The 113,550-nt window shown below is 67.3% G+C and carries 103 protein-coding genes and 2 tRNA genes (2 of these 105 running past the window's edge); 57 read left to right on the top strand and 48 right to left on the bottom strand.

Annotated elements, in window-relative coordinates; translation table 11 throughout:
• From BM113_RS00805 to BM113_RS00795, 3 genes are all read right to left on the bottom strand, one after another.
• Positions 1–45, bottom strand: the 5' portion of a protein-coding gene (locus BM113_RS00805; protein WP_089784521.1) for a DUF8119 family protein. The gene continues 210 nt to the left of window position 1, outside the view; 45 of the gene's 255 nt are visible here — the first part of the coding sequence; the start codon lies at positions 43–45; its stop codon lies beyond the left edge, outside the window.
• Between the two features lie 86 nt (positions 46–131).
• Positions 132–1,319: a hypothetical protein gene (locus tag BM113_RS00800; protein ID WP_089784519.1), complete on the bottom strand. Its 1,188-nt coding sequence runs from the start codon at positions 1,317–1,319 to the stop codon at positions 132–134.
• A 121-nt stretch (positions 1,320–1,440) separates the two neighbouring features.
• A complete protein-coding gene (locus tag BM113_RS00795; RefSeq protein WP_245757945.1) occupies positions 1,441–2,307 on the bottom strand; it encodes an HNH endonuclease in 867 nt (288 codons plus the stop codon).
• Positions 2,308–2,412: 105 nt separating this feature from the next.
• On the opposite strand from BM113_RS00795, the gene BM113_RS00790 reads away from it, so the two are divergent.
• The gene (locus BM113_RS00790; protein WP_089784515.1) at positions 2,413–3,171 is read left to right on the top strand and encodes an amphi-Trp domain-containing protein; all 759 of its coding nucleotides are present in this window, start codon (positions 2,413–2,415) and stop codon (positions 3,169–3,171) included.
• Positions 3,172–3,222: 51 nt separating this feature from the next.
• Here BM113_RS00790 and BM113_RS00785 read toward each other — a convergent pair whose 3' ends face one another.
• Positions 3,223–4,044: a DUF547 domain-containing protein gene (locus BM113_RS00785; protein ID WP_089784514.1), complete on the bottom strand. Its 822-nt coding sequence runs from the start codon at positions 4,042–4,044 to the stop codon at positions 3,223–3,225.
• 115 nt (positions 4,045–4,159) lie between these two features.
• Here BM113_RS00785 and BM113_RS00780 point away from each other — a divergent pair, with 115 nt between their 5' ends.
• The 8 genes from BM113_RS00780 (at position 4,160) to BM113_RS00745 (ending at position 12,841) form a co-directional block, all read left to right on the top strand.
• Positions 4,160–5,182, top strand: coding sequence for an AI-2E family transporter (locus tag BM113_RS00780; protein ID WP_089784512.1), 1,023 nt, complete (start codon positions 4,160–4,162; stop codon positions 5,180–5,182).
• A gap of 432 nt (positions 5,183–5,614) precedes the next feature.
• Positions 5,615–6,748 carry a quinolinate synthase NadA gene (gene nadA / locus BM113_RS00775; RefSeq protein WP_089784510.1) on the top strand — a complete coding sequence of 378 codons (1,134 nt, stop codon included), beginning with the start codon at positions 5,615–5,617 and terminating at the stop codon, positions 6,746–6,748.
• Positions 6,749–6,757: 9 nt separating this feature from the next.
• Entirely contained in the window at positions 6,758–8,329 is a 1,572-nt protein-coding gene (locus tag BM113_RS00770; protein ID WP_089784508.1) for an L-aspartate oxidase, read from the top strand.
• Complete coding sequence (gene nadC / locus BM113_RS00765) at positions 8,326–9,144, top strand: carboxylating nicotinate-nucleotide diphosphorylase (RefSeq protein WP_089784506.1); 819 nt, start codon at positions 8,326–8,328, stop codon at positions 9,142–9,144. The genes BM113_RS00770 and nadC overlap by 4 nt, the downstream gene beginning before the upstream one ends.
• 47 nt (positions 9,145–9,191) lie before the next feature.
• Positions 9,192–10,121, top strand: coding sequence for a DUF7351 domain-containing protein (locus BM113_RS00760; protein WP_089784504.1), 930 nt, complete (start codon positions 9,192–9,194; stop codon positions 10,119–10,121).
• Between the two features lie 77 nt (positions 10,122–10,198).
• Positions 10,199–11,617 (top strand): MFS transporter, encoded by a 1,419-nt coding sequence (locus BM113_RS00755; RefSeq protein WP_089784502.1) that lies wholly within the window; start codon positions 10,199–10,201, stop codon positions 11,615–11,617.
• A 41-nt stretch (positions 11,618–11,658) separates the two neighbouring features.
• Positions 11,659–12,342, top strand: coding sequence for an RNA 2'-phosphotransferase (locus BM113_RS00750; protein ID WP_089784500.1), 684 nt, complete (start codon positions 11,659–11,661; stop codon positions 12,340–12,342).
• A 64-nt stretch (positions 12,343–12,406) separates the two neighbouring features.
• Positions 12,407–12,841, top strand: coding sequence for a hypothetical protein (locus tag BM113_RS00745; RefSeq protein WP_089784499.1), 435 nt, complete (start codon positions 12,407–12,409; stop codon positions 12,839–12,841).
• Between the two features lie 403 nt (positions 12,842–13,244).
• Here BM113_RS00745 and BM113_RS00740 read toward each other — a convergent pair.
• From BM113_RS00740 to BM113_RS00730, 3 genes are all read right to left on the bottom strand, one after another.
• Positions 13,245–13,328: transfer RNA gene (locus BM113_RS00740), tRNA-Leu, on the bottom strand.
• A gap of 203 nt (positions 13,329–13,531) precedes the next feature.
• Complete coding sequence (locus BM113_RS00735; protein ID WP_089784497.1) at positions 13,532–14,524, bottom strand: oxidoreductase; 993 nt, start codon at positions 14,522–14,524, stop codon at positions 13,532–13,534.
• A 423-nt stretch (positions 14,525–14,947) separates the two neighbouring features.
• On the bottom strand, positions 14,948–15,466 hold the full coding sequence (locus BM113_RS00730; RefSeq protein WP_089784495.1) for a peptidylprolyl isomerase: 519 nt from the start codon (positions 15,464–15,466) through the stop codon (positions 14,948–14,950).
• A 148-nt stretch (positions 15,467–15,614) separates the two neighbouring features.
• Between BM113_RS00730 and BM113_RS00725 the strand changes: the two genes are divergently transcribed.
• Positions 15,615–16,583, top strand: coding sequence for a succinylglutamate desuccinylase/aspartoacylase family protein (locus BM113_RS00725; RefSeq protein ID WP_089784493.1), 969 nt, complete (start codon positions 15,615–15,617; stop codon positions 16,581–16,583).
• A 9-nt stretch (positions 16,584–16,592) separates the two neighbouring features.
• Here the strand turns inward: BM113_RS00725 and BM113_RS00720 are convergent, their stop codons facing one another.
• Entirely contained in the window at positions 16,593–17,354 is a 762-nt protein-coding gene (locus tag BM113_RS00720; protein ID WP_089784491.1) for an SDR family NAD(P)-dependent oxidoreductase, read from the bottom strand.
• A gap of 154 nt (positions 17,355–17,508) precedes the next feature.
• Complete coding sequence (locus BM113_RS00715; RefSeq protein ID WP_089784489.1) at positions 17,509–17,859, bottom strand: hypothetical protein; 351 nt, start codon at positions 17,857–17,859, stop codon at positions 17,509–17,511.
• A gap of 382 nt (positions 17,860–18,241) precedes the next feature.
• On the opposite strand from BM113_RS00715, the gene BM113_RS00710 reads away from it, so the two are divergent.
• On the top strand, positions 18,242–20,248 hold the full coding sequence (locus tag BM113_RS00710) for an archaea-specific SMC-related protein (protein WP_089784487.1): 2,007 nt from the start codon (positions 18,242–18,244) through the stop codon (positions 20,246–20,248).
• 48 nt (positions 20,249–20,296) lie between these two features.
• Here BM113_RS00710 and rdfA read toward each other — a convergent pair whose 3' ends face one another.
• From rdfA to ahbB, 3 genes are all read right to left on the bottom strand, one after another.
• Entirely contained in the window at positions 20,297–20,941 is a 645-nt protein-coding gene (rdfA, locus tag BM113_RS00705; protein ID WP_089784486.1) for a rod-determining factor RdfA, read from the bottom strand.
• A gap of 279 nt (positions 20,942–21,220) precedes the next feature.
• Positions 21,221–22,384: an acyl-CoA dehydrogenase family protein gene (locus BM113_RS00700; RefSeq protein ID WP_089784484.1), complete on the bottom strand. Its 1,164-nt coding sequence runs from the start codon at positions 22,382–22,384 to the stop codon at positions 21,221–21,223.
• 614 nt (positions 22,385–22,998) lie between these two features.
• The gene (gene ahbB, locus BM113_RS00695; RefSeq protein ID WP_089784482.1) at positions 22,999–24,093 is read right to left on the bottom strand and encodes a siroheme decarboxylase subunit beta; all 1,095 of its coding nucleotides are present in this window, start codon (positions 24,091–24,093) and stop codon (positions 22,999–23,001) included.
• 159 nt (positions 24,094–24,252) lie between these two features.
• On the opposite strand from ahbB, the gene BM113_RS00690 reads away from it, so the two are divergent.
• Positions 24,253–25,188, top strand: a complete 936-nt coding sequence (locus BM113_RS00690; protein WP_089784481.1) for a Rossmann-like domain-containing protein — start codon at positions 24,253–24,255, stop codon at positions 25,186–25,188.
• A gap of 135 nt (positions 25,189–25,323) precedes the next feature.
• Here BM113_RS00690 and BM113_RS00685 read toward each other — a convergent pair.
• A tRNA-Ile gene (locus BM113_RS00685) sits at positions 25,324–25,397 on the bottom strand.
• A 75-nt stretch (positions 25,398–25,472) separates the two neighbouring features.
• Positions 25,473–26,129, bottom strand: a complete 657-nt coding sequence (locus BM113_RS00680; protein ID WP_089784479.1) for an FxsA family protein — start codon at positions 26,127–26,129, stop codon at positions 25,473–25,475.
• A gap of 123 nt (positions 26,130–26,252) precedes the next feature.
• Here BM113_RS00680 and BM113_RS00675 point away from each other — a divergent pair, with 123 nt between their 5' ends.
• Both BM113_RS00675 and BM113_RS00670 read left to right on the top strand, forming a co-directional pair.
• Positions 26,253–27,911, top strand: coding sequence for a DUF255 domain-containing protein (locus BM113_RS00675; RefSeq protein ID WP_089784478.1), 1,659 nt, complete (start codon positions 26,253–26,255; stop codon positions 27,909–27,911).
• Between the two features lie 81 nt (positions 27,912–27,992).
• Positions 27,993–28,796: a TrmB family transcriptional regulator gene (locus BM113_RS00670; RefSeq protein ID WP_089784476.1), complete on the top strand. Its 804-nt coding sequence runs from the start codon at positions 27,993–27,995 to the stop codon at positions 28,794–28,796.
• A gap of 30 nt (positions 28,797–28,826) precedes the next feature.
• On the opposite strand, the gene mptA is transcribed toward BM113_RS00670, so the two are convergent.
• A complete protein-coding gene (gene mptA / locus BM113_RS00665) occupies positions 28,827–29,765 on the bottom strand; it encodes a GTP cyclohydrolase MptA (RefSeq protein ID WP_089784474.1) in 939 nt (312 codons plus the stop codon).
• Between the two features lie 741 nt (positions 29,766–30,506).
• On the opposite strand from mptA, the gene BM113_RS00660 reads away from it, so the two are divergent.
• Positions 30,507–31,493 carry a nucleotidyltransferase domain-containing protein gene (locus BM113_RS00660; protein ID WP_089784472.1) on the top strand — a complete coding sequence of 329 codons (987 nt, stop codon included), beginning with the start codon at positions 30,507–30,509 and terminating at the stop codon, positions 31,491–31,493.
• Positions 31,494–31,496: 3 nt separating this feature from the next.
• Here the strand turns inward: BM113_RS00660 and BM113_RS00655 are convergent, their stop codons facing one another.
• Positions 31,497–32,543: an N-acetyltransferase DgcN family protein gene (locus BM113_RS00655; protein ID WP_089784470.1), complete on the bottom strand. Its 1,047-nt coding sequence runs from the start codon at positions 32,541–32,543 to the stop codon at positions 31,497–31,499.
• Between the two features lie 390 nt (positions 32,544–32,933).
• Between BM113_RS00655 and BM113_RS00650 the strand changes: the two genes are divergently transcribed.
• Positions 32,934–33,773 (top strand): DNA-directed RNA polymerase subunit epsilon, encoded by an 840-nt coding sequence (locus BM113_RS00650; protein ID WP_089784468.1) that lies wholly within the window; start codon positions 32,934–32,936, stop codon positions 33,771–33,773.
• A gap of 64 nt (positions 33,774–33,837) precedes the next feature.
• The gene (locus BM113_RS00645; RefSeq protein WP_089784466.1) at positions 33,838–34,473 is read left to right on the top strand and encodes a DsbA family oxidoreductase; all 636 of its coding nucleotides are present in this window, start codon (positions 33,838–33,840) and stop codon (positions 34,471–34,473) included.
• Here BM113_RS00645 and BM113_RS00640 read toward each other — a convergent pair.
• On the bottom strand, positions 34,470–35,321 hold the full coding sequence (locus BM113_RS00640; RefSeq protein WP_089784465.1) for an NAD(+)/NADH kinase: 852 nt from the start codon (positions 35,319–35,321) through the stop codon (positions 34,470–34,472). The genes BM113_RS00645 and BM113_RS00640 overlap by 4 nt on opposite strands.
• Positions 35,322–35,630: 309 nt before the next feature.
• On the opposite strand from BM113_RS00640, the gene BM113_RS00635 reads away from it, so the two are divergent.
• The 11 genes from BM113_RS00635 to BM113_RS00585 all read left to right on the top strand — a co-directional run bounded on the left by BM113_RS00635 (position 35,631) and on the right by BM113_RS00585 (position 49,603).
• Entirely contained in the window at positions 35,631–37,016 is a 1,386-nt protein-coding gene (locus BM113_RS00635) for a KaiC domain-containing protein (RefSeq protein WP_177209070.1), read from the top strand.
• A 146-nt stretch (positions 37,017–37,162) separates the two neighbouring features.
• The gene (locus BM113_RS00630; protein WP_089784463.1) at positions 37,163–37,426 is read left to right on the top strand and encodes an amphi-Trp domain-containing protein; all 264 of its coding nucleotides are present in this window, start codon (positions 37,163–37,165) and stop codon (positions 37,424–37,426) included.
• 203 nt (positions 37,427–37,629) lie between these two features.
• Positions 37,630–38,064: a universal stress protein gene (locus tag BM113_RS00625; protein ID WP_089784461.1), complete on the top strand. Its 435-nt coding sequence runs from the start codon at positions 37,630–37,632 to the stop codon at positions 38,062–38,064.
• A gap of 267 nt (positions 38,065–38,331) precedes the next feature.
• A complete protein-coding gene (locus tag BM113_RS00620; protein ID WP_089784459.1) occupies positions 38,332–39,774 on the top strand; it encodes an SAM domain-containing protein in 1,443 nt (480 codons plus the stop codon).
• Between the two features lie 251 nt (positions 39,775–40,025).
• Positions 40,026–40,253, top strand: a complete 228-nt coding sequence (locus BM113_RS00615; RefSeq protein ID WP_089784457.1) for a DNA-directed RNA polymerase subunit H — start codon at positions 40,026–40,028, stop codon at positions 40,251–40,253.
• Positions 40,254–41,831 carry a DNA-directed RNA polymerase subunit B'' gene (locus tag BM113_RS00610; protein ID WP_089784455.1) on the top strand — a complete coding sequence of 526 codons (1,578 nt, stop codon included), beginning with the start codon at positions 40,254–40,256 and terminating at the stop codon, positions 41,829–41,831.
• A gap of 3 nt (positions 41,832–41,834) precedes the next feature.
• Entirely contained in the window at positions 41,835–43,664 is a 1,830-nt protein-coding gene (rpoB, locus tag BM113_RS00605; protein WP_089784453.1) for a DNA-directed RNA polymerase subunit B, read from the top strand.
• Between the two features lie 8 nt (positions 43,665–43,672).
• Entirely contained in the window at positions 43,673–46,597 is a 2,925-nt protein-coding gene (locus BM113_RS00600) for a DNA-directed RNA polymerase subunit A' (protein ID WP_089784452.1), read from the top strand.
• The gene (rpoA2, locus tag BM113_RS00595; protein WP_089784449.1) at positions 46,590–47,804 is read left to right on the top strand and encodes a DNA-directed RNA polymerase subunit A''; all 1,215 of its coding nucleotides are present in this window, start codon (positions 46,590–46,592) and stop codon (positions 47,802–47,804) included. The genes BM113_RS00600 and rpoA2 overlap by 8 nt, the downstream gene beginning before the upstream one ends.
• 3 nt (positions 47,805–47,807) lie before the next feature.
• Positions 47,808–48,320, top strand: a complete 513-nt coding sequence (locus BM113_RS00590; protein ID WP_089784447.1) for a NusA-like transcription termination signal-binding factor — start codon at positions 47,808–47,810, stop codon at positions 48,318–48,320.
• A 95-nt stretch (positions 48,321–48,415) separates the two neighbouring features.
• Entirely contained in the window at positions 48,416–49,603 is a 1,188-nt protein-coding gene (locus BM113_RS00585; protein WP_089784445.1) for an alpha-hydroxy-acid oxidizing protein, read from the top strand.
• Between the two features lie 66 nt (positions 49,604–49,669).
• Here BM113_RS00585 and BM113_RS00580 read toward each other — a convergent pair whose 3' ends face one another.
• From BM113_RS00580 to BM113_RS00565, 4 genes are all read right to left on the bottom strand, one after another.
• Entirely contained in the window at positions 49,670–50,614 is a 945-nt protein-coding gene (locus BM113_RS00580; RefSeq protein ID WP_089784443.1) for a TorD/DmsD family molecular chaperone, read from the bottom strand.
• Positions 50,615–50,616: 2 nt separating this feature from the next.
• Positions 50,617–51,822, bottom strand: coding sequence for a 4Fe-4S dicluster domain-containing protein (locus tag BM113_RS00575; protein WP_089784441.1), 1,206 nt, complete (start codon positions 51,820–51,822; stop codon positions 50,617–50,619).
• Positions 51,823–51,828: 6 nt separating this feature from the next.
• Complete coding sequence (locus BM113_RS00570) at positions 51,829–55,371, bottom strand: molybdopterin-dependent oxidoreductase (RefSeq protein WP_089784439.1); 3,543 nt, start codon at positions 55,369–55,371, stop codon at positions 51,829–51,831.
• Between the two features lie 243 nt (positions 55,372–55,614).
• Positions 55,615–56,820, bottom strand: a complete 1,206-nt coding sequence (locus BM113_RS00565) for a P-loop NTPase (RefSeq protein ID WP_089784437.1) — start codon at positions 56,818–56,820, stop codon at positions 55,615–55,617.
• A gap of 248 nt (positions 56,821–57,068) precedes the next feature.
• On the opposite strand from BM113_RS00565, the gene BM113_RS00560 reads away from it, so the two are divergent.
• The 3 genes from BM113_RS00560 (at position 57,069) to BM113_RS00550 (ending at position 61,274) form a co-directional block, all read left to right on the top strand.
• The gene (locus BM113_RS00560) at positions 57,069–57,497 is read left to right on the top strand and encodes a 30S ribosomal protein S12 (protein WP_006671958.1); all 429 of its coding nucleotides are present in this window, start codon (positions 57,069–57,071) and stop codon (positions 57,495–57,497) included.
• Between the two features lie 2 nt (positions 57,498–57,499).
• Positions 57,500–58,108: a 30S ribosomal protein S7 gene (locus BM113_RS00555; protein WP_007142111.1), complete on the top strand. Its 609-nt coding sequence runs from the start codon at positions 57,500–57,502 to the stop codon at positions 58,106–58,108.
• 274 nt (positions 58,109–58,382) lie between these two features.
• Positions 58,383–61,274 carry an FIST N-terminal domain-containing protein gene (locus BM113_RS00550; protein ID WP_089784436.1) on the top strand — a complete coding sequence of 964 codons (2,892 nt, stop codon included), beginning with the start codon at positions 58,383–58,385 and terminating at the stop codon, positions 61,272–61,274.
• A 106-nt stretch (positions 61,275–61,380) separates the two neighbouring features.
• Here BM113_RS00550 and BM113_RS00545 read toward each other — a convergent pair whose 3' ends face one another.
• Positions 61,381–62,133 carry a DUF5781 family protein gene (locus tag BM113_RS00545; protein ID WP_089784434.1) on the bottom strand — a complete coding sequence of 251 codons (753 nt, stop codon included), beginning with the start codon at positions 62,131–62,133 and terminating at the stop codon, positions 61,381–61,383.
• A gap of 294 nt (positions 62,134–62,427) precedes the next feature.
• Between BM113_RS00545 and BM113_RS00540 the strand changes: the two genes are divergently transcribed.
• Positions 62,428–64,614, top strand: coding sequence for an elongation factor EF-2 (locus BM113_RS00540; RefSeq protein WP_089784433.1), 2,187 nt, complete (start codon positions 62,428–62,430; stop codon positions 64,612–64,614).
• Positions 64,615–64,771: 157 nt separating this feature from the next.
• Here BM113_RS00540 and BM113_RS22140 read toward each other — a convergent pair whose 3' ends face one another.
• Together BM113_RS22140 and serS are read right to left on the bottom strand one after the other, a co-directional pair.
• Positions 64,772–64,918, bottom strand: coding sequence for a hypothetical protein (locus BM113_RS22140; RefSeq protein WP_177209069.1), 147 nt, complete (start codon positions 64,916–64,918; stop codon positions 64,772–64,774).
• Positions 64,919–65,076: 158 nt separating this feature from the next.
• A complete protein-coding gene (gene serS, locus BM113_RS00535; RefSeq protein WP_089784431.1) occupies positions 65,077–66,456 on the bottom strand; it encodes a serine--tRNA ligase in 1,380 nt (459 codons plus the stop codon).
• A gap of 153 nt (positions 66,457–66,609) precedes the next feature.
• On the opposite strand from serS, the gene BM113_RS00530 reads away from it, so the two are divergent.
• Complete coding sequence (locus BM113_RS00530) at positions 66,610–67,818, top strand: potassium channel family protein (RefSeq protein ID WP_089784429.1); 1,209 nt, start codon at positions 66,610–66,612, stop codon at positions 67,816–67,818.
• Positions 67,819–67,859: 41 nt separating this feature from the next.
• On the opposite strand, the gene BM113_RS00525 is transcribed toward BM113_RS00530, so the two are convergent.
• Positions 67,860–68,090, bottom strand: coding sequence for a hypothetical protein (locus tag BM113_RS00525; RefSeq protein WP_089784427.1), 231 nt, complete (start codon positions 68,088–68,090; stop codon positions 67,860–67,862).
• A gap of 467 nt (positions 68,091–68,557) precedes the next feature.
• Here BM113_RS00525 and BM113_RS00520 point away from each other — a divergent pair, with 467 nt between their 5' ends.
• The gene (locus BM113_RS00520) at positions 68,558–68,956 is read left to right on the top strand and encodes a carboxymuconolactone decarboxylase family protein (RefSeq protein WP_089784425.1); all 399 of its coding nucleotides are present in this window, start codon (positions 68,558–68,560) and stop codon (positions 68,954–68,956) included.
• Positions 68,957–68,996: 40 nt separating this feature from the next.
• Here BM113_RS00520 and BM113_RS00515 read toward each other — a convergent pair whose 3' ends face one another.
• Complete coding sequence (locus tag BM113_RS00515; RefSeq protein WP_089784423.1) at positions 68,997–69,587, bottom strand: magnesium transporter; 591 nt, start codon at positions 69,585–69,587, stop codon at positions 68,997–68,999.
• The gene (locus BM113_RS00510) at positions 69,587–70,156 is read right to left on the bottom strand and encodes a magnesium transporter (protein WP_089784422.1); all 570 of its coding nucleotides are present in this window, start codon (positions 70,154–70,156) and stop codon (positions 69,587–69,589) included. Before BM113_RS00510 ends, BM113_RS00515 begins: the two co-directional genes overlap by 1 nt.
• Before the next feature lie 331 nt (positions 70,157–70,487).
• Here BM113_RS00510 and BM113_RS00505 point away from each other — a divergent pair, with 331 nt between their 5' ends.
• Positions 70,488–72,059, top strand: a complete 1,572-nt coding sequence (locus BM113_RS00505) for a globin-coupled sensor protein (protein ID WP_089784420.1) — start codon at positions 70,488–70,490, stop codon at positions 72,057–72,059.
• 172 nt (positions 72,060–72,231) lie between these two features.
• Here BM113_RS00505 and crcB read toward each other — a convergent pair whose 3' ends face one another.
• Both crcB and BM113_RS00495 read right to left on the bottom strand, forming a co-directional pair.
• Positions 72,232–72,645 carry a fluoride efflux transporter CrcB gene (gene crcB / locus BM113_RS00500; protein WP_089784418.1) on the bottom strand — a complete coding sequence of 138 codons (414 nt, stop codon included), beginning with the start codon at positions 72,643–72,645 and terminating at the stop codon, positions 72,232–72,234.
• Entirely contained in the window at positions 72,642–73,058 is a 417-nt protein-coding gene (locus BM113_RS00495) for a fluoride efflux transporter FluC (protein WP_089784416.1), read from the bottom strand. Before BM113_RS00495 ends, crcB begins: the two co-directional genes overlap by 4 nt.
• 167 nt (positions 73,059–73,225) lie before the next feature.
• On the opposite strand from BM113_RS00495, the gene BM113_RS00490 reads away from it, so the two are divergent.
• The 5 genes from BM113_RS00490 to BM113_RS00470 all read left to right on the top strand — a co-directional run bounded on the left by BM113_RS00490 (position 73,226) and on the right by BM113_RS00470 (position 80,297).
• Positions 73,226–74,191 (top strand): cation diffusion facilitator family transporter, encoded by a 966-nt coding sequence (locus BM113_RS00490; protein ID WP_089784414.1) that lies wholly within the window; start codon positions 73,226–73,228, stop codon positions 74,189–74,191.
• Between the two features lie 50 nt (positions 74,192–74,241).
• A complete protein-coding gene (locus BM113_RS00485; protein WP_089784412.1) occupies positions 74,242–75,165 on the top strand; it encodes an MBL fold metallo-hydrolase in 924 nt (307 codons plus the stop codon).
• Positions 75,166–75,274: 109 nt separating this feature from the next.
• On the top strand, positions 75,275–77,218 hold the full coding sequence (locus BM113_RS00480) for an AMP-dependent synthetase/ligase (protein ID WP_089784410.1): 1,944 nt from the start codon (positions 75,275–75,277) through the stop codon (positions 77,216–77,218).
• Between the two features lie 115 nt (positions 77,219–77,333).
• On the top strand, positions 77,334–79,349 hold the full coding sequence (locus BM113_RS00475; RefSeq protein WP_089784408.1) for an AMP-dependent synthetase/ligase: 2,016 nt from the start codon (positions 77,334–77,336) through the stop codon (positions 79,347–79,349).
• 147 nt (positions 79,350–79,496) lie between these two features.
• Positions 79,497–80,297, top strand: a complete 801-nt coding sequence (locus BM113_RS00470) for an N-acyl homoserine lactonase family protein (RefSeq protein ID WP_089784407.1) — start codon at positions 79,497–79,499, stop codon at positions 80,295–80,297.
• 61 nt (positions 80,298–80,358) lie between these two features.
• Here the strand turns inward: BM113_RS00470 and BM113_RS00465 are convergent, their stop codons facing one another.
• From BM113_RS00465 to BM113_RS00455, 3 genes are all read right to left on the bottom strand, one after another.
• Positions 80,359–80,871: a quercetin 2,3-dioxygenase gene (locus BM113_RS00465; protein ID WP_245757944.1), complete on the bottom strand. Its 513-nt coding sequence runs from the start codon at positions 80,869–80,871 to the stop codon at positions 80,359–80,361.
• A gap of 228 nt (positions 80,872–81,099) precedes the next feature.
• On the bottom strand, positions 81,100–81,702 hold the full coding sequence (locus BM113_RS00460) for a magnesium transporter (RefSeq protein ID WP_089784403.1): 603 nt from the start codon (positions 81,700–81,702) through the stop codon (positions 81,100–81,102).
• A complete protein-coding gene (locus BM113_RS00455) occupies positions 81,699–82,271 on the bottom strand; it encodes a magnesium transporter (protein ID WP_089784402.1) in 573 nt (190 codons plus the stop codon). Before BM113_RS00455 ends, BM113_RS00460 begins: the two co-directional genes overlap by 4 nt.
• A 106-nt stretch (positions 82,272–82,377) precedes the next feature.
• Here BM113_RS00455 and BM113_RS00450 point away from each other — a divergent pair, with 106 nt between their 5' ends.
• Positions 82,378–83,568: a potassium channel family protein gene (locus BM113_RS00450; protein WP_089784400.1), complete on the top strand. Its 1,191-nt coding sequence runs from the start codon at positions 82,378–82,380 to the stop codon at positions 83,566–83,568.
• Positions 83,569–83,943: 375 nt separating this feature from the next.
• On the opposite strand, the gene BM113_RS00445 is transcribed toward BM113_RS00450, so the two are convergent.
• The 6 genes from BM113_RS00445 to BM113_RS00420 all read right to left on the bottom strand — a co-directional run bounded on the left by BM113_RS00445 (position 83,944) and on the right by BM113_RS00420 (position 89,004).
• Entirely contained in the window at positions 83,944–84,708 is a 765-nt protein-coding gene (locus BM113_RS00445; RefSeq protein WP_007142089.1) for an enoyl-CoA hydratase/isomerase family protein, read from the bottom strand.
• Positions 84,709–84,717: 9 nt separating this feature from the next.
• Complete coding sequence (locus tag BM113_RS00440) at positions 84,718–85,176, bottom strand: MaoC family dehydratase (RefSeq protein WP_007142088.1); 459 nt, start codon at positions 85,174–85,176, stop codon at positions 84,718–84,720.
• 132 nt (positions 85,177–85,308) lie between these two features.
• Positions 85,309–86,595, bottom strand: coding sequence for a phenylacetate--CoA ligase PaaK (gene paaK / locus BM113_RS00435; RefSeq protein ID WP_089784399.1), 1,287 nt, complete (start codon positions 86,593–86,595; stop codon positions 85,309–85,311).
• 82 nt (positions 86,596–86,677) lie between these two features.
• Complete coding sequence (locus BM113_RS00430; protein WP_089784397.1) at positions 86,678–87,823, bottom strand: thiolase family protein; 1,146 nt, start codon at positions 87,821–87,823, stop codon at positions 86,678–86,680.
• A 48-nt stretch (positions 87,824–87,871) separates the two neighbouring features.
• Entirely contained in the window at positions 87,872–88,468 is a 597-nt protein-coding gene (locus BM113_RS00425) for a GNAT family N-acetyltransferase (protein ID WP_089784395.1), read from the bottom strand.
• A 140-nt stretch (positions 88,469–88,608) separates the two neighbouring features.
• A complete protein-coding gene (locus tag BM113_RS00420; protein ID WP_177209068.1) occupies positions 88,609–89,004 on the bottom strand; it encodes a universal stress protein in 396 nt (131 codons plus the stop codon).
• A 241-nt stretch (positions 89,005–89,245) separates the two neighbouring features.
• Between BM113_RS00420 and BM113_RS00415 the strand changes: the two genes are divergently transcribed.
• The 4 genes from BM113_RS00415 to BM113_RS00400 are packed head-to-tail and all read left to right on the top strand — an operon-like array spanning position 89,246 to position 94,034.
• Entirely contained in the window at positions 89,246–90,514 is a 1,269-nt protein-coding gene (locus tag BM113_RS00415; protein ID WP_177209067.1) for an ABC transporter substrate-binding protein, read from the top strand.
• Positions 90,515–90,523: 9 nt separating this feature from the next.
• Positions 90,524–92,503 carry an ABC transporter permease gene (locus BM113_RS00410; protein ID WP_089785530.1) on the top strand — a complete coding sequence of 660 codons (1,980 nt, stop codon included), beginning with the start codon at positions 90,524–90,526 and terminating at the stop codon, positions 92,501–92,503.
• Positions 92,503–93,309, top strand: a complete 807-nt coding sequence (locus BM113_RS00405) for an ABC transporter ATP-binding protein (protein ID WP_089784389.1) — start codon at positions 92,503–92,505, stop codon at positions 93,307–93,309. The genes BM113_RS00410 and BM113_RS00405 overlap by 1 nt, the downstream gene beginning before the upstream one ends.
• Positions 93,306–94,034 carry an ABC transporter ATP-binding protein gene (locus BM113_RS00400; protein ID WP_089784387.1) on the top strand — a complete coding sequence of 243 codons (729 nt, stop codon included), beginning with the start codon at positions 93,306–93,308 and terminating at the stop codon, positions 94,032–94,034. The genes BM113_RS00405 and BM113_RS00400 overlap by 4 nt, the downstream gene beginning before the upstream one ends.
• Positions 94,035–94,038: 4 nt before the next feature.
• Here BM113_RS00400 and paaI read toward each other — a convergent pair whose 3' ends face one another.
• Entirely contained in the window at positions 94,039–94,431 is a 393-nt protein-coding gene (gene paaI / locus BM113_RS00395; protein WP_089785529.1) for a hydroxyphenylacetyl-CoA thioesterase PaaI, read from the bottom strand.
• Between the two features lie 41 nt (positions 94,432–94,472).
• Positions 94,473–95,117: a helix-turn-helix domain-containing protein gene (locus BM113_RS00390; RefSeq protein WP_089784385.1), complete on the bottom strand. Its 645-nt coding sequence runs from the start codon at positions 95,115–95,117 to the stop codon at positions 94,473–94,475.
• 99 nt (positions 95,118–95,216) lie between these two features.
• Here BM113_RS00390 and paaA point away from each other — a divergent pair, with 99 nt between their 5' ends.
• The 7 genes from paaA to BM113_RS00360 all read left to right on the top strand — a co-directional run bounded on the left by paaA (position 95,217) and on the right by BM113_RS00360 (position 99,653).
• On the top strand, positions 95,217–96,158 hold the full coding sequence (paaA, locus tag BM113_RS00385; protein WP_089784383.1) for a 1,2-phenylacetyl-CoA epoxidase subunit PaaA: 942 nt from the start codon (positions 95,217–95,219) through the stop codon (positions 96,156–96,158).
• A 2-nt stretch (positions 96,159–96,160) separates the two neighbouring features.
• Positions 96,161–96,478, top strand: a complete 318-nt coding sequence (gene paaB, locus BM113_RS00380) for a 1,2-phenylacetyl-CoA epoxidase subunit PaaB (protein ID WP_089784381.1) — start codon at positions 96,161–96,163, stop codon at positions 96,476–96,478.
• The gene (paaC, locus tag BM113_RS00375; protein ID WP_089784379.1) at positions 96,478–97,377 is read left to right on the top strand and encodes a 1,2-phenylacetyl-CoA epoxidase subunit PaaC; all 900 of its coding nucleotides are present in this window, start codon (positions 96,478–96,480) and stop codon (positions 97,375–97,377) included. Before paaB ends, paaC begins: the two co-directional genes overlap by 1 nt.
• On the top strand, positions 97,377–97,820 hold the full coding sequence (paaD, locus tag BM113_RS00370) for a 1,2-phenylacetyl-CoA epoxidase subunit PaaD (protein WP_089784377.1): 444 nt from the start codon (positions 97,377–97,379) through the stop codon (positions 97,818–97,820). The genes paaC and paaD overlap by 1 nt, the downstream gene beginning before the upstream one ends.
• A complete protein-coding gene (paaE, locus tag BM113_RS22135) occupies positions 97,817–97,987 on the top strand; it encodes a 1,2-phenylacetyl-CoA epoxidase subunit PaaE (protein WP_007142073.1) in 171 nt (56 codons plus the stop codon). The genes paaD and paaE overlap by 4 nt, the downstream gene beginning before the upstream one ends.
• An 84-nt stretch (positions 97,988–98,071) precedes the next feature.
• Positions 98,072–99,355 carry a phenylacetate--CoA ligase PaaK gene (gene paaK, locus BM113_RS00365; RefSeq protein WP_089784375.1) on the top strand — a complete coding sequence of 428 codons (1,284 nt, stop codon included), beginning with the start codon at positions 98,072–98,074 and terminating at the stop codon, positions 99,353–99,355.
• 94 nt (positions 99,356–99,449) lie between these two features.
• Positions 99,450–99,653, top strand: coding sequence for a DUF8027 family protein (locus BM113_RS00360; protein ID WP_089784373.1), 204 nt, complete (start codon positions 99,450–99,452; stop codon positions 99,651–99,653).
• A gap of 65 nt (positions 99,654–99,718) precedes the next feature.
• On the opposite strand, the gene BM113_RS00355 is transcribed toward BM113_RS00360, so the two are convergent.
• The 4 genes from BM113_RS00355 to BM113_RS00340 form a co-directional block, all read right to left on the bottom strand.
• On the bottom strand, positions 99,719–101,770 hold the full coding sequence (locus BM113_RS00355) for a primary-amine oxidase (RefSeq protein WP_089784372.1): 2,052 nt from the start codon (positions 101,768–101,770) through the stop codon (positions 99,719–99,721).
• Between the two features lie 78 nt (positions 101,771–101,848).
• On the bottom strand, positions 101,849–102,823 hold the full coding sequence (locus BM113_RS00350) for an NAD-dependent epimerase/dehydratase family protein (RefSeq protein WP_089784370.1): 975 nt from the start codon (positions 102,821–102,823) through the stop codon (positions 101,849–101,851).
• Positions 102,824–102,887: 64 nt separating this feature from the next.
• Positions 102,888–104,588, bottom strand: a complete 1,701-nt coding sequence (locus BM113_RS00345) for a thiamine pyrophosphate-binding protein (RefSeq protein WP_089784368.1) — start codon at positions 104,586–104,588, stop codon at positions 102,888–102,890.
• Complete coding sequence (locus BM113_RS00340; protein ID WP_089784366.1) at positions 104,585–104,923, bottom strand: EthD family reductase; 339 nt, start codon at positions 104,921–104,923, stop codon at positions 104,585–104,587. The genes BM113_RS00345 and BM113_RS00340 overlap by 4 nt, the downstream gene beginning before the upstream one ends.
• 117 nt (positions 104,924–105,040) lie before the next feature.
• On the opposite strand from BM113_RS00340, the gene BM113_RS00335 reads away from it, so the two are divergent.
• Both BM113_RS00335 and BM113_RS00330 read left to right on the top strand, forming a co-directional pair.
• Entirely contained in the window at positions 105,041–105,517 is a 477-nt protein-coding gene (locus BM113_RS00335) for a VOC family protein (protein WP_089784364.1), read from the top strand.
• Between the two features lie 111 nt (positions 105,518–105,628).
• Positions 105,629–106,219, top strand: a complete 591-nt coding sequence (locus BM113_RS00330) for an HD domain-containing protein (protein ID WP_089784362.1) — start codon at positions 105,629–105,631, stop codon at positions 106,217–106,219.
• Positions 106,220–106,575: 356 nt separating this feature from the next.
• On the opposite strand, the gene BM113_RS00325 is transcribed toward BM113_RS00330, so the two are convergent.
• Positions 106,576–108,009 carry a zinc ribbon domain-containing protein gene (locus tag BM113_RS00325; RefSeq protein WP_089784360.1) on the bottom strand — a complete coding sequence of 478 codons (1,434 nt, stop codon included), beginning with the start codon at positions 108,007–108,009 and terminating at the stop codon, positions 106,576–106,578.
• Positions 108,006–109,193: a thiolase domain-containing protein gene (locus tag BM113_RS00320; protein ID WP_089784358.1), complete on the bottom strand. Its 1,188-nt coding sequence runs from the start codon at positions 109,191–109,193 to the stop codon at positions 108,006–108,008. The genes BM113_RS00325 and BM113_RS00320 overlap by 4 nt, the downstream gene beginning before the upstream one ends.
• 107 nt (positions 109,194–109,300) lie before the next feature.
• On the opposite strand from BM113_RS00320, the gene BM113_RS00315 reads away from it, so the two are divergent.
• Genes BM113_RS00315 through BM113_RS00305 form a run of 3 tightly spaced genes read left to right on the top strand, consistent with a single transcriptional unit; the run spans position 109,301 to position 111,495 of the window.
• Entirely contained in the window at positions 109,301–110,197 is an 897-nt protein-coding gene (locus BM113_RS00315; protein WP_089784357.1) for a 3-hydroxyacyl-CoA dehydrogenase family protein, read from the top strand.
• On the top strand, positions 110,190–111,026 hold the full coding sequence (locus BM113_RS00310) for an enoyl-CoA hydratase/isomerase family protein (RefSeq protein WP_089784355.1): 837 nt from the start codon (positions 110,190–110,192) through the stop codon (positions 111,024–111,026). The genes BM113_RS00315 and BM113_RS00310 overlap by 8 nt, the downstream gene beginning before the upstream one ends.
• Positions 111,027–111,072: 46 nt before the next feature.
• Positions 111,073–111,495, top strand: coding sequence for a PaaI family thioesterase (locus BM113_RS00305; protein WP_089784354.1), 423 nt, complete (start codon positions 111,073–111,075; stop codon positions 111,493–111,495).
• Here BM113_RS00305 and BM113_RS00300 read toward each other — a convergent pair whose 3' ends face one another.
• Positions 111,496–112,500, bottom strand: coding sequence for an LLM class flavin-dependent oxidoreductase (locus tag BM113_RS00300; protein ID WP_089784353.1), 1,005 nt, complete (start codon positions 112,498–112,500; stop codon positions 111,496–111,498). It abuts the gene before it with no gap.
• Between the two features lie 43 nt (positions 112,501–112,543).
• A protein-coding gene (locus BM113_RS00295; RefSeq protein ID WP_089784352.1) for a M24 family metallopeptidase crosses the window boundary here: on the bottom strand, positions 112,544–113,550 show its 3' portion. Its footprint extends 268 nt past the window's final position; only the last 1,007 of its 1,275 coding nucleotides appear in the window; the start codon falls outside the window, past its right edge; it ends in the stop codon at positions 112,544–112,546.

The raw sequence follows: 113,550 nt of genomic DNA, 5'->3' as shown, positions 1-113,550 counted from the left end.
ATCTGCGACCCTCTCGTCGGAGGGCCGCAACCCTTGTCCGGCCATACCGGGACCGACGATGCCGACGCTGGTAAATGTCCGCGCCGGCGTAGGCCGGGTGAGCCGGATCGGCGCGAGGGCAGGGGTGACGATCAGAAGTGGAGGCCGTGTTTCTCGAGCAGGTGGTGGGCCGCCGTCCCCCAGGTGAAGTCACCGCCGGGCCACCACGTCCGGGCGTTGTTGATCCCGCCGACGAGCACGTAGTCCTCGGGGTTTTCGGGATCGGCGCGGAAGTTGACCGAGCCGCTGTCCCCGTCGGTGAGGTCGTCCTCGTCGCCCCAGACGAGCTGTCCGGGTTTACAGACCTCGCCGGCGTAACAGGTGACGGCGTTGACGCCCTGGACCTCGCCGACCGTGTGATCGGAGAAGGCCCCGATCTTCTCGAGGGTGGCCTCGCGGGCCATCAGGTCCGCTAGCCCGTCGCGCGCGAACTGGCCGATCACCGTCGAGGGTTCGGCCCGCTCGATCTCGGTCGCCGGCCGGAACTCGTCGACGGGGTCGACCTGGACGGTGTCGGCCGCGGGATAGCCGCGGACGACATCACCGATCCGGTGGCGCTCGTCGTCATCGTCGGAGCGGAGGTCGAGCGGTTCGCCGCTGTGTTCCTCCTCTTTGGTCCCCTGCTCGCCGTAGACGTGGTTCGAGGTCGCGAAGTACCGCGACCCGTCCTCGGCGTCGAACAGCGCGGGCGTCAGGGTCCCCGAGGCCCGTTCGCTGTGACAGACGACGCCGCCGGGAACCCGTTCGGGGTCAAGGTCCTGCACCCGGTAGGCTTCCGATTCGTCGGCTTCCTGCTCCGGCGGCGGCGGAATCTCGTCGACGACGTTCAGGTCGATCGGAACGCTCGAGGTGACGTCCTCGATCCGCTCGAGGACCCCCTCGTCGGTGGCGTTGACCGAGACCGACGCCTCGGGCCGATCGTAGCTCCCGGGGACGACGAACGACGAGATGAGCGGGGAGAGCCCCAGATCGTGGATGGCGTCCTGGGCGTCGAACGCCAGTCGAAGGCTCTCGTGCCACGCGAGCGGCACCTCCTTCGTGCGGGGCTCGAGGTCGGTTCCGTCGGCGTCGGGACTCGGGCGGGCGAGGGCGTAGGTGATCGAACCGAGGTCCTCCGATGAAACGTAGTTCGCCGCACCGACGCCCCAGACGAGCGTCGCGGCGACGCCGGTGTTGACCCCGGCACGGAGCAGTTGGCGGCGGTCGATTCTCGATCGCTCGGTGCTCGAGTCGTCGCCGGTCGACGCGTCCTCCGCGTCCGGTCGGTCATCGGTCGCCACGTCAGATACAGTACGACGGGACGCCGTATATGCGTTCGAGTTGCGTATTCCGTACCTTCTGGGTTCGACGACGGTCTCGACGGCGAACCGATCCGGAGAAACGATCGTCCCGGAACGCGAGTCAGTTCCCGGGGTCGGACTCGACCGCGAGCCGTTCGGCGACGGCGGCCGCGCCCTCGGTTAGTTCCTCCGTGGTGTCCGACGCGTTCTGGAGCGCGGCGTTGATCTCGTCGTAGAGGCGGTCGAAGACCACCGCGCCGTCGGCCCCTCGCCACCGGCCGACGTCGCGGGGCTCGAGGCCGCAGGTCGGACACCGACGGAGTTTTTCGGTATCCGAGTCGGCGGCGTCGAACGGCTCGAGACACCCCTGACAGCGATCGAGGCCGACCGCGACCGCTTCGGCGAGTGCGATCAGGTCCCGCAGTTCCGACTGGAGCCGCGTCGCCGCGTCGGTGAGGCCCTCGAGCGGTTCGGCGAGCGGGGATTCGTTGTCGCCACGGGCGCTGGCGACATCGCCCTCGAGGTGCCCAGACTCGACGGCCGAGAGGCGCTCGAGCCGGGACGGCACGGAGTCCATCGCGAGCAGCACCTCGCGGCGGGCCCGGACGTACTCGGTCGCGGGCTCGGAGTCGGTCGACTCGGCGTCGAGTTCCGCCGGCAACGACGTCGCGAGCGACGCGAAGGAGGCGACGGCCGACACCGTCACGCCCTGTCGCTGGGTCGTCTCGCGGACGAGGTCGAAGAGGTCGTCGGCCTCGAGCCGGAGCGAGTCGGGTGTCGGCGTCCGCTCCAGCCCGGCGTAACAGGAGGTACAGACGGTGACGAGCGCGCTCTCGTGGACGGTCCCCTCGAGGGAAACGTCGCCGACGGGATAGAGGCAAAGCCCGTCGTCGGCGTCGCCGCTCGCGCCACAGCGCCTGCAAGTACGGTCGTCTCGATCGAACACGGCGGCTCGGTCGCCGCGTGGCTCCGGATCCGGGGAAGGCACGAGCGAGCGAAGACAGCGCGGCGACAAAAACGCACCGGCCCGTCGCCGGGCTGAAACCGACGGTAACCTCTACAGGCCGGCCCACGTACACCCAACGGGATCACTGTGACCGATTCACGAACCGACGCCGACCGAACCGTCGAGCGTGCGATCGACCGAGCCGATCTCGCGCGGGCCTTCCGCTCGTTCGCGGGTGCACTCGAGGACGGCACGCCCGTCCGGATCGCCGACGAAGGGGGGAGCGTCAGCGCGGCAGTGGGGCGACGGGTCACCCTCGAGGCGGGCATCGACCGCGACGTCGAGGGAATATCCGGCGAAGACGACGGCGACAGCGACCCGTCGACAGCGGGGCTCACGATCGACCTCGAGTGGGACGATCCGGACGGGTCGAGCGTGCGGGCGACGTCCCGGGAGGGCGAGGACAACGGCGAGGGAACCGACCCCGACGGCCGGCCCACCGACGTCGTTCTGACGCCGGAGCGACCGTCGGACGACGCCTCGGAGGACTCGGCGATGGCGACGATGCCGCCGGAAGGGGTCGTCCGCGACCGCGACGCGAGCGGCTGGACGGCCGACTCCACGGGTGGGGCCGACCGATCCGACCGTACCCCGCGGGCTGCCGGCGACGCGGCCGACGACGAGCCGGACGACCGGACCGACGCCGGCGGGCGAACGAGCCGCTTCGAGGTGTACGAGGACCGCGCCGGCGAGTGGCGCTGGCGGTTGGTCCACTGGAACGGGAACATCGTCGCCGACAGCGGCGAGGGCTACGCCTCGCGGAGCAACGCCGAGCGGGCCGTCCGGAGCGTAAAACGGATCGTGCCGGCCGCAAACACCGTCACGGTCGCCGACGACGCGGAGTAAGGGATCGGCGGTACGGAACTCGGGAACGCGACTCGAGACGCGGTCCCGGACCTACCGGCGCAACTCGTGTAATTCGTCCCGATCGACGTCGATGTCGAAATCCGGGGCCCGGGCCGACGCCTCGCACTCGATCGACGGGGCCGCGTCCCCCGGGATCGCGTTGTAACGCCGGAGGAATTCGACGATGCCCCGCTTGCCGCCGAAATCGCCGCGGTAGCGCCGGAAGAACCGGGGGATCGTCACCCTGTTGGCGTCGGGATCGTACTCGGCGTTTTCCTCCAGGAACCACTCGATCGCGATGTCTAGGTGCTCGTCGACGTCGTCCGGCGAGTAGATCGCGATCGGCGGGCTGTTCTCCGCGCCACGACACAGCGCGAAGTGGATCCGCGGGTCGCACTGCTCGAGGCGAAACTCCCGCTCGAACGACGACGGGAACGGACGCGGGAGGTAGCCGAGCCCCCAGGGGTGTTTCGAACTGCGCAAGAGCCCGTGTTCGATGTCGTTGAGGCTCAACCAGGCACCGGCGACCGGCACACGGTCCCGGCCGAAGAACTTCCATCGCTCGAGCAACCCGCCCTCGAGTACGTCGGGTTCCTCCTCGAGTCGGAGTTGTGCGTAGGCGTTGTAACAGTTGAGCCAGAACGAGAGTTTGCGTTCGCGTGTAGAGAGCTCTCGAGCCAGTCGAGAGCGCCCGAGGGTCGCGAGCCGCTCCCGGAGATGAGCGACGTCACCCTCGGACCGGGCCTCGGCGGCGCCTCCCGGTCTGGTGTCGGCGCCCGTGGCCGTTCCGAGGCCGGCTTCGGGTTCGCCCTCCGTCTTGACCGCATAGAGCAAATCGCCGGCCAGCGAGAGGGGATCGAGCTGGGTGGACATCCGTTTGTACGTTAGCGTACCACACTCTTGAAGGCGTGGGACGGTTGAATACGACATTCTCTCCGTCGAACACGTCTGGCTCGGTTTTATCCGACAGAACGCCGTTACGAGGGGTGTGAACCTCAGCCGAGGCTATCTTATCGCGCTCGTCCTGGTCTTCGCGTATCTCTCCTGGCAACTGGTAACTCCCTTCCTCCAGTACGTCCTCGCGGCCATCCTGGTCGCCTTCATGCTGTCGCCGCTGCAGCGGCGCCTCGAGCAGCGGGTGTCGGACGCGGTCGCGGCGTTTGCCCTCGTTGCGTTCGCACTCGTGGCGCTCGTCGTTCCGTTCGTCGTCGTCGTCGCCGTCGTGGCGGGCGACGCGGCCGACATGTTCCAGCAGGTCGACCCGGAGAACCTCGGGACGAGCGAGATCGAGAGCCGCATCGAGGAGGAACTCGGCATCACGGTCGACATCGCCGGGACGGTGGCCGACTCCGCCGAGCAGATCGGGTCGATCCTGGTCGAGCGGACCGCGGCGTGGTTCAGCGTGTTCACCCACGCCATGATCGGCATCGGACTGGCACTGTTCCTGATCTACTACCTGCTCAGAGACGGCGACCGTCTGCTCGTGTGGCTCCACGAACGGACGCCGTTGCCGGACGACGTCCAGACCGACCTCTACGACGAACTCGAGCGTGTGACGTGGGCGGTTCTGGCCGGCCACGTCCTGATCGCAGTCGTACAGGGTATGATCGCGGGGCTCGGCCTGTTCGCGACGGGAATCCCTAACGCCGCGTTCTGGACGTTCGTCATGATCGTGTTGTCGCTGATACCGCTGATCGGATCGTTCCTGGTCTGGGCCCCTGCCGTCGGCTACCTCCTGATAACCGGCGAACCCGTGCTGGCCGTCGGGCTGGCGGTCTACAGCACCATCATCGTCGGCGCTACGGACGACTACCTCCGTCCGATCGTCGTCGACCGGTACGCCAAGATCAGTCCGGCAGTCATCATCCTCGGCGTCCTCGGTGGGATCTACGCGTTCGGGATCATGGGTCTGTTCTTCGGGCCCGTCGTCGTCGGCGCGCTGCTTGCCGTCCTCCGGGTCGTCGACGAGCACTACGACCGACTCGAGGGCAAAACCGGTACCGAGTACTGATCGCCGTCGCCCCCCGAGCGCGCCGACTGGTTAGTGTGTTAACTCACCCCACGTTTTATAGCGGTGGACGGTGGACGGACGCACGTCGACGGGCGATAGCAAGTCCGTCGTCAGGGCGGCGCACCGCGTGCGAACCGAGCGCGACGAACCGGGTCACGCATCCCCAGGAACGAGCGCCACACGGGGATCCGAGCCACCATACCGCGTGACCCGTCCTTGACTCCGAGATTTTTCCACGAGGACGCCTCGCCGGCGACCGTCGGGTAATCGTCGTGGACCGTCCTCCGCGGAGACAGGTCAGCGACGGCGAACAACCGACAATTCGTTTTCGAGCGTTGTATCCACGAGTGGTATCTCCCCGGTGTGCCGTTTCGAAGGAAAAAATTATTCAATAGTCGCGTATGAGCTGTGATCAATCACAGGTGCCGTGAAATGGTCAAGATGGAAACCGCGGAGCTAGAGACTGATCTCAGTTTGTTCAAATACGACAACCTCGAGCAGTTGCCGCCCCGATACCGGGAGCTCGAGGAGTCCGAACGGACGGCACGCATCGAGGCGGCGCTCGAGGAACTCGGCGACGACGTCGTCGTCCTCGGGCACAACTACCAGCGACGGGAGATCGTCGAACACGCCGACTTCGTCGGCGACTCCTACCAGCTCTCGAAGGAGGCGGCGGCGGCCGACGCGGAGTACGTCGTCTTCGGCGGCGTGACGTTCATGGCCGAGAGCGCGGACATCATCACCGACGACGACCAGACCGTGATCCTCCCGTCGATGGAGGCGTCCTGCCCGATGGCGGGGATGGCCGAGGCCCTGCAGGTCGACAGCGCCTGGGCCGAGATCACGGCGGCCGCGCCGGACGCCGACATCATCCCGATCACGTACATGAACTCCTACGCGGACCTGAAGGCCTTCTGTGCGAGCCAGGGGGGACTCGTCTGTACCTCCTCGAACGCCCACAGGGCCTTCGAGTGGGCCTTCGAATGCGGCGACAAGGTGCTGTTCCTCCCGGACAAGCACCTCGGGGAGAACACGGCCCACCGGCTCGACATGGAAGACGAGATCGCCGAGTGGGACCCGTGGGATCCCGAAGGCAAGGACGCCGCCGAGGTCGCCGAAAGCGACATCGTCCTCTGGGACGGCTACTGCCAGGTCCACGAGCGGTTCCGGGCCGACCACATCGAAGAAATCCGCGAGGACCACCCCGACGCAAACGTCGTGGTCCACCCCGAGTGTCGCCGCGAGGTCGTCGAGGCCGCGGACGTCGTCGGCTCGACGAGCACGATCTGTGAAACCGTCGAGAACGCCGATCCCGGCGAGACGTGGGCCATCGGCACCGAGATCCACCTCACGAACCACCTCCAGCGGTGGCACCCCGAGGTCGAGGTGCTCCCCCTCTGTGGCGAGGCCTGCATGGACTGTAACGCGATGCGCCAGATCGACCCCAACTACCTCGCGTGGGTCCTCGAGGAACTCGCCGAGGGCCGCGAACGCAACGTGATCGAGGTCGCGCCCGAGGAGAAAGAACTCGCGGCGGTCGCGCTCGACCGAATGCTCGAGATCTAACGCTAACCGATGACCGATACCACCCACGAGACCGCGGACGTCCTCGTCGTCGGCAGCGGCATCGCCGGCTGTGCGGCCGCGCTGGCTGCCGCGCGCGAGGGCTCGGACGTATTGCTCCTGACCAAGGCCGAACGGCCCGACGACGCCAGCACCGACTGGGCCCAGGGCGGCATCTCGACCACGCGGGGGAACCCCGAGAGCCTCAAGCGGGACGTCCTCGAGGCCAGCGACGGCACCGCCGACCCCGGGGCGGTCGACGTCCTCGTCGAGAACGCCGACGCCGCCGTCGAGGACGTCCTCGTCGACACCCTCGAGATCCCGTTCGACGAAACCGACGACGGCGAGTTCGACTACACCCGGGAGGCGGCCCACTCCGAACACCGGATCCTCCACGTCGACGCCGCCACGGGGAGCCACATCCTGCGGCCGTTCCTGGCCCACGTGGACGATCACGACCGGATCGAGGTCCGCCAGGACACCGCCGCCCTCGAGTTGATCGCCGACGAGGGGCGCGTCCACGGCGTCGTTACCGACGAAGAACCGGAGGGACACCCGATCTACGCCGGAACGACTATCCTCGCAACCGGCGGGATCGGCGCGCTCTACGGACGCTCGACGAACCCCGAGGGCGCGACCGGCGACGGGATCGCGATGGCCGCGCTCGCCGGCGCGGACGTCGACGACCTCGAGTACGTGCAGTTCCATCCGACCGCCTACGCGGGCAGCGAAGCGCAACGCGCCTCGAAGCCGAGCGGCGAAGCCCCGAAGCGGGACACGTTCCTCCTCTCGGAGGCGCTGCGCGGCGAGGGGGCCGTCCTCCGGAACGGCGACGGCGAACGCTTCATGGACGACTACCACCCCGACGCCGAACTCGCGCCCCGGGACGTCGTCGCCCGCGCCGTCGCGGCCGAGCGCGAGGCGACCGGCGAGGTCGTCCTCGACGTGAGCCCCCTCGAGTTCGAATCCGAGTACCCGGGCATTGCCGAGAAGTGCCGCGACCGCGGGATCGAGGGATCGGAGATCCCCGTCGCGCCCTGCGAGCACTTCCTCTGTGGCGGGATCGACGTCGACGATCGGGGCCGCGCGAGCCTCGAGCGACTGTACGCCGTCGGCGAGTGTGCCCGCACGGGCGTCCACGGCGCGAACCGGCTGGCGAGCACCAGCCTGCTCGAGGGGCTGGTCTGGGGGCTGCGCGCGGGCGAGGACGCGGCGGCCGCGGACGCGACCCCCGAGCGGGTGGAGGCCCCCGAACTCCGCGACAGCGACCCGGACCTGCCCGAGCGCTTCGCCGCCGAGAAGTTCACCCGGCTTCGGCGGACGATGGACGAGTACCTCGGCCTCGAGCGCGATCCCGACGAGATCGCCCGCGCGAGCGCGGTCCTCCGGCGGCTCAAGGGCGAGGTCGACGCCTACGTCCGGACCCGCACGGCCCGGGACCTCTACGAACTGCGGAACGCGAGCGTCACCGCGTTGCTGATCGCCCGGGCCGCGGGCGAGAACGGGGAGTCGACGGGGTGTCACTACGTCGTCGACGAGGCGGAGGCGACCGACCCCGAACCGGCGACCGCCGATCGACCATGATCACCGACGCACAGGTCGAACGCTGGCTCCGCGAGGACGTGGGCCACCACGACGTGACGAACCACGTCCCCGGCGAGACGACCGGCCGGCTGGTCGCCAAGGAGGCGGGCGTCGCCGCCGGCCTCGAGGCCGCCGAAGCCGTCTTCGACTACCTCGGCGTCGACGTCGTCGGCCGACTCGAGGAGGGAACGGCCGTCGACCCCGGCGACGTGGCGCTTCGCGTCGAGGGGCCGGCTCGCGAGGTGCTCCGGGGCGAACGCGTCGCCGTGAACCTCGCCGGCCACGCCTCGGGGATCGCCACGCGGACTCGTCGCGCCGTCGACGAAGCCCGAACCGAGTCCGACGACGTCCGGATCGCCGCGACCCGCAAGACGACGCCCGGCCTGCGCGGCCTCGAGAAGCGGGCCGTCGTCGCGGGCGGCGGCGACACCCACCGCCTCGACCTCTCGCACATGGTGATGGTCAAGGACAACCACGTCGCCGAGATGGGCCTCGAGGACGCCGTCGCACACTTCCGCGAGCGCACGTCGTTCGCGACGAAGATCGAGGTCGAGGTCGAGACGGTCGAGGACGCGCCGCGGGCCGTGGAAGCCGGCGCTGACGTCGTCCTCCTGGACAACATGACACCCGACGAGACCGCGGCGGCCGTCGAGCGACTCGCCGAGGAAGGAGCCGACGCGCTGACCGAGGCCAGCGGCGGCATCACCGTCGACGACGTGGCCGCGTACGCGTCGACCGGCGTCAACGTGGTCTCGATGGGGTCGCTGACCCACTCGGCACCGTCGCTGGATCTCTCCTTCCGTACCGGCGACTGACCCCGAACGCCGGGCGAATTATACCGGCCGTTTCCGTACGACCCTGCATGACCGCAGACGACGGGACGGAGGTCGTCGTCGAGCGGCTCACGCCCGAGGAGTCGTTCGAACGGTTGGCCCACGGAATCAGGCTCCGGACGATCCGCGTTCTCGACGAGGCGGGACCGCTCTCCCACGGCACCCTCCGGGAGCGCGTCGGCGTCGACGACCCGGGACAGTTCAACTACCACCTGCAGAAACTCGAGGGACAGTTCGTCCGCAACGGCGACGACGGCTACGACCTCACGCCGGCCGGCCGGCGCGTCGTCGGCGCCATTCTCTCGGGCGGCTACACGAGCGACCTGGCCGGCGAGACCGTGCCCGCCGACGCCGACTGCCTGCGGTGTGGCGGCCCGCTCGAGACCCACCTCGAGGACGGCGGCGTCCACCTCTCCTGTCGCGACTGCGGGACGCGGCTCAACGGGGTCGACATCCCGCCCGGCGTGCTCGAGGCCCGCGACCTCGAGGACGTCCACGGGATCGTGGATCGCTGGGTGAAACGCCGACTCACCGCCGTCCAGTACGGGTTCTGCCACCGCTGTGACGGCCCCGTCACTCAGCGGATCCTCCGCGGGGTCGACGACGACTGGGAAGACGGCGTTCCCGACTGGTTGTCGACGCTGCCGGTCGACGTCGTCCTCCGCCATCGCTGTGCCCGCTGTGAGGTCGAACGTCACGCCCTCGTGGCGGCGGTCGCGGTCCTCGAACCGGCCGTCGTCGGCTTCCACCACGATCACGGGATCGACGTCCGCGAGACGCCGCTTCCCGACCTCGAGTGGCTCGAGATGGGCGTCACGAGCGTCGAATCGACCGACCCCCTGGTCGTCTCGGTTCCCGTAACGCTCGGGGACGAGACGCTCGTGGTGTCGTTCGACGCCGAGTTTTCGCTGGTCGACGAACGACGAACGCAGGCGGACGACCCCTCGGAAAACGGATAGAAATCGGTTTCTACTGTCGGAGTTACAGAAATGTATTTCTACAAACATTTACCGGCCAGCCGGTCCGGTATTGTTCTATGGAACGCGTTCGCTCACGGCTGCCGACGGTACTTGGGGAGTTACGCTCGAATCGGTCGTTTCTTCGACTACTCGCCGGTCGACTGGTGACAAACGCCGGCGACAGCCTCTATTACATCGCCGCGATGTGGCTCGTCTTCGAACTGACCGGCTCGCCGTTGTACACCGGGCTCGCCGGATTCTTCGTGCGCGCACCGTCCGCTCTCTCCTTTCTCACCGGGCCCCTCGTCGACCGGTGGTCGCTCCGGCGCGTCCTCGTCGGCACGCAGTTGATAAACGGACTGCTGGTGCTTGCGGTGCCCGTCGCTGCCTGGACCGGCCGGCTCTCGGTGTGGGTCGTCCTCGCGCTGTTGCCGCTCGTGACGTTCGTCAACCAGTTCGTCTACCCCGCACAGAACGCCGCGCTCCCGCGGATCGTCGACGACGACGATCTCGCGAAGGCGAACTCGCTTCTATCCGCGGCCTATCAGGGGGCGGACATGGTGTTCAACGCGGCCAGCGGCGTCCTCATCGCGCTCGTCGGCGCGGTAACGCTGTTCGTGGTCGACTCCATCACGTTCGGCGTCGCGTTGCTCCTCTTTGCGGGGGTCTCGGTCGTGTCGGTTCCCGGCCCTGCGGAGAACGACGCCGAGGACGCTGCCGCCGACCCCGACCCCGATCCCGACCCCGATCCCGACCGCGAACCGAACGCCCCGGGCCCGATAGCGAGCTACCGGTCGGAACTCGCCGCCGGAATCGGCTACGTCCGCGGCTCGCTGTTGATCGTCCTCCTGATCGGGGTCGTGGTGGCGAACTTCACCGCGGGCGCGATGCTCGGCGTATTGCCGGCGTTCGCCGATACCGTCGGCGGTCCGGACGCCTTCGGGATCCTGATGGCGGCCTACGCCGGCGGCTCGTTCGCCGGGACCGTACTGGCGTCGCGCCTCGAGGACCTCCCGCTCGGTCGGTTCGCGGCGGCCGGCAACGCCCTCTCCGGAACGTTGCTGGCGGCGGCGCTCGTCCTCTCGTGGTTCCCCCTCACCGTCGGGCTGTTTTTCCTGACGTTCGTCCCCGTCGGGGCGTTCAACGTCCTCTTCTGGACGATGCTCCAGTCCGCGGTCGACGACGACCTCCTCGGCCGAGTCTCCTCGCTGGTCACGAGCGCCGCGACGGTCGCGATCCCGGTCGGCTCGGCCGTCGGCGGCGCAGTCGCCGGCGTCGTCGGCAGCCGACTCGTCATGTTCGGCTGGGCCGTGGGGAACCTCTTCTTCGGCCTCTACGTCGCCGCGCGTCCGGCGCTCCGAACGCTGCCGCCCGCGTCCGAGATCTCCGCCGCGATGTTACGACTCGGGGACGAGGCCACTCCCACCGTCGACGAAGACCCCGACAGCGACGCCCCGCCGGCCGACGCCGTCGGTACGGGTGCGGGCGATCCCTAGTCGGCGAGCGAGTTTTCTCGCTCGAGCGACGACCTGGGGACGTGACGGAACCGATCCGCGACTGCGAGGACCACGGGCCGTTCGCGACGGACGACGGGCGCTGTCCCGTCTGCGGCGCACGCGGCGACCAGGTGCTCTCGGGCTCGCGACGCCGACGGCTCTCGAAGTTCCTCAGCGGCGCGCTCCGGCACTTCCCGGACGACGTGGGTCTCGAACCCGACGAGCGCGGCTGGGTGCCCGACGACGACCTGGTCGCGGCGGCCCGCCGGAAGTACGACTGGGCCGACGAGCGCCGGGTCGCCGCGGTGATCGCGACGGACCCGAAGGGACGGTTCGAGCGAACCGACGGGACCGGTACCGACGACGAACTCGAGTCGCTCGACGACGACGGCCTCGTCCGCGCGGCCTACGGCCACTCCATCGACGTCTCGCTCGAGCCGACCGACGGCCCCGTGCCGGACCGGCTCTATCACGGCACTGCGCCCGGGAACCTGTCGTCGATCCGCGAGGAGGGGCTGTTGCCGATGGCCCGCCAGCAGGTCCACCTCTCGGGGAGCCGCGAGGCTGCGCGGCGAGTCGGCCGCCGGCACGACGCGGACCCCGTCGTCCTCGTCGTCGACGCCGCGGCGATGCTCGCGGACGGCCACCGGATCGCGAAGCGGGGCGCTGAGACGTACACGACCGACCGCGTCCCGCCACAGTACCTCTCGCGCTCGAGCGGCTAGCGCCCGATGATTTCGTTACAGAAACATCGGTATTTATGACAGTCGTGCGAACTAAGAGTAAGACATGGAACAGACACAGGAACGTGACACGGCAGCGTTCGAAGACGGACCGATAACGCCGACCCGACTCGGTGCAGCCGCGGGCGTGATGGACGTCGTCGTCTTCGCTGCAGTCGGCTACTTGACGCTGGAAAACCCGGCGATCGGGGCCATCGCCGGTCTGTCGATCGGGATCGGGGTCTTCCTCTTCCTTCCGCTCTTCGTGGTCGCCGGAGAGGACGGCACCCTCGAGGACCTGGCAGCGGACGACGGCGCACCGCTGCGGGCGTTTCACCGACTCGCCGGCGGGTTCGCGTTCTCCGCCGCGGGCTTAGTCCTGTTCGCGACGGGATTCGCCGAACTGGCACCCCTCACCGCTCTGCCGGCGGCACTCCTGGCCGGCAGCGTCGTCTACCTGGGCACGGGATTCGCGTTGCCGAACGCGGGACTCGAGCGCTGATCGGGGGGTTCCATCCGGCGTAACGTCGTCGTTGAACACCGTCACCCGGTCGCTCGCACCGCCGACGGTCAGAGACGGGGTGCCCAATTCGTATACGAGACAAAGATCGGAAGGATGCGGTTGTGTCCGCGGCTTCTTCACCTCGAGTCGGAGCCACACCCCTTGGTCTCAGGTTCGGGCGCGTCGAAGACGAAAGGTGGGATTTGAACCACGGTCGTCGGCTTCGTTTCGCTCACTGATTCGAATCCGTCGTTGGGTCCCTGTCGCTCACGGATGGTCGCGACAGCGATGCGAGGGAAGGCATTTGAACCACGGGAAGACGGTCGCTCTCCGTTCGCGCCGTGATTTCCCCGATTCAGATCCCGAGAGCGCAGTCGCCGCTCACGAGTCGTTCGCGGCGACATGCGAGGGAAGGGATTTGAACCCTCGGACCCCTACGGGAGCGGGTCTTAAGCCCACCGCCGTTGGCCTGCTTGGCTACCCTCGCAGAGAAGGCACACGTCAGTTGTCCCCCGGTTGGGATGTGCGTTTCGGTGTCGGCCGACGAGCGACCACGCCGTCAGGCGGTCGACTCGAGCGACTCGTACTGTCGAACGGAACTCCGTGAAGCCGATCGTTTCCCTGGAGCCGTCACCGGTGGCGACGACGCCGAATTCACGTTCGGCTTCGTATCGACGTCCGTCGACAGTATCACCCTCCAAGATCCGCTTCCACATCGGTCGGCTCCTCGATCTCGACCGCGGTCGGGCGGGGGAGATCGTAGCGCACGCCGGTCAGTTCGGCGGAGACGCGCCACAGACGACGGGCCGTCTCGCGATCGTACGACGCCTCGGACGACGCCTGCCGTTCGGGTGCGCCGCGCATGTTCATGAGACCGCCCGGGCCGTAGTACGCGCCACCTTCGACGTCGGGTGCGGTCGCGGCGTACAGTGTCGGCAACGCCCCCTTCTCGGCCGACTGGGCGAGCACGGCGTTCGAGACCCGTCTGCCCGCCAGACGGAGCCACCGTCCGGGCCCTTCGGCGCGTTCGATCCCGCGGTACTGCAGTTTCGTGTCGGCATAGCCCGGATGGACCGCAACGCTGATCGCGTTCGTATCGGCGGTCCGGAACCGCCGCTCGAGTTCGTAGGCGAAGAGGACGTTGGCGAGTTTCGACTGTCCGTAGGCGTCCCACGGGTCGTACGACCGCTCGCCGTGGAGGTCGTCGAAGTCGATCTCGCCGCGTTCGTGGAGTCCGCTCGAGACGGTGACCACCCGCGCCGGCTCCCCGACGTCCGTCGCCAGCGACTCGAGGAGCAGTCCGGTGAGCGCGAAGTGCCCGAGGTGGTTGACGCCGAACTGTGTCTCGAACCCGTCCTCGGTCTCGGAACGGGGGATGGCCATCGTCCCCGCGTTGTTGATCAGGGCGTCGATCGGCTCGTCGGCGATCCGGCCGACGAACGCGCGGACCGACTCGAGGTCTGCGAGGTCACAGGCCTCGAGACGAAGGTCGGCATCGGGCACGTCGTCGCGGATATCCCGGACTGCCTCCCGGCCGCGCCCTTCGCTGCGGCAGGCCATGACGACGGTCGCACCGTTACGTGCGAGTTCACGGGCCGTCTCGAGGCCGATGCCGCTGTTCGCGCCGGTGACGACGGCGGTGCGTTCGGTCTGGTCGGGGATGTCCCCCGCGGTCCAACCCATACACAGCCTACACAGCGACGACTCGTAAAGAACAGCCCAAACCACGCCGGAGAGCCCCTCTCTCGAGTGCGACGAAAGGTGTGAGTACAGCCACAGCAACACTCCTGATCGGTCGCGTCGGGTCGCGTCGGGTCGCGTCGATCGCAGATCGCCGTCCTCGTCCAGTCCCCGGCGATCCCGGACACGTGACCTCGCTCTCTCGGTCGACGGCTTCGATGAACAGAACAGACCGTGCTATCCGAACCGAGAACCGATTGTCAGCCGCTGGTCGGTGCGGTCGACGGTCACGCCGCTGGAGGGGTCATACGGATCCCTGTACCGACGTACCGGCGCAACCGCCACCGGGTCGGGTTGCGCCGGAACTGACGGACAGCAAACCGTGTCAGGGAACGAAACGTCCGAACGAAGGCGAAAACCGGTCAGTTACTCGTCGTGGACCGTCACCGACTCGAGCAGCACGTCCTCGGACGGGCGGTCGTTGGCGTCGGTGTCGACGGAACCGATCTCGCGGACGACGTCCATCCCGTCGGTGACTTTTCCGAAGACGGCGTGGCGGCCGTCGAGGTGGGGCTGGGCGTCCAGCGTGATGAAGAACTGCGAGCCGTTAGTGTCGGGACCGGAGTTGGCCATCGAGAGGATGCCCGCGTCGTCGTGACGGAGTTCGTCGTGGAACTCGTCGTCGAACTGGTAGCCGGGGCCGCCACGGCCCGTGCCCGTCGGGTCGCCGGTCTGGATCATGAAGTCCTCGATGATGCGGTGGAAGAGGACGTCGTCGTACAGCGGTTCGCCGTCGACTTCCTCGCCGGTTTCGGGGTCGGTCCAGGTTTTCTCGCCCGTCGCGAGGCCGACGAAGTTCTCGACGGTCCGGGGGGCGCGCTCGTCGTAGAGTTCGACGTCGATGTCGCCCTTGCTCGTGTGCAGGGTTGCAGTAAGGTCTCCCATACCCTCCGCGACGCTAGCGTGGGTGAAAACCGTGGTGGTCTCCGCGCGACCCGCTCGGCCTCGAGATCACGGGCCCCGACGGTGAGATCATCGGACCCCGGCAAGTCGCCCCCGCAGGTACAAGCGGCCGGAGCGAAAACGAACGTGTATGGACGGGACCCACACGGCCGAAACCGTGACCCTCGCGCGACTCCCCTCGGGCGTCGAACTCGAGACGACCGTGCACGTCTACCGCGGCGACCAGAACGGCCCCACCCTCTACGTACAGGCCGCCCAGCACGGCCGCGAGATCAACGGGACGGAAGTCCTGCGGCGCTTTCACGAGCGACTGCCGCTCGAGTCGCTGTCGGGAACCGTCGTCGCCGTTCCCGTCGCCAACCCGCTGACCTTCGATCGGGTCTCGTACACGACCCCGGAGATACTCGACAGCGTCAACCCGAACATGAACCGGGTCTGGCCAGGCGACGCCGAGGGGACCCTCCACCAGCGGATGGCCGCCTCGCTCTGGGAGTACGCGGGCGAGGCCGACGCTATCGTCGACCTCCACACGGGCAGCCCGGACATGCTCCCGCACGTGGTCTTCCGCGAGGGCGACGAACGGTCCCGCGAGCTCGCCGCGGCCTACGGTACCGACCTCCTGCTCTCCGAACGGGCCGACGAGGACGCCTCCGAGGAGTGGCACCGCCGCGGCTTTGCGGGCAAACTCCGCGTCGCGGCCGCCGACGAGGGAATCCCGTCGATCACGCCCGAACTGGCCCACAACAAGCAGATCCTGGAGGAGATCGTCGAACTCGGCGTCGAGGGACTGTTGAACGTCCTGCGTCACCTCGAGATGGTGCCGGGCGATCCGCCCGCGGAGACGCCGCCCGTCGCACGGAACCACCTCGGGCAGGTCACCGCCGAGGACTCCGGGCTCTTCCGGCCGGAGCCGTCGCTCGAGGTGGGCATGGACGTCGAGTCGGGTGACCGGATCGGCACGCTGTACGATCCGGCGACGTTCGAACCGATCCAGGAAGCCGTCGCCGACCGCGACGGGGTCCTGTACGCGCTCACCCGGGAGGCGACCGTCGTCGCGGGCGACAAACTGGCGAACGTCGGGCTGATTCTGGAGGAGTAGGGAGTCACCTCAACACGTCGAGAAGCCGCCGTCGACGACCAGTCCGTGGCCGCTGACGAACGACGCCTCCTCGCTCGCCAGGAACAGGATCGCGTCGGCGATCTCCTCGGGTTCGGCGAGTCGCTTCAGCGGGTACTCCGCGGCCATCTCCTCGCGGGCTTTTTCGGGGTCGTCCCGCTGGGCGAGGTACTGCTCGAGCAGTTGCGTGTCGGTAAAGCCCGGACAGACCGTGTTCGCGCGGACGCCGTAGGGGCCCGCCTCGGCGGCGACGGCACGGGTCAGGTTCAACACCGCTCCCTTGGTCATCGAGTAGGCCGCCTGTTTCGGGAGTCCGAGGATGCTCGCCAGCGAACCGACGTTGACGATCGATCCGTGGCCCTGCTCTTTCATGTGCGGCAGGGCCGCGTGACAGCCGTTCCAGACGCCCTTGACGTTGACGTCGATGACGAAATCGCGGATGGAGTCGTCGACGTTCTCGAGGCTGGCCCCCGGGTGGCCGGTGCCGGCGTTGTTGACCAGCACGTCCAGGCCGTAGCTCTCGGCGACCTCCTCGACGACCGCGTGGAACTGGTCGGCGTCGGTCACGTCGAGGTCGTAGAAGACCGCCTCGCCGCCGCCGGCTTCGATCGCGTCGGCGACTTCCTCGCCCCCGTCCGAGTCGATGTCAGTTACGACGACGCGGGCGCCCTCCTCGGCGCACCGCTCGGCGGTTGCTCGACCGATCCCCGACGCTGCACCCGTGATCACGACCGTCCGATCCTCGAGTCGCATGCTTGCTCCATCGTCGGTATGTTACATAAATTCGTTCATTATTCACACACGTATGACATAGTCTGTTTTCCTTCGTCCGCGTCGGAGCGAACATCGGTAACCAGCGGTCGGCTCGTGGGGGGCGGTATCTCGAGGGATCGGTCCGTTTGCCTCCTCAGCAGGGCCGCTCCGGGACGAGCAGGTGCGCGAGCAGGTCGCCATCCTCGACGACGACGATCGCGATATCCCCCTCCTCGGCGCTTCCGAACTCCTCGACCGGGACGACCACCTGATCGACGACCTCGCCGCCGTCCTCGAGCAGGAGAACGACCCGGTCCCCGTCCACGAGACGGTCGACAGTGGCGATAGCGGTTCGTGCGCTCGAAGGGTAGTCGACCCCGTTGGCCCCGGTGTTGTCATCCGGCAGTCTCGAGTTCCCGAGCGCGATTGCCGCGGCTGTAGCGGTCGGGATCGTACCGATCGCACACAGCACGGTCCGGCGCAGGGCCGCCGTCCGTTCCGACATACCGCCGCTGGTCGCGCCACAGTATATAAAGGACAGGACGACGCGAACGGAGCGGAAAACCGATCCACCAACCCAACCTATATTTTAGCATATATTTCGCCAATAGAGTAATACTACATATGTTTTTGCTGTTGACTCGTGCTACGAGGACGCAGTGTATGAAATCGTTTATCAGCCACTGGAGGGGCTCTAAAGGCGTTATGTAATTTGCACCCGCCAGTACCGATTCCAGGGTCCGATTACCTACCAGAAATATACAAATAATATAAAAATACTATTACGGACTCGAGTACTCGATAAACGGTCGACAACTGGCCGATCGACGGCTTCGATGTGTACCGACACCAAAAGCTTATCACTCGTCTGGGAGGTTATGCAAACAATGGCGACACAGGAGCGTATCACTCGACAGGCGACGTTGCGGGCCCGTAATATCGGGGGTATCGACGAGACCACGGTCGAACTCGAGTCGGGCGTCACCGTCCTGGCCGGCCGCAACGCGACGAATCGAACGTCGCTGTTGCAGGCGTTCATGGCGGCGCTCGGCGGCGAGTACGCCTCGCTGAAGGCCGACGCCGACGAAGGGGAAGCCGTCCTCGAACTCGACGACGAGACCTACCGGCGGACCCTGCGTCGCAGCGGCGGCACGACCGTCATGGGCGGCGAACCCTACCTCGAGGACGCCGAACTCGCGGACCTGTTCGCGTTTCTCCTCGAATCCAATCCGGCCCGCCGGGCGGTGACGACCGGCGACGACCTCCGCGAGATCATCCTGCGGCCCGTCGACACCGACGAGATCGAAGCAGAGATCACGCGGCTGACCGCCGAAAAGGACCAGATCAACGACGAACTCGAGCGCCTCGAGACGATCCAGACCGACCTCCCGGAACTGGAACGCCAGCGGACGACCCTGCAGGACCGGATCGAGGAGAAGCGAGCCGAACTCGAGGAGGTCAAGGAAGCGATCGAGAACGCCGAATCCGAGATCGAGCGCCGACAGGACGACCAGAACGAACTCGAGGAGAAACTGAGCGAACTCCGCGAGCGACGCTCCGACCTCGAGGACGTCCGCTTCGATCTCGAGACGGAACGGGAGAGTCTGGCCGCCCTGCGTGACGAACGCGAGGAACTCGAGGCCGATCGCGAAGACCTGCCGGACGTAGAATCGCTCGACCGCGAGGCCATCGACGAGGAGATCGACCGGCTCCAGCGCCAGTCCCAGGAGATCGACGGCGTCGTCAGCCAGCTCCAGAGCATCGTCCAGTTCAACGAGGAGATGCTCGAGGGGTCCCACCCCGAGATCCGCGAGCTACTCGCCGACGAAACCGACGGAGGGAGCGCCGAGGCAGTGACAGAACAGCTCCTCGAGGACGAGGAGACGGTGCAGTGCTGGACCTGTGGCAGCGAAGTTCGGCGGTCCGAGATCGAGTCGACCATCGATCGTCTGCGCTCGCTCCAGGAGGAGAAACTCTCCGAGCGCGACGAACTCGAGGAGCGGATCCAGTCGCTCCGGTCCGACCGCCGCGAGATCGATCAGGCACGCCGGAAACGCGAACGGATCGAGGACCGCCTCGAGGACGTCACCGACGAGATCGATCGCCGCGAGCGTCGCCTCGAGGAGTTGACCGACCGTCGCGACGAGATCGAGTCCGAGATCGACGATCTCGAGTCGGAAGCCGCCGAACTCGAGGACCAGTCCGAGTCCGAGTCCGAGTCCGAGTCCGACGACGAGACGGAGGAGACGGACGACGGGAGCCTGCTGGAACTCAACCGGCGCGCGAACGAACTCGAGTTCTCGCTCGGACGACTGGAGCGGGACCTGGAGACGACGAACGAGGAGATCGAGGAGATCGAGTCGGCGCTCGACGAACGCGAGCGCCTGGAGGAGCGCCGCGAGGAGATCCGCGAGGAACTCGAGGAACTGCGCACCCGGATCGACCGGATCGAACGCGAGGCCGTCGAGTCGTTCAACGAGCACATGGACGCCGTGCTCGAGGTCCTCGAGTACGACAACATCGATCGCATCTGGATCGAACGCGTCGGCGAGACGGTCCGGGAGGGCCGCCGCACGGTCGAGCGGACGGCGTTCGACCTCCACATCGTCCGCAGCACCGAGGACGGCCAGACCTACGAGGACACGATCGACCACCTGAGCGAGAGCGAACGCGAGGTCACCGGGCTGATCTTCGCGCTCGCGGGCTATCTCGTCCACGAGGTCTACGACGACGTCCCGTTCATGCTGCTTGACTCGCTCGAGGCACTGGACTCGAACCGGATCGCCGCGCTGGTCGAGTACTTCCGGGAGTACACCGACTTCCTCGTCGTCGCCTTGCTCCCCGAGGACGCCGAGGCCATCGACGACTCCCACGAACGCATCACGGAGATCTGATCGGCCCGGGAAACCCGTAACAGACGTACTCCTGTTATACCTTCGTCGTCACTCCCCCGAAGCGGAAGCGAAACAGTCGCAGGCCCCCGACTCGAGCAGGTCGGCGACGTCGTACTGTTTGCCACACGCCTCACAGAGGACCTGTACGTCCACGAGCACGCGGTGGGGGCCGACCTCGAGCCGATCGGTCTCCCGGAGTCGCTCGAGGTTGCCCTCGGTGACCGAGACGGTTCGCTGGCGGAGCCCCTCGATAGTTCGGGCGACGTTTTCCCGGTCGCCATCGGCGTCGCCGTCGTCGGCCGCGGGCGGCGACGCGTCCCTGTAGCCGGTGAGGTAGCTCCTGATCGCGCCGTAGGAGACGAACTCCTCGGTCAGCGTCTCGACGTCGACGCCCGCTCGCTCGAGTCGCCGTTCGACTTGTGTTCGTTCTCCCCTGCTGCCCGTCTCGCCGCGCAGCAGGTCGTAGAGGTGGGACGTGTCCTCGGCGATCGTATCGATCCCGGCGTCGGAAAGCGCCGCGCGAACCAGCCGCTCGTTGAACCAGTCGGCGAGCGACCGCAGGCTCTCCCGGTTCTCGTCGCGGGTCCACCGCGCCTCGAGGTCGGTGCCGACGCCCTCGAGGCCGTACTTCTCGATGAGGCGGGCGACCTTGGGTTTCGGTCCGGGGCTCCCGTCGGCGTTCGAGTCGGCCATCCGGTCGTAGTTCCGACGGGGTGTGCAAAGTGATTTCGGTGACCCCACGGGGTTGGGCCAGTGTTTCGATGACGAGGAAGAGCCTCGAGGGCGACTGAGGGCGTTCATTCGGCCAGTTAGCTCCAATAGGACCACGGACGCCGGCTGTCACCGTTTCGCCAATGGCGAAAGCTCGCGAGAGGGGATGCGAAAAGCGGCAGGATGGCCCGAGAGAACGGACGAACGGCGAAAACGGAGAGGGTTAGCTGCGACCGCCACGCGGCCGCCGCCGCTATCCCGTCACTCGTAGGCCGGGATACCGGTCAGCTCCTCGCCGAGGACCAGCGTGTGGATGTCGTGGGTGCCCTCGTAGGTGTAGACCGTTTCCATGTTGGCCATGTGGCGCATCGGCGAGTAGTCGGTCGTGATCCCGTTGCCGCCGAGCATCTCGCGGGCGACGCGGGTCTGGTCACGGGCCATGCGGACGTTGTTGCGCTTGGCCAGCGAGATGTGGGCGGGCCGGAGGTCGCCACGCTCTTTCAGTTCGGCCACGCGGTAGGCGAGCAACTGGGCCAGCGTGATCTGGGTCGCCATCTCGGCGAGTTTCTGCTGTTGCAGCTGGAACCGGCCGATCGGGCCGCCGAACTGCTCGCGGTCCTGGGCGTACTGGCGCGCCTCCTCGAAGCTGTCCCGGGCCGCTCCGACCGCTCCCCAGGCGATCCCGTACCGGGCCTGCGTGAGACAGGACAGCGGCCCCTTCATCCCGGAGACGCCCGGCAGAACGTTCTCCTCGGGAACGCGGACGTCGTTGAGACCGATCTCGCCGGTGATCGACGCACGCAGCGAGAGCTTCTCGGTGATCTTGTTGGTCGTGACGCCGTCGCGGTCCGTCTCGACGAGGAACCCGCGGACCGGTTCGTCCTCTGCGGAGCGGTCCCGCGCCCAGACCACTGCCACGTCCGCGATCGGCGAGTTCGTGATCCAGGTCTTCGATCCGTTGAGCACGTATCCGTCGCTGTCGCGCTCGGCGTGGGTCTCCATCCCCGACGGGTTGGAGCCGTGTTCGGGTTCGGTCAGGCCGAAACAGCCGACCGCCTCACCCTGGCCCAGTTTCGGCAGCCACTCCTCTTTCTGTTCTTCGCTGCCGTAGGCGTGGATCGGGTACATCACCAGTGCCCCCTGGACCGACGCCATCGAGCGCAGCCCCGAGTCCCCCGCCTCGAGTTCCTGCATCAGGAGCCCATAGGCGGTCTCGGAAACGTTCGGCGAGCCGTACCCCTCGAGGTTGGGGGCGTAGAAGCCGAGTTCGCCCATCTTGGGGATCAGTTCCGTCGGGAAGGTCCCCTCCTCGAAGTGCTCGGCGATGTCCGGCTTGACGTGTTCCTCGACGAACTCACGGGCCGTATCCCGAATCATCCGCTCTTCCTGGTCCAGATCCTGCTCGAGCTGAACGAAATCCAGCATACGTGATACTACGGGAACGCCACAATAGGTATTGCGGTACGCGTTCCCAATCGGCGGGGCGATGGGGGTGGGTGGGGCCGTGGTTCCGGTGCGATCCGCCCTCGCTCGAGAAGCGGGCGGGACACGGGTTACTTCACCAGTCTACGATATATAATACGTATCCGAAATACAAAAGAAATCAAGGAGGTTATTATTATATCCACTTCGAAAACAAGTCAGTTTAGCGGTAGCTCTCCGTTCGAATCAGTGACGCGGGATTCAGGGGGCTTTCGAGTTCGATTCCGTAGCATAGCTACAGGGCTTTACTGGTTCGAACCAGCGTTCCAATTTAACAGCCAATAGCAAACATATATCTAGTCTGTTTGTATTACTACTTACTTTTCCGACCCGATAGCCAAACTAGTTAGGAAATGATTTCGTGATGCCACCGATCGTAGACGTGAATGCCGCCAACCAGAGGCGGCGGCCCCAGGGGCGCGTGTAACAACGACGGGGCCATTTTGGTACCGGTCGACCGACGTTCTCGAGAGCCCGCTACGGCGGTCAGTGGCGAGAAACCCGGCTAGCAGAACGAGTCCCGGAGCACGGCGGACGACTGGGCTGGGAAAGTCAGCTCACGACTGCCGACCTTCGGCGTCCGGCGACGCGAGCAGGTCCTCGTAGCGCGCGCCGGTCTGTTTCAGCGTCTCGGTCGAGTACAGGCGTTCGTGCTCGAACGGAAGGTACTCGTCGGCCAGGTCGTCGATCTCGGCGTCGACCGCCTCGGGGTCGCGGCCGTGGATCATCGTGAACAGGTTGTACGGCCACCCGTGCTCGGGGCGGCGCGGCCGGTGGTAACAGAGCGTTACGGACGGCAACTCGCCGACGGCTTCGCCGCGTTCGTCGCGCTCGGCGTTCGGGACGTCCCAGACGACCATGCAGTTGGCGTCGAAGCCGGTGACGACGTGATTGACGACACAGCCGACCCGCTTGATACAGCCTCGGGAGCGTAACCCTTCGAGCGCGTCGACGACGTCGACCGCGTCGACCTCGCGGTGGGCAGGCTCGCGCTCGAGTTGTGCCGCCAGATCGCGGTACGGCGTCGTCGAGACCGGAAACCCGTCCTGGACGGCGAGCAACAGGTCGGCCTCGAACGGCGAGAGGTCGCCGACGGCCGTCTCGCTGATCCGGGTGGCCGAGGCGTCGACGCCGTCGGACGCCGACTCGCGGGCGAACCGGTCGGCGTTGACCACCGGGAACTCGAGGTCGACGTAGTAGTCGGTGACCATCGGTAAGTCGAGCACCTCGCAGCCAGTCCGGCGCTCGATCTCGTCGAGGACGTCGTCGCGCTCGGCCCGGGAGGCCGCGGTGACGACGAACCACATGTTCCACTCGTGGTCGCGGGCGTAGTTGTGGTTGACCTGCCGGTAGCCGTTGACGAGTTCGGCGACCTCGTCGAACGCCGCCTCGTCCTCGGGTGCGCGGATCGCAGCGAGGGTCGACGAGCCGATTACCGGCGGATTGAGGACGGCCCCGAACCGGCGGAACACGCCGAGTTCGAGGAGCCGTTCGATCCGATCCACGACCTCGCGTTCGTCGATTCCGAGTCGATCGCCGACCGGTCGGAGGGGGCGCTCTTCGAGGGGGAGCCCACTCTGGTAGCCGTCGATGAGCGCCGCGTCGATGTCGTCGACGGCCTCGCGCCAGTCGCCCCCGGTGGCGGAGTTCATCGTCGGCAGTTGGTCGCGGCGGCAACTATCGCTTTCGGGTCGCCAACGGTTCGGGGCGGTGGACCGGCCGAACGTATATGCCGTCGCCCGCCGTTCCCCGAATCACGTGTCCACTGCCGCAGTCGCTTCGCCACGCCGCTTCAGCGATCCCGAGCACGAATGACGAGCCCAATCCTCCGGAACGCCTACGCACGCCTCCGCGACGAGAGTCCGGAAACGCTCGAGGCCGTGAGCCCACACCGGATCACCGCTAACGACCGGACGCTGCTGGTGGAACTCGAGGCCGAGGGAGCGGACGGCGCGGACGGCGCGGACGGGGCAGTGAGAGGCGACGCGACCCACGCGAATGCGAAACACCTCGCGGGCGTCGCCCACCGTCCACGGGGGTCGCCCCAGCCACCGGCGGTCGACCGCGACCTCGAGGCGCTGTTGGCACCGATTTCGGGCCGCGATAGCGACGCGACTCCCGCTGGAGGCGAAACCGATCCCCGCCTCGATCGGGCGCTGGCCATCGCGACCCTGAACGCGCTGTCGGCCCCCACGATCGACTGGGACCGTGGCGATCCGATGGCGCTGCTCGAGCCGTCGGTCGAGCGCGTCGTCACAGTCGGGCTGTTCCGACCCGCCTTCCGGCGGTTTTCGGACGTCGATGTTCGCGTCCTCGAGCGCGCCGGGGTCGACGTCGGCCCAGAGAACGTTCCCACGCCCGCGGACGTCCGCGTCTCGACGTACACCCCCGACGAGACGGCGGCGGCAATGGAGGGGGCGGACGTCGTTTTCGTCACCGGATCGGCGTTCGTCTATGGGGGCGCGGACCGGTACCTCCGGGCGATCCCGCGGTCGGCGGCCGCCGTCGTCATCGGCGCGACGGCATCGTTCCGCCCGGAACCGCTGTTCGAGGCCGGTGTGGACGTCGTCGCCGGTGCGAGCGTCGCCGAGCCGGATCGGGTCCGGCGGGCGGTGAAGGCGGGCGCGTGCGGCAGCGACCTCCACGACGCGGGCCTCCGGAAGGGATACGTCGTGCGGGAGAGCGAGTCACCGGCGGGCCTCCGACTCGACGACTCGAGCGACGCCGAACGGGCAGAGGGCGGCTGACCGATCCGGGCGCGGGCCCTCGAGTGTGAAAAACGACGGACGGTCGTCGGGCTCGAGGACGAGAGAACGGAACCGAAAGAACGACGGCCGAAATACCCGATATTCACAACTCGAACGTTCGTTCGGAGGGAGAAGTGGGCCGGCTCGGATTTGAACCGAGAACCTCCACCTTATCAGAGTGGCGCTCAACCTAATTGAGCTACCGGCCCGCGCTTTTCCTCTGCACTCAGTAGTTGCCGGGTCGTATGTTTAAACGTTTCTTTCCGAGGAAGCTGTGCGAACCGCTACCGAGCGGACGGTTCGTCGCCTCCGTCCGATCCGCTCGAGTCGTCGGCGTCCTCGAAGTCGATCGAGTACCCGTCCGTCCCGTCCGCGTCGCGGGCGTCGGCGTCCGTGCTGGCGCTCGAGCCCGTATCGACCGTATAGGAGTCGCTGCCGAGGTCGTAGGTGCCCCCGCCGGAACCGCCGGCCCCCGAACTCGAGCCGCCACCGAACCCGCCGCCGGGCGCGTCGTCGCTCGAGAAGCCGTAGGTCCAGACCCCGCCACTGGCGAACCCTCCGGTCTTCTTGTCCGCGTAGGGGACGATCACGAACCGCTTGAGGCCCGCACGAATCGGGATCCGTGTCGGCGGGACCACGAGCAGGAAGCCGATGAGGTCGGTCACCAGCCCCGGCGTGAGCAGGAAGGCTCCGGACGCGATCAACAGCCCGCCGTCGAGCAGTTCGTTCGTCGGCGGCTGGCCCTGGGCCAGCGTGCGTTGCATCTTCCGGATCGTCCGCCGGCCTTCCGCGCGGACGAGGAGCATCCCGACCAGCCCGGTCAGGACGACGAGCAGCACCATCCCGACCCACCCGATGTAGGAGGTCTGGCTGACGACGACCGCCAGCAACACGGCGTCGAGAAACGGGATGAGCAACAGCGCGAAGATCCACCGGAGCATGGCACGATATAGCCGACCGAGGGTGAAAACGCTTTACGCTCGAGACGTCCAGGGAAACGAGCCGGAGAAACCGGAAACGAGAGCGAACGAAGGGCTTACCCCCGCGACCGCCCAGGCTCGAGTATGGACGATACGACGCGCGTCGAGTGGCGCGAGTGGGGCCAGGCGGCCTTCGACGAGGCTGCGGAGGCCGACGTTCCGGTACTGCTCTCGCTGACCGCGACGTGGTGCGATCACTGTCACGAGATGGACGCGGAGACCTACGCGGAACCGCGCATCGCGGCGAACGTCAACGACAGTTTCGTTCCCGTACGGGTCGACGTCGACCGCCACCCCCGGGTACGCGACCGGTACAACATGGGCGGGTTCCCCTCGACCGTGTTCCTCGCCCCCGACGGGAAGGTCCTCACGGGCGCGGGCTACCTGGGTCCCGACGGCATGCGCCAGGTGCTCGACAGCGTCCGCACGATGTGGCAGACGAAAGGCAGCGGCGCGGCCCGCGTTCCCCGTTCGCTGCGGGAGGACGAACCGCCCGCGGGCGAGCTCACAGACGACATCGAGTCGGGGATGCTCGGACACCTCACCGACACCTACGACGAGGTCGCCGGCGGCTGGGGCGAGAGCCCGAAGTTCCCGCTGCCCGACGCCCTCGAGTTCGCTCTCAAGCGCGACCGCGAGATGGCGCTTCGCTCGTTCGACGCCGTCAGCGCGAACCTGCTCGACGAGTACGACGGCGGCTTCCACCGCTTCGCGAGCGAACGCGACTGGTCGGGGCTCCAGCGCGAGAAGTTGCTGGACTCGAACGCCGCACTCGTGCGCGCGTTCGCGAATGCCTACCTCCACACGGGTAGCGACGAGTACCGGGAACCCGCCGAGCGAACGGTCGAGTACCTGACGACGACGCTGTGGAACGGTGACGTCGACGCCTTCGCCAACAGCCAGGCGCCCGGCGACGCCGACTCTCACAGCATCGACGCGACCGACCGCGCGGCCGCGGGCGAACCGCCGGTCGACGAAGCCGTCTTCGCCGGGCCGAACGCCCTGGCGGTCGAGGCGCTGTGTACCTACTACGCCTACACGGACGACGAGCGCGCCCGGCGGTACGCCGAGCGGACGCTCGCGACGCTCCGCGGGGAGTTGCTCGAGGACGGCATCGTCGCCCACGGCCTCGCGGCCACCCTCCCGGAAGTAACCGATCCCGAAGCCCCCGCGCCATTGCTCTCGACCCAGGCCCGCGCCCTGGCGGCCCTGACGACCGCGGCTGCCACGCTCGACGTCGACGGGGTCCTCGAGGACGCCAGCGAGGTCGCGGACGCGGCGATCGAACGGCTTCGGGACGGGGACTCGTTCCACGACGGCCCCGCGGAGGGTGTCGGGCTGGTCGAGCGACCGCTTCGGCCCCTCGATTCGAACGTCGCCGTCGCCGACGCTTTGATCGACCTCGCAGCCCTCACCGGCGACGACGGGTACCGCGCCTGCGCGCGAGAGACCCTCGCGGATTTCGCCGGCGCGAGCGACCGAATCGGCGTCCAGGTCGCCCGCTACGCGACGGCGGTCTCCCGGCTGCTCGAGGGTCCTCTTGTCATTCGGGTCGCGGACGACCCCGGCTCGGACCTCCACCGCGCCGCGCTTCGGATGGCCGACCACGAGAAGGTCGTCGTCCCCGGCGCGGACGACGTCCTAGCGCCGGGAACCGCCCGGGTCGAACGCGGGGACGAGGCATCAGCGCCGGCCGAAACTCCGGACGAGTTGAGCGAGCGCGTCGGAGCCGTTCTCGAGTAGGCTCGCGGTCTGTGGCGGGCGAATAGCACACTCGTCAAACTACCACAGTGTTTATGTTTCTTCGGCCGGTTGGATTCGAACATGGCCAGTCTCAGGGATCTCGGGCTCTCGGAGTACGAGGCTCGAGCGTACCGATCGCTGCTGAACACCGGCCCCACAACCGCCAAGGAGTTGTCGCGTGCGAGCGACGTCCCGATGGGGCGGATCTACGACGTGCTCAACAGCATCGAACAGTACAACCTCGTCCGTAGCCAGACCGCGAGCCGCCCGAAGAAGTACGTCGCGGTCGAACCCTCGACCGCGCTCGACCGCCTGCTCGAGGACAAGAAACGCGAACTCGACGAGAAGGCCGACCAGTACGAGTCGATCGTCGACGAACTCTCGGACGAACTCGACGCGGCCGAACCCGTCGAGGAGAAGTTCTGGACGGCCGCAGTCGGTCCCGACGAGACCAAGGACCTGCTGCTCGAGCGGCTGGCGGCCGCCGACCGGGACATCGTGATGATCGCCGCGAACCCGGTTCCACAACGGGACATGCAGACCGCGGGGGAGGACGTCCTCGCGGAACTCGAGAACGCGCTGGATCGGGGCGTCTCGGTCAACGTGTTGATGAGCCGCGATCTGGTCGGTGCACTGTCGGAGAACGTCGGCCGGCGGTACCGGACGTCCCTGCAGGAACGGGAGGACTTCGACGTCCGGACGAACGACGACGTGACCGGTTCGTTCAACGTCATCGACGGGGTCGAGGTCTGCATCCAGATTCCGAACCCGCTCGCGTCGGGCGATCCCTTCGGAATGATCGACCTGAAAGACCCCGAGTTCGCGGCGAACGTTCAGGACGAGTTCGTGCCGCGGTGGGAGGAAGCGGAGCCGCTGACCTTTTGACTGCCCGGCTGTTCGGTGGGTCTCCGACGGCTAATCGTCGACGTTCCCGCTTACTTCCGAGCGCAGTCGCTTCATCTCGACGATGCGCTCGGCGTGGGCGTTGTGCTGGTGGATCGACTCGTCGTTGGACTGTTTCATCGTGATCACCGCGTCGTCCGGGAGGTGATCGAACTCCTCGACCACGCCCTCGGCCATCGAACGCACGCAGTCCTCGACGAACTTGGCGTCCGCGTGGGCCTCGTAGGTCATGTGGTCCTCGTCGGGCCGTTTCGCGAGGTTGTAGATCCGCGCGCTCATCGAGTCGCGCGCGATGTCGATCACGTCGTTCAGGTCGACGTCGGGGTCCCCGCCGGCCTCGACGGTCAGCGTCGCGTGCCCGCGCTGGGAGTGGCCCGGCTGTGGGACCTCGTTCAGGAACTCGGTGATCGTCTCCTGGTCGACGCCCAGGTCCTCGAGGGTCTGTTTCGCGCGCGCCGCTGACATCCCCTGCGAGCAGGGACAGACCGTCATCCCCGTCACTTCGGCGCCGATCTCCTCGCGCGTGCCCTGGTCGGTCGCCGTCGCGGAGGCGATGATGTCGACGGTATGTTGGGTCTCGCGGTCGCTGGCCGGCGTCCGTTCGCGGCGCATGAACTCCGCCTCCATCGACACCTCGGCGCGGGAGGTGTAGTCGTGTTTCTCGAGCAGTCGTTCGGCGGCCTCGCCACAGACCTCCTCGACGCGGTAGGCTTCCTCGCGGGTGGCGTCCTCGAGGATCTCGTCGATGACCTCCATGTTGCGGCTCATGTCGGCGCCCTTTCGCCACGCCGGGAGGTCGACGAAGACCTCGAACTCGGCGGTGAGTACGATGGGCCGGTCGTCCTCGCGGGCGATCTTGACGAGTTTCTCCACGCCCGTAACGCCGACCTGGCTCAGGCCGACGGTGACGTCGGGAGACGTCGCCTGTACGTCGGGGAGTTGATGACTCATTGGCCGCATTCAGGGAAGGGTGCGATTAGACCTTTCGGAAGACGAACTCTCCGCGCCCCCCGCTCGAGGAGAGAAAACGTGGACGGCGCTCGAGCGGGCGTCGTCCTTTAAGTGGTTCTGGTCACAAGGTGAAGATACGACGGGAACTTCTCCGAAGCCTGTGATCCGGTAGTCCCGACTCTCCTGCTCTCGTCCGTGCGATCGCCCTCGCTCGAGCAAGGTCGTGGACCACACCGCGATCGCTCTTTAAGTGTCTCTGGTCACAAGGTAGAGATACGACGGGAGACGGGCCGCTTACTTGGGCTGTACTCGTACGAGTTCTCCAGCAACGCCCCTGGGATTCGTGAACCGCAACCGCAGTCTCGAGGGGGATCCTCCGATCCGATCGTCGCTTAAGTACTTCTGGTCACAAGGTGGAGATACGACGGGAGATTCTCCGAGGAACTTGGTGTCAATCCTGTAGTTGTAACGCTCTCGCTCGAGCGGAGTCGGAGACGTCCTCCGATCGCGCTTTACCTCGAGACGAGTTCGGTGATAGACCGACCGGCGTTTAAGTGCCTCTGGTCACAAGGTGGAGATACGACGGGAGATTCTCCGCGACGTACCATCCTCGAGCGGTGCGACTACCCGATCCGACCCGGGCACGAACGGAACCGGTCTCGCCTCGAGGTTCTTTAAGTGCCTCTGGTCACAAGGTGAAGCTACGAAGGGCTTTTCGCGGGACCCATCGTTTCCCTAGCCGTGTCTCCAGTCCCGTCACGCGTTCGTACCGCCGTCGACGACCACCTCGAGGAACTCGAAGAGCGCCGCGAGGTGGCCGTCCCGCTGGCGGTCGCCCGCGGCAGCCACGCCTGGGACGGGGCCGGTCCGGACAGCGACTACGACGTCGGGTTCGTCTTCGTGCCGACCGACCTCCGGCGGTACGCTCACCTCGAGGGACCCGAGGAGACGATCGTCGCCGATCACGGCGAGGTCGAACTCCAGGGCCTCGACGTCCGGCGGTTCGCCGAACTGCTCGCCGACTCCAACGAGAGCGCGCTGGCGCTGTGTCGGAGCCCGATCCGGTACCGCGACGCGTTCGATCCGACTGACCTGCGGGCGTACCTCGAGCGGACGTACGACCCGATCGATCTCTACCACGACTGGCGCTCGATCGCGGCGAGCAACTACCGCAAGTACCTCTCCGAGCACCTGGTCCGCGACGGCGAGACCTACCCGATCGAGGAGGTCCGCGAAGGGGGCGGCGAGGACGGACGGGTCTACGTCGTTCGCGACGGCGACGAGCGACGGACGATTTCGGCCGACGACGACCGCTACGCCGAGACGGCGACCCGACCGACGGTCAAGCGCAACCTCACGATCTACCGCGCGGCGATGTACGCACGCTACCTCCGGGCGACCGGCGAGCGCGCGGACGGTGATCACGACCACGACCACGACCACGACCTACCCGCACTTTCCTTCGAAACGTTCCTCCGCGAGCAAGCCCCGGCCGTCTTCGACCCGGAACGGATCGAGCGCGCTCGAGCCCTCCTCGAGCGCAAACGGGCGGGTGACGGCGACGCGGAGGTCGGCGACAGGGTCGGCCGCGAGTTCGCGCATCCGCCACGGGAGATCGATCCGACCGTACACGCGCGCCCGGGACCGGAGCCGGCGCGACTGGACGCGTTCGTCGACGGGATGATCGACGCCGCCCGGGTGCGCCGAGGAGACGGTCGCGGTCGATAACGCTCAGAGCGCGTCCGTGACGGCCTCGAGCAGCCGCGCCGGGCCGCCCTCCCGGTAGACGTTCGCCGCCGGGAGGTCGCGGGCGCTCGCCTCGTCGGGGTCGCCCCACGTCGAGACGCCAGCGACCGTCGCGTCCGAGAGGCGTTCGATCAGGTCGACCTCGCGCTCGAGGCCGGCCACGGGCCACTGTTCGTAGTGGGTTCGATCGCTCCGGCCGGGGTCGTCCGCCACCACGGCGGCGTCGGGCCAGCAGCCGTGCAGGATCGACAGCGTGACGCCCGAGTACGCGCGGTGGGCGAGCGACGCCTGTCCCTCGACGAAGACGATTTCGTGGTCGGCCGCGACGTCGGTGACGAGGTCCTCGACGACCCCGGCCGCGAAGTCCGCGGGGACGCGGTCGATCACGACGCCGCGGTGGGCGCCGACCATGATCCCGGTCTGGCCGGTCGCGACCCAGGCGGCGTCGCGGCCGACCCGGCGGGCCGCCCGGTAGAGTTCGAACGCCGTCGTCCGTTTCCCGACCGCACAGTCGGTCCCCGTCGTCAGCACGACGTCCGCGTCGACCTCGTCGACGCTGCCGTCCGCAACGCGAAGGTCGTCCTCGGCGGGCGGCTTCCGGACGTCGTAGAGATCGACGCCGGTCTCTGCGGCGAACTCCGTCCACTCCTCGCGCTCGGAGAGAAAGACGTGCAGCCCCGAGACGACGTCGCAACCGGCCCGCATCGCCGCGCGGATTCCATCGACCCACGACTCCGGGAGGTCGCCGCCGGCCGGCGCGACCCCGATTACCAGCGCCTCGGCCTCCGGTGCCCGTTCGAGCGCGTCCGCTACCGAGGCGACCACCGGAATCGGGTCGACTGACGGGTTCTCGAGGACTTCGTCGGCGGTCGTCCCGGCCGTCCCGGAGTCGACGACGACCGCGGCCTCGAAGAGTTCGCTGTGCATCACGACGCCGTGTGCGGTCTTCCCCCCGGGCTCGCCGAACTCGCCCTCCGCGAGGACGACGGCGGGCGTCGGGTCCGGTTCCCCGAACCTGCTGCGGAGATTCATGTCTCGACGTTTGGTAGCAGGTCGCAAAGTGCTATCCCTCGCTGGCCGCGTCGCTCAGTTCTTTAAGTGTCTCTGGTCACAAGATGGAGATACGAAGGGATTTTCGCGGGACGGTTCGCCGCCGAGTCACGGGTATCAGCGGGAACGGCGTAGCTGCTCGTACTACTGGACAGAAGTCGGTGAACCCGATGGCGTCTCGAGGGCGATCGGTGTGGGCATTGGTCCGGCAGTATCGGGATCGAACTCGAGCGAGATGCGCGCCAGTTACAGCACGGGTCGAGCCTCGCCGTCGAACCTCCACGAACCAGTCAGAACCGCTAGGAGTTACGATATCCGACAGTGCGACGGGTGCGAGCCTTTTTCCGTTTCCCTCACTCACCGACACACGAGATGAGAGACGACGGTGCCGACCCCCGCTCGCGAGACGGACCGACGCCGGTGGCGGACGGCTCCGACGGTTCGGGCCAGCGCGAGGGAGGTCTCGAGTACCGACGCGGCCGCCCTCACCCGGGTCCCGATCGTCGCCTCGAGACCCGCCCCGGTTCGGGTGCCCTCTCCCGCGCGGACGTCCAACGGGATTCGACCGTCCGCCGCTGGGGTATCGTCACCCCGAGCGCGACGGTCATCGGCCGCCCGGAGTCGCCCGACTCGGACGTCTCCGAGAGCGTGCGCCGGCTTCACGACGAACAGCACGCGGCGACGCCGGGCTACAGCGAGCGCGCCCACCGGCTCGACCGGCTCCGGACGACCCAGGCGCTGTGTAACGCCCTCGAGCTGACCCCGTGGCAGCGGGACCTGGCGCTGGGCGTCATGGACGAGATCGACCTCACGGAGTTCGGCAGCCAGCGGGCCATCCCGAAGGTCGCGCTCGTGGTCATCCGCCACGTCGTCGACGTCGACCGTCGCTCGTACTTCGGGCTGGACGACGTCGACGCCCAGGAACTGTCGCCCGACCGGATGGAGGAGCTGTTCGGGCAGTACCGCGCCCACGACATCGCCGACGAGCCGACGTTCAAGGAACTGGCGGCGAAGTACGGCCTCGATACGACGAGCCTGAACCGGCTCCGGCGCGTGCTGAAATCGCAACTCGAGGACGACCTGCCCGCCTACGGGCGGAACCCGTACCGGGATCCGAACCTGCCGGAGAGCGCCGGCACGGAGAACGACGCTCCGGCGGTCGAGACGCCCGACGACGGGCGCGGGAGCGACGGGACGGACGGCGAGCCGTAACCCCGTCATCCGGTCACCCTCCGGTAGCCCACGACTTTTCCTTCCGGATCCGCTACCGTCGTCAATGTCCGTAGACGACGCGCCGGACCGCCTCGAGGTGTACGCCGACTACGTCTGCCCCTTCTGTTATCTGGGCAAACAGTCGCTCGCACGGTACCGCAAGCGCCGAGACGACCCCCTCGAGATCGAGTGGCATCCCTACGATTTGCGACGCGGGAAGCGCAACCCCGACGGATCGATCGACCACGACGTCGACGACGGGAAGGACGAGGAGTACTTCGAGCAGGCGAAGGAAAACGTCCGTCGCCTCCAGGAACGCTACGACGTGGAGATGGCCCAGGAGATCGCGGCCGAGGTCGACTCCCTGCACGCGCAACTGGCCTCCTGGTACGTCAAGCGGGAGTATCCCGAGGAGTGGGCCGCCTTCGACGACGCGATCTACGAGGCGCTGTGGCAGGACGGCCGCGACATCGGCGACGAGGACGTGCTGGTCGACCTCGCGACCGACGTCGGCCTCCCCGCCGACGCCGTCACCGAGGCGCTCGCTGACGACGATCTCCGTGCGACCCTCGAGGAGCGGTTCGACGCCGCCCGGAAACGGGGCGTGACGGGCGTTCCGACGTTCGTCTACGAGGGCCACGCCGCCCGCGGCGCGGTGCCGCCGGAGCAACTCGAGCGACTGATCGAGGGGGAGGGCTAGTCCAGTTTCTCCAGTCCGTCGAAGAAGTCCGCCTCCGGCCCGACGAGTCGAACCGGGTCGTCCGCGAGCGAGACCGACACCGTCGCGGGTGGCTCGAGGCGCTGCCGGTTGCGGCCATCGCTGATCGCGTAGGCGACGTCGGCTTCCGAGATCGACAGCGTCACCTCGCTGTCGGTGTCGACGACCAGCGACGGCATCGCGTCTGTGGCGGCCATCTGGGTGACGACCAGCGAGTCCGTGTCGGGCCGGAGCAACGGCCCGCCCTCGCTCAGGTTGTAGGCTGTCGAGCCGGTCGGCGTCGCGACGAGGACGCCGTCGGCGTGGCTCTCGACGTACCGCTTCCCGTCGACCCGGACCTCGATCGTCGCCCCGCCGCCCGGACCGCGTCGCGGGCCGTGAACGCCGATCTCGTTGAGCGCGGGCTCGAGCGTCCAGTCGCTCCCGCGGCCGGTCGCCCGCAGTCGGACGAGTTCCCGGGCCTCGGCCTCGAGCGAGCCGGTCTCTTGCAGGCGGGCGGCGAGATCGGTAATAACGGCGGGAGCATCGTCGGGCGGGACGGCGTTGAGAAAGCCGACCTCGCCGAGGTTGACGCCGACGATCGGCGTCGAGCCGACTTCGCGGGCGACGAACAGCAGGGTACCGTCGCCGCCGATGCTCACCACGAAGTCGCGGTCGGCCATCTCGGCGACCGGAATCCCCGCGACGTCGATCGCGTCGCCGGTGAGTTCGTCGACCGCGACTGTGACGTCGAACTCGCCCTCGAGGCTCTCGGTCAGCGCCGCGGCGAGTTCGTGGGCGCGCTCGTTGTTCCGCTGGGCGACGATTCCGACCGCGGCGGCTCCCGACATCGTCAGCGGATACCGGCCCCGCGATGAAAAAGTCACCCCCGGTCGACGCTCCAGCGGGCAACAACATTAATGCGAGTGGGTCCACTCGGAATAGGTGAACGCACGGAGAGCGGTCTCGACCGAGCGCGCCGATCCGTCGCAGATCTATGACGTACTCCCTCTCTCTTCGACCGACGATGGCGACGGCCTCGATACCGACTGCGAGCCGTTGCGCTCGGGTTCGCATGTGGCCGTTCCCGGGAGGACACCGGCGGCCGCTCCGCCGACCCACGCTCGCGACGTCCCCGTTGTCGTCGATCCCCGGCGGTGGTGCTCGTGACTGACGATTTCGACGACCACGACGACCACGACGGCCGCGATGACCACGACGACTGGTTCGAGCGGGCGCTGGCGGAAGTGGACGAGGACGACGACCCCGACGACTCCGACCTGTTCGAAGAGCAGTGGGACGACGAGGCCGACGCGGCTCCGGATTCGGACCCGAACTCGAGTCCACCCGATCCGTCGCCGCCGTCGGAAGGCCCGTTCGAACCGGAGCCCCACATCGTCGACGAGACGGTCGGTGAGGGCGAGGGTGAGGGTGAGGGCGCGGGCAAACGGAGCGATTCGGATTCGACCGACGGGGACGCGATCGGCGACGAGTCGCTCGAGCCGATAGCGGACCCGAACGCAACCGCGAACGCGGAGCCGACCTTCGACCCCGACCGAGCGGACCCCGATCTCGACCCTGATCCGACGTCCGAGTCCGACGCGGGCGGCGAGGGGGGCGACGACGATGGCCCCCTCTTCGATCAGAGTTTCGGCGACGCCCTCGAGAACGCCGCAGTTCCGGACGTCGACGACGAATCAGACGGGGCGAGTCAGATGGCCGGCGCGATGGAGGGGCCCGGTTCCGGCACCGGCACCGGCACCGGCACCGGCACCGACACCGGCGCAGACGTCGACTTCGGGTTCGGCGGCCCGGGCAGTGATGATTTCGACGACGAACCCGACAGCGATCTTCCGCGGACCGAACTCGGCGTCGAGGGACTCGACCGGATGATCCGGGGCGGCGTCCCCGAACGGTCGCTGATAGTCGCGATCGGCAGCGCCGGCACCGGGAAGACGACCCTCGGACTCCAGTTCCTCGACCAGGGGCTCGCCGACGGCGAACGCGCAGTGTACATCACTCTCGAGGAGAGCCGCCAGCGAGTGATCGACAGCGCGACCGAGAAGGGGATGCCGTTCGACCGATACGTCGACGAAGGGAGGCTCGCGATCGTCGACCTCGACCCGGTCGAGATGGCGAACAGCCTCGCCTCGATCCGCAACGAACTCCCGCAACTCGTCGAGGAGTTCGGGGCCACCCGACTGGTGCTCGACTCGGTCTCGCTGCTCGAGATGATGTACGAGAACCGGGCCAAGCGCCGCAACGAGGTCTACGACTTCACGAAGGGGCTGAAGGAGGCTGGCGTAACGGCGCTGTTGACGAGCGAGGCCGCGGAGGGGAACCCCTACGCGTCCCGGCACGGAATCGTCGAGTACCTCACGGACGCCGTCTTCGTCATGCAGTACGTCCGGCCGGACGACTTCCGGGAGACGCGGCTCGCGATCGAGATCCAGAAGATCAGGGACGCGAACCACTCCCGGGAGAAGAAGCCGTACGAGATCACCGACGACGGGATTTCGGTGTACCAGCAGGCGAACCTGTTTTAGCCGTTTGTCTCGAGTCGAGTCATCCAACGGGAGTAAGAGTAAGAGAAAGAGTAAGGATCCCCTTCGAACCGTTTCGCTACGGTAAACGGAAGTTAGGGGCGCGTTGCCAACCCATACTTTTGCTGACGGCGTCGTGACGTGTCCTCATGGCGGACCGGACCTCGGCCGACGAAACGCTCACGCGGGACGAACTCGCGGCGTTCTTCGAACACCTCGGCGATGAGTTCGCCGAGAACGGCGAACTGGACGATCAAAGCGTGCAAGTCCAGGTCGGCAACAAGACGGTGCAGCTCAATCCGCCGGAGACCGTCGACCTCTCGGTCGACGTCGTCGAGCGCTCCCCGATGCTTCGTGGCACGCGAGAAACGATCGAGATCGAAGTGACCTGGAGGCCGTCCCGGTCCGACTGACAGCGGGGACCCGTGGCCGTCGGAGCGAACCGGGGCCGGCACCGCGAGTCGGCTCGCTCGAGCGGACCCCTGCGGCGCGAAGCGGTCGTAACGGGCCGGACGGGGCGTCAGACGGCGACTCCGGATCGAACGCGCGAGCCGTTCACACGGGGCGGCCGGGAATTGAGAAGGTCTTTTTCCTCCCGCACCAGTGGTCCGACTAGATGTACGAGACGATCCTCTTTCCCACCGACGGGAGCGATCACGCCGAGACCGTGGCCGAGCACGCGCTCGACGTCGCGACGACGCGAGACGCGGCGGTACACGTCCTGTCAGTCGTCGACGACCGCTCGTTTCTCGTATTAGACGACGAGCGCGTCGAACAGGTCCGCAAAGACCTCGAGGCGAACGCACGCGAAGCGACCGACGCGGCGGCGACGGCAGCCGCCGATCAGGGCCTCGAGGTCGAGACCGCCGTCGACACCGGTCACCCCGCCGAGTGCATCGTCGACTACGCGGAGGCGAACGACGTCGACCTGATCGTGATGGGGACCAGCGGCGACGACTACGAGAACAACGTCGTCGGCAGCGTCTCCCAGCGCGTCGTCCGGCAGTCGCCCGTCCCCGTGTTGACGATCGGCCCCGACGTCGAGAACTGAGACGGATTGCCGTAACGAGTTCCCGGCACGACCGCAGGGCGGGTCACGGTCGCGCCGGAAATGGCAGCAGTCGGTAGACGATCGCCGGCCCTTTTCTCGCTCTCGAGCGGACCGCCCTGTCCCCCTTCATCTCCGTCGACTCCGTCGGCCCGGCCGTAAGCGAGCACCGCGGGTGGGCGATGCATCCACCGACCGATCAGCAGATCTATCCGTCGGCACAGGACCTATCATCAGATCTATCCGTCGACAGGGGGTACCCGTTCGAGTATGCGCCGCTCGACCGTGATCACGCTGGCCGTCCTCGCGACCGCGTTCCTCCTCGTGGGCGGGCCATCGCTGCTTTTCTCGCCGTCGACCGATCGGGTCGCTCCCGAGGAGGCGGACGAGCCCGAACCGGAGATCGTCTCCTTCGAGGACAGCGATAGTGGTTTCTGGCCGTACCTCAACCAGCGCCGGACTCACGAGAAGCGAAGCCCGGTAAACGTCGTCGTTCGCGGTGACGCCGACCGGACGCTTCGGCTGCTGGCCGAACACGGCGAAGGCGACTGGGAAGAACCCGAGCACGATCACTTCGACGCGGACGAATTCGTCGGCCTGGACGGCAACGAAACCGACGCGACGGAGACGAACGGGAGCGAGGCGTTCGAAAACGAAAGCGAGGACGGGAACGCGACCGCCGGCGCGGACGGCGTCGGCACGGAGATCGACGACCGGATCCGGCCGATCCCCCCGACCGAGATTCCCTGGTCACAGGCCGACGGCGCGACCCGCTACGCGTACGTCGACCCCGGCCCCGGCGAGGACGCCTACTGGACCACCGAGACCGTCCAGTACGAGGACGGCGAGTACTACGGGTACCGCTATCACATCCGCGCCTACGAGAGCCCCAACCCCGACGACCGGTGGATCGCGATGCAGACCCACTCGGAGCACTTCGACTGGTTCACCCTCCGTCACCGCGTCGACGGGGTCGAGGCTGCCCAACTTCGGCTCGAGAACGACCTGATGGCGATCCCAGGGGTCGACGTCCAGGAGGACGTCCAGCGGATCTACCTGGCCAACAGCGGCCCCTCCGACGCCGACGGCTGGGCGACGCAGGTCGACCTGACCGCGGCAGCGACGGCCGCGGCCCTCGCGCTGGCGGCGGGGCGGACGCGAGGCCGCGGTTCCGGCGACGGGACGGACGGACCGCTCGAGTCGGTCCGGCGGGCGATCGACGAGCGACTGACCGACGCCGATCGCGAACGGCTCTCGGCCGCCGCCGACCGCATCGAAGCGCAACACCTGATCCTCGCGGCGACGATCCTGACGATCGTCCTGGGCGTTCGGATCGGCGGCATCGCCCTCGACCGGACGATCGACGTCCTCTCGGCACACGCGATCGCTGCCCTGCTTTACCCATTCATCGCGGCCGGGTTACCGATCTCGACGTACGCGATCGCGAGCGGCCTCGAGCACCGCCTCGGCGCTGCCGTCACCGCCTCGGGATCGCTCGCGGTCGCGATCTGGCTCGACTACTCGTTGCTGGGGGTCGACGTGTTGCCGCTCGACGTCGTGGTCCAGCGGATGCTGGTCGTCGTCGCGCTCGGCCTGATCGCCGCCGGGGCGGCCCGGCGGGCGACGCGGGAGACGCGATTCAACGGCTTCCTGCTGGCCGGCACCCTCGCGTGGGTCCTCGTACTCGCCGGCACGCTGCTGGGCTACCTGTAACGATCGCCGGCGTTACCGGCTATCGGCCCTGTTCTACCGGCACGAACTGCAGACCACCCCAAGGAATTTAACCGACAACCGGCTACTGTCGCGTGTGATCGTTCCCTCCGGTCAGGTTCGCCCGGCCGGTTAGCTGTGCTTCTGGTACGAGTTAGTAACCGTTAAATGCCTCCCGGCGCTATCTGGCTGTAGTATCTCGTGACAGCCGCTTCTCTCCCGATAGCCCACACGCACACCCACACCCACTCAACATGGTAGACGTAAGCCAACACGAACTCGTGCCGGAGCACACCGTCCTCGAGGAGGACGAACTCGAGGAGGTGCTCTCCGAGTACGACATCGACCGTACAGACTTACCGAAGATCAAGCGCAACGACCCCGCGCTCCCCGACGAGGCGGAGGTCGGGAACGTCGTCAAGATCGTTCGGGACTCACGAACAACCGATCAGGCAGTCGTATATCGACTCGTGGTGGAATAAATGGCAATGGAACTCAACCGCGAAAAACGACGGGACATCTCGCGCGAATATTTCTCGAGGGAACGGCTCGCAGAACACCACTTCCGCTCCTTCAACGCCTTCCTCAACCGGGGGATGCAGGAGGTCGTCGACGAGAAAGAGACGATCGACACGGACATCGGCGACAAGGAAGGCGAGGAACCGGTCCACGTCGAACTCGGTGACGTTCGCGTCGTCACGCCCCGCGTTCGGGAGGCCGACGGCTCCGAGGAACTGCTCTACCCGCAGGAGGCCCGCCTCCGGAACATCACCTACTCCGCGCCGGTCTTCATGGAGATGTCCATCGTCAAAGGCGAGGAGGGCGACGAGCGCGTCGTCGACTCGACGGAGACGAAGATCGGCCGGATGCCGATCATGGTCGGCTCCGACAAGTGTAACATCGCCGGCTTTAGCGACGAGGAACTGATCGAGATCGGCGAGGACCCCGCCGACCCCGGTGGCTACTTCATCGTCAACGGCTCCGAGCGCGTCCTGATGACCAGCGAGGACCTCGCACCGAACAAGATCCTCGCCGAGTACGACACGAAGTACGGCGACGAGATCCAGGTCGCAAAGACCTTCTCGCAGCGTCGCGGGTACCGGGCGCTGGTGCTGTGTGAGCGAACGCGGGACGGCCTGCTCGAGGTCTCGTTCCCGTCGGTCTCCGGCTCTATCAACTTCGTCACCCTCGTGCGTGCGCTGGGCCTCGAGAGCGACGAAGAGATCGTCCACAAGGTATCGAACGACCCCGAGGTCGTCAAGTACATGCTCGAGAACCTGGAGGAAGCGGAGGTCCAGACCGAGGAAGAAGCCATCGAGGCACTCGGGAAACGCGTCGCCTCCGGCCAGGGCAAGAACTACCAGCTCAAACGAGCCAACTACGTCATCGACCGGTATCTCCTGCCACACCTCCACGAGGACGGCGTCGACGAGGAGGACGTCCGGATCAACAAGGCCCACTACCTCTGTCGGATGGCCGAGGCCTGTTTCGAACTCGCGCTGGGCCGGCGCGAGGCCGACGACAAGGACCACTACGCCAACAAACGGCTCAAGGTCTCCGGCGACCTGATGAAGGACCTGTTCCGGACCGCGCTGAACAAGCTCGCCCGGGACGTCAAATACCAGCTCGAGCGCGCCAACATGCGCAACCGGAACCTCTCCGTGTCGACCGTCGTCCGCTCGGACGTCCTCACGGAGCGACTCGAGCACCCGATCGCGACGGGCAACTGGGTCGGCGGCCGCTCGGGCGTCTCCCAGCTGGTCGACCGGACCGACTTCATGGGTGTTCTCTCGCACCTGCGGCGACTGCGCTCGCCGCTCTCGCGGTCCCAGCCCCACTTCGAGGCGCGGGACCTGCACGCGACCCAGTGGGGTCGCATCTGTCCCTCCGAGACGCCGGAGGGGCCGAACTGTGGTCTGGTGAAGAACTTCGCCCAGGCGATGGAGCTCTCCCAGAACATCGAAGACGAACAGGCGCTCAAGCGCGAACTCGCCTCGATGGGTGTCGAGGGCATTCCGGGAATCGAAGGGATCGAACGATCGACGCCGGCAGACGACTAAACAATGAGCAGTCAACAACGAGAAGCCAAGGTATACGTCAACGGGTCGCTGGTGGGGACGCATCCGAACCCCCACGAGCTCGCAGAACAGATCCGCGAAGCGCGCCGCATCGGCGACGTCAGCGAGATGGTCAACGTCTCCGTCAAAGAGCGCACGCGGGAAGTCATCATCAACGCCGACGCCGGCCGCGCCCGACGCCCCCTGCTGGTCGTCGAGGACGGCGAACCGCGCATCTCCGACGAGGAGATCGAAGCGCTCCGGAACGGTGACCTCGAGTTCGAGGACCTCGTCGACCACGGCTACGTCGAGTTCATCGACGCCGAAGAGGAAGAGGACATCCTCGTCGCCGTCGACGAGGACGACCTCAGCGAGGACCACACGCACCTCGAGATCGACCCGCAGCTGATCTTCGGGATCGGTGCGGGCATGATCCCCTACCCCGAGCACAACGCCAGCCCGCGCATTACGATGGGTGCGGGGATGATCAAGCAGTCGCTGGGGCTGCCGTCGGCGAACTACCGCATTCGCCCGGACACGCGCCAGCACCTCCTGCACTACCCGCAGCTCTCGATGGTCAAGACCCAGACCACCGAGCAGATCGGCTTCGACGACCGCCCTGCAGCCCAGAACTTCGTCGTCGCCGTGATGAGCTACGAAGGGTTCAACATCGAGGACGCGCTGGTCATGAACAAGGCCAGCGTCGAACGCGCGCTCGCCCGTTCGCACTTCTTCCGGACCTACGAGGGCGAGGAACGTCGCTATCCGGGCGGCCAGGAGGACCGCTTCGAGATTCCCTCCCAGGACGTCCGTGGTGCCCGCGGCGAAGAGGCGTACGCGCACTTAGACGAGGACGGCCTCGTCAACCCCGAGACGACGGTCGACGAGAACTCCGTCCTGCTCGGGAAGACCTCCCCGCCGCGCTTTTTGGAGGAACCCGACGACATGGGCGGGCTCTCGCCCCAGAAGCGCCGTGAAACGAGCGTGACGATGCGCTCCGGGGAGAGCGGAGTCGTCGACACCGTCACGCTGATGGAAGGCGAGGACGGCTCGAAGCTCTCGAAGGTCTCCGTGCGCGACGAACGGATCCCCGAACTCGGGGACAAGTTCGCCTCCCGACACGGCCAGAAGGGGGTCGTCGGCCACCTCGCGCCCCAGGAGGACATGCCCTTTACCGAGGACGGCGTCGTGCCGGACCTCGTCCTGAACCCCCACGCCTTGCCCTCGCGGATGACCGTCGGGCACATCCTCGAGATGATCGGCGGCAAACTCGGCTCGCTCGAGGGCCGGCGCGTCGACGGGACGCCGTTCCTCGGCGAGGACGAGTCCGAACTCCGCGAAGGCCTCGAGGAAGCCGGTTTCGAATCCTCGGGCAAGGAGACGATGTACTCGGGCATCACGGGCGAGAAGATCGAGGCCGAGATCTTCGTGGGCGTGATCTTCTACCAGAAGCTCTACCACATGGTCTCGAACAAGCTGCACGCCCGCTCGCGCGGTCCCGTGCAGGTGCTCACCCGCCAGCCCACCGAGGGTCGCGCCCGCGAGGGCGGGCTCCGTATCGGGGAGATGGAACGGGACGTGTTCATCGGCCACGGCGCGGCCATGACGCTGAAGGAACGACTGCTCGACGAGTCCGACCGCGAGTACATCCCCATCTGTGGCCAGTGTGGGATGAGCGCGGTCGAGAACGTCGAACAGCGCCGTGTCTACTGTCCGAACTGTGACGAGGAGACGGACATCCACGAGATCGAGATGAGCTACGCGTTCAAGCTCCTCTTGGACGAGATGAAGGCGCTGGGTATCGCACCGCGACTGGAACTGGAGGACGCCGTCTAACGTCAACAATGCGAAACAGCACACCAAAAGACATCGGATCGATCAACTTCGGGCTCATGGAGCCCGAGGAGTACCGGGAGATGAGCGCGACGAAGATCATCACCGCGGACACCTACGACGACGACGGCTTCCCCATCGACATGGGGCTGATGGACCCGCGGCTGGGCGTCATCGACCCCGGACTCGAGTGCAAGACCTGCGGGAAGCACTCGGGGTCGTGTAACGGCCACTTCGGCCACATCGAACTGGCTGCGCCGGTCATCCACGTCGGCTTTACGAAGCTCATCCGGCGGCTGCTGCGTGGCACCTGTCGGGAGTGTTCCCGGCTGCTGTTGACCGAGGACGAGAAGGCGGAGTTCCACGGCCAGATCGACGAGGCACAGAAGCTCGGCCGCGACCTGAACGACGTCACGAAGGCCGCGATCCGCCAGGCCCGGAAGAAGGATCGCTGTCCCCACTGTGGCGAGATCCAGTACGATATCGACCACGAGAAGCCCACCACCTACTACGAGGTCCAGCAGGTGCTGACCAGCGAGTACTCCCAGCGCATCGCCGGCGCGATGCAGGGTGGCGAGGACGGCGAGCGGATGTCCCCCGACGAACTGGCCGAGGAGACCGACATCGAACTCAGCCGGATCAACGAGATCCTCTCGGGATCGTTCCGGCCCCGCGAGAGCCAGCGCAAGGCCATCGAGAAGGCCCTGGACATCGACCTCACCGAGGAGGACACGAACAAGCTGATGCCCTCCGACATCCGGGACTGGTTCGAGGCGATCCCGGACGAGGACATCGAAGTGCTCGGTATCGACCCCGAGCGCTCGCGTCCGGAGTGGATGATCCTCACCGTCCTCCCGGTTCCGCCGGTCACCGCGCGGCCGTCGATTACGCTGGACAACGGCCAGCGCAGCGAGGACGACCTCACCCACAAGCTGGTCGACATCATCCGGATCAACCAGCGGTTCATGGAGAACCGCGAGGCCGGTGCCCCGCAACTCATCATCGAGGACCTCTGGGAACTGCTCCAGTACCACGTGACGACGTTCATGGACAACGAGATCTCGGGCACGCCGCCGGCGCGACACCGCTCCGGCCGGCCGCTGAAGACCCTCTCCCAGCGGCTCAAGGGGAAGGAAGGTCGCTTCCGCGGCTCGCTGTCCGGGAAGCGCGTGAACTTCTCCGCCCGTACCGTCATCTCCCCGGACCCGACCCTCTCGCTGAACGAGGTCGGCGTCCCGGACCGCGTCGCCAAGGAGATGACCCAGACGATGAACGTCACCGAGCGGAACTTAGAGAAGGCCCGCCGGTTCGTCTCCAACGGGCCCGAGGGGCATCCGGGCGCGAACTACGTCCGCCGCCCCGACGGTCGCCGGCTGAAGGTGACCGAGAAGAACTGCGAACAGCTCGCGGAGAAAGTCGAACCCGGCTGGGAAGTCAACCGGCACCTCATCGACGGCGACATCGTCATCTTCAACCGCCAGCCGTCGCTGCACCGGATGTCGATCATGGCCCACGAGGTCGTGGTCATGCCGTACAAGACGTTCCGGCTCAACACCGTCGTCTGTCCGCCGTACAACGCCGACTTCGACGGCGACGAGATGAACATGCACGCGCTGCAAAACGAGGAGGCCCGCGCCGAGGCCCGCGTCCTCATGCGCGTGCAGGAACAGATCCTCTCGCCGCGGTTCGGCGAGAACATCATCGGGGCCATCCAGGACCACATCTCGGGCACCTACCTGCTGACCCACAACAACCCGCGGTTCAACGAAACGCAGGCGCTCGACCTCCTGCGTGCGACCCGGATCGACGAACTGCCGGAACCCAGCGGCATCGACGACGAGGGCGAACCGTTCTGGACCGGGTACGACGTCTTCTCCGAACTCCTGCCCGACGACCTGAACCTCGAGTTCACCGGCACCGTCGGCGAGAAGGTCGTCATCGAGGACGGCCAGCTCCTCGAGGGGACCATCGCCGAGGACGAGGTCGGCGAGTTCGGCGGCGAGATCGTCGACACGATCACGAAGATCTACGGCAAGACCCGCGCCCGGATCTTCATCAACGAGGTCGCGTCGCTTGCGATGCGCTCGATCATGCACTTCGGGTTCTCGATCGGGATCGACGACGAGACGATCCCGGAGGAGGCCCAGGCACGCATCGACGAGACGATCGACGACGCCTACGATCGCGTCGAGGAACTCATCGAGGCCTACGAACGGGGCGAACTCGAGTCCCTGCCCGGCCGAACGATCGACGAGACCCTCGAGATGAAGATCATGCAGACGCTCTCGCGGGCCCGTGACAACGCCGGGAACATCGCGGACGAGCACTTCACCAGCGAGAACCCGGCGGTCGTCATGGCCGAGTCCGGGGCCCGTGGGTCGATGCTGAACCTGACCCAGATGGCCGGCTGTGTCGGCCAGCAGGCGGTCCGGGGCGAACGCATCAACCGCGGGTACGAGAACCGGACGCTCAGCCACTACCAGGAGAACGACCTCTCCGCCGAGGCCCACGGCTTCGTCGAGAACTCCTACACCAGCGGGCTGACCCCGCGGGAGTTCTTCTTCCACGCGATGGGTGGCCGCGAGGGCCTGGTCGACACCGCAGTCCGAACGTCGAAGTCCGGGTACCTGCAGCGCCGCCTGATCAACGCGCTGTCGGAACTCGAGACCCAGTACGACGGCACGGTCCGGGACACTTCGGACACGATCGTCCAGTTCGAGTTCGGCGAGGACGGCACCTCGCCGGTCAAGGTCTCCTCGGGCGACGAGAACGAGATCGACGTCGCCAACATCGCGGATCGGGTCCTCGACTCCGAGTTCGAGTCCGAACAGGAGAAACAGGAGTTCCTCGGCCGTCGCCCGCGGCCGACGAACCTCTCCGAGCACGCGGACGATCGTCTCTCCGTCGAGAGCACGGAGGTGAGCTCCGATGACTGAAGTCGATTACGACGTCTCCGACGACATGATCGCGGTCGTCGAGGACACCAATCTCCCGCGACGACTCAAGGACGACGTCTACGAGGAACTCGAGGGTCGCCCGGACGCGACCGTCGAGGACGCCGACGAGCTGGCGAAGGCCGTCGAGACCCGGTACGTCGATACGCGCGTCGATCCGCTCGACCCGGTCGGGACCGTCTCGGCCCAGTCGATCGGCGAACCGGGGACGCAGCTGACGATGAACACGTTCCACTACGCGGGGGTCGCGGAGATCGACGTGACCCAGGGGCTGCCGCGGCTGATCGAACTGGTCGACGCCCGGAAGACCCCGGACACGCCGATGATGACCGTCCACCTCGAGGACGAGTATGCCACCGAACGCGAGCGGGCCCACGAGGTCGTCTGGAACATCGAGGCGACGAAGATCCTCGCGCTGGGTGACGTCTCGACGAACGTCGCGGACATGCGCGTCCAGATCTCGCTGAACCGCGACACCTTAGAGGAGCGGATGATCACGCCCGAGGAGGTCGCCGAGATCATCGAGGACGAACTCGGCGTGAGCACGGTCCAGCAGGGCACCGAGATCCAGTTCGGTCCCGAGGAACCGTCGTACCGGGACCTGCTGCAGCTCGTCGAGGAACTGCGCGACATCACGTTCAAGGGGATCGAGGACATCTCCCGAGTCGTCATCCGCCGCGAGGAGATGGACGACGGCAGCGAGGAGTTCGTCCTCTACACCGAGGGGTCGGCCTTCGGCGACGTCCTCGAGATCGAGGGGGTCGACGCCTCCCGCACCACGTGTAACAACATCCACGAGATCCGTCGCAACCTCGGCATCGAGGCCGCCCGCGAGGCCATCATCGAGGAGACGAACAACACGCTGGCCGAGCAGGGCCTGGACGACGTCAACGTTCGCCACCTGATGCTGGTCGCGGACATCATGACCAACCGTGGCGAGATCGAGTCGATCGGTCGCCACGGCATCTCGGGTTCGAAGGAGTCCGTGCTGGCCCGCGCCGCGTTCGAGGTCACGGTCAACCACCTGCTCAACGCCGCGATCCACGGCGAGATCGACGACCTAGACGGCGTCACGGAGAACGTCATCGTCGGGAAACCGATCAAGCTCGGCACCGGCGACGTCGACCTCCGGATGGGATCGATCGGCTCCGGCTCCTCCGGAGGCGGAAGCGGGAGCCAGGCTGACTGATCGATGGGCGTCACCCTCGACGACGACGCCCGGCAGTACCTCGCCGCGTTCGAGGACGAAACCGGCGTCGACGGTCGGGACTGTATCGTCACCGGTGGCGACGATTTCGACCTCGAGCGTGGCCGCACGCGCGGGTACGGCGGCTCGAGTGCTGGCGGTTCCGACCCCGACCCCGATCCCGACCTCGAGAAACGCCTCCTGATCGTCGTCGCGACCGGCCGCATGGGCGAGGCGATCGGCCCGAACGGCCGCACGATCCGGCGGTTCGAGGACCGGGTCGGAATGCCGGTTCGGCTCGTCGAAGGGGCCGACGACCCCGAGACGTTCGTCGCGAACGCGCTCGCGCCGGCGGCCGTCTACAACGTGACGATCAGCGAGAATCAGGACACGGTCGCCTACGTCGAGGTCGCACAGGAGGATCGGGGCGTCGCGATCGGTTCGCACGGCCGAACGATCGAGGCGGCCCGTCGCCTCGCGGACCGGCACTTCGGGATCGACGACGTGCAACTCCTCTGAGACGGCGGCCGTCGTGGTTGCCGCCACGACCGCCCTGTCCGATCGTGGTAACCGGCCCCAAACCTATTTTCCGGCGGCTTTCGAACCCCGCCCATATGTCCGACGGGAACGAGTACGGGCGCGAACGACTGGTCGACGTCTACACCCAGGGAATGCTCGCCGACCGGCGGCCGACGCTGCCGCCGCGCTTCGAGGACCTCGAGGCTGCAGCCGAGGAAACCCTCGAGCCCGAGGCGTTCGCGTACGTCGCGGGGAGTGCAGGCGCGGAACGGACCGAGCGGGAGAACCGCGAGGCGTTTTCGCGGTGGCGGATCGTCCCCCGAATGCTGCGAGACGTCGCGGACCGTGACCTCTCGGTGGAGTTGTTCGGCCAGCGCTACCCCGCGCCGGTCGGGCTCGCGCCGATCGGGGTCCAGTCGATCCTCCACGAAGAGGGCGAACTCGCGTCGGCGCGGGCGGCCGCCGACCTCGGGCTCCCGTTCGTCGCGAGTTCGGCCGCGACGGAGCCGATGGAGGAGGTGGCCGAGGCGGTCGGCGACGGGCCGGCCTGGTTCCAGCTGTACTGGAGTTCGAACCGCGACCTGACCCGGAGTTTCGTCGAGCGCGCCGAGGCGGCGGGGTACGGGGCCTTGGTCGTCACCGTCGATACGCCCGTCATCAGCTGGCGGGAACGCGACGTCGAGCAGGCGTACCTCCCCTTCCTCGACGCGGAGGGGGTCGGCAACTACTTCACCGATCCCGTCTTCGAGGAACTGGTCGGGGGCGACCCCGCGGAGAACGAAGACGCCGCAGTCATGCAGTTCGTCGACGTCTTCGGCGACGCCTCGCTGACCTGGGACGACCTCGAGTGGCTCGCCGGCCTGACCGACCTGCCGATCCTCGTGAAGGGGATCGTCCACCACGAAGACGCCGTCCTGGCGCTCGAGTCGGGGGCGGACGGGGTGATCGTCTCGAACCACGGCGGCCGCCAGGTCGACAACGCCCTCCCGGCGATCGAGGCGCTGCCGCGGGTGGTCGACGCCCTCGAGCGGGAGGGGTACGGCGACGCGCCGGTCCTGTTCGACAGCGGGATCCGTCGGGGCGCGGACGCGGTCGTCGCGCTCGCGCTGGGCGCCGAGATGGTGTTTCTCGGCCGGCCCTACGCGTACGGGCTCGCGATCGACGGCGAGGACGGCGTCGGAGCGGTCTGTCGGAACTTCCTCGCGGACCTCGATCTGACGATGGGGCTTTCGGGACGCGAGTCGGTCGCGGAACTGGACCCGTCGCTGCTGGTCGAGCGGTAGGCGATCGTCGAGTCCACGGCGATCGAACGCGGGACGACTGAAAAACGACCGGGGGTCGTCGCCGGGCTAGCCGTCCCCGCCGACGTCGGGGTCGAAGTCGGAGCCGCGATCGGCGTCGGCCGCGGGATCGACGTCCGGCACGGGGCCGGGCTCGAGGTCGCCCGGGCCGCCGGCGTCGACGCCGCAGCCGCCACAGCCACGGCCCGTGTCGCCGAAGACGTCCTCGTTCCACTCCGTGACCTCGGGGTCGTCAGGTACCCAGTCGGGATCGAGGTCGAGGCGATCGACCTCGAGTTCGACCAGCGCCGCGAGCAGTTCCGCGAGCGCGGCGTAGAACCCGGAGTCGCCGTCGTCGTGGTCGCCGACCTCGTCCGCGAACCGCCAGTACCACCGGCCGAGGTGGTCCTCGAGGAAGGATCGGCGCGCGTCCACGACGACCTCGATGCCCTCGTCGTCGCCGTCCATCCGGAGCGCCGCCTCGCGGTGGCTGAGGTGGCTCAAAAACTCCGTCAGGAAGCAGACGTGGTCGCCGCGGTCGGTCTGGCCCTCGTCGATCGACAGGCCGAACGCCTCGTAGAAGCCGCTGATGTCGGCGAGCCGCCGGACGTTGGTCATCAGCGGTCCCGGCAGGTAGGTCAGTTCGTAGGGGGAGACGGTCACCCCCTCCTCGACGCCGAACAGGGACGCCCACTGGCCGTGCAGCGCCTGGTGGTCGGCCCCCTCGAGCGCGTCGGCGACGGCCGCCGCCGCGTCCGCGACGTCCTCGTCGATCGCCGCGGCCGACTCCCGCAGGTCCTCGCGGTAGGCCCCGTCCTCGCGGGCGGCCGCGAAGTCGTCGCCGGGACGGTCGAACCCCAGCGAGAGCAGCGAGTACAGCCGGCTGCGGTGGACCGCGGTCTCGAGGTCCCCGGGCGGATCGATCGACTCCGGTTCGGGTTCGGGTTCCGGCGTCGGTTCCTCGGTCTCGCCGGCCGCGCTCGGCGGGCCGCCGAGGATGGTGTTGTCGGTCATGGTTACGTGATGTCCAGCCGGTAGACCTCTTCGTCCTCGTCGTAGCGGTCCCGTTCGGCGGTGGGCTCGGTGATCGGCACGCGACCGACCTCGTCGCCCTCGTAGTAGCCGACCGCCTCGTCGCCGTCGATCTCGAAGGCGGTGATCGACCACTCGGTCGACCCCATCAGCTTGAACAGCCCCTCGAGTTCGGGTTCGTCGCCGTCGCGCATCGCGCGATAGGTGTCGATGGCGTCGTCGACTCCCGGCCCGAACATCTGGGTGAGATAGTCCGTCGGGGCCGTGATCGGCGGCACGTAGTAGACGTTCGGCTCGAGCCCGAACTGCGGGTACAGCGGCTTCGCGAGTTCCTTCTGGTGGACGACGAAGTCGAGCGGGTTCGTCGGCTCCTCCATCGGGTCGGAGTCGTCGGCTTCCTCTGGCGGGTTGATGTAGCCGTGCAGGCGGATCTTCCCCAGGCAGTTCTCGAAACACTGCGGGGCCTTCCCTTCCTCCGTCTTGGTGTAGCAGCCGATACACTTCTGGGAGATGCTCTCGGCCGGGTTGTAGATCGCCTTCTTGTAGGGACAGGCCTCGTTACACTGCTGGAACGCCTGGCAGGACTCCTCGTCGATGAGGACCACGCCGTCCTCCTCGCGCTTGTAGATCGCCGGGACGGGACAGGAGCCGGCACAGGCGGCGTACGTACAGTGGTTGCAGATCCGCGGGAGGTAGAAGAACCACACGGGGTGGGTCTCCTCGTCGAAGTGGCTGATCGACTCCATCGTGTCGCCCGCGATCTCGTCCTCGCCGAGGTTCGGGTACCGCATGTCGTCGGCGTCGGGCAGGAACCCGGCGACGTCGTCGCGCGCCTGCATGGTTTCCTGGGGGTGGTTCTCGGGGTCGTCCCAGTCGACGTCCTCGGCCTCGAAGATGGTGTCACCCTCGTAGGTGCCGTCGTCACCCCACTCCCCGGCACCCATATCGTCGAGGGTGCGCTGGTCCCATCCGACCGGATGGGAGCCGTAGGGTTTGGTCTCGACGTTGTTCCAGAACATGTGCTCCTGCCCCTCCTCGTGAGTCCACGTGGTCTTGCAGGCGAGCGTACACGTCTGGCACGCGATACACTTGTTCAGGTCGAAGACGGCCGCCCACTGGTCGTCGGGACGCGCTCCCTCGTAGGGGTACTCCACTTCGCGGCCGAGCTGCCAGTTTTCTACTTTCGGCATCTGTTATCACTCCGTTGAGGTGAATTCGCCGTCGAGATACTGCTCCATCACGTCGTCCTCGTAGCCGGGGCGCAGGCCCATCTCGGCGGGTCGCCAGAGGCCTTCGCCGTCCTCCCCGGCGTCGCCTTCCTTCTCGAACTTGACGAACGATTCGCGGGGCGCGCCGTTGGCACAGTGGACGTCCGGGGCGAACCCCTTGCCGATGGACTGGCCCATCAGCCCCTTGCGGTTCATCTCGTCGGTCAGGATGGTCGGCCGGAGCCACGAGCGGGTCATGCTCTGGTGGCCGCCGCGCCGGTAGAGCGAGACGTAGTCCGTCTCTTCGTTTTTCGCCATCCCCTCGCGGTCCGGCGTCGCCTCCGCCGTGGCGTGGCTGGTCTGGTTGAGGTTGAACCAGCTACGAGTCACGTTGCGGGGCATCGCCGGCTGGTACCGCACGCGCATCAGCGCGCGCGTGTACTCCTCGGGGTCGCCGTCCGCGCTCGGGTAGGGACGGTCGCTCGGGTCGGGGTCGACCCAGACGTAGTCGCCGTCCTCGAAGCCCTCCTCGCGGGCGTCCTCGGGGTTCATCTCGACGAACCCCTCGCCGAAGTACGGCTTGCGCTCGTCCTCGCGGTCGCGGTCCCCGAAGGGGCCCCACCAGACCGCGATGTTCGGCAGGGCGTTACAGAACGTGTGCGCCCCATGGCGGTACTTCGGCGTCATGTAGGAGTACTTGAAGCCCGGGTCGACGTCCTGCAGCGGGTGGTTCGACTCGAGCAGTTCGTCGGTGCTCAACACCTCGTTGCGCACCTGGCGGGCGTCGGGGTCGTCGACCTTGTCGTCGTCCCAGCCCAGGTCCTCGGGCGTCTCGGGGTCGATCAGCGGGTGGTCGCTGTCGTCGACGATGACGTTCGGCTTGTAGACCGTGCCGTCGATGGCCTCCCGGTGAACCGGGAGGTTCTCGCCGACCTCGGACCAGGTCTCCTCCTCGCGGAAGAACTCGAGACGACCCGTGCGCGTGTACCACGGCTCGTCGTCCTCGATCTGTCGAGTACCGACCTTCGAGGGATAGGTCGACCCCATCATCAGCGCGGGTTCGCCACGCCGGGACCGCTCGAGCAGGTCCTCGACGTCGTACCCCTTCGTCATGTTGGAGTTGTCGAGGATGCGCTGGAGGTACGGCTTGGCCCGGTACTCGTCCTCGTCGATGAACTCCCACATCTGCTCGAAGCGGGGTTCGTCGAACTCCTCGGCCAGTTTCTCGGCGACGCCCTTGTAGACCTGGCAGTCGTGGCGCGTGTCGTAGATGCGATCCAGGTCGGCCTCGGGGAACACCATCAGGAACGGGTTCGTGACCGAGGCGGTGACGTCGTGGATCTTCTGCTCGGCCCACGAGTCGACGGGGAAGACGATATCGCTGTACTCGCAGGTCATCGTCCACCACCACTCGTTGCAGAAGAACGCCTCGATCATCCCCTCGCGGAGCATGTCCTCGATGATCTTGTACGACCCCTTGGCGTTCCCGAGGATGGAGTTCGACCCGGCGACCCAGAACGACTTCGAGGGCGTGTTCATGTGGGTGTCGCCCATGTGGTACTCCCCGTCGATCTTCAGCGGCTTGTCGAGGTTGGAGTAGAAGTGCATCGACTCCATCGTGATCCGCGGATCGACGGTGGAGTCGGCCTCGGGGTCGAGTTCGGGGTCGAACGGGTCCTCGAGGTGGTAGTGGGGGATCCCGTTGAGCATGGCCGCGCGGTAGTTCCCCGCGTAGCTGCCGAGGTTGCCGCTGTGGGTCCCGATGTTGCTGGTCAGCGAGGCCAGCAGGAAGGCGGCGCGGTCTTTCAGGTCGCCGTTGAAGTACTGGTTGGGGCCCATCCCGGTGAGGATGAGCGTCTCCTCCTTGTTGTCGGCGAACTCCTCGGCGAGGCTCTCGACGGCCTCGGGTTCGGTCCCCGTGACGTCGGCCGTCGACTCGGCGTCCCAGGTTTCCTCGAGGTACTCCGAGACCAGGTCGAAGACGGGACGGACCTCGACGGTCTCGCCGTCGGCGAGTTCGAGTTCCCAGCTCCCCTCGAGGGCGGCCTCGACGTCGAACTCGTCGCCGACCTCCTCGCGGTTGACCGGCGTGACGCCGCCGGCCTCCGCGTCGTAGACTACGAAGTCGTCCCAGTCCTCGCGCTGTTCGGGCGTGATCCACTGCTCGTCGGTGTCGACGGTCGTCGGGGCCGGGTGTTCGTCGGCCGGGGCGACCCGCGTCTTCTCGAGGTCCGCGGGGTCGTAGTCGTCGAAGACGTCGCTCGCCCGGAGGTGTTCGCCCGTGTCCATCCGGACCAGCAGCGGGAGGTCCGTGTTCGACCGGACGAACTCCTCGTCGTACTCGTCGTTGGCGATGAGCTGCTGGGAGATTCCGAGGAACAGCGCCGTGTCGGTGGCCGGGCGGATGATGACCAGTTCGTCGCACTTCGAGGCCGTGGCGTTGTAGTCGGTGTAGATGCCCGTGACCTTGGCCCCCTGCATCTTGGCCTCGGTCAGCCAGTGGGAGTCGGCCATCTTCGTACAGGTCCAGTTCATCCCGGCCATCACGATGTGGTCGGCGTACTCGACGTTCGCCAGGTCGAAGTCGACCGTCTGCTGGCCGGTCACCATCGGATGGCCCGGCGGCAGGTCGGTGTGGAACGAGTAGTTGTCCCCGCCGACGGCACCCAGCGCGTCGTCCTCGCTGACGCCGCGGACGTGGTGGTCCAAAAGCGCCATCGAGTTGGCAAACCGGTACTCGCCGAAGAGACCGAGCGTGCTCAGCATCGGCATCCCGCCGCGGAACTTCATGGTGCGGGTGCCGACCCCCTGCATCTCCTCGACGACGCGTTCGTCGTAGCCCTGCTCTAGGAGCATCTCCTGGGCCTCCTCGCCGGAGTAGTGGTCGGCGATCTCGACGAACGCCGCCGCGGCGTACTCGTAGGCTTCGTCCCAGGATGCCTCGTACCAGCTATCCTCGCCGCGCTGTGCGTACTCCTCGGGCATCGAACCGTCCTCGTCGCGCGGGAAGCCCTCGTCGACCCAGTCTTTGAACCCCTGTCGGATCATCGGCGAGGTCACGCGACGCTCCCCGTAGAACCGCTCGACCATCGACAGGCCCTTCTGACAGACCCGCGGGTCCCAGCGGTCCGAGGCCTGGTTGCCGTACAGGTCCTCGGCGTCGCCGTAGTTCATCGACGGGCCGAGCCTGGTGATGACGCCGTTCTTGACGTTCGCCTCGAGGTAGCAGTTGTGGGTGTCGTTGGGGCGACACGCCAGGTAGTAGGTGTCGTCGACGTCCCAGACGTCGCGGTAGTGGTCCTCCCACTCGCGATTCGGATACTCCGCGAGCGGGTTGGAAAAGGCCGTCTCTCCGTCTCCGGGCTCTTCGTCAGCCTGCCCGTCGTCGAACAGTCGAGAACAGCCCGCGAAGCCGGCGATACCGGCTGCACCGGCGCCACCCAGGAGTTCCCGACGTGAGATCGATGCTCCGCCGTCCGTTCGAACCTCGTCGAGCGATCGACGGTCGTGATCGTGCTCGCTGTCAGTCATGCTGGCACCACCTCCGCCGCCGCGCTCGCATCGGTTTCGAAACGACGCTCGCGCCCGATGGCCGATGGCCAGTGCCACCGCTTCTGTTCGAGCGGCATACGTGAGGCCAGCACAGCGAGATCATAAGTCGGGGTAGACAGTTCCTGCCGTGTGAGAAGTCCGCGAAGATGTTCGATCGGTTGTTTAAGTGTCGGGTCGGCACGAACGCCGCCCGCGGAAAACGCGCGAACGACCGGTCGGCCGCTACGCTCGAGTCAGTTCGAGCAGCCCGCCGGTGGTACTCAGCCCCTTCCGTTCGGTCCCGGCGAGCAGGTCCGGGGCGTCCGAGCGGATCGTCTCGCGGACCTCCGTGGGGTCCTCGACGACCGCGCTGACGGTGTCGCCGTCCCCGGCCGCCGCCAGTTCGTCGCTCAACTGCCGTGCCTGGCTGGCCGGCGGTAGCCCCCGGAGGTCGAGCGCCCCCTCGGGGACGGCCTCGAGGACGTCGTCGACGAACGACTCGACGCTGTCGGCGAGGTCGTCGACCGCCTCGGGGGCCTCCTCGCCGCCGGGGTTCGACTGGAGGTCCCGGTCGAACGGGAGTTCGTGAACCGCCGGCACCGCCAGATCGACGGGATCCTCGAACAGCCGGTTGCGCTCCCCGCAGCACTCGCAGTCGAACCCGTTCATGTTCACGACCGCGGCGACCGGCGCGACCCCGTTCTCCTCGAACAGGTCGACGGTCCGGTGGGTGTCGTCGACGCTCGCGTCGAACGGCGTCGTCACGAAGACCGCGCCGTCGACCGGGACGTGTTCCAGGGCCGCGCCGACGACGTCGTCCGTGCCCGCGGGCATATCAATGATAAGTACGTCCCGCTCGTCCCAGGCACCCTGGCCCAGCAGGTTCTCGACCGCGCCGTAGGCGATCGCGCCACGGCGGGCGGTCGGCGCGTCGCCGCCGACCACGCCCGGGCTGAGCACCTGCAGGCCGTCGTCGGTCTCGAGGGGCACCGGCTGGCCGCTCCCGTTTGTCAACACCGGCCCCTCGACGTCCTCGAGCAGGTGGGGAACGTTCGGCCCGTAGATGTCGGCGTCGAAGAGCCCGACGTCGAGTCCCCGGGCCGCGAGGGTCCGTGCGAGGGCGACCGCGACCGTCGTCTTGCCGACCCCGCCTTTCGCGCTCGCGACCGCGAGGACGTGATCGACCGTCGGCAGGTCGACGTCCTTGTCGGGGTCCCGGAGCGGCTGGATCCGGACGTGATCGGCCTCCGGCATCGCGAGCGCCGCCCCACGGATCTGCTCGACGATCCGTTCCGCGAGGTCGTCGCCGAGTCCGTCGATCGCGACCTCGACCGTCACCGTGCCGTCGTTTGCCCGTATCCGGCGAACGATCCCCTTCGAAACGGGATCGCTCCCGTCGGGTAGCTCGATGGACCGGAACGGGTCGACGGCGTCTGAGCTCCCTGTCATTGCCCAGACGTAGCACACGGAGGGGGTAAAAGCCGTATGCGGTTCCCGCCGGGTGAAAACACCGGCCGATATCGCCGTACTCGTTCGGGAACCTCTCGGCGGCCGAGGCGCGCTACGGCACGCTCCGTCGGTAACTCTCGAGGACGAAACGCCGTCAGATCCCGCGAGCGGGGTACCTCGCGCGCTCTCGAGGCGTAACGCCGATTCGAAACGGGTTGCTTAAGTGCCTCCGTCGGATATCGACGCGCATGGCAAACGGCAAGTACGCCGCGCGCAAGCTCAAGAAGGACCGCCAGGAGCAGCGGTGGTCCGACTCGGACTACGCGCGCCGCGCCCGTGGGCTTCGCGAGAAGTCCGACCCCCTCGAGGGCGCTCCGCAGGGTCGAGGCATCGTACTGGAAAAGGTCGGCATCGAAGCAAAGCAGCCCAACTCGGCGATCCGAAAGTGCGTCCGGGTCCAGCTGATCAAGAACGGGAAACAGGTCACCGCGTTCTGTCCCGGTGACGGTGCGATCTCGTTCATCGACGAGCACGACGAAGTCACCATCGCCGGTATCGGTGGGGCGAAGGGTCGTGCGATGGGCGACCTCTCCGGTGTCAACTACAAGGTCGACAAGGTCAACGGCGTCGCGCTGAAGGAACTCGTTCGCGGAAACGCGGAGAAGCCGGTGCGATAACCATGTCGGCGGAAGACCAACCCGATCCGGACGCCCCTGCTGGGGGCGCGGACGTGTCGGCGAAGCTGTTCGGCGAGTGGGAGATCGGCGAGATCGAGTACGGTGACCCCTCGACCGAGCGCTACATCACGGTGACGCCCGTCGCCCATACGGCCGGCCGTCACGCCAGCAAGCAGTTCAAAAAGTCCCAGATCTCCATCGTCGAGCGGTTCATCAACCGACTGATGCAGACGGAGGAGAACACGGGCAAGAAGCAAAAGACGCTCAACTACGTCCGTGACGCGTTCGACATCATCCACGAGCGTACCGAGGAGAACCCGGTGCAGGTGCTCGTGACCGCCGTCGAGAACGCCGCTCCCCGGGAGGAGACCGTTCGCCTGAAATACGGCGGTATTTCGGTCCCGAAGGCAGTCGACGTCGCCCCGCAGCGCCGGGTCGACCAGGCCCTGAAGTTCCTGGCCGAAGGTGTCCACAGCGACTCGTTCAAGACGACGACGCCCGTCGAGGAGGCCATCGCCAGCCAGCTCATCGGCGCGGCCAACTACGACGTCCAGACCTACGCGGTCAGCCAAAAAGAAGAGAAAGAGCGCGTCGCGGCGGCTGCCCGCTAACGACGGTCACACCGACGGCCGACCGTCGCGCGGTCGATCGTTCTCTTTCCGTTTTTTTGCGCCCGCATCCGTAGCGCCCGCTCCGATTCTCCACCCGGCACACCGTGTCCCCCATCCCGCAACCACGGCAGCGACTCGAGTACCGGAAAAGTGGGCGGAAATTCCAACCACGGAAGCGTTTCTTCCCGACGTCCCCAGCCCGTCGGCCGGTCGAATGTACGCCGCTCGAGTTTTTATCACGACATTCTTGTACGCTGGATATCATGGTGGTCGCATGGAGTGGGTATTCGGCTCGTCGTCAGCAGCGTCCGCGTTCCGGTTCGGAGTACTATCGGTCGGCATCGCAGCCGCGGTCGTCGGCGCCGGGTTCCTGGCCGGATTGCCGGGCCTGCTTGGCGGCGGTGCGCTGATCGTCGTCGTCGGAACGGTGCTTGGCCACTGGTCGAGCAGTCATATCGATAGCACGCTCGAGCGGATCGAGACCGAAGCGAGGCCCGGCGACGCCGAGGCCGTCGGTTACGAGTTCGACGCGATGAACGACGCCACGGACTTGGGCGACGCCCTCGAGTCGACGCTCAAGGAGAACCGCAGGCTCCGCGAACGGACGAGCGAGCTCGAGGAAGAAATCGACAGTCTCGAGGCCCGAAACGAACGGATCGAGGCACAGGCAGCCGATCTCGAGGAAGCGATGGGGCTGTGTGCGGCCGGGCGGCTCGCCCACCGGATCGAACCCGACGAGGACGCGCCGCTTGACGTCGCCGAGGAGTTCAACGCGATGATGGACGAACTCGAGGGGACGATCCGCCAGCTCAAGGACTTCGTGGCGCTGGTGGTCACCTCGAGCGACGAACTGCTGGCGGGCACGGACGAGGTGACCGCGGCGAGTACGGAGATCAGCGACGACATCCAGGAGATCGCCGACGGCTCCTCGGTCCAGTCCGAGCGCCTCGAGGCAGTCAACGCCGAGATGGACGTCCTCTCGTCGAACATCGAGGAGATCGCGAGCCGCTCGGAACGCGTCGCATCGCTCTCGGCCGAGACCGTCGAGACCGGCCACAAGGGAAGGGAAGCGGCGCGGACGGCCATCGACGGCCTCGAGGAGATCGAGACGGGGTCGGCCGAGGCCGTCGAGGCGATCGAGACGCTCAACGAAGACGTCGAGGCGATCGACGAACTGGTCGAACTGATCGCCGACATCGCCCACCAGACGAACATGCTGGCGTTGAACGCCAACATCGAGGCCTCCCGCGGGAGTGGCGGGGACGACGGCGAAGGGTTCGCGGTCGTCGCCTCGGAGGTCAAAGACCTCGCGAGCGAGGTCCAGTCGGCCGCCGAACGGATCGAGACTCGCCTCGAGCGGATCCAGGAACGGACCGCGTCGGCGACGCAGACGGTCACCGAGACCGAGGCGATGATCGCGGACCACACCGACTCGGTCGAGCACGCGCTGGCCGCACTCGAGGAGATCGCCGAGTACGCCGAGGGGACCAACGACGGGGTCCAGGAGATCCACGCGGCCGCCGACCAGCAGGCCGAGTCGACCCAGCAGGTCGTCGCACTGGTCGACGAGACGGCGACGATCAGTGAACGGACGTCGGGGCTGGCCGCGAACGTCGCCGCCTCGGCCGAAGAACAGACGTCCGCGCTCTCGAGCGTCTCGGACGGCGCGGCCGAACTCGCGGAGAATGCGGCGTGGCTCCGGGACACGCTCGATATGTACAAGGCGCGCGCGGAGGTGCCGGGCCACGAGCGGACGCTTCCGGACTCCGAGGACGGCGACGCCGCGGCCGCGGCCGCAGCCGCGGATGCGGACGTGGCCACGGCGACGGCGGCGTCGACCGCCGGCGACGAACGCGAGGCCGACGGTGAACCGGCCGCTCGGGACGGGAACGCCGACGCGGCCGGGGAAACGGCGTTCGAGTTCACCGACGTCGACGACGACGGCTTGTCGACCCAGTTCGCAAGCGGCGTCGCCGACGGCGACGACGGGTTCACGGTCGGGAAGGAAGCCGCGACACGGGCGGCCGAAGGCCTCGAGACCGACGGCCGCGTCGACTTCGGGCAGGTGTTCTGTTCGCCGGAGTACGACTACGAGGCCGTACTCTCCGGGATCCGGTCGGTCGTCGGGGACGACGTCGAGTTGATCGGTTCCTCGTCGTCGGGCGAGTTCACCGAGGGGACCAGTACCGAGGGGAGCGTGACCGTCGCGCTCGTGGCCAGCGACTCGATCCGGTTTTTCAGCGGCATCGGCACCGACCTCTCGGCGGGCGTCGCGGCCGCGGTCAACGAGGCCGTCGACGGGCTTCCGGCCTCGGTCGAGGGATACCCCCACCGGTCGGCGATCGTCCTCCACGACGGGCTGGCGGGCGTCGGCGACCAGGTCGCGGTCGCGACCCAGCGCAACCTGGGCCGCGACGTGAGCTTCGTCGGCGGTTCGGCCGGGGACGACCTGGCGATGGACGCGACTCACGTCTTCCGGAACGACACGGTCGCCTCCGACGCCGTCGTCGTCGGTATGCTGGCGTCGACGGAGCCGGTGACGATCAGCGTCGATCACGGCCACTCGCCGATCTCCGAGCCACTGACGGTGACGAACTCGGAAGGCGGGCGCGTCCTCGAGCTCGACGGGAAACCGGCCTTCGAGGCCTGGCGCGAGGTCGTCGAACCGTACCTCGCCGAGCGCGGCCGCGAGGTCGACGTCGAGGGCCTCGAGGACGGCAGCCTCGAGTTGCTCGGGCTGTTGACCGAGTTCGAGTTCGGTATCGAGGAGGGCCGGGGAGCCAGCGACGACGGCTACAAGATCCGCTGGCCGGGACTCTCTCTGACGACGGCGGGGTACCTCGACTTCCCCGTCGGCGTCCCGGAGGGAACCGAGTTGCGCGTGATGCACAGCCCCAAACCAGAACAGATCGAATCCGCGCGAGACACCGCCCGCGAAGCCGTCGAAAACACAGGCTCGAGCGGGGTCGCCGGCGGGTTCGTCTACGACTGTGCCTGCCGATCGATCATCCTCGAGGACGAGTTCGGCGAGGCCGTCGACGCGATGGCCGACGAACTCGAGGTCCCCTTCACCGGAATAGAAACCTACGGCGAACTCTGTATGGAACGCGGACAGTTGAGCGGTTTCCACAACACGACGTCGGTCGTCATGTTGCTGCCGGAGTGACGGCTGCTACGGATTGCTGTAGGATTTCCCGGCGCAACCGCCGCCCGGGTCGCGGTTGCGCCGGAACTGACGGACAGTAAACCGTATGGGAGAGGAAATCGGCGTGTCAGTCCGCCGCGAGGCGTTCGCCCCCCACGTAGTCCCTGGTCGCGTCGACGAGTTCCTGCCGGTACCCGCTCGAGTCGGGGTCGCGCGCGAGTTCCCGGAACCGCTGCTTGAACCCCTCGAAGTCGACCCCAGGTGCGTCCATCGCCGCGACGCGCGCGAGGTCGTACAGTCGGTGGGTCTCGTCGGCGAGATCGTGTCGTTCCGCGAGCGCCAGCGCGAACGCCGCGTTGACGGCCGTGATCTCCGGATCGGCGCTCGCCGAGAGTCGAAGGCCCTGTCTCGAGGGGGTGTCCGGTCGGTCCGCGACGGCCGTCGCGAGGCTGGACTCGAGGAAGGCAAGCAGTTTCTCGCCGGGGCCGACCGAGAGCGTGATGTCGTCGGCGTAGATGTCTTTCATGTGGTTGGCGATCTGGCGGCAGTGGGCGAGTTTCCGCCGTTCGACGCTCTTTCCGGCCAGCGCGAGGAAGAGCACCTCCTCGATCGACTGGGTGTGGGAAGGGTGTTCCTGCTCGTATCTGGCCATGTGGGAGAACTCGTGCAAGGCGAGTTCCCGGGCCATCGCACTCGAGGCGGCCTGTCTCGAGATATTGAGGACGTGGCGGTCTTCGTAGTGGCCCGCCCACGTTCGTTCGTCGGGGTCGTCCCGGAGGTGGACGTGAACGGGGAGCGAGAGATCGTGTTCGGTCTCGAAGAGGTCGCGGGCGCTGAGAAACGGTGACGTCGGGCCCGGCCCCTGAACGCGGAGGTCCATGCGTACCTATACCAATAGCCGTCCAACCATGTCTCTTACGCCCGGTTGCGCAGGCCGCGAGACGACGGCCGGCGTGCGAGAGGGGCCGAGACCGGCGACGACGGCTGCGGGCTCGAGTACCCGGTACTGGCTCGAGACGCGACGGTGGCGCCGACCGTTCGCCGCCGGGACAATTCATGCGTGTTGTTACCTCACGTAAAGTGGATATTTCACGCGCCCGAGCGGGAGACGCGTCGGATTCTCCCGACGACGAAACACTACCCTTTTGACCCCGCTACCGGTAATGGGGGGTATATGGGCCGACGCAAGAAGATCGTCCAGGAGTGTGAACGGCTGATGGACGAACCGGAGAACATCCGGAACATCGCCATCGCCGCTCACGTCGACCACGGAAAAACGACTCTCTCCGACAACCTGCTGGCTGGTGCGGGCATGATCTCCGACGAGACTGCCGGCGAACAGCTCGCGATGGACACGGAGGAAGACGAGCAGGAACGTGGGATCACCATCGACGCAGCGAACGTCTCGATGACCCACGAGTACGAGGGTACCAACCACCTCATCAACCTCATCGACACGCCGGGCCACGTCGACTTCGGTGGCGACGTCACCCGTGCGATGCGTGCCGTCGACGGCGCGCTGGTGGTCGTCGACGCCGTCGAAGGGGCGATGCCCCAGACCGAGACCGTCCTGCGCCAGGCGCTGCGCGAGGGCGTCAAGCCGACCCTGTTCATCAACAAGGTCGACCGCCTGATCTCCGAACTGCAGGAAGGCCCCGAGGAGATGCAGGAGCGACTCCTCTCGGTCATCCGCGACGTCAACGAACTCATCCGCGGGATGACCGAGGACATGGACGACGTCGACGATTGGACCGTCTCCGTCGAGGACGGCACCGTCGGGTTCGGTTCCGCGCTGTACAAGTGGGGCGTCTCCATGCCGTCGATGCAGCGTACCGGGATGGACTTCGCCGAGATCATGGAACTCGAGCGCGCCGACAAGCGCCAGGAACTCCACGAGAAGACCCCGCTGTCGGACGTCGTGCTCGACATGGTCTGTGAGCACTTCCCCAACCCCGTCGACGCCCAGCCCCGACGTATTCCACGCATCTGGCGCGGCGACGACGACACCGAGCTCGCAGAGGGCATGCGCCTGGTCGACGAGGACGGCGAGGTCGTCTTCATGGTCACCGACATCTCGATGGACCCCCACGCCGGCGAGATCGCCTCCGGTCGCGTCTTCTCGGGGAGCCTCGAGAAGGGTCAAGAGCTGTACGTCTCCGGGACCGCGGGCAAGAACCGCATTCAGTCCGTGGGCGTCTTCATGGGTGGCGAACGCGAGGAAGTCGAGGAAGTCCCCGCGGGTAACATCGCTGCGGTGACTGGGTTGAAAGACGCCATCGCCGGCTCGACCGTCTCGAGCGTCGAGATGACGCCGTTCGAGTCGATCGAACACATCTCCGAGCCGGTCATCACGAAGTCCGTCGAGGCCCAGAACATGGACGACCTACCGAAGCTGATCGAGACGCTGCGCCAGGTCTCCAAGGAGGACCCGACGATCCAGATCGACATCAACGAGGACACCGGCGAGCACCTGATCTCCGGGCAGGGTGAACTCCACCTCGAGGTCATCACCCAGCGTATCGAGAAGAATCAGGGCATCCCCGTGAATACGGGTGAGCCGATCGTCGTCTACCGCGAGCAGCCCCAGGAGCCAAGCGCCGAGGTCGAGGGCATCTCGCCGAACCGCCACAACCGCTTCTACATCTCCATCGAGCCGATGACGGACGACCTCGTCGAGACGATCAAGCTCGGCGAAGCGTCGATGGACATGCCCGAGCAGGAACGCCGCGAGGCCCTGCAGGAGGCCGGCATGGACAAGGACACGTCCCAGAACGTCGAGACCATCCACGGGACGAACATCCTCATCGACGACACGAAGGGTATCCAGCACTTAAACGAGACGATGGAACTGGTCGTCGAGGGTCTCGAGGAGGCCCTGGACAACGGTCCGCTCGCCAACGAGCCGGTCCAGGGGACGCTCATCCGCCTGCACGACGCCCGACTCCACGAGGACACCATCCACCGCGGCCCGGCCCAGGTCATCCCTGCGGTCCGTGAAGCGGTCCACAACGCCCTGATCGACGGCAAGATCAAGATGCTCGAGCCGATGCAGGACGTCCGCATCGACGTGCCCAACGACCACATGGGTGCGGCCTCGGGCGAGATCCAGGGCCGTCGTGGCCGCGTCGACGACATGTACCAGGAAGGCGATCTGATGGTCGTCGAGGGCATCGCGCCCGTCGGCGAGATGATCGGCTTCGCCTCCGACATCCGCTCCGCGACCGAGGGTCGCGCGTCCTGGAACACGGAGAACGCCGGCTTCGAGGTCATGTCCGACTCGCTCCAGCGCGAGAAGATCATGGAGATCCGCGAGCGCAAGGGCATGAAGCTCGAACTGCCCGAGCAGATCGACTACATCTAAGGCGTCCACGGCCCGGACCGGCACTGTCGCGGTCCGTTCGCCGCTTCGTTTTCTCTTCGGTACGCCGTTTTTCGAAGCACGGAGACACGGGTGTGAGTAGCGAGTGCCCTCCATCGACGTCGCGACTCGAGCCACCGCAGGTACCGAGGCCGACGGTTCAGGCCCCAAGCACGGTGTAAAAGAACGGGATCATCACGGCGAAGGCGATGATCGTCAGCGCCCAGGGAAATACCACCACAGCACCGAGCGCGAACAGGACACCGACGGTCGCGACGATCGCCTTCTGCCCGAGGCTAATATGCATAGCGGGAAGACATAGTTGAAGATCATATTTGTTACGAGAGAAATTCGTTGTCGTCGATTCGGCTCGAGGCCGCCACGGGACGGGCATCGGATCGGGGATCGAAAGACGAAGTTGCGGCGGAACCGACGGTACCGGTACCGATACTGGTACTGGTACTGTTACTCGCGTTCGCCCGCACCCAGCGCGGCTTCGCCGACCTTCTCGTGGCCCTCGATGACTTCCTGGCCGTCCATGTACGGTCGCAGCGCCTCCGGAACCGTGACGGTACCGTCCTCGTTCTGGTAGTACTCGAGGATGGCCACCATCACGCGCGGGATCGCGAGCCCCGAGGCGTTCAGCGTGTGCAGGTACTCGGCCGACTCGTGGCGTTCGGGTCGGTAGCGCAGGCCGGCACGGCGGGCCTGGAAGTCCTCGAAGTTCGACGCCGACGAGACCTCGAGCCAGCGGCCGCCGTGGTCGGGGCCGTCGTCCATGTCGTCGGCGGGGGCCCAGACCTCGATGTCGTAGGTCTTCGCGCTCGCGAAGGTGAGGTCACCGGTACAGAGCTCGAGGATGCGGTAGGGAAGCTCGAGCCGTCGGAGCACCTCCTCCGCCTCGTCGAGCAGTTCCTCGAGGCGGTCGTAGCTGTTCTCGGGTTCGACGAAGTTGACGAGTTCGACCTTGTTGAACTGGTGGACCCGGACGATGCCCCGCGTTTCGGTGCCGTGTTCCCCGGCCTCGCGCCGGAAGTTCGGGGTGTAGGCCTGGTGTTTCAGCGGGAGGTCGTCCTGCAGGAGGATGTCGCCGGCGTACATGTTGGTGACCGGGACCTCCGCCGTGGGGCAGAGCCAGAGGTCCTCTTCCTCGTACTCCTCGTCGTTGCTGCCGCCGAGGCGATAGGCGTCGTCGGTGAACTTCGGGAACTGGCCGGTGCCGCGCATCGCCGCGCTCTTGACCGGCACCGGCGGGAAGAGGTCGACGTACCCCTGCTCGCGGTGGATATCCATCATGAACTGGATGAGCGCGTGCTCTAAGCGCGCGCCGTCGCCCTTGAGGAAGTAGAAGCCGGCACCGGTGGTCTTGGCACCGCGGTCCTCGTCGATGATGTCCATCTCCTCGCCGAGTTCGTAGTGGGGCGTCACGTCCTCGGGTACGTCCCGCAGGTCGTCGAACCCCCAGCGGCGGTCCTCGACGTTGTGGCGCTCGTCGACGCCGAGCGGGACGCTCTCGTGGGGCACCTGGGGAATCTCGAGCATTCGCTCCCGGAGTTCCTCCTGGAGTTCGTCGGCTTCGGCCTCGACGTCCTCGATCTCGGCTTTCAGTTCCTTGGACTGCTCGATGGCCTCGTCTTTCTCCTCCTGTTTCCCCGCCGCGACCAGTTGGCCGATCTGCTCGGTGATCTGGTTGCGCTCGTGGCGCAGTTCGTCGCCGCGGGCTTTCAGTTCCCGCCACCGCTCGTCGAGGTCGAGAATCTCGTCGAGGTCGACGTCGGCACCCCGGTTGTCGAGGGCGTCCCGAACCTCGTCGGGATTCTCGCGTACGTACGTCCGGTCAAGCATTACCCGTGAATTCAGGACGGCCGTCCAAAACCGTATCGGAAGATCGCGTGGCGTCGGAACCGCCCGGGGTCGATCGCCGGGGGAGAACCGAGCGACGCCAGCCAGGAATCCGGGGCGGAAAACGTTTTTTGGACCGGCAGAGTTGGTTAAGGTATGGATCCGCTCGAGGGCGAGACGTCGTCGGCACCGATCGAGTACGAGCCCGTCAACGTCAAGGACGTGCTCGTCGAGATGAAGGACACGGCGGAGCTGCTGATCGACCTCGCCTACTCCGCGGTACTTCACTCGAGCGAAGAGATCGCCCGGGAGGTGCTTCGACTCGAGGAGCGGATGGACGTCCTCGAGATGCGCGCGCGGATGGGCCTGATGATGGCCGTCCGCAAGCCGAAAGACGCCGAACAGCTCGCACCCGTCCTGGGGATCGTCACCGCCGCCGACGACATCAGCGACGCTGCCGGCGACATCGCGAAGGTCGTCCTCGAGGACATCGGCCTGCCGGAGGCGATGCGGACGGCCCTCCCGGAGGCCGTCGAGACGTTGGTCCGCGGAGTGGTAGACCCCGACTCGGTGTACGCCGACCGCACGCTCCAGGACATCGACCTCGAGTCCGAGACCGGCGTCCGAGTGATCGCGCTCCGGCGCGGGGACGAGTGGCTGCTCAACCCCGGTCCGACGACGACGATCAGGGGCGACGACGTCGCACTCCTGCGCGGTCCCGAGATCGCCATCGGCGACGTCTGTGAGACGATGACCGGAACGGGCTACGAGCCGCCGACCGCAGATACCCCCGACATCGAGGACCTCGAGCGGGCGGTCGACACGATCGTCCACATGAAGAACCTCTCGGAACTGGCCGTCGACCTGGCCTACAGCGCCGTCCTCTTCGATAGCGAGGCCCTGGCCGAGGAGGTTCGGAACCTCGAGGTCGAGGTCGACGCCCTGGAGTCGCGGTTCGAGGCCTGGACGCTCCGGGCGGCCGAGGACGCGCCGGACCCCGTTGCCCTGCGGGGCCTGATCCACCTGGGCAGCGCCACCGAGGTGATCAGCGACGCGGCGATCGACATCAGCGAGGGCGTACTCCGGGAGATCGACGTCCACCCGGTCGTCCAGTTGGCCGTCGAGGAGAGCGACGAGATCATCACCCGCGTCGAGGTCGAACCGGGCAGCGAACTCGACGGCAGGGAGATCGTCGCCGGCGTCCCGGACACGGAGACGACGATGTCCGTGATCGCCGTCCGGCGGCCCGACGAAGGATGGTTGCTCGTCGGCGACGCGAACGCCGAAATCCGCGGCGGCGACGTGCTGATCTCGAAGGGGACGCGGACGGCGGCCGCGGCGTTCGACGAGATGTCCGTGCCCTGATCGGGAGCGTTCGTCGCCCTCCTGTTCGGTCGACCGCACACTCACTCGACCGACGCCACCAGCACGCCGACGAGTTCGAGGTACACCGCCGTGCCGACGGCCACGACCGCCAGCGCGAGGACGAGCGACGCGAGCGTTCGGGCCCGCTCGCCGTACTGGAACCGGGGCCGGAGACGAAACCGATCGCGGGCCGAACTCGGACGCGGGAACGCTCGAACCACCTCGAGCAGCGTCAACGCGAGCGAGACGGCGATCGTCGTGGTCGCCGTCATCGGTCGATCACCCCCTCCCGGTCGGAGGAGGGGAACGTGCGGGACGGTCGGTCGCTGTCGGGGGTTGGTGCGTCGACTGGCATACCGACGACGGCAACAGGCCGCCACTTGAATCTCAGTCAGACAATCGGTCGCTGAGACGGCGTCAGACGCCCAGCAGACGGCGGTCAGACGTTGTTACGGGCCAACGAGATCGCGGTCTGTCCCGAAGAGCAGGAAGGTCAACTTCGGGGTCCGGGACCGTCGCTATCCTCGAGCGCCGCGAGACCGCAGGAGGGTGTCGAGCGTGGCCGTCGCCCCTCGGGGTCCGAGATGATATCCGTGGCGGGATTCCCGCGTCTTCGGACGCGGGATGAAATGCAACCCTCGACTCGTCCGCACGGGCTGCAGTGACGGCACCGACTGCCGAAACGTCACTCGGTAGCTAGGTACTGCCGGATCGAGTACCGTACCCGCGGGGTTGAACCATGGCATCGGAAGAGACACGACAGGAGATCGAGGAAACGCTCGGACAGGTACCGAGTTGGATGGAGACGATCGCTGATCCCGCGGTCGATCACAGTTGGGGACTGTTCCGGGATCTCACGTTCGGCGAGAACGAACTCTCGGCCCGGGAGAAAGGGCTCATCGGGGTCGGCGTTGCGGCCGCGATCGGCTGCCCGTACTGCACTTACTTCCACAAGGAGGAGGCACGGCTGGCGGACGTCGGCGAGGCCGAACTCGAGGAGGCGGTCAACCTCGCGAGTTCGACCAGGTACTTCTCGACGATACTGCACGGCAACGAGATCGATCTCGAGGAGTTCGAATCGGAGACCGACGAGATGGTCGACTACCTCGAGCAGGGGGCAGCGGCGGCGGACGATTGAGATCGCGAGCCCACCCGCGGTCGCCGATTTTTCGCGATGGTCAGAACCCAAGCACCAGCCCCGAAACGCCGATGAAGATGAGCATCCCGAAGACGTCGACGACGTTGGTGACGATCGGGATCGTCGTGTCGTCGGGGTCGATCCCGAACCGGTAGGAGCCGTACGTCGCCGCGAAGCTGAAAACGATCGCGATGACGGCGACGGACATCCCGCTGAGCAGCGAGATAGTGAGCAGCGTCGACAGTGGAAGCGGCGAACCGACGAGCACGCCGAGCGCGTACGCGCCGAACGCAAGCGCCGTGAAGATCGTCGCGGCCAGGGCCAGGATCGCGCCCACGTTCGCCCACAGCACGCGATCGGTCGGATCGAGTTCCGTCGTCCCCAGGTGAAACCGCGTCGAGAGCCGCGAGGAGAGGATCGCGCCGAGGTTGCCACCCATGTCGATCATCGTCGGCACCATCACCGCGAGGATCGCGTACTCCTCGAGCATCTCCTCGGCCCCCTCGAGGGTGATGCCAGCCCAGAGGACGATGATCGACAGCGCCACAAGCAGCGGAAACATGTTGCCGACGATCGAGGTCCAGTCCCAGGTGCCGAGCGACCCCTGCCCGGACTGGGGCTGGGAGACCATCAGGCGAGCACCTCCACGAAGCCGATCGAGAACAGCATGAACAGCATCCCGAAGATGTCACCGAGCGTCGTGACGATGGGTCCGACGAGGTTGTCCGGGTCGTAGCCGCGGTTGTACCCGGCGAAGATCAGCCCGAGCAGGCCGACGATCATGACGACCGAGGTCAGGGTGCCCGCGACGAGCATGATCCCGACCAGTTCGGACAGCGCGGCGACCTCCCATCCAAGCACCAGGAGAGCGGCCCAGGTGATGACGCCGATGACGATCGAGATCCCGATCCCGTTGACGAGCGAGGCGAGCACGGCGTTGACGAGCCGGTCGTTCCGTTCGAACTGCGGGTCCAGCAACCCCTGGTGGAGCCCGCTCGAGATGCGCCCGCCGAGCGCCCCGTAGACGTTGCCCCGCGTCGCGAGAAAGACCGGCACCATCACGAGCAATCCCGGGAACCGCTCGACGTTCTCGAGGATGTCCTCGAGCACGAGTCCGGCGAACAGCCCCCCGCCGAGCGCGACCAGCAGGATCGGGAGCGCCTCGCGATAGATCGACCAGAAGTCGCCCCGAACGCTCATACCAGTGCATCACTCAGTTACCTGTTAAACGTATCGGGGATCCGGCGGGTTTCCGCGGGGTGTGTGACGCCGCGACTTCCCGGAATCGGAACCGGACTCCGAGCCGAACCGGTCCGTTGGGCGATGAAAAGAGAAGCGAGCGCCCGGTGTCGAACGTGGGCGTTTCGGATCTCGATGGAGCGGCCGCCGTTATCGCCACCGTCGCCGAGCGGTTGCGGCCGCGACGGGACCGACCCCACATTTGAGGGTTCCGGGCGTGAGACCGTCCGTACCCGACAGATTTCTCTCACGAGGCCACTACGCTTATTCCGCTTTCCTCGACATCTTTACTATGCAGACGCCACCGCCGGGGGAGTCAGTGGCAGACGGGGAATCGATCGGGATGGCGTACGACGCCAACGAACTCGCCGACGAGATCGGATTGACGGAGTCGAACATCGAGTGGCGAAAGGAGTTCATCGACTTCGACGCGGAGGACGAAAGACGGCTGACCGCACTGAACGACGTCGTCGACGACCGACGGGAAGACCTCGTGACCGCCTTTCTCGAGCCGATCACGGAACACCGACGGACGCGGGAGGTGCTCGATCGATCCCCCAGGAACGATCGGCAACTGCGCCAGATCGTGTCGGGGTACCTCGAGACGCTTACGGGTGGCAGTTACGACAGGCGGTATTTCACCCATCGAACGCGGATCGGCCGATTACACGATCGGCTCGAGATGCCGCTGCACTACTTCGGCGGGATGTTCGCGAACCTCAACGCGATATTCCTCTCGGAGATCAGGGAGGCGACGAAACGCGAGGCGATGACCGCGCTCGAGGAGGCCGAGGCGGCGAGCGACGACGCAGACGAACTCGAAGACGCCCGGACCGCGGTCGCCGATGCGATCGACGACGGCTTCGCGGACGCGGCCGCAGTGATCCGGGGGACGAACCTCGACATGCAGGTGGTCAACGATACCTACCTCCACTCCTACAGCGAGCGCATCGAATCGCTCGAGGAGCAGCGAGCGGTAGCCGAACGGGTCACGGACGCCGTCGAGGAACTCGAGGAGATCACGGAGAACGTGGCGACCCAGGCGGAAGACATTCAGTCAGTGACCGACGAGCAGACGGCCGCGATGGAGGAGACCGCGGCCGAGGTTTCCGACCTCTCGGCGACCGTCGAGGAGATCGCATCCACGGCGGAGGAAGTCAGCGCGACGACCGAAGAGGCCGAACGGACCGCCACCCGGGCCACGGAAACGGCCGAGGGGGCGATCCGGGAGATGGAGCGGGTCGAGTCGGTGACCGACGACGCGACCGACGACGTCGAAGAGCTCCGGGAGAGCGTCGAACGGATCGACGAGATCGTCGACGTCATCAATCAGATCGCGGATCAGACGAACCTACTCGCGCTGAACGCCTCGATCGAGGCCGCACACGCCGGGACCGAGGGGGACGGCTTCGCCGTCGTCGCCAACGAGGTGAAGTCCCTGGCCGAGGAGTCACAGGAGGAGGCATCGACCATCGAGTCGCTCGTCGATCGGATCCAGACGGACACGGAAGAAACCGTCAGCACGCTCGAGACGGCGACCGAGGCGGTGGCGGAGGCGGTCGACGACGTCGCCGAAACGGTCGACGGACTGCGCCGGATCGAGACGACGATCGAGGAGGCAAACGACGGCACCGAGCAGGTCGCCGACGCGACGGACGATCAGGCGGCGAGCACCGAAGAGGTCGCGACCATGATCGACGGCGCACTCGAGGACTCCCGCGACGTTTCCGACCGAACGAACGCGATCGAGTCGGCGACCGAGCGACAGTCGGCCCTCGTCGAGCGCATCGCCGCGGAGATCGACTCGTTCGCCGAAACGAAGCGACAACGACGGTCGGTGACGGGGAAACGGTTCGACCGCTAGCGGCAGTCGGTGCCCGGTTCGAATCGGATCGTGGTTCCCGCACGGGCGTGACGTCGAACTCGACCCATTCGGGCCCGCAGTTCCGGAAGAACACGTCCTATCGCAACCGCACGGGACACTCGAGCGACCCCGGGCAGCGAAGGGCGGAGGGCAGCGGCGACGACCGGAAACCTCAGAGCGCGAGCGGCCCCCGGGCGACGATCACCCACGCGAGACCGATCGCCGCGAGCGAGAGCAGGAGGTTCGCCGCGGCGTTGACGACCGCCCGCAACCGATCCCCCCGCTCGTACAGTTGCACGGTTTCGACCGAAAACGAGGAGAACGTCGTGAACGAGCCGCAGATGCCGATCCCCACCAACTGGGCCGTCGACTCGCCGACGCCGGCGAAGACCACGAACCCGAGGACGAAACTGCCGATCGCGTTCACCGCGAGCGTCGGCCAGGGGAACCGCTCGCTCGAGAACTGCAGGTAGATCCAGTGGCGGAGGACGGCGCCGATCGCGCCGCCCGTGCCGACCAGGTGGGCGGGCTGGAGGTCGAACGCGAACGAGATAGTCGAAGTCACCGTCAGAACGTCGAGCGTCACGCCGTCTCACCCCCTCCGACGGTCGATCCCGCCCCGTCGGCGACCCGACGCGCGAGCGACCGACCGGCGACGACGCCCGCGAATCCGAGCCCGTAGTTCCCGGCGACGACCCCCGCGACGAGCAGCGGATCGCCGGCGAGCGCGGTCTGGACCGCGAACGTCGAGTAGGTCGTCAGCGAGGAGAGAAATCCCGTCGTGAAGACGACCCGCGACCGTCGGCCGACCAGACCAGCGTACTCCGCCTCGTAGACGAGAAAGGCGAGCGCGGCGCTGCCGACGGCGTTGACAAGCAAGACCCCCGGCACGTCCGCGAGCAGGTCCGTCGCTAAAAACCGGAGGTTCGAACCGGCGAACCCGCCGATGGCGACCAGCGCGAGCGTCTCGAGTCGAACGAGCGGATGGTCACCTGTCATGGTCGCCGTTCGGACCGAGTCGTCGGTTTCCCACGTCGTGTCGAGTCGTCCATTCGGTTACGGCGCGCTTCTTGCAGGAACTGTATGAGCGTTGCGAAACCGTCGATCCGTCTCGTCCGCGCTCGGGAAGGAAAAAGCTCAAGTTTAGACTGGCTCTAAACCAGGGCATGACCGACGAGGACGGGCGACGAGCGTTCGCGAAGGCGTCGTGGGTCAACGTCCTCGGAAACACGGTGAAGATCCTCGCCGAGGGCGCTGCTGGGATCGCCTTCGGCAGCGTCGCCCTGCTCGCGGACGCGGCCCATTCGGTCGCGGACCTCGTCTCGAGCGTCGTCGTCCTCGTCTGGGGGCGCAGCGCCTTCGACGAGCCGGACGATACCCACCCCCACGGTCACGCCCGGATCGAACCGCTGACGGCGCTGTTCGTGGGTGCCGTCCTCGCCGTGCTCGGACTGTCGCTGCTGTACGACTCCGTGCAGGGACTCCTGGTCCCGGATCCGCCGGAGCCCAGTCCGATCCTGCTGGGCGTGCTCGCGTTCGCGATCGTCGACATGTACCTCGTCTACCGCTACACCGAACGCGTCAACGCCGACCTCGGCTCGGCCGCGCTCGAGGCGCTGGCGATCGACTGCCTGAACGACATCTACACCACGTTCGCCGCGCTCGTCGGGGTCGTCGGCGTGTTGCTCGGCCAGTCGGTGCTCGACCCGATCGCCGGCGGACTCGTCAGCCTGCTGGTCGTCTATCAGGGGGTCGAGATCGCCCGCGAGAACGTCGATTATCTCGTCGGTGCCGCGCCGGGTTCGGAGAAACGGGCCGCGATCACCCGGGCGCTGCGGGACCACCCCGACGTGGAGGGCGTCCACGACCTGACGGTCTTCTACGATGGCACCGTCCTCGAGGTCGAGGTCCACGTCGAGGTCGACGGCGAAATGCCGTTCCGGCAGGCCCACGACATCGAGTCGGAACTCGTCGAGCGCTTGCGGGGCCTCGAGGACGTCGGCGATGCCCACGTCCATCTCGATCCCTCCGGCATCGGGGAGTGGAAGGATCGGCCGGAGGGTCGCTGGCGGGACGAGCGCCGATCGGGCGAGCAGTCGGCGAACGGCCGCGGCGAGGCTGGCTCCCGGTAACGCGGACCGAGACGTGTAGTTTTACCTCGGGGCCGCTCGATGCGGGAGACATGGAACGCGGCGAACTCACCGAAGTGACGACCGGCGACTGCTCGGACCTCTACTACGTCGACACCGGCATGTACGACACGGACGGCTACGGGGCCGCCTACGTGCTCGACGCGGAGCGGCCTGCCGTCGTCGAGACCGGTATCGGGACCAACCACGAGCGGATTCTCGCGGCGCTTGCGGAACTGGACATCGACCGCGAGGAGGTGGCAGCGATCGCCGTGACACACATCCACCTCGACCACGCCGGCGGCGCGGGCTTTCTCGCCGAGGCGTGTCCGAACGCCGACGTCTGCGTCCACGCCGCGGGCGCGAGCCTGCTCGCCGATCCGGGACGGCTGGTCGCGGGGACGAAAGCCGCCGTCGGCGACCAGTGGGAGTTCTACACGGAGCCGAAACCGATCCCCGAAGAGCGGATCCGAGAGATCGAGGGCGGCGACGTCGTCGACCTCGGCGACCACGAACTGCACGTCCACGAGGCGCCCGGCCACGCCTTCCACCAGGTCGTCTTCGAGGACCCCGAGAACGACGCGGTCTTCACCGGCGACGCCGCCGGCATCTGGCTCCCCGGAACGGAAGAGATCGTCGAGACCTCGCCCCCGTCGGACTTCGACCTCGAGCAGTGTCTCGAGGACCTGGAGACGATCGGCGAGATCGACCCCGACGTCTTGCTGTACACCCACTTCGGGCCGCGGGAGGTCGGCGACGACCTCGAGGACGCTCTCGCGGAGTACGGCGACGTCCTCTCGACGTGGGTCGAGGCCGTCGAGTCGAAGCGACGGGAACTCGAGGACGACGAGGCGGTCATCGACCACTTCGCGGAGACGGTCGGCAGCGAGCGGGCCGACACCTGGGGCGAGCGAAAGGCCAGCGCCGAGGCTGCGATGAACGTCCGTGGCGTGCTCGGCTACCTCGACGGGGAGTAAGCCGGTACGAGCGCGTCGGTGTTCGGCGTCCGGCGCGTCGGATAAACGTAGCGACAGGTGAAACAAGTTTCATCACGTTTTATCGCTTGGGACGTTCCCTCACACACGTATGGACTGGCGGGACGCCGAACGCGAGTACGACGACGAGGTAATCGGGGAGTCGACGCTCGGACGAATGTTCGAGGAGTCGGCGGAACGGAACGCCAATCGGCCGGCCCAGAAGTACAAAGGTGGGATCTACGAACGGTCGCTGACTGATTCGGTCGTTTCGGCGGCCAGACCCGGAGAATTCCGGACCCTCTCCTACGCCGAGATGCGGGACATCGTCCGCAACCTCGCGGCCGGGTTCCGCGAGTTAGGGATCGAAACCGGTGATCGCGTCGGGCTCTTCTCGAACACCCGCATGGAATGGGCCCAGACGGACTTCGCCCTGCTGTCTTCCGGCGCGGTCGTCACGACCGTCTACAAGAGTTCCTCGCCGGATCAGGTTCGCTACCTGCTCGACGACCCCGACGCCGACGGCGTCGTCGTCGAGAACGGCGACGCCCTCGAGCGGGTGCTCGAGGTCGAGGACGACCTCGATCTCGAGTTCATCGTCTCGATCGACGAGCTCTCGGGGTACGACGACCGTGAGGATATCTACACCCTCGCGGACGTCTACGAACTCGGCGAATCGTCGTTCGACGAGGCAGCCTACGAGGAGTGGCTCGACGCACCCGACACGGACGACCTGGCGAGCCTGATCTACACGAGCGGGACGACCGGCCAGCCCAAGGGGGTGAAGCTCACCCACTGGAACTTCCGGGCGAACGTCAATCAGCTCAGAAAGCGGATGGCTCCGCGGCCGGACAGACCCGACGACCTGCCGTCGATCGACGAGAGCGCACAGACCGTCTCGTATCTGCCGCTTGCGCACGTCTTCGAGCGGACCGCGGGTCACTTCCTGATCTTCGCCAGCGGCGGCTGCGTGGCCTACGCCGAGGATCCCGACACTCTCCAGGAGGATTTCAGTGCCGTCGGGCCGAACGTGGCCACGAGCGTCCCGCGAGTCTACGAGAAGATCTACGACGCCATCCGCGAGCAGGCGAGTGAATCCCCGGTCAAGAAGCGTATCTTCGAGTGGGCGACCGACGTCGGCGTCGACTATCAGGAAACCGACGATCCGGGCCCGGTGCTGTCGGCGAAACAGGCCCTCGCCGACAGACTCGTCTTCTCGACCGTCCGCGAGGCCCTTGGCGGCGAGATCGAGATGCTGATCAGTGGCGGCGGAAGCCTCTCGCCGGAGCTGTGTACGCTGTATCACGCGATGGGGCTGCCGATCTACGAGGGATACGGGCTGACAGAGACCGCGCCGGTCCTGGCGGTCAACCCGCCCGAGGAGCCCAAAATCGGGACGATCGGCCCGGCGCTGCCGGACGTCGAGTTACGGATCGACGAGTCCGTCGCCGACCAGGCCGCCTTCGACGACCCCGGCGAGGTCGGTGAACTCGTCGTGACGGGGCCGAACGTCACCGACGGCTACTGGGAGAAACCGAGCGCGACCGACCGGGCGTTCACCGAGGACGGCTGGTTCCGCACCGGCGATATCGTCCACCTGCGGCCCGACGGCTACATCGAGTTCCGCGACCGAGTCAAACAGATCCTCGTGCTCTCGACGGGGAAGAACGTCGCCCCCGGCCCGATCGAGGACGCCTTCGCCGCCAGCGAGGTCGTCGAACAGGCGATGGTCGTCGGCGACAACGAGAAGTTCGTCGGCGCGTTGCTCGTCCCGAACACGGACCACATCCGCGAGTGGGCCGACGAAGAAGGGATCGACCTCCCCGACGACCCCGAAGCCATGTGCGACGACGAGCGTGTCCGGGAGTACGTCGGGGAAGAAGTCGACCGGGTCAACGAGGACTTCGAGTCCTACGAGCAGATCAAGCAGTTCGAACTCGTTCCCATCGAGTTTACCGAGGACAACGACATGATGACCCCCACGATGAAGAAGAAGCGACGGGTCATCCTCGAGGAGTTCGAGGACCGGGTCGATCGGATTTACGACGAAAGCTGATTCCCCGTACCACGGCATCATCGGTCACGCGATTTCGAGGATAATTTATTTTGTTCAATTAACCCTGTACTATACCCATCTTTCATGTAGGTACGGATTCATGGTACGGTAAATCATGGACTGGCAAACCGCGGAACGGGAGTTCGACAGCGAGGTGCTGGGGACCGAGACCCTCGGCCGAATGTTCGAGAAGTCGGTCGAGCGAAACGCCAACTCGCTCGCCCAGCAGTATCGCGGTGGGATCTACGACCGGAGCATGGCCGGAACGGCGTTCCCGCCCGCCCCGCACGGGGAGTACGCCGGCCTGTCGTACGCGGAGATGCGCGAGATCGTCCGCGTACTCGCGGCCGGCTTCCGGGAACTCGGCGTCGAGCAGGGGGATCGCGTCGGCATCTTCGCCCAGACGCGCATGGAGTGGGCCCAGACGGACTTCGCCCTGCTGTCGGCCGGCGGCGTCGTCACGACTGTCTACAAGAGTTCTTCGCCGGAAAAGACCCGCTACCTCCTCGACGACCCCGACGCCGACGGCGTCGTCGTCGAGAACGAGGAACTGCTTGAGCGGGTGCTCGAGGTCGAAGACGATCTGGACCTCGAGTTTCTCGTCTCGATGGACGAGCTCTCGGGATACGACCGCGACGACGTCTACACCCTCGCGGACGTCTACGATCTGGGCGAGGAGGCCTTCGACGAGGAGACCTACCAGGAGTGGGTCGACGAACCCGACGTGGACGACCTGGCGAGCATCATCTACACGAGCGGAACGACCGGCCAGCCCAAGGGCGTGAAACTGAGCCACCGGAACTTCCGGTCGAACGTCAACCAGGTCTATCGTCGCGTCGGACCACGGCCGGACAAGGACGAGGACACGCCGACGATCGACGACGACAGCAAGATGGTCTCGTACCTGCCGCTCGCACACGTCTTCGAACGGACGGCCGGCCACTTCCTGCCGTTCGCCGCCGGCGCGACCGTCGCGTACGCCGAAAGCTCCGAGACGCTCCAGGAGGACTTCGGCGCCGTCCAGCCGACCGGCGCGACGAGCGTCCCGCGAGTTTACGAGAAGATCTACGACGCCATCCGCGAGCAGGCCACCGAATCGCCGATCAAAGAACGGATCTTCAACTGGGCGACCGACGTCGGCAAGGAGTACCAGCGGACGGACGATCCGGGACCGATCCTCGAGGCGAAGCTCTCGATCGCGGACAAACTGGTCTTCAGCCAGGTCAAGGAGGCCCTGGGCGGGAACATCGAGATGCTCGTCAGCGGGGGCGGCACGCTCTCGCCCGATCTCTGTACGCTCTATCACGGGATGGGGCTGCCCATTTTCGAGGGATACGGGCTGACCGAGACCGCCCCCGTCGTCACCACGAACCCGCCCGAGGAGCCCAAGATCGGCACCGTCGGGCCGGCGGTCCCGGGCTGTGAGGTGAAAGTGGACGACACCGTCGTCCCCGACGGGGAAGCCGCCGACACCCCGGGCGAAACCGGCGAACTCCTCGTGAAGGGGCCGAACGTCGCCGAGGGTTACTGGGAGAAACCCGAGGCTACCGATCGGGCGTTCACGGAAGACGTCCCCGCGAGCACAGCGAGCGAGGAGTCGGAAGACTCGTCTTCCGGGAGGTGGTTCCGAACCGGCGACATCGTCACGATCCGACCCGACGGCTACGTCGTCTTCCACGAGCGCGCGAAGCAACTCCTGGTCCTCTCGACCGGGAAGAACGTCGCCCCGGCTCCAATCGAGGACGCCTTCGCGGCGCGGGAACCCGTCGAGCAGTGCATGGTCGTCGGCGACGGCGAGAAGTTCGTCGGCGCGCTCATCGTCCCCAACGTCGACGCGCTCCGCCGGCTCGCCGAGAACGAGGGCGTCGACCTGCCCGACAGCGCCGATGAAATCGCCGACCACGAGTGGGTCCGGGAGCGCATCGACGAGGAAGTCGAGGCGGTCAACGAACGGTTCGAAGCCCACGAGACGATCAAGGAGTACCGGATCGTCCCGATCGAGTTCACCGAGGACAACGACCTGCTGACCCCGACGATGAAGAAGAAGCGCCGGGCGATCCTCGAGGAGTTCGAGGACGAGGTCGACTCGATCTACGCGGAGGACGAAACCGAGCAGCGACAGGCCGCCTGATGGGGCGACGGGCCCGAGGGAGGAACGGCGGTGACGGCGACAGCGATTGCGATACCGATATCGATACCGATACCGATACCGGTACCGGCGATGACCAACCCCTCGGTTAGGCGAACCTTCTATGGGAGATCGGCCCCGAATATACGTATGACAGTTCGTCGTCTCTACCGGCTCAACACCGCCGAATGGACCTTCGATCACAGCGTGGCCATGCAACTCGAGGACCCCGGCGAACCCTACACCGGCTGGTGCCCGTGTTACCTCCTCGAGCACCCCGAGGGGCTGGTGCTTTTCGACACCGGGATCAGCCGCGAGATGGCGGCCGATCCCGAAAGCTACGGGCCGAACGGTGCGGCCCACATGACGGCGTTCCTCGAGACGCTCGACCTCTCGGTCGGGCAGTCGCCGACCGACCACCTCGCCGCGCTGGGGTACGAGCCCGGGGACGTCGACTACGTCGTGCTCTCGCATCTCCACGTCGATCACGCGGGCAACGTCGACGCGTTCCCGGAGGCCGAAATCGTCGTCCAGAAGCCGGAACTGCGGTACGCGTTCTGGCCCGACGGCGTCCAGCGGCTGTTCTACCTCGAGGGTGACTTCTCCCCCTTGCGGGACGAGTCGGTCGACGTGACGGCCGTCACGGGCGAATACGATCTCTTCGGCGACGGCAGCGTCGTGGCGTTCCCGACGCCGGGACACACGCCCGGTCACCAGTCGCTCGCGGTCGAACTCGAGTCCAGCGCTGTCGTCCTCGCCGCCGACGTCGCCAACAGCCGCGGGGGATACGAGCGCGAGCGCGTCCCGTCGTTTTCCTGGTCGCTCGAGGACTCCCTCGAGTCGATCCAGCGGGTGCGGGACCGAGCGCGAGCGACGGATGCGACGGTGATCGTCCATCACGACCCGGAGGAACAGAAGAAACTGCCGGATCCGCCGGCCGCACTCGAGTAGCCGTCGGCACACCCGAAACGGCCACGTCGCGGCCGAGAGAACCGGCCGCCGAGTGCGGCGGTCAGTCGTCGAACGGCGGCGGGCCGAGCAGGTCGAGTTCGTACGTCTCGAGCACCTCCTCGAGGCGCTCGAGTTGTGCCTCCGTGGGACGGGGGTCGGGAAGCGTCAGGTCGTCTGCGGGGTCGCCCACGGCCTCGAAGAAGGATTCGCCGCCGGCGTTGCGAACGATGAGGTACCGGCTGGCGTCCTCGTCGACGCGGAACGCGTGGGGCAGACCTCGCGGGCCGAAAGCGACGTCGCCGGGGCCGACCGTGACGGTCTCTCCGTCGACGTGGACCGAAATCCGTCCGTCGATCACGAACCAGAGTTCGTCCTCCGCGCGGTGGACGTGCAACGGCGTCGCCATCCCCGCGTCGGCGCGTTGCTCGATGAGCCCGTAGGCACCGCCGGTTTCCTCCCCCGTCGCCTTGATGAAGGTGAGCCCGCCGAACATGTTGAACCGGTCGCCCTCGTCTCGTCCTCGAACGAACGGCGAGACCGGGCGCTCCTTGCGTACTGAATCTGCTCGAGTCATCGGGTATGATAGGCAGGAACAAGCAATAAACATTTCCTATATCTATTCTGTTTGTCCTGATCAAGATGCAGTTCGAGAGGGGTTCTAATGACGTTTTTGACGACCCTCTCCTGTTCGAACCAATCGTATCTATCTTGTAATTACCAAACCGGCGGGCATTCATGCTGCCCATCGAACGCGACCCCGCGTTCGGCGGCAGTCGGAGCGACCGAGGGAGCCGACAGCGCCTCAGATGACGACCCAGACGACGCTGAAGAGGATCAACACGCCCGTGATGTCACAGACGTTGGTGACGACCGGGATCGTCGTATCGTCGGGATCGAACCCCAGCCGGTAGGACGCGTAGACGGAGACCGTGCTGACGACGACCACCCAGACGGCCAGCAGCAACCCGCTGACGATCGTGATCACCAGCAGCGTCCCGAGTCCGAGCGAGCCGCCGAGGGCCCGCCCGATGGCCCACGAGGCGACGCCGAGCAGGACGAACACCGTCGCCGCGAGGCCGATGACGGCGCCGACGTTCGCCCGAATGTCGGGGTTGTCCGGCGAGAACTCGAGCGTGCCCAGGTGCAACTGGGTCGAGAGCCGCGCGCACATGATCGACCCCAGGTTGCCGGCAGTCCCGATCATCACGGGGACGAGGACGAGCAAGGATGGGTTCTCGAGCAGTTGATCTTCGAAGGTCTCGAGGACGGTCCCCGAGACCATCTGCAGCACCGACAGCGCGATCAAAAGCGGGACGAGCGTCGAGACGATGTTCCGGACCGTCCAGCTGCCGATGAGGTCGTCCTCGAGGTCCTCGCCGGCCAGGACGTCGCTGCCGGCGCTCACAGCACCACCCCGGCGGTGGCGATGCCGACGAGCAGGAAGGCGACGCCGAAGACGTCGCCGACGGTCGTCACGACCGGCCCGATGACGTTGTCGGGGTCGAGCCCGCGTCGATACCCCTTGAAGATCACGGTGAGTAACACGCCGAGCATCGCGAACGCGCTCAACAGGGCCGCGACGACCAGCACGATCACCAGTTCGAGGAGACCGGCCTCCCGCCCCAGGAGCAGCAGGACTCCCCAGGCGAGGACGGCGATGAACACGGAGACGATCATCCCGTTGAGGAAGGACGCGACGATCGCGTTCTTGAGCCGGCCGTTCCACTCGAAGCGAGGGTCGATCAACCCCTGGTGGAGCCCGCTCGAGAGGCGCGCGCCGAGCGAGCCGTAGACGCCGCCGCGGGTGGCGAGAAACGCGGGGAGCAACAGCAGGATTCCGGGAACGCTCTCGATTCCCTCGCGCATCGTTTCGGTGCCGAGCAGCGTGCCGGCGAACAGCCCAGCGACGAGGCTGACGAGGATCACCGGCAGCGCCTGCCGATAGACGTCGAGGGCGGAGTCGTGACCGAACATCTGTCCAAACGTATGCGGCCGCCGCATTAAGCGTTGGTTTCGGTGGGCCCGCTCCGAAGGGTCGCTCGACCCAATCTTGATTACCGGTCGCCGACACGAGACGGTAATGCGCGACATCTCCTACGAGCCCCGGAACGTCCGGGAGACGCTCGTCGAACTCAAGGACTCCTCGGAACTGGCGGTCGACCTCGCGTACTCCGCTCTGCGCTACGACGACCCCGCGTTGGCCGACGAGGTCCTCGAACTCGAGTCGCGCGTCGACTACCTGCAGTATCACGTCCGGATCGCGCTGATGCTCGCGGCGAAACGCGCCGACGAGGCCGAGCGGCTGGTCGGCCTCCACCAGATCGCCTCGAGCGCCGTCCGGATCACCGAGGCCGCGGCCGACGTCGCCCGACTGGTTCTCGAGGACGGCGGCGTCCCCGAGGCGTTCGACCAGGCCTTTCCCGAGGCCGACGAACGGCTCGTGCGGGCGACCGTCGACCCCGAATCCGACCTCGCCGGGAGCCACCTCCGGGAGTCCCGGCTCGACCTCGAGACCGGCGTCAGGCTGATCGCGATCAGGCGCGAGGGGGAGTGGTCGTTCTCCCCGGAGGGAGACGACCGCCTCGAGGCCGGCGACGTGATCGTCGGTCGCGGACCGCAGGCGGGGATCGAGGCCGTCTACCGGCGCGCGACTGGCGATGCTTTCCCGTCGCCAGTGACCCCTGCGGAGTCGAGCGACGCCCTCGAGCGTGCGGCCGAGACGGTCGTGGAACTCAAGGACGCGGCCGAACTCGCGGTCGGACTGAGCTACGGCGCGGCCCGGTTCGACGACGAGGAACTCGCCCGCGAGGTGTTCTCCGTCGAGGATCGGTCCGACGAGTGGCGCAACGACCTCGAGGCGTGGGTCGTCGACATCGAGGGCTGGGACGCCGACGAACTCCGGGGGCTGCTCCGACTGGCGACGGCCTCCGAGGAGATCTGTGACGCGGCGGTCGATATCGCCGAACTCGTGGTACGAAACGTGGAACTCCCCCCGGTGTTCGGCGAGGCGCTGTCGGACAGCGAGGAGGGGATCGGGGCCGTCCACGTCGGCCCGGACGGCGACGTCGCCGGACAGACCGTCGGGGACCTGGAGGGCGAACTCGAGACCGGCGTCGTCGTGCTCGCGATCCGCCGGACTGACGGCGACTGGACGTTCGATCCGGCCGGTGACGTCGCCTGTTCGGGCGGTGACACGCTCCTCGTTCGCGGACCGCCGCTCGGGATCGACCGGCTCCGCTCGATCGCGGGGTCCGCCGACGGCCTCGAGTGAGGGGACCGGCCTCGAGCGCGAGACCGCCCGTGGGTCGAGTGGGGTCGTCGCTCGAGGTCGCAGGGACGAAGGAGTGTCCGAATTCACACTCATACGATACTTTTGGAAACCTACCCCGACACATATCATTCGACTCGAGTCGATCGTCCGGATCGCTCGCCGAGCGGCCGACGGAGAACATCGTCCGTGACCGAGGAGATCGCTTCCGGCGCTATTTCGGCCACACCGTCCCGTATTCCGGTCTCGAACTGGTCCCGTCTCGAGGCCGCCCAGGTCAGTTCGGCTGAACTGGATCCATTTCGTCGACGAAAACCAATCTCCTTAGTATTATCTAGATCCGATATTTGTTCCGGGAAGGCGGGGCCAGCCGACCGCTCACTCGAAGTCCGGTCGGCGATCGTTCAGGAAGGCGTCGACGCCCTCGCGGTGGGCCTCGGTATCGTAGGCCAGCGACTGGACCGACGCCTCGCGCTCGAGGCCGTCCCGCCAGGGTCGCCCCAGGTTGTCGTGGATGGCCCGCTTCGCCAGGCCGACGTTCTCCGTCGGCCGCTCGGCGAGCGTCTCGAGCAGGTCGTCGATACGGTCCTCGAGTTCGTCGTCCGGGACCGTCTCGTTGACGAGGTCGAGGTCGTCGGCCTCCGCGGCGTCGAGCAGTCGCCCGGTAAAGGCGAGTTCCTTCGCGGTCCGCAGGCCGACGAGTCGGGGCAGTGTGACGGTGCCGCCGGCGTCGGGGACGAGCCCTACGTTGATGAACGAGGCCCCGAACCTGGCCGACTCGGCCGCGTACGCGAAGTCGGCGGCGGCGACCAGCGAGAGCCCCGCGCCGACGGCGTCGCCGTCCACCGCCGCCACAATCGGCACGGGCGCGGTCAGCATCCGCTCGGCGACCCGACCGAGGGTCGCCCGGACGCGCTCGTAGGCTTCGGCGGTCGTCTCCTCGCGTTCGGCCATCGCCTCGATGTCGCCGCCGGCGCTGAACGCCTCGCCCTCGCCGGCGAGGACGACCGCGTCCAGCGTTCCGGGGTCGAGGGCCTCGAGTTCGCCGGCGAGGTCGCGGGCGACCTCGGCGGTGACGGCGTTGTGGACGTCCGGACGGTCGAACGTGAGATAGCGGACCGAGTCGTCGGTGCGTACGTGCATGGGCGGCCGTCACTCCTTGCGCTTGATCAGGAACTTCATGTCGCCCTGGAAGACGACGGTGTCGTCCTGGTTGGTCATCTCCGTATCGAGGACGACGATCCCCGCGTCCTCGTGGTCGACGTCTTTCTTGTCGGTGACCTCCATCTCGAGCGAGAGGGTGTCGCCGATGTAGACGGGGTTGGGGAGGTCCATGTAGTTCATCCCGAGGAAGGCGTAGGCGGTGCGCTCGACGATGCCGGTGCGATAGACGAACCCGGTCGCGTGGACGAACGTCATCGGGCCGTGGGCGATCCGGCCGTCGAACGGGCCGTCCTCCGCGTACTCCTTGTTCGTGTGCAGTTCCGTCCAGTCGCCCGACAGCGCCGAGTGGACGACGAAGTCCGCCTCGGTGACGGTGCGACCGACGCTCTGGAACTCCTGTCCGACCTCGAACTCCTCGAAGTGATGCGGCTCGTAGCTATATGCCATACGTGGACATCCCAACCGCGGCACAAATAAGTTACCTCGCTTACGGGAAACGGCAACGGGACCGAACGTTGATGGGAGCTACCGCTCGAGACGGCGCATCGACCGGGCTCGGCTCCGTGTATCGGCGTTCGATCAGCGGTGATCGTAGACTCGCTTGACCTTCCCCACCTCCGTCCGTTCGATCCCGCCGGGATCGGTGAGATGCAGTTCGTCCGGGGTGAACGAGAGGACGTTCTCCAGCCTGGTGAGCACCCGATCGCGGAGCGTCTCGACGTCCCCCTCGAAGCCCTCGGCGCGTTCGAGCGTCAACTCGAGGCGGTCGAGGTTGTCCTCGCGGTGGAGATCGATCCGATAATGAGGAGCGATCCCGTCGAACTCGAGGACGACGTCCTCGATCTCGCTGGGGTAGAGGTTGACCCCACGGACGATGATGAGGTCGTCGGCCCGCCCGGTGACGTTGTCCATCCGGACCATCGTCCGGCCACACTCACACTCCTCGTAGGTGAGCGTCGTCAGGTCCCCCGTCCGGTAGCGGATCGCCGGCAGGGCTTCCTTCGTCAGCGTCGTCAACACGAGTTCGCCCTCCTCGCCTTCCGGCAGGACCTCGCCAGTCTGGGGATCGATCACCTCCGGGTAGAAGTGATCCTCCCAGATGTGGAGCCCCTCCTGGGCCTCGTGGCACTCGTTGGAGACGCCGGGGCCGATGATCTCCGAGAGCCCGTAGATGTCGATGCCCGTGACGTCCAGGCGTTCCTCGATCTCCTCGCGCATCGGGTCCGTACAGGGCTCCGCGCCGAAGATCACCGTCGACACCGGCAGCTCCGAGACGTCGACGCCCATCTCCTCTGCGGTCTCCGCGAGGTACAGCGAGTACGATGGCGTGCAGGTGAGCACGTCGCTCTCTAAATCCTCGAGCAGTTCGACCTGGCGCTGGGTCTGTCCGCCCCCGATCGGGATGACCGTCGCGCCGAGTTCTTCGACCCCGTAGTGAAGCCCGAGCCCGCCCGTAAAGAGGCCGTAGCCGTAGCCGTTCTGGACGGTGTCGCCCGGCTCGACGCCGGAGGCCTCGAGACAGCGGGCGACGACTTCGCTCCAGACCTCGAGGTCGCCCTCGGTGTAGGAGACGATCTTTGGCTTGCCGGTGGTGCCGGAGGAGGCGTGGATCCGCCGGATCTCGTCGTCGTCGACGGCGAAGAGGCCGTCGGGGTACTCGTCGCGGAAGTCCTCTTTCGTGGTGAAGGGCAGTTTCTCGATGTCCTCGATCCCCTCGATGTCGTCCGGTTCGATCCCGGCCTCGTCGAACGCCTCCCGGTAGAACGCGACGTTCTCGTAGGCCCGTTCGACCGTCTCCCGCAGTCGCTCGCTCTGTCGTTCCCGAATCTCTTCCCGGGGTGCCATCTCTAGCTGCGTGTAACTCATCCTCACTCGACACTCCTCCGTCCCACATCAAAAATCATGTGGTGTGTGCACATCCTTCTGGTGGGCGCGACGCTCCGTCGACCTATAGCGCGTCGGGCCGCTCGAGCACCGTCGCGACCCCCTGTCCGAACCCGACGCACATCGTCGCGAGGCCGTGCCGGCCGCCCCGGCGCTCGAGTTCGTGACAGAGCGTCGTCGCGATGCGCGCGCCGGAACAACCCAGCGGGTGGCCGAGCGCGATCGCGCCGCCGTTGACGTTCAGTCGGTCGTCGGGGAGGCCGAGTTCCCGCTTGCAGTACAGCGCCTGGGCGGCGAAGGCCTCGTTGAGTTCCACGAGGTCCAGATCCGACACCGAGAGGTCGGCGGCCGCGAGCGCGTCGCGGGTCGCCGGCACCGGCCCGATCCCCATCTCCCGGGGATCGACGCCGGCGACGGCGCGCGAACGTACCCGGGCCAGCGGCTCGAGACCGTGCTCGGCGGCGAACTCGGCGCTCGTCACGAGCAGCCCCGCGGCGCCGTCGGTCAGCGGCGAGGCGTTGCCGGGCGTGACGGTCGCCGCCTCGTCGTCGGCGAAGACCGTCGGCAACTCGCCCAGCGTCTCGAGGTCGGTGTCGGGACGGGGTCCCTCGTCCCGCTCGAGGCGTCCGTCGTCAGTCTCGACCGGGACGACCTCGTCGTCGAACCGACCCGACTCCCAGGCGTCGACTGCGCGTTCGTGCGAGCGGAGCGCGAACCGGTCCTGCTCGTCCCGGTCGACGCCGTACTCGCGGGCCACCCGCTCGGCGGTCGCCCCCATCGGCAGCGCGTCGGGGTCGTACCGCTCCTCGATGGCGGGGTGGAGCCAGTCGGAGAAGGGGACGCGACTCATGTGTTCGACGCCGGCCACGGGGACGACCGCGGCGTCGCCGGCCTCGATCGCCCGCGCGGCGTCGACCAGCGCCGTCAGCGAGGAGCCACAGAGCCGGGAGAGCGTCGCGCCCGGGACCGACTCGGGGAACCCGCCGGCAAGCAACGACTGGCGGGCGAGGTTGCGCCCCTGCTTTCCCTCCTGGTTCGCACAGCCGAGGCGGAAGTCGTCCCACGCCTCGGCCGGAACCGCCGTTCGGTCGACCAGCGCCTCGAGGACGGCGACGACGAGGTCCTCGGGATAGGCGTCGGCGAGTCCGCCGTCTTTCCGCGCCTGTGGCGTCCGGACCGCGTCGACGATAACGGCCGCTGATTCGGTCATCGTCCGTGCAGTCGATCGATTTCGGAATAAAAGTTCGGTCGCCCCCGACTACGCGTTCGCCGGTCGCTCGGCCGGCGGCAACTGCACCGTCTCGACGATCGGTTCGTCGAACGACAGGCGCATCCGGAGGTCGTTCCCACTGCGGTCGACCGTCTCGAACCCCATCCGGCGGTAGACGTGGATCGCCCGCTCGTTGTCGCCGTCGACGTCGAGGACCAGCGCCTCGTGGCCGTTATCGGCCGCGCGGGCGATCACGTGCCGACAGAGTTCGCTCCCGATCCCGCGTTCGTGGTACGCCGGGTCGACGAACACGACGAACTGGGGCTCGAGGCTCGAGCAGGGGGAATAGGCCGCGTGGCCGACGATCTCGTCCTCGTGGGCGGCGACCACGTTGTAGCCGCGGTCGATCAGTCGCTCGAGCCAGTTCTCGATGTGCTCGCGGGTGACCGGCGGCACCCCCATCGACCGGTGGACCTCGGGGTAGTCGACGTACATGGAGACGAGACCCTCGAAGCGGTCGCCGTCGTAGGGCTCGACCAGGATCGGCTCACCGCGCTTGTCGATGAAGCGGGGGCATCGCGGGGGACAGCCCGTCGTCCCCTCGCAGTCCGCCGGGTCCCATGCGGGGCAGGTGTCGGTGGTCATCGGTCGTATGTACGGCATCCAGTCACATGACCCTCGTCCCGCTCATGCGGGGGTTTTTTAGTTCGGCCGCGGTCGGGTCCGCTCTCGAGGGTCAGCGATCCCGACACCGTATCGCCCCGACGCCGAGCGACGGGGGCGGCCTACTCCTCCGGACTCACCGTCACCACGGGCAGATCCGTTCCGAGGATGACTGACTGGGTGACGCTCCCGAAGATGACCTTGCCGGTCGGCGTCCGTTTGCGACCCGACAGGCAGATCATGTCCGCGTCGAGTTCCGCTGCCGCGGCGATCAGTTCCGGGGCCGGTTCGCCGCTCGCCTCGTAGTACTCGTAATCGATCCCGGCATCGTCGAACGTCGACGCGACGCGGCGTACCCCCTCGAGTTCGTGGACCGACCGCCCCTCCGGGTTCTCGCCGAAGACGTGGGCGAGGATCGCCGTGATCTCCTCGTCGGCCGCCGGCAGGGACTCGATCGTCGACGCCTGCGCGGCCGCCCGCTCGGGGTCGGCGTCCAGCCCGACCAGTATTCGGTACATGCCTCGACCCTCGTGTCGGAGCGACATAACAGTCGTGCGCCACGTATCCGGGTTTTATCGGTTCGAGCCGTGCTGGACCGATGCCTTGGTTCGCCCCGCTCGACGGCCACCGACGAGCGACACCCCTCGGCGGTGATTCCGCCCGATTCGGCGCGGAATCGACAAATGCTGCCGGAGACGCCTGATAAAACCCCCACAAAACGGGGTAGATTTTTATAATGTATTGTAATCTACTGGAGGTATGTCTCGAGATGGCACATGCCAGGGGAGCAGGCGACGGCTTCTCAAGGCGATCACCGCGGGTAGCGTCGGCGGGCTGGTCGGGGTCGCCGGCTGCGTGGGGGATCCGGAACAGGCGGGCGCCGACGACAACGACGGCGAGTTCGACACGGTCCAGTTCGGGGTTCTCGAACCCTTCAATGGGGAGTTCAGCGAGCTCGCCAAGGAACGTCACCAGGGAACCGAACTCGCGATCGAACAGATCAACGAGAGCGACGAGTACGAGTTCACGATCGAGTACGAGGAGTACGACACGCAACTCGATCCGGCGACGGCGACCCAGCGAGCCGAACAGGCCGTCCAGTCCGACGGGGCACAGTTCATCACCGGCTGTATCTCGAGTTCCTCCGCGCTGGCGATCAACGACTTCGCTCTCGAGAACGAGGTCGTCTACACGCCGGGCGCGGCGGACGTCTCGATCACGGGATCGGAGTGCAACGAGTACGTCTTCCGGTTCGAGACCAACACCGCACAGATCGCGGAGGCGATGGCCCAGTGGACGGCCGACGAACTCGGGGACCGGATCTTCTATCACATCGCGGACTACGCCTACGGGGATTCGGTGCTCGAGGAAGTCGAGACCCGCATGGAGTCCATCAGTGACTCCTACGAACGGGTCGACGTTACCCGCTCGGATCCGGGGTCGACCGACTTCGAGGCGTTCATCAGCCAGATCTCCAACGCGAGCGACGAGGCCGATGCGCTCGTCGTCGGGATGACGGGAGCGGACCTTGCGATCTTCCTCTCGCAGGCCAGCGCACGGGGCCTGCAGGACGAGATCCCCATCGTCACGACGACCGCGTCGTTCCGGGCCGTCCGGGCCGGCGCGGGGGAGGGCGCGTACGACGTCTACAGCGGCGTGCGGTACGTTCCGAGTATCGAGACCGGTGACAACGGGGCGTTCGTCGACGCCTACCAGAACGAGTACGACGACGTGCCGGACAACTTCTCGCGGGTCGGCTACGAGTCGATCCGGATGGTCGCGAACGGAATCCGCGAGGCGGGATCGAACGATCCGACGACGGTCAGGGAGACGCTGTCGGGGATGGAACACGACACCATCTTCGGTCCGAACGAGTTCCGCGAGTGCGACCAGCAGGCGGTCAACCCGGTCTGGATGGGCGAGTGCGTCGAACCCGACGAGGGCGAACTCGCCGACGTCGAACTCCTGACGGACCTGTCCGGCGAGGAAGCCATCCCCGACTGCGAGGAGACCGGCTGTGACCTCTAGGGGATGACCATGGTCGAAGGACTCCTCCAGGCGCTGGTCGACGGCCTGACCATCGGGATCGTGTACGTCCTGTTAGCCGCCGGGCTGTCGGTCATCTTCGGGGTGATGAACGTGATCAACTTCGCCCACGGGGAGTTGTTCGCGCTCGGGGCGTACTTCGCGCTGGCCCTGGTCGGTCCGTTCGGCGGCTACGGCTTCTTCGCGGCCCTGCTCGTCGCACCGCTTCTGGTCGGGCTCATCGGCGTCGGCATCGAACGCTACACGGTCCAGCCGCTGTACGGGCGCAACCCCCTCTACCACATCCTGCTGACGTTCGGGCTGGTGTTGGTCATCAACGACCTCATCTACCTCGTCTGGGGGCCGGGGAACGTGAGCCTCGCCGTTCCGGCCGTCCTCTCGGGGACGGTCACCGCCTTCGGCCTCAACGCCAGCGTCTACAACCTGTTCATCATCGCCTTCGGCGCGGCGATGGCGCTTGCCGTCTGGGCGCTGCTCGAGTACACGAAGTACGGGCTGATCGTCCGCGCGGGGTCCCAGGACCGACAGATGGTCCGGAATCTGGGCATCGACATCGACCGCTACTACTCGCTTGTCTTCGGCGTCGGCGCGGCCCTGGCCGCCGTCGCGGGGATCATCCTCGGCGGCTACCAGACGGTGAGCCCGGAGATGGGGATGTCGGTCATCATCCCCGCGTTCGTCATCGTCGTCCTGGGCGGCCTCGGGAGCTTCAAGGGCGCCGTCGTCGGCGGGCTGGCGGTCGGGATCATCCAGACGCTGCTGCGGACGTACGCACCGATCCTCGAGGGCATGGTGATCTTCCTGCTGATGATCGCCGTGTTGCTCGTCCGCCCCCACGGCCTGTTCGGGTCGGAAGCGCCGGAGGGCGAGGGCGGCGGGGACCTGCTGACCGGTTCCGGCGGCGTCCTCGAGGCCGAGACGCGACGGCGTCTCGGCCTCGCGGCGGTCGGCCTCCTGGCGCTGGTTCCCCTGGGTGCGGGCACGCTGTACTCGACTTACGCGGTCACGCTGATGGTCGAGATCCTCATCTGGGGGCTGTTCGCGCTCAGCCTCGACTTCGTGATGGGGTATACGGGGCTGGTGTCGCTCGGCCACGCGCTGTTCTACGCGCTCGGGGCCTACGCCGTCGCGATCTCGCTGGCTCACGTCGGCGGCTCCGCGTTCGTCGCCATCGGGCTGGCGATCCTGCTGTCGGCGGCGATCGCCTGGTTCGTCGGCTACCTCTCGATCCGCGTCTCGGGGGTCTACTTCGCGATGATCACGCTCGCGTTCGCCGAACTGTTCTACAACCTGCTGTTCCGGCTGGAGATCACCGGCGGCTCCGAGGGGCTGTTCGGGCTCTCGGCGTACTACGGGCTCGCCGGGGTCGGGATCAGCCTCGAGGAGATCGCGATCTTCGTCGGCCCCGTCGCGCTGACCGGCCAGTCGCTGTTTTACTACATCGCGCTGGCGACGCTGGTCGGCGCGTTCCTGCTCACGCGGCGGATGCTCGAGTCGCCGTTCGGCGCGGTGCTGAAGTCGATTCGCGAGAACGAACAGCGAGCGACGTTCGTCGGCTACGAGACGACGGTCTACAAGCGCCGCGCGTTCGTGATAAGCGGCGCGCTGGCCGGGCTGGCCGGCGGGCTGTTCACCCTCAACGCGGGGTATGCCACGCCGTCGTTCGCCTACTGGCTCCACTCCGGCGAGGTGATCGTGATGGTCATCCTCGGCGGGATGGGAACGCTGTACGGCCCGATCATCGGCTCCGGCGTGTTCTTCGGCCTCGAGGAGGTACTCACCGAGTTCACCGAGCGATGGCGACTGGTGCTGGGAACGGTCTTCGTCCTGTTCGTCATTTTCCTGCCCCAGGGACTGGTATCGCTGCCGGCCCAGCTCGAGCCGTACCTCGGCGGTTCGGGCCCGGGGCCCGAGCCGGAGCCCGAACCGGAACCGACCCCCGAGGACTCGAGCGTTCGAGGTGACGACTGATGGCTGCCGAACCCACCCAACCCGACACGGATCGACGCGCCGCGGAAGAACAGATCCTCCGAACCGACGGCCTGGTCAAGAAGTTCGGCCAGTTCGTGGCGACCGACCGCGTCGACCTCACCGTCGAGCGCGGCGAGTTCCGGAGCATCATCGGCCCGAACGGGGCCGGCAAGACCACGCTGTTCAACCTCGTCACCGGCGCGCTCCCGGTGACCGAGGGCGAGATCTACTTCGACGGCGAGGAGATCACCGGGCTGTCGCCGTCCGAGCGGGTGCGACGCGGGATGGGTCGCTCGTTCCAGATCTCGAACGTCTTCGGCGGGCTGACCGTCCGCGAGAACGTCCGGCTTGCCGCCCAGTCGATCGACCGCGACGAGTACAACGCCCTCGAGGCGCTGTTCAAGCCGACCGACCGCTACGACGGGATGAACGAACGCACCGACGCGGCCCTCGAGCGGATCGGCCTCGCGGACGTCGCGGAGGAGCAGGCCGACGCGCTCGCCTACGGCGACAAGCGCCGCCTCGAAATCGGCGTCGTGCTGGCGACCGACCCCGACCTCGTCCTGTTCGACGAGCCAACCGCCGGCATGAGCGCCGAGGAGACCCAGGAGACGATCGATCTGATCGAGGAGGTGCTGGTCGACCAGACGCTGTTGCTCATCGAACACGACATCGAACTCGTCATGGAACTATCCGACCGCATCACCGTGTTGAACCGCGGCGAGATCCTCGCGGAGGGAACGCCCGAGGAGATCGCCGCGAACGAGGACGTACAGGACGCCTACCTCGGAGGGATGATCGAATGAACGGGACCACAGACCCGCTGCTCTCGGTCGACTCGGTCGACGCCGGCTACGGCGAAACGACGGTGCTACAGGACCTCTCGCTGTCGATCGACGAGGGCGAGATCGTCTCGCTCGTCGGCCGCAACGGCGCGGGCAAGACCACCACGCTGCGGACGATCATGGGCATCCTCGAGCCGACGAGCGGCCGGGTCGTCTATCGGGGCGACGACGTCTCCGGCCTCGACGCGACGAGGACCGCCGCCCGCGGGATCGCACTCGTCCCGGAGGAACGGCGGATCTTCCCCGAGTTGACCGTCAGGGAGAACCTGGAACTGGCCGACCACGGCGGCGCACCGGAGGCCGACTCGCTGTCGGTCGCGGAGGCCCTCGAGATGTTCGAGAACCTCCGGGAGCGGGCGGGCAACGCCGGCTCGTCGCTGTCGGGCGGCGAACAGCAGATGCTCGCGATCGCCCGTGCGCTCGTCGGCGGGGCCGACCTCGTCCTGCTGGACGAGCCGACCGAGGGGCTGGCCCCCTACATCGTCCAGGACGTGATGGACATCGTCGAGCGGCTCAACGACCGCGGGATCACCGTCCTGCTGGTCGAGCAGAACGTCCACGTCTGCCTCGAGCTCGCCGACCGGAACTACGTCATCAACCAAGGCGAGATCGTCTACGAGGGGACCTCCGCGGAGCTGGAGGCGAACGAGGAGGTGCTCGACAGGTATCTCGGCGTCACGGCCTGAGCAGTCAGGGTTTGTACACCCGCCCGCGGAACGTCGCCACCCGTTCCTCTTCTTCGTCCGTAACCGTCACCTCGTAGGCCGCGGTGCGTCCGGCGTCGTGGGTCTCGGTCGCCGTCGCGGTCAGCGTCGTTCCGACCTCGACGGCCTCGAGGTACGAGACGTTCGTCTCGAGCGCGACTGCCGTCTCGCCCCGCGAGTTCGACGCGGCGGCGAACGCGGCGTCGGCCAGCGAGTAGATCGCCCCGCCGTGGGGCGTCCCGTGGAAGTTCGTCAGGTCCTCGGTCACCTCGAGTCGGGTCGTCGCCGACCCGGGCTCGAGGCCGACGAGTTCGATTCCCAGCGTCTCGCAGTAGGCGTCGCTCTCGATGTGCTCCCTGACGCGACCGCTATCTGTCATACGATACCACGCCATGCCGGGGATAAAGAAGGTACCGGCGGCTAGTCGAAGATCTGCTCGAACAGCGCCCGCTCGCCCCGCCGCAATCGCTCGAGGAAGGCAGACTTGCTGACGTCCAGTTCCGCGGCGACCTCCTCGGTCGAGGTCGCCCGCGGGATCTCGAAGTAGCCCAGTTCGAGGGCCGCCCGGATACACTCCTCCTGAGCGGGCGTGAGGTCCCACCGCCGGCTGGGGACCTCACGGGCCTCCGACTCGAGGGGGTAAATCCGCTCGAGGGTGACGCCGACGGTGTCGCCGGCGGCCTCCATGACCCCTTTGAGGACGTCGCGTCCGACGACCGCGCCGAAGATGGCGGTCGCGTCCTCGCGGTACCGCAGCCGTTCGACGATGAGCCCGTTGTCGATCAGTTCGTGGACGATACAGGGCTGTTTCGACAGGCAACGGTACCGGTAGCGGCCGTCGCTCTTCGAGACGTGGAGATAGGAGATCCGGTCGTCCGCGTCGAGGACCTCGGTGAGCCGGTCGCTTTTGGGTGCGCTGAACTGCAGGAGGTCGTTCCCGTCGTTGCGCCGCTGTGGCGGTTGGGCCTCGACCTCGACGTCGACGTCGACCGCGGCGGTCGCCTCCGCCAGCGGACAGTCGTCGTTTTGCACCCGGAATTCGACCACGAGGCATTCGTCGATCATCGGGACGTATGTGGTATGTTATACGACACCAATATATAAAACCCCTTCATGTAGCGGTCAACCCCTAAGACTCTCACGATCGTTCATTCGGGTGAAACCATGGACCTGGACACCGTGAAAGAACGAGCGGGCCCGCGGGAGTTCGACCCCGCGGACGACCTCCCCGAGGAGTACCGGAAGGCGGCGACCCGGATGATCGAGTTCCACGCCAACAGCGAGATCATGGGGGCGTACCTGGAGCGACCGTTCATCCGGCAGGCGCCGAGCATCGACCGCAAACTGGCCTTCTCCGCGAAGGTGCAAGACGAGATCGGCCACGGACAGTTGCTCTATCGTGCGGCGGAGTCGCTGGGCGTCAAGACCCGCGAGGAGATGCTTGACGACCTGGCCAACGGCGACGGGAAGTTCCTCAATTGCTTCCACTACCCGATGGAGGACTGGGTCGAGACGCCGATGATCGCCTTCTTCGTCGACGGCGCGGCGATGCGCCGGCAGGCGACGCTCCGGCGGACCAGCTGGGAGCCGTACGCCCACGCGATGGACAAGGTGTGCTTCGAGGAGGGGTTCCACGTCAAACACGGCGAGGACATCCTCCGGACGCTGATGACGGGCTCCCGGAAGGAACAGAAGCTGACCCAGGAGGCCTTCGAGAAGTGGTGGCCACGCATCATCCAGTTCTTCGGGCCGACCGACGACCGGAGCACGCACCACGACTTCGCGTCCGCCGTCGGGCTGAAACAGCAGTCCAACGACGAACTCCGGCAGGCGTTCCTCGATCAGTACATCCCGAAAGCCCGGAAGTACGGCCTCGAGATCCCCGACGAGCCCCGCATTCGGGAGCGGGACGACGGCACCTACGAGGTCGTCGAGGACGACCTGGACTGGGACGAGTTCTTCACGATCGCCAAAAACGAGTACGAGCCTGGCGTCGGCCAGATCGACGGCCGGAAGAAGGCCCAGGAGGCCGTCGAGTGGGTCCGCGACACGCTCGAGAGCAACGACATGCCCGCCGGTAACCAGCCCCCGCAGGCAGCCGACTAACCATGATCTGGGAAGTATTCCGACAGGAGAAGCAGGGTGACTACCACACCCACTGTGGCAACGTTCACGCGCCGGACCGCGAGATGGCAAAGCAGTTCGCCGCGATCCAGCACGGCCGGCGCAAGCCGACCAACAGCCTCTGGGTCGTCCCGAAAGAGGAAGTCGGCGAGACCGACGCCGACGACGTCGCCTTCGGCGGCACGACCGACAAGGCCTACCGGTGGGCGACGGCCTACAACCCGGACGTCGACCACGCCGAGGAGGTCGTCGAATCCGAGGGTCAGCAGGCCGAAGCCGAGAAACAGCGGGGTGACGCGTGATGTCCGCGACCCTCGAGTCCCCGGCGGACCTCGACGACGAGGAACGCGAGGCGCTCGAGACGCTGCTCAAGCGACTCGGCGACGACGAGTACGTCCTCGCCGAGCGCTACACCGAGTGGCAGGTCAAGGCACCGACCCTGGAGTCGGACCTGGCGCTCGCGAACAACGCCCAGGACGAACTCGGCCACGCCCGCCTGTGGTACGACGTCCTCGAGGACCTGGGGTACGAGGAACACGAACTCGTCTACGAGCGCGAGGCCGACGAGTGGCGCCACAGCACGCTCGTCGAGCGACCCTTTGCCGAGGGCGACTGGGCCGACGCCGTCCTGCGTCACTACCTCTACGACGTCGCCGAGGACATCCGGCTCGACGCGCTCGAGGGGTCGTCGTACGCGAAGATCGCCGACCGCGTCGGCAAGATCCGAAGCGAGGAGGAGTACCACCTCGAGCACGCGAGCAACTGGGTCGAACGGCTCGCGAACGGCGACGAGGGCGCCGAACGGCTACAGGACGCCGTCGATCGGCTGTTCCCGCACGCGCTGACGCTGTTCGAGCCGTGCGCGCCGGCCACCGGCGCGGGAGACGCGAGCGGCGACGAGGACGTCGAGGAGACGATCGTCTCGGCCGGCTTCCGCGACGCAACCCTCGAGGAGATGCGCGAGGGGTGGCTCTCGACCGTGGTTCCGTTCCTGGACGACCTCGGGCTGGAGACGCCGGCCTCGGAACTCGTTCACTTCGACGAGTACGAGTTCGACGTGACCGAGGACGTCCTCCCCGACGCCGTCGGCCGGGACGGCAGCCACACCGACGCCTGGGACGACCTCCGGGAGGAGTTCACCCACACCTACCGCGAACTGGAGCGTAGCGAAGCGACCAAGATCATGGACAAACCCGAATAATGAGCAGCAACACGCCGGGCCCCGACCCCGATCCAGACCCCGATCCCGACTCCAACGCGACCCCCTGTGCGTACACCGACTACCGCGAGGGCGAAGGCGCCGAGGACCTCCCCGCCACCGGCGAGGACGCGGCCGGCCTCGAGGCCGACGTCTGGGACGCCGTCTACGGGATCGAGGACCCCGAGATGCCGGTCAGCATCGTCGATCTCGGCTTGATCTACGGGGTCAGCGTCGAGGACGGCACCGCGACCGTCGACATGACGCTCACCTACTCGGGCTGTCCGGCACGGGACATGCTCCTGGAACGGGTCGAGGAGACGGTCGCCGACGTCGACGGCGTCGAGGAGGTCGACCTTCGGCTCGTCTGGAGTCCGGAGTGGACCGTCGAGATGGTCACCGAACAGGGCAAGGCGGACCTGAAGGAGTTCGGACTGAGCATATGAGACGGAGCCGCGATCCGAGCGTCGAGACCAGCGGCGACGAGACGGGCGCTGAGTGTCCCTACTGCGAGTCGACGAACACCGTCCGCGAACACCCGAAGGGGCCGTCGCTCTGCCGGTCGATGCACTACTGCAACGACTGCGAACAGCCCTTCGAGAAGTTCGAGTGAACGCCTTTTCCCGGTAGTCGCCCCTGGCTCGAGGCCGCGACTCAAGAACTTTGGTACTTGATACCATCAGTGACGGATAGACGCATGTCGGAGACCATCCACCGCTGGGGGCGCGAGGAGCTGCGCGAGCTACAGTCCAGACGGCTGCGGGAGACGGTCGAACGGGCCTACGAGCACGTTCCGCTCTACCGGAACCGCCTCGAGGAAGCCGGCGTCTCGCCGGCCGACGTCGAGAGCGTCGACGACCTCGAGAAGCTACCGTTCACCACGAAGGAGGACTTCCGCGACGAGTACCCCGACGGCCTCTTCGCCGTCGACGACGACGAGATCCGGCGGATCCACGCCTCCTCGGGGACGACGGGGAAGCCAAAGATCGTCTCCTACACCGAGGGCGACCTCGAGGTCTGGCGCGATGTGATGGCGCGCTCGATGGCGGCCGCGGGGGTCGAGGCCGGCGACACGGTCCAGAACGCCTACGGCTACGGACTCTTTACGGGTGGGCTCGGCTTCCACGGCGGCGCGGAGGAACTCGGCGCGACCGTCGTTCCGTCCGGCAGCGGCAACACGCAGCGACAGGTCGAACTCGCGCGTGACCTCGGGAGCGACGCGATCGGCTGTACCCCCTCCTACGCGCTGTACTTCGCGGAGACGGCCGAGGAGATGGGGGTCGATCCCCGCGAACTTCCGCTCTCGACCGTGCTGTACGGCGCGGAGCCCTGCACCGAACCGATGCGCGAGGAGATCGAGCGGCGCCTGGGCGCGACGGGAATCGAGAACTACGGCCTCTCCGAACTGATCGGCCCGGGCGTCGCCGCCGAGTGTCGCGAAGCCCAGGACGGGATGCACATCCACGAGGACCACTTCTACCCGGAGGTGATCGACCCGGGGACCGGCGAACCGCTGCCCGAGGGCGAGGAGGGCGAACTCGTCCTCACGTCGCTCTCGAAGGAGGCGCTTCCCGTCCTGCGGTACCGTACCGGCGACCTGACGACGCTCACCTACGAGGAGTGTGAGTGTGGCCGGACGACGGTCCGGATGGACGGCGTCACCGGGCGGGCGGACGACCTCATCATCGTCCGCGGGGTCAACCTCTACCCCAGTCAGATCGAGGACGTCGTCCTCGAGTTCGACGACGTCGCGCCCCACTACCGGATCGACCTCCGCCGCGAGGACACCCTCGACCGCCTCGAGTTGACCGTCGAACTGGCCGAGGACTTCGAGGGGGATCGGGGGGCGCTCCGCGAGGCGATGGCGGAACGGCTCCAGAACGCGCTGTCGTTCAGCCCCGACGCCCTCGAGTTGGTCGATTACGGGACGATCGAGCGGACGGAGGTGGGGAAAGTCAAGCGGGTGTACGACCACCGGTGAGCGAGTCCCGGACTCGACCGTGACCCCGCCGTCGACGACCGCGGGCCGAGCGACCCGACCACGTTATAAGATGAATGGCGTCATACGTTATCGTATGCCAGTTCCAGGGTACGATCCCGAAGACATCGAGGACGCGCTCGAGACCAGCCTGGGAGAAACACACCTCGAGGAGTACCTCTCCGAGTCCGAACGCGAGACCTACCGGCAGGGCGACGCCGAACTGGTCGACCTGCTCGAGGCCGACGAGATCCGGGAGATCATCGGGGACGAGGACGTCTCGGTGGATCCGAGCGGCTGAGGTGGGTCCAGCGTCCGGGGTCCGGAGATCCGAGACGATCGGTCGGGACCCGGGCGGGGCCGGGATCAGTCGTCGTCGGCTTCGGCGTCCGCGTCCGTCCCGTCAGCCCCGCAGGCGCCGTGGCCCGGCACGTCCTGTCCCTCGATCGCGTGCTGGGGCGGCACGTCGATCGCCGGGCTCTCGTCGAAGAAGTTGTCCGGTTGGAGTTTGAAACTGTAGACCTGCACGGGCAGGATCGGCCAGTCTTCGGGCCGGGTCACGTGGTTGACCCCGAGCGTGTACCAGCAGACGAGGTCCTCGTCCTCGAGGTCGCGGTCCGCCTCGGTCCAGGCCGGCAGCCCCGCACCGCCGGGGTGCTGGTTCGGATACCGACCCGCGGGGAACCGTTCGTCCTCGCGGAACGGCGTCGCCCACAGGTGATAGCGGATGAAGCCGGAGCGGTCCATCACGCTCGAGTCGGGGTGGACCGCAGCCTCGACGTTGCCGCCGGGCACGAGGCGGTACCCGGTCGGCCTCCCGAGGCGGTTCTCCGCGTTCTCGTTGACGATCTGCCAGTACCGTCCCTTCAGCGGGTCGATCAGGTCCTTCGCGGCTTCCTCGCTGGTCAGTTTCTCCCGCTTCGCGTAGAAGGCGTTGCCGCCGGGATTGTGCGTTCGGTCGTCGGCCTCCCCCATCGGGTCCGTCCCATCCGGGCCGACGGGAACTGTTCGGTTCTCGACGCGGTAGAGGCTGTTCGGTCCGTCGTCGACGTTCATGTCGAGCCGGAAGTTGAAGAAGTGCTGGTGGATCGGCCCGTTGAGTTGCGGCGCGACCAGTTCCCCGTATCCGGACGGGTCCTCGTCGGGCGCCACCGTCGAGACGCTGTCGATCCCCGTCAGCCGCACCTCGACCTCGATCGAGGCGTCCTGGTAGAAGTACCAGTTGAAGATGTAGTCGTAGTTGCCCACGGCCGCGACGAACGAGACGACGAGCCGGCGACGACGGCGGACCTCGTCGCTCTCCGTCCGCCAGTCGCTGCGCTCCCAGAGCGTCCCGTTGTCCTCCTCGTGGAGGCAGATAGCGTTCTCGAGGACGTTCGCCTCGCCGTCGGCCGTGTTCATCACGGCGTCCCAGTAGTGCATGTGCCCGAGGCAGTCGCAGCCGTTGGTCAGCGACTTCGCCAGCCGGCCGATGTTGTACTCGCCGACGTCCATCGCGTTCTTGAACCGGTCGTTGACGTCGGTCGTCCCGTACGGCACCGACATCTCGGCGCAGGAGGCCCGGTCGATGATCGAGCGCACCTCGCCGTCCCCGTCGTCCTCGTAGCCGATGTCGTACAGGACCAGGCCTTCCCGCTGGGTCCAGCCCACGCGCATGTGCCAGCCCTGCCACTCGAGTTTGTGGCCGTCGACGCTCCAGCTGGGACCGTCGGGCTGGTCGACGTTGTAGGCGGCCAGGTCCTCCCGCAGGTCCACGTCGTCCTCGCGGTAGGCCATCCACTCGGGCGGCAGCGGCTGGTCCTCGTCCGGCGGGCCGTAATCGACGACCTTCAGGACCTCCATCCGGTCGAGGTCGACGAACGTGTGGATGCCGGTCAGCGGCTTCGCGTACCCCTCGTCGCCGTCGTCCTCGCTCGGCCGGAGGAAGGTCAGCCCGTGAGCCAGCCGCTTCGACCGATCGACGTCCTCGGGGATGAACTCGTGACCGGCCGACCAGGGGTCGACCATCGCGCGGTCGGTGTTCTCGACGCCGCGTCGCTCGACGGCTTCCTGCCACTCCTCGTTCGCCTTGACCGTCTCCTCGCAGGCGATAAACTCCTCGATCGCGATCGAGGGCTGGGCCCCCTCGACGTGCTCCCAGGCGACCACGGCGTCCTCGTCCAGCGAGACGGTCGCCTCGATCGTCTTCCGCTCGGCGCCGTTCCTTATGACGGTCCGTGCTCGCCGATCGGGCGTCTCTCCGGTCTCGTCGTAGGCCTCGAGCGCCTCCTTGTCCGGTTCGTCGAGTTCGATCTTGATGCAGAGGCTATCCTCCCCAACGTTCCGCTCCCGGGTCAGAATTTCGTACGCCGTTTCGATCTCCTCCGGCGACAGCGGGTCGAGCGGGTGGTCCGCCACTGGCGTGTGTTCGAGCGCCATGAGATTCGTCACCACGAGCCAAGGTAAATAAGTTCGCTGCCGGCAGCCGCCTGCGGCGATCGGAACGAGCGAATCCGACTACACGGGCTCGAGCCCCGCTTCCTCCCGGAGGACGTTGATGTACTTCCGGAAGCCGGACTCGAGATCGTACTCGGGGTCGTAGCCCAGATCCTCCTGCGCTTTCGTCATGTCCAGGTTCTGCGTCCAGGGGAGTTCGCCGTCGTCGGAGACGTCGATCTCCGCGTCGGAGAGGATCGACTCGACGGTCTCTGCGGCCTCGCGGATCGTCGCGAGGACGCCCCGGACGTTGTAGACCCGCTGGGAGAGGTCCTCCTCGCGGGTAAACGCCGCCTTGCGGAACGCCTGGGCGATGTCCTCGACGTGCTGCCAGTCGACGTACTGGTCGCCGTACTCGACGCTGTAGGACTCGCCGAGCGCGGGCTTCTCGACGATGTTCGCCAGGAACGCGGAGCCCCCGGTCTCCCGGTAGGGGCCGTAGGCGACGGTCGGGCGCAGGGCGACGTGATCCAGCCCGTAGTCCTCGCGGTAGACCCGGGCCTGGTGTTCGTTGTACTCCTTGGTCGCCCCGTAGAGGGTGTCGGGGTAGACGAGTTCGTCCTCGTCGACCCACTCGGCGTCGTAGTTCTCGGGGGGCGCGTAGGCGGCCGCCGAGGAGGCCCAGGCGACCCGTTCGACCTGGTCGTCGAGGATCCGGGCCGCCTCGAAGACGTTGTTCGTCCCCATGATGTTCACGTCGGCCGCGCTCCGGGGGTTCTCCCGGGCCGTCGTCGTCAGCAGCGCGGCGAGGTGGACGATGTGGGTCGCGCCCGTCTCCCGCACCGCGCGGATCACGTCGGTCGCCTCGGAGACGTCGCCCCGTCGCACCTCGACGTCGTCCGCGACGCCGAGGTTCTCGAGGATCTCCGTGTCCGTCGAGAGGTCGTAGGCCACGACGTCGTGGCCACCCTCGAGCAGGTCCTGTACCACGTAGGAGCCGATGAAGCCGGTGCCGCCGGTGACCAGTACGGTCGCGTCGTCAGTCACGTTCGTCATGGTCTCATAGTGTGTCGATCGATCACGTATAGGTTGGTGTTCGTTCGCACGTCGATGCGCCCCATCACTCGTGAAGCCCTCCCACCGACTCGTAGAACGAGGAGGCGAGCTGGTCGGCCATCTCCTCCTCGCGGTCGATTCGGACGTCGACGACGTGCGGGGTGTCGGCCGCCTTCCCGTCCTCGAGGGCGTCCGCGAGGTCGTCGGGGTCGGTCACCCGCCGGCCGACCGCGCCGAACGCCTCGGCGACTTGCACGAAGTCGGTGTCGTGGAACTCGACGCTGGCGATCTCGCCGTGGCCCTCGTCCTGCATCTGCCGGACCATCCCGAGGCTGGTGTCGTTCAGGACGACGAACGTCGGCGCGACGCCGTACTCGACGGCCGTCTCGACGCTGTTCATCGTCATCGAAAAGCCGCCGTCGCCGGCGACCGCGATGGCGTCCTTGTCGGTCGTCAGCGCCGCCGAGACCGCGGCCGGCTGGGCCCAGCCCATCCCGCCGACGCCGCCGCTGCCGAAGTACGTGCGGACCGCGGGCGTCTGCAGGTAGTACAGCAGCCAGAACCGGTTGTTCCCCGAGTCGGCGGTGACGATCGTCTCCCCGTCGACGACCCGCTGGATCTCCGCGGCGGCCCGCTGGGGTTTGATCGGACTCGAGTCGTCCCGACACTCGGGTGCCGTGAACCACTCCCGGGCTTCGGCCGCGCGCTCGAGCGCCCACCCGTTTTCGGCGCCGCCCGCGTCGGCCAGCGCCGCGAGGCTCTCCGCCGCGTCGCCGATGAGGCCCACGTCGGCGGGGTAGACCCAGCCCGCGTTCCGGGCGTCCACGTCGGCGTGGACGATCGTCTGCTCGTCCGGCCGGACGAACTCGGGGGCCTGCCAGTTGGTGTCCATCGGGTTCAGCCGACAGCCGACGACCAGGAGCGTGTCGGCTTCGCTGACGACCCGGTTTGCCCCCTCGTGGCCGAACGAGCCGATGACTCCCGCCGCGCGGTCGGCCGTCTCGGGGTAGGTCGACTTCCCGAGGTAGGAGGTCACGACCGCGCAGTCGTAGGCGTCGGCGACGGCCGCGAGTTCGTCGTAGGCCGTCGCGGCGTGGACGCCGTTGCCCGCGATCACGACCGGCCGGTCGGCGGCCTCGAGTGCCTCGACGGCCGCCGCCACGTCGTCGTCGGTCGGCGCGGCGTCCCAGGTGCGGGCCTGCTCGCGGGCGTCCCAGGCCGGCGGCGTCGGGTCGTCGGGCACCTCGTCGGTGATCGCGTTCCCGTCCAGGATCACGGCGGTAGGGCCCGGCCGGCCGGCGACGGCGTGTTTGAACGCCAGTTGCGTCGACCGCAGCGTCTCGACGGGCGTCCGCGGGAACCACCACTCCTTGGTGATCCCCTCGAGGATGTCGGGCAAGCCGAGCCCGCCGTAATCCCCGCGGGACTGCTGGTAGGGGGCGAGCGTCGAGTACTCGCCGCGTTCGGAAGCCTCGGTGAGCACGACCATCGGCGAGGACGCCAGCCGGGCCTCCATCTGGCCGATCGCCCCGAGGCTGCCGATCCAGGGGCCCTGGCCGGTGAGCACGGCCGGTCGCCCCGTGAGGCGGCCGTGTGCTTCGGCCATGACGCTCGCCTCGCGCTCGTCGCGGGGGCGGACGACCGTCACGTCGGAGTCGGGGAGGTGCTCGAACAACTCGATGGCGCGGCCGCCCGGGTAGCCGAAGACGTACTCGACGCCCAACTCCTCGAGGGTCGCGACGAGTTCGTGGGCCGTGGTCGTCATCGGCCCGTCTCGGTCGCGGTCTCGTCGACGTGGACCGTCTCCTCGACGATCAGCCGCGGGCCGGCCCCGACGTCGACGAACTCCGCGGCGTCCGCCTGCGCCTCCCGACCCACGTCGGAGGCGAACGCCTCGTTCAGCGCCGCCTCGTCCTCGACGGTCAACTCGAGGACGCCGTCGTACTCGACGGCCTCCGGGTCGGTCGGTACGGACGTGCTGTACCGCTGCAGGCCGGGCAGTTCACGAGCGATCTCGGCGTGGTCGCCCTGCCACCGCTCGACGAACTCCGCGTGGCTGTACCCGTCCTTGCGGACGAGTAGCTCCACCATCGTGATCATACACTCCCGGCATCGACGGCCCCGAACTTCGTTCTATCGGTGCGGTGTGGTCACTCGACCCGCGACGAGTGCAAACGATACCCAAGATCTATGTGGGCCGCTCGTGGTACTCGAGTCATGGCCGCGCAGCCAGCGATGCCAGCGACGCGGGTCGATCACGTCGGTATCGCGGTGGAATCGATCGACGACGCCGAGCCGATCCTGTTCGCGCTCGGGTGCGAGAAGATCCACGAGGAAGGAAGCGAGTACGGGTCGTTCACGTGGGCCACGTACGTCCTCGGCGACGCCTCGCGGCTCGAACTCGTCGCCCCCGAGGACGGCTCGGAGTCGTTTCTCACCGGCTTCCTCGAGGACCACGGCCCCGGGCTCCACCACGTCACGCTCGAGGTCGCGGACCTCGAGGCGGCGGTCGAGGCCCTGTCCGACCGCGGCGTGTCGGTCGTCGACCGCGCCGAGTTCGACGGCTGGGGCGAGGCGTTCGTCTCGCCCGAGAACCCGACCGGCACGCTGTTCCAGTTGATGGAGTACTACGACGGCTACGCCGCGGAACGGGAGGCCGGGAAGCGGCTGTTCGTCGACGGCGAGCCGCTGTGATCCCCGGGGGTACGATTTATGTGCGTGCGTCCGAACGTGCCATCCGAACCGAACCCGGCGACCCGTCGAGGTACCGTCGACGAGACGACCGTTCCACGCTGAACTCGAATCATGTCCGAATCCGATTACGATACCCAGATACGCGACGCCTTTCCCGAACTCGAGCGCATCGACGACACCGATCTCGCCGACCGCGTCGTCGAGGCGTGGACGCTCGGCCTCCGACGCGGGGGCTGGCGACACGTCGAGGACGTCCCCTACGCCTGGAACATCCACGAGGTCACGAACGTCGAGCACGTCCGGGGCGTCGCCCGCATCGCCCTCGAGGCCGCCCGCGAACAGCGGGAGTTCCACGGTGCCGATCCCGACACGGATACGATCGTCGCCGCGTGCCTGCTGCACGACGTCGGGAAGTGCTACGAGTACACCGACCACGTCGACGAGGACCTCGTCGACCCCGACCCGCGCTACGGCGGCGAGACGATCCCCCACTCCATCTCGGGGTACGCGCTGGCCCACGAGGTCGGCTGTCCGCTCGCCGTCCAGCGGGCGATCCCCCACTTCCTCGGGGAGGTCCCCGACCGAACCCTCGAGGCCGAACTCGTCAAGAGCGCCAACTCCGCCTCCTCGAACGCGATCACGCAGGCGACGATGGGGATCACCCTCCAGGAGTGGGTCGAGGAGTACTCCCAGACCTCGTGATCCGGGCTCCGTATCGTCGCTCGCCCGACATTCCCGATCCGTTCGAATAGCGGGAACGAGACCACAACCGGCCCGGATCCAGGCCAGTCCGAATCGAGTCGACCCGGCCGATAGTGCTCGAGACCTCCGAAATCGACGCCGTGACCGTCGGGCGGACGGAATCGGCCGCGGACCTCTAGGAATCCGTTCGAGTCACTCGAACGAAACCGTCTCCGGTCCGTGAACGACGCGCTCGCCCCGCCGGTATACAAACGTACCGCTGTAATTCAGCCCGTGTAATCCCCGCGACGAATTATGAACGAGGAATCTCGAGCGGACGTTGCGTTCGAGTTACTCGAACACGCATCGCGCGGGCGCTACTCGAGGAGTCGCATCTTGAACCCGTACCGGGTCACGCCCTCCTGGGTGTAGATCCGGCGGATCGTCGCCTCGACGCGGTCCCCTGGCGAGACCGACTCGTCGCCGACGGTGCCGACCTGCGCGGGCGTCGAGACCGTCGCGGCGCTCCCGTCGCGGCCGTCCTCGACGGCGGGCCCATCGAGTGCCACGATCGCACTGACGTACGCGCCCTCCCTGGCCTGCTGTTCGACGAACTCCGGCGGCGCGCCGCCCTGGCCGATGACCGTCGCCGCCTCGACCGTCCCCGTTCCCGGCAGCGTGACCTCGTCGTAGGCCTCGAACGCGCTACAGCCGGGACAGGCACCCTCCGGCGGGAACGCGAGGTCGCCACATTCCCGGCACCGGCCCGCGACGAGGCGGTGGCGCTGGGGGAGCGTCCGCGTCCAGCTGGGGACGCTGACGTACGCGCCGCCCCCGTCCGGCTCTCCCGGCGTAATATCGCCGCGGGTCCGCAGGTACTCCCCGTAGGACAGCGTCTCCGCGCCCTCGAGGCGGGTCGCGACCGCGACGTCCCCGACGTCGAACGCGATCGCGGCCGCTCCGTCGCCGCCGTAGCCGATCAGGACGACGGACTCGCCCCCGGCCTCGAGCGCGCTCGCGAACCCGAGGAGGGGGCTGGCCGCACCGGTGTCGCCGAGGTCGTGGACGGTCGTCCCCTCCCGGATCGCGGCGGTCTCGACGCCGAGCGGGCCCGCAGCACGGTAGGGGAGCTTCCCGTTCGGCGACTGGAGCGCGACGGCGTCCGCGTCCCCGAGATCGGCCTCGAGGTCGTCGGCGACGGCCGCGACCGCGTCGGTGAACGCCGACCGGTCGTAGGGCGCGATCCCGAGGCCGGTCGTCTCGTCCGATCCCGCGGGGCGGAACCGCGTCCCGGGGGTCGCCGCCGTTCGTTCGGCGCGACCTCGTATCGGTCCCCCGCCGTCCGCGGTCAGGAGGAATGCGGCCGCCCCCGCGCCGCCGGCGTGTTCGACCTCGTCGTCGGGCGCCCCGCGGGGCGCGTCGCTCGCGACGACCAGGGCCGGCCCGTCGCCCTCGAGCCCCGTCGCCAGCGCGTCGACGCCGGCCCGCGTCCCGGCGGTGAACGTGCGCGTTTCGACCGTGTCCTCGCAACCGAGGAAACTCGCGAGCCGCGCGGCGACCGCGCCCTCCTCGAGCGGCGGGGTCGTCGTGGCCAGCAGCAGGCGCGGGACGTCCGCGGGCTCGACGCTACCCTCCGAGAGGGCGAGCCTCGCGGCCTCGGCGGCCATCGTCAGCGCGTCCTCGTCGGCCGCTGGCACGGCGGTCTCGGAGATTCCCGCGCCGTGGAACTGGCCCCAGACCTCCTCGACGCCGTCGGCGGGGAGCCGGTAGCGCGGGGCGTACGCGCCGACGCTCGCGACCTCGAGGGTCATCTCGCCACCCCCTCGCGCTCGCGCTCGAAGACGTGGACGACCGACGCGCCGCCGCTGCCGCCGACGTTGTGGGTCAGCCCGTACCGGGGCCGGGGGTCCTCGAGTTGTCGATCCCCGGCCCGGCCGGTCAACTGGTCGAACGCCTCGACGACCTGGCCGGTACCGGTCGCGCCGATGGGGTGGCCCTTCGACTTGAGGCCGCCGGAGGTGTTGACGGGGAGGTCGCCGTCCGGGTCGGTGCGCCCCTCGCGGAGCAGTTCGGGCGCGGTTCCGGGCTCGCAAAAGCCCAGGTCCTCGTAGGCGATCAGTTCCGCGATGGCGAAGCAGTCGTGGACCTCCGCGAAGTCGAGGTCGTCCGGGCCGACGCCAGCGCGGTCGTAGGCCGTCTCGGCGGCGACCTGCGAGGCCGAGATGCCGGTGTAGCTGTCGCGCTGGGCCAGGCCGACCCGCTCGCTGGCCGCGCCGACGCCGGCGACCCGGATCCGCTCGTCGGTGTACTCGGCGACGACGTCCCCGCTCGCGAGGACGGCGACCGCGGCCCCGTCCGATGTCGGACAGCAGTGGTAGAGATTGAGGGGGTCCGCGACCGTCGGCGCGTCGACGGCGTCCTCGAGCGAACACTCGAAGTCGAGGTGCGCTTTCGGGTTCTTCGCGCCGTTACCGTGGTTCTTGACGGCGACCCGCGAGAGGTCCTCCGCGGTGGCCCCGTACTCGGTCATGTAGGCGCTCGCCATCTGGGCGTAGAGGCCCGAAAACGTCGTTCCCGTCAGCCGTTCCCACTCGGTCTCGCCGCTGACGCCGAGCCAGTACTTGGTCACGTCGTCCGAGAGGTCGGTCATCACCTCGTACCCCCCGGCGACGACGACGTCGGCGAAGCCGCTCTTGATCGCCTGGACCGCGTTACGGACGGCGAACCCGCCCGCCGCACAGGCGTTTTCCACCCGCGAGCATGGAACGTTGTGGAGGCCGACGTGTTCGGTCACGGCCGGCCCCGACAGCCCTAGCTGGCGGCCGCCGACGCCCAGCGTGCCGACGACGGCCTCGTCGACGTCCGCGGCCTCGAGGCCGCGGTCGACGCTGTCGCGCGCGGCCCGGTACGCCTCCGCGAACAGGTCCCGGTAACTCCGGTCCGGGAAGGCCCCGAACGGGGACTGGCCCGCACCGACCAGATAGACGTCTCGCATGCTCGTCGCGTATCCTCCGGAGCCATATATTTGTGCCGTCGACACGTCCCACGCCGGCGGTCGAACGAACAGTAACGTCTTTGGGGCTCGTTCGGGTTGTGTGGCGTATGCACGTCGCAGTACTGGGTGCCGGTACCATGGGTCACGGAATCGCGCAGGTGACGGCGATGGCCGACCACGAGGTCGTGATCCGGGACGTCAACCCCGAGTTCGTCGAGGAAGGCATCGAGTCGATCGAGGAGAACCTCGAGGGCGGGATCGAACGCGACAAGGTCTCCCGCGAGGCGGCCGACGCGGCGCTGGCCCGCATCGAGGGGACGACCCACCTCGCGGAGGCAGTCGCGGACGCGGACCTCGTGATCGAGGCCGTTCCCGAGGACCTCGAGTTGAAGCGGGACACCCTCGAGGACGTCGAGGAACTGGTCGACGACGACGCGATCATCGCGACCAACACGTCGTCGCTGTCGGTCACGGAGATCGCCAGCGCCGCCGATCATGACGGCCGCGTGATCGGCCTGCACTTCTTCAATCCGGTCCACATCATGGACCTGGTCGAGATCGTCGTCGCCGAACAGACCGACGACGGAACGGTCGCGACGGCCCACGAGTTCGTCGAGGACATCGACAAGACGGCCGTCGAGGTGACCGACACGCCCGGGTTCGCCTCCTCGCGGCTTGGTGTCGCACTGGGCGTCGAGGCGATGCGCATGGTCGAGGAGGGCGTCGCCGACCCACGGGACATCGACGCCGCGATGGAACTGGGATACAACCACCCGATGGGGCCGATCGAACTCGGCGACGTGGTCGGCCTGGACGTTCGGCTGGACATCCTCGAGTACCTCCGCGAGGAGCTGGGCGAGCGGTTCAGGCCGCCGCAGGTCCTCAAGCGGAAGGTCCGCGCGGGCAAACTGGGGAAGAAGACCGGCGAGGGGTTCTACGTCTGGGAGGACGGCGAGATCGTCGGCGTCAGCGGCGACGTCGACGGGGGTGACGGGGATGAGTGATCGCGTCGACGGCGCGGAGGCCGTCGAGGAGGCCGCCGCGGACTGCGAGACGGTCCGCGCGACGGTCGGCGACCGCGTCGCCGGCGTCGCGACGGTGACGATGTACCGGCCCGACGCGCGCAACGCCCTGAACGGGCAACTCCGCGAGGAACTGCAGACCGTGCTCGAGGCGATCGAGGACAGCGAGGTCCGCGTCGTCGTACTGACGGGCGCGGACGAGGCCAAGGCCTTCGTCGCCGGCGCGGACGTCGGCGAGTTACGGGAGCGGAACGCCTTAGAGCAACGCGAGGCCTCGAAACGGCCGCGGGTGTACGAGGTCGTCGACGAGCTCCGCCAGCCCGTCATCGCCCGGCTCAACGGCCACGCGCTCGGCGGCGGCTGCGAACTCGCGACCGCGTGTGACGTCCGGATCGCCCACGAGCGGGCGAAAGTGGGCCAGCCCGAGATCACCCTCGGGATCATGCCCGGCGGCGGCGGTACCCAGCGCCTGCCCCGCCTCGTGGGGGAGGGGCAGGCGATGCGGCTGATCCTCTCGGGGGACCTGATCGAGGTCGAGGAGGCCCGCGAGATCGGCCTCGTCGATATCGTCTGCGACAGCGACGACGACCTCGACGAAGCGGTGTACGGACTGGCCGAATCCATGGCCGCGAACAGCCCCGTCGCCCTCGAGTTCGCGAAGGAGGCCGTGAAGGCGGGGTCGCGGATGGACCTCGAGAGCGGCATCGAGTACGAGGCCGAACTGTTCGCGCAACTGTTCGCGACCGAGGACAAGAACGAGGGGATCGACGCCTTCTTCGAGGACCGGGAGCCGGAGTGGCAGGGCCGATAGGTCGGCGCGCCTGAACTTTTATTGTCCGCTGTGCAGGACTGTGGGTATGGATATCGAGGCCTTCTTCGAGGGGATGCCCTTCGCGTCCCTGCTGGGCATCGAGATCACCGAGTGCGCCGACGGCCACGCCGAGGGCCACCTCGAGATGACCGAGGATCTCTCGTGGAACGAGGACGAACTGATGGCCCACGGCGGCGTCACGTTCACGCTCGCGGACACGGTCGGCGGCGCGGCACTGGTCTCGGAGGTCGAGCAGCCGGTGCCGACGGTCGACATGCGAATCGACTACCTGTCGGCGGGGACGGGAGACCTCTACGCCGAGGGCGACGTCGTCCGCTGCGGGAGCGACGTCGGCGTGGTCGACGTGGACGTCTACGCGGCCGACGACGGCGACCGGGGACCCCGTGGGGACGGCGACGCCGTGGGGACGCTGGTCGCGGACGCTCGCGGCGTCTACAAGACCGGCTGATCACAGCTCCGGCGCGACCTCGTCGCCCAGCCGATGGACGCAGTCAACCGTCGCCTCGGTGTCGACGCCCGGGTAGTAGGTCCGCAGGATGAAATGGACGTCGTCGCCGAGCGCCTCGCGATAGGTCTCGAGTTCCTCGCGGACCCCCTCGGGCGTGCCGAAGATCGCCCCCTCTTTCAACTCGCGCTTGCGCTCGGCCTCGAGTTCGTCGACCGACTCGCCGGAGAAGATCTCGGCGTAGCGGCGCTGGAGGTAGAAGTAGCCGTCCCGCATCGCCTCCCAGGCCTCCTCGCGGGAGTCGCCGACCCAGCCGTGCTGGAGGACGTAGATCGTAAACTCGCCGTCGATCCCCTCCTCGTCGCGCACCCGGCGGATGTCCTCGACGCGCTTGCGGACGCCCTCGACCGACAGCGACGAGGGGGCACACCAGGCGTCCCCGATCCGTGCCGCCCGGCGGACCGCGGGCTTGGCCGCGCCCCCGAGCATGATCGGCACGTCGCCGTCGACGGGGCCGGGCGTGATCCGGACGTCCGTCGGCACGTCGTGGAACTCGGCGTCGTAGCCGAGTTCGTCCTCGCTCCAGGCGCCCCGCAGGAACGGGACGAGGTCGGCGAGACGTTCGGCCCGCTCGTCTCGTGGGACGCCGAAGACGTCGAACTCGCGGGGGTTCGAGCCGATCGCGAGCCCGAGCGTGAGTCGCCCGTCCGCGAGCGCGTCGACGGTCGCGGCGTCCTCCGCGAGCCGGATCGGGTCGTACAGCGGCCCGAGGGCGACACAGCTCCCGATCTCGAGGTCGTCGGTGGCCGCGGCCATCGCGCCGAGCGTCGGCATCGTTCCCGAGAGGTACTCGTCCTCGGCGAAGTGGTGCTCCGAGACCCACGCGCTGTCGAGCCCCGCGGCCTCGATCTCGCGGGTCAACTCGATGATCTCGTCGTAGCGGTCGGCCGTCCCGCGGTCGTCGTCCGGTCGCTGCTGGGCGGTAAAGAGGCCAGTCCCGAGCTGCATAGTGGCCGTTCGTCCTGCGCGACCAAATAGTTCGGGCCAGTGATCAGTAGTCGATCGCCGTGATCTCCTCGACCGGCCACTGGCTCAGGATCTCCACGCCGTTCTCGCGGACGACGACCATCTCCTCGACGCGGACCCCCTGACGGCCCGCGGGCTCCTGGGTCTCGACGGCCATCGTCATCCCCTCCTCGATCTCGATCGGGTGATCGGGCGAGAGCCCCCGCCAGATCAGCGGTACCTCGTAGAGCTGGAGTCCGAGCCCGTGGGCCCAGTGGTTGGTCGTCAGCTGCCAGTGCTCGTCGGCGTCGTAGTAGTCGGCGTGTTCGCCCTCCATGTCCGGGAACCCCTGTGCGATCTCGTCGGTGGTCGCGCCGGGTTCGATGCGCTCGAGGACGTCGTAGAGGTTGTCCCGGGCGGTCTCGTACGCTTCTTTCTGTTCCTCGGTCGGTTCGCCCATCGAGAACGTACGGTAATAACAGGAGCGATAGCCCAGGTAGCCGACGTTGTAGAAGTCGGCGTAGACGAGATCGCCCGGCCGGATGGCGCGGTCCGTGGTGTTCGCCTGGTGTTTCGGCCACGTGTTCGGTCCCGACGTGAGGTAGCCCCCGCCGACGAACGCGCCGTGGCGCCACAGTTCCTGGACTGCGTCGCCCCACACCTCGTTCTCGCGCATCCCCGGCTTCGCGGCCTCGGTGATCCGCTGGAAGCCGGCTTCGCAGATGGCGGCGACCTGCCGGAGGCACTCGATCTCGTCCTCCGTCTTGACCTTGCGGGCGTCCTCCATGACTGCGGTACAGGTCTCGACGTCCGTCTCGAGCCCCTCTCCCTCGAGGGCCTCGAGCAACCCGCGGTTACCGACGTCGACACCGAGTTTCTCGTCGGCGACGCCGTACTCGGCCGCCGCCTCGGCGACGCCCTCGGCCATCGTCTCGAGCAGGAACCGGCGCGCGGAGTCCCGGCCGGAGGCGCGGGGAACGTTCCCGAGTCCGGGACAGGCGTACCGGATGTCGTGGAGCCACGGGCAGTTGAACCGCTGGTTGCTCGCGTGGT

It is taken from the genome of Natronobacterium haloterrestre (assembly GCF_900112205.1).
Classification (GTDB): domain Archaea; phylum Halobacteriota; class Halobacteria; order Halobacteriales; family Natrialbaceae; genus Natronobacterium; species Natronobacterium haloterrestre.
This window is presented reverse-complemented; position numbering and strand designations above follow the sequence as displayed.

What these genes read in the sequence shown, in the direction of transcription:
- BM113_RS00785 (WP_089784514.1), bottom strand. Translation starts at nt 4,044, where the DNA reads ATGTCCACCCAGCTCGATCCCCTCTCGCTGGCCGGCGATTTGCTCTAT.
- nadA (WP_089784510.1), top strand. Translation starts at nt 5,615, where the DNA reads ATGGTCAAGATGGAAACCGCGGAGCTAGAGACTGATCTCAGTTTGTTC.
- BM113_RS00770 (WP_089784508.1), top strand. Translation starts at nt 6,758, where the DNA reads ATGACCGATACCACCCACGAGACCGCGGACGTCCTCGTCGTCGGCAGC.
- nadC (WP_089784506.1), top strand. Translation starts at nt 8,326, where the DNA reads ATGATCACCGACGCACAGGTCGAACGCTGGCTCCGCGAGGACGTGGGC.
- BM113_RS00760 (WP_089784504.1), top strand. Translation starts at nt 9,192, where the DNA reads ATGACCGCAGACGACGGGACGGAGGTCGTCGTCGAGCGGCTCACGCCC.
- BM113_RS00755 (WP_089784502.1), top strand. Translation starts at nt 10,199, where the DNA reads ATGGAACGCGTTCGCTCACGGCTGCCGACGGTACTTGGGGAGTTACGC.
- BM113_RS00745 (WP_089784499.1), top strand. Translation starts at nt 12,407, where the DNA reads ATGGAACAGACACAGGAACGTGACACGGCAGCGTTCGAAGACGGACCG.
- BM113_RS00735 (WP_089784497.1), bottom strand. Translation starts at nt 14,524, where the DNA reads ATGGGTTGGACCGCGGGGGACATCCCCGACCAGACCGAACGCACCGCC.
- BM113_RS00730 (WP_089784495.1), bottom strand. Translation starts at nt 15,466, where the DNA reads ATGGGAGACCTTACTGCAACCCTGCACACGAGCAAGGGCGACATCGAC.
- BM113_RS00725 (WP_089784493.1), top strand. Translation starts at nt 15,615, where the DNA reads ATGGACGGGACCCACACGGCCGAAACCGTGACCCTCGCGCGACTCCCC.
- BM113_RS00720 (WP_089784491.1), bottom strand. Translation starts at nt 17,354, where the DNA reads ATGCGACTCGAGGATCGGACGGTCGTGATCACGGGTGCAGCGTCGGGG.
- BM113_RS00715 (WP_089784489.1), bottom strand. Translation starts at nt 17,859, where the DNA reads ATGTCGGAACGGACGGCGGCCCTGCGCCGGACCGTGCTGTGTGCGATC.
- BM113_RS00710 (WP_089784487.1), top strand. Translation starts at nt 18,242, where the DNA reads ATGGCGACACAGGAGCGTATCACTCGACAGGCGACGTTGCGGGCCCGT.
- rdfA (WP_089784486.1), bottom strand. Translation starts at nt 20,941, where the DNA reads ATGGCCGACTCGAACGCCGACGGGAGCCCCGGACCGAAACCCAAGGTC.
- BM113_RS00700 (WP_089784484.1), bottom strand. Translation starts at nt 22,384, where the DNA reads ATGCTGGATTTCGTTCAGCTCGAGCAGGATCTGGACCAGGAAGAGCGG.
- ahbB (WP_089784482.1), bottom strand. Translation starts at nt 24,093, where the DNA reads ATGAACTCCGCCACCGGGGGCGACTGGCGCGAGGCCGTCGACGACATC.
- BM113_RS00690 (WP_089784481.1), top strand. Translation starts at nt 24,253, where the DNA reads ATGACGAGCCCAATCCTCCGGAACGCCTACGCACGCCTCCGCGACGAG.
- BM113_RS00680 (WP_089784479.1), bottom strand. Translation starts at nt 26,129, where the DNA reads ATGCTCCGGTGGATCTTCGCGCTGTTGCTCATCCCGTTTCTCGACGCC.
- BM113_RS00675 (WP_089784478.1), top strand. Translation starts at nt 26,253, where the DNA reads ATGGACGATACGACGCGCGTCGAGTGGCGCGAGTGGGGCCAGGCGGCC.
- BM113_RS00670 (WP_089784476.1), top strand. Translation starts at nt 27,993, where the DNA reads ATGGCCAGTCTCAGGGATCTCGGGCTCTCGGAGTACGAGGCTCGAGCG.
- mptA (WP_089784474.1), bottom strand. Translation starts at nt 29,765, where the DNA reads ATGAGTCATCAACTCCCCGACGTACAGGCGACGTCTCCCGACGTCACC.
- BM113_RS00655 (WP_089784470.1), bottom strand. Translation starts at nt 32,543, where the DNA reads ATGAATCTCCGCAGCAGGTTCGGGGAACCGGACCCGACGCCCGCCGTC.
- BM113_RS00650 (WP_089784468.1), top strand. Translation starts at nt 32,934, where the DNA reads ATGAGAGACGACGGTGCCGACCCCCGCTCGCGAGACGGACCGACGCCG.
- BM113_RS00645 (WP_089784466.1), top strand. Translation starts at nt 33,838, where the DNA reads ATGTCCGTAGACGACGCGCCGGACCGCCTCGAGGTGTACGCCGACTAC.
- BM113_RS00640 (WP_089784465.1), bottom strand. Translation starts at nt 35,321, where the DNA reads ATGTCGGGAGCCGCCGCGGTCGGAATCGTCGCCCAGCGGAACAACGAG.
- BM113_RS00630 (WP_089784463.1), top strand. Translation starts at nt 37,163, where the DNA reads ATGGCGGACCGGACCTCGGCCGACGAAACGCTCACGCGGGACGAACTC.
- BM113_RS00625 (WP_089784461.1), top strand. Translation starts at nt 37,630, where the DNA reads ATGTACGAGACGATCCTCTTTCCCACCGACGGGAGCGATCACGCCGAG.
- BM113_RS00620 (WP_089784459.1), top strand. Translation starts at nt 38,332, where the DNA reads ATGCGCCGCTCGACCGTGATCACGCTGGCCGTCCTCGCGACCGCGTTC.
- BM113_RS00615 (WP_089784457.1), top strand. Translation starts at nt 40,026, where the DNA reads ATGGTAGACGTAAGCCAACACGAACTCGTGCCGGAGCACACCGTCCTC.
- BM113_RS00610 (WP_089784455.1), top strand. Translation starts at nt 40,254, where the DNA reads ATGGCAATGGAACTCAACCGCGAAAAACGACGGGACATCTCGCGCGAA.
- rpoB (WP_089784453.1), top strand. Translation starts at nt 41,835, where the DNA reads ATGAGCAGTCAACAACGAGAAGCCAAGGTATACGTCAACGGGTCGCTG.
- BM113_RS00600 (WP_089784452.1), top strand. Translation starts at nt 43,673, where the DNA reads ATGCGAAACAGCACACCAAAAGACATCGGATCGATCAACTTCGGGCTC.
- rpoA2 (WP_089784449.1), top strand. Translation starts at nt 46,590, where the DNA reads ATGACTGAAGTCGATTACGACGTCTCCGACGACATGATCGCGGTCGTC.
- BM113_RS00590 (WP_089784447.1), top strand. Translation starts at nt 47,808, where the DNA reads ATGGGCGTCACCCTCGACGACGACGCCCGGCAGTACCTCGCCGCGTTC.
- BM113_RS00585 (WP_089784445.1), top strand. Translation starts at nt 48,416, where the DNA reads ATGTCCGACGGGAACGAGTACGGGCGCGAACGACTGGTCGACGTCTAC.
- BM113_RS00580 (WP_089784443.1), bottom strand. Translation starts at nt 50,614, where the DNA reads ATGACCGACAACACCATCCTCGGCGGCCCGCCGAGCGCGGCCGGCGAG.
- BM113_RS00575 (WP_089784441.1), bottom strand. Translation starts at nt 51,822, where the DNA reads ATGCCGAAAGTAGAAAACTGGCAGCTCGGCCGCGAAGTGGAGTACCCC.
- BM113_RS00570 (WP_089784439.1), bottom strand. Translation starts at nt 55,371, where the DNA reads ATGACTGACAGCGAGCACGATCACGACCGTCGATCGCTCGACGAGGTT.
- BM113_RS00565 (WP_089784437.1), bottom strand. Translation starts at nt 56,820, where the DNA reads ATGACAGGGAGCTCAGACGCCGTCGACCCGTTCCGGTCCATCGAGCTA.
- BM113_RS00560 (WP_006671958.1), top strand. Translation starts at nt 57,069, where the DNA reads ATGGCAAACGGCAAGTACGCCGCGCGCAAGCTCAAGAAGGACCGCCAG.
- BM113_RS00555 (WP_007142111.1), top strand. Translation starts at nt 57,500, where the DNA reads ATGTCGGCGGAAGACCAACCCGATCCGGACGCCCCTGCTGGGGGCGCG.
- BM113_RS00550 (WP_089784436.1), top strand. Translation starts at nt 58,383, where the DNA reads ATGGAGTGGGTATTCGGCTCGTCGTCAGCAGCGTCCGCGTTCCGGTTC.
- BM113_RS00545 (WP_089784434.1), bottom strand. Translation starts at nt 62,133, where the DNA reads ATGGACCTCCGCGTTCAGGGGCCGGGCCCGACGTCACCGTTTCTCAGC.
- BM113_RS00540 (WP_089784433.1), top strand. Translation starts at nt 62,428, where the DNA reads ATGGGCCGACGCAAGAAGATCGTCCAGGAGTGTGAACGGCTGATGGAC.
- BM113_RS22140 (WP_177209069.1), bottom strand. Translation starts at nt 64,918, where the DNA reads ATGCATATTAGCCTCGGGCAGAAGGCGATCGTCGCGACCGTCGGTGTC.
- serS (WP_089784431.1), bottom strand. Translation starts at nt 66,456, where the DNA reads ATGCTTGACCGGACGTACGTACGCGAGAATCCCGACGAGGTTCGGGAC.
- BM113_RS00530 (WP_089784429.1), top strand. Translation starts at nt 66,610, where the DNA reads ATGGATCCGCTCGAGGGCGAGACGTCGTCGGCACCGATCGAGTACGAG.
- BM113_RS00525 (WP_089784427.1), bottom strand. Translation starts at nt 68,090, where the DNA reads ATGACGGCGACCACGACGATCGCCGTCTCGCTCGCGTTGACGCTGCTC.
- BM113_RS00520 (WP_089784425.1), top strand. Translation starts at nt 68,558, where the DNA reads ATGGCATCGGAAGAGACACGACAGGAGATCGAGGAAACGCTCGGACAG.
- BM113_RS00515 (WP_089784423.1), bottom strand. Translation starts at nt 69,587, where the DNA reads ATGGTCTCCCAGCCCCAGTCCGGGCAGGGGTCGCTCGGCACCTGGGAC.
- BM113_RS00510 (WP_089784422.1), bottom strand. Translation starts at nt 70,156, where the DNA reads ATGAGCGTTCGGGGCGACTTCTGGTCGATCTATCGCGAGGCGCTCCCG.
- BM113_RS00505 (WP_089784420.1), top strand. Translation starts at nt 70,488, where the DNA reads ATGCAGACGCCACCGCCGGGGGAGTCAGTGGCAGACGGGGAATCGATC.
- BM113_RS00495 (WP_089784416.1), bottom strand. Translation starts at nt 73,058, where the DNA reads ATGACAGGTGACCATCCGCTCGTTCGACTCGAGACGCTCGCGCTGGTC.
- BM113_RS00490 (WP_089784414.1), top strand. Translation starts at nt 73,226, where the DNA reads ATGACCGACGAGGACGGGCGACGAGCGTTCGCGAAGGCGTCGTGGGTC.
- BM113_RS00485 (WP_089784412.1), top strand. Translation starts at nt 74,242, where the DNA reads ATGGAACGCGGCGAACTCACCGAAGTGACGACCGGCGACTGCTCGGAC.
- BM113_RS00480 (WP_089784410.1), top strand. Translation starts at nt 75,275, where the DNA reads ATGGACTGGCGGGACGCCGAACGCGAGTACGACGACGAGGTAATCGGG.
- BM113_RS00475 (WP_089784408.1), top strand. Translation starts at nt 77,334, where the DNA reads ATGGACTGGCAAACCGCGGAACGGGAGTTCGACAGCGAGGTGCTGGGG.
- BM113_RS00470 (WP_089784407.1), top strand. Translation starts at nt 79,497, where the DNA reads ATGACAGTTCGTCGTCTCTACCGGCTCAACACCGCCGAATGGACCTTC.
- BM113_RS00465 (WP_245757944.1), bottom strand. Translation starts at nt 80,871, where the DNA reads ATGACTCGAGCAGATTCAGTACGCAAGGAGCGCCCGGTCTCGCCGTTC.
- BM113_RS00455 (WP_089784402.1), bottom strand. Translation starts at nt 82,271, where the DNA reads ATGTTCGGTCACGACTCCGCCCTCGACGTCTATCGGCAGGCGCTGCCG.
- BM113_RS00450 (WP_089784400.1), top strand. Translation starts at nt 82,378, where the DNA reads ATGCGCGACATCTCCTACGAGCCCCGGAACGTCCGGGAGACGCTCGTC.
- BM113_RS00445 (WP_007142089.1), bottom strand. Translation starts at nt 84,708, where the DNA reads ATGCACGTACGCACCGACGACTCGGTCCGCTATCTCACGTTCGACCGT.
- BM113_RS00440 (WP_007142088.1), bottom strand. Translation starts at nt 85,176, where the DNA reads ATGGCATATAGCTACGAGCCGCATCACTTCGAGGAGTTCGAGGTCGGA.
- paaK (WP_089784399.1), bottom strand. Translation starts at nt 86,595, where the DNA reads ATGAGTTACACGCAGCTAGAGATGGCACCCCGGGAAGAGATTCGGGAA.
- BM113_RS00430 (WP_089784397.1), bottom strand. Translation starts at nt 87,823, where the DNA reads ATGACCGAATCAGCGGCCGTTATCGTCGACGCGGTCCGGACGCCACAG.
- BM113_RS00425 (WP_089784395.1), bottom strand. Translation starts at nt 88,468, where the DNA reads ATGACCACCGACACCTGCCCCGCATGGGACCCGGCGGACTGCGAGGGG.
- BM113_RS00420 (WP_177209068.1), bottom strand. Translation starts at nt 89,004, where the DNA reads ATGTACCGAATACTGGTCGGGCTGGACGCCGACCCCGAGCGGGCGGCC.
- BM113_RS00415 (WP_177209067.1), top strand. Translation starts at nt 89,246, where the DNA reads ATGTCTCGAGATGGCACATGCCAGGGGAGCAGGCGACGGCTTCTCAAG.
- BM113_RS00410 (WP_089785530.1), top strand. Translation starts at nt 90,524, where the DNA reads ATGGTCGAAGGACTCCTCCAGGCGCTGGTCGACGGCCTGACCATCGGG.
- BM113_RS00405 (WP_089784389.1), top strand. Translation starts at nt 92,503, where the DNA reads ATGGCTGCCGAACCCACCCAACCCGACACGGATCGACGCGCCGCGGAA.
- BM113_RS00400 (WP_089784387.1), top strand. Translation starts at nt 93,306, where the DNA reads ATGAACGGGACCACAGACCCGCTGCTCTCGGTCGACTCGGTCGACGCC.
- paaI (WP_089785529.1), bottom strand. Translation starts at nt 94,431, where the DNA reads ATGACAGATAGCGGTCGCGTCAGGGAGCACATCGAGAGCGACGCCTAC.
- BM113_RS00390 (WP_089784385.1), bottom strand. Translation starts at nt 95,117, where the DNA reads ATGATCGACGAATGCCTCGTGGTCGAATTCCGGGTGCAAAACGACGAC.
- paaA (WP_089784383.1), top strand. Translation starts at nt 95,217, where the DNA reads ATGGACCTGGACACCGTGAAAGAACGAGCGGGCCCGCGGGAGTTCGAC.
- paaB (WP_089784381.1), top strand. Translation starts at nt 96,161, where the DNA reads ATGATCTGGGAAGTATTCCGACAGGAGAAGCAGGGTGACTACCACACC.
- paaC (WP_089784379.1), top strand. Translation starts at nt 96,478, where the DNA reads ATGTCCGCGACCCTCGAGTCCCCGGCGGACCTCGACGACGAGGAACGC.
- paaD (WP_089784377.1), top strand. Translation starts at nt 97,377, where the DNA reads ATGAGCAGCAACACGCCGGGCCCCGACCCCGATCCAGACCCCGATCCC.
- paaE (WP_007142073.1), top strand. Translation starts at nt 97,817, where the DNA reads ATGAGACGGAGCCGCGATCCGAGCGTCGAGACCAGCGGCGACGAGACG.
- paaK (WP_089784375.1), top strand. Translation starts at nt 98,072, where the DNA reads ATGTCGGAGACCATCCACCGCTGGGGGCGCGAGGAGCTGCGCGAGCTA.
- BM113_RS00360 (WP_089784373.1), top strand. Translation starts at nt 99,450, where the DNA reads ATGCCAGTTCCAGGGTACGATCCCGAAGACATCGAGGACGCGCTCGAG.
- BM113_RS00355 (WP_089784372.1), bottom strand. Translation starts at nt 101,770, where the DNA reads ATGGCGCTCGAACACACGCCAGTGGCGGACCACCCGCTCGACCCGCTG.
- BM113_RS00350 (WP_089784370.1), bottom strand. Translation starts at nt 102,823, where the DNA reads ATGACGAACGTGACTGACGACGCGACCGTACTGGTCACCGGCGGCACC.
- BM113_RS00345 (WP_089784368.1), bottom strand. Translation starts at nt 104,588, where the DNA reads ATGACGACCACGGCCCACGAACTCGTCGCGACCCTCGAGGAGTTGGGC.
- BM113_RS00340 (WP_089784366.1), bottom strand. Translation starts at nt 104,923, where the DNA reads ATGATCACGATGGTGGAGCTACTCGTCCGCAAGGACGGGTACAGCCAC.
- BM113_RS00335 (WP_089784364.1), top strand. Translation starts at nt 105,041, where the DNA reads ATGGCCGCGCAGCCAGCGATGCCAGCGACGCGGGTCGATCACGTCGGT.
- BM113_RS00330 (WP_089784362.1), top strand. Translation starts at nt 105,629, where the DNA reads ATGTCCGAATCCGATTACGATACCCAGATACGCGACGCCTTTCCCGAA.
- BM113_RS00325 (WP_089784360.1), bottom strand. Translation starts at nt 108,009, where the DNA reads ATGACCCTCGAGGTCGCGAGCGTCGGCGCGTACGCCCCGCGCTACCGG.
- BM113_RS00320 (WP_089784358.1), bottom strand. Translation starts at nt 109,193, where the DNA reads ATGCGAGACGTCTATCTGGTCGGTGCGGGCCAGTCCCCGTTCGGGGCC.
- BM113_RS00315 (WP_089784357.1), top strand. Translation starts at nt 109,301, where the DNA reads ATGCACGTCGCAGTACTGGGTGCCGGTACCATGGGTCACGGAATCGCG.
- BM113_RS00310 (WP_089784355.1), top strand. Translation starts at nt 110,190, where the DNA reads ATGAGTGATCGCGTCGACGGCGCGGAGGCCGTCGAGGAGGCCGCCGCG.
- BM113_RS00305 (WP_089784354.1), top strand. Translation starts at nt 111,073, where the DNA reads ATGGATATCGAGGCCTTCTTCGAGGGGATGCCCTTCGCGTCCCTGCTG.
- BM113_RS00300 (WP_089784353.1), bottom strand. Translation starts at nt 112,500, where the DNA reads ATGCAGCTCGGGACTGGCCTCTTTACCGCCCAGCAGCGACCGGACGAC.